The 115,343-nt window shown below is 65.0% G+C and carries 88 protein-coding genes, 3 pseudogenes and 1 riboswitch (1 of these 92 running past the window's edge); of the genes and pseudogenes, 33 read left to right on the top strand and 58 right to left on the bottom strand.

All coding sequences use genetic code 11. The features are described from left to right. From XcuCFBP2542_RS19330 to XcuCFBP2542_RS07690, 5 genes are all read right to left on the bottom strand, one after another. The coding region (locus XcuCFBP2542_RS19330) for a restriction endonuclease subunit S domain-containing protein (RefSeq protein WP_484606939.1) at positions 1 to 389 on the bottom strand (389 nt) is incomplete at its 3' end. Beyond that, positions 389 to 1,504, bottom strand: coding sequence for a virulence RhuM family protein (locus XcuCFBP2542_RS07675; protein ID WP_104603016.1), 1,116 nt, complete (start codon positions 1,502 to 1,504; stop codon positions 389 to 391). The genes XcuCFBP2542_RS19330 and XcuCFBP2542_RS07675, both read right to left, overlap by 1 nt. A 162-nt stretch (positions 1,505 to 1,666) precedes the next feature. After that, on the bottom strand, positions 1,667 to 2,533 hold the full coding sequence (locus tag XcuCFBP2542_RS07680; RefSeq protein WP_104603017.1) for a BRO family protein: 867 nt from the start codon (positions 2,531 to 2,533) through the stop codon (positions 1,667 to 1,669). Next, the gene (locus XcuCFBP2542_RS07685; RefSeq protein ID WP_104603018.1) at positions 2,526 to 4,034 is read right to left on the bottom strand and encodes a type I restriction-modification system subunit M; all 1,509 of its coding nucleotides are present in this window, start codon (positions 4,032 to 4,034) and stop codon (positions 2,526 to 2,528) included. The genes XcuCFBP2542_RS07680 and XcuCFBP2542_RS07685 overlap by 8 nt, the downstream gene beginning before the upstream one ends. 15 nt (positions 4,035 to 4,049) lie before the next feature. Further along, the gene (locus XcuCFBP2542_RS07690) at positions 4,050 to 4,637 is read right to left on the bottom strand and encodes a restriction endonuclease subunit S (RefSeq protein WP_104603101.1); all 588 of its coding nucleotides are present in this window, start codon (positions 4,635 to 4,637) and stop codon (positions 4,050 to 4,052) included. A gap of 159 nt (positions 4,638 to 4,796) precedes the next feature. Here XcuCFBP2542_RS07690 and XcuCFBP2542_RS07695 point away from each other — a divergent pair, with 159 nt between their 5' ends. Then, positions 4,797 to 5,057 carry an XAC0095 family protein gene (locus XcuCFBP2542_RS07695; protein ID WP_104603019.1) on the top strand — a complete coding sequence of 87 codons (261 nt, stop codon included), beginning with the start codon at positions 4,797 to 4,799 and terminating at the stop codon, positions 5,055 to 5,057. A gap of 73 nt (positions 5,058 to 5,130) precedes the next feature. Here XcuCFBP2542_RS07695 and XcuCFBP2542_RS07700 read toward each other — a convergent pair whose 3' ends face one another. The 15 genes from XcuCFBP2542_RS07700 to XcuCFBP2542_RS07775 all read right to left on the bottom strand — a co-directional run bounded on the left by XcuCFBP2542_RS07700 (position 5,131) and on the right by XcuCFBP2542_RS07775 (position 35,620). Further along, positions 5,131 to 6,966: a glycoside hydrolase family 35 protein gene (locus tag XcuCFBP2542_RS07700; RefSeq protein WP_104603020.1), complete on the bottom strand. Its 1,836-nt coding sequence runs from the start codon at positions 6,964 to 6,966 to the stop codon at positions 5,131 to 5,133. Positions 6,967 to 7,320: 354 nt separating this feature from the next. Beyond that, positions 7,321 to 9,663, bottom strand: coding sequence for a GH92 family glycosyl hydrolase (locus XcuCFBP2542_RS07705; protein ID WP_104603021.1), 2,343 nt, complete (start codon positions 9,661 to 9,663; stop codon positions 7,321 to 7,323). 107 nt (positions 9,664 to 9,770) lie between these two features. Beyond that, positions 9,771 to 10,031 carry an entry exclusion lipoprotein TrbK gene (gene trbK, locus XcuCFBP2542_RS07710; RefSeq protein ID WP_146090312.1) on the bottom strand — a complete coding sequence of 87 codons (261 nt, stop codon included), beginning with the start codon at positions 10,029 to 10,031 and terminating at the stop codon, positions 9,771 to 9,773. Between the two features lie 309 nt (positions 10,032 to 10,340). Then, positions 10,341 to 11,801, bottom strand: coding sequence for a glycoside hydrolase family 125 protein (locus XcuCFBP2542_RS07715; protein ID WP_104603022.1), 1,461 nt, complete (start codon positions 11,799 to 11,801; stop codon positions 10,341 to 10,343). Between the two features lie 271 nt (positions 11,802 to 12,072). Further along, a complete protein-coding gene (locus tag XcuCFBP2542_RS07720; protein ID WP_104603023.1) occupies positions 12,073 to 13,500 on the bottom strand; it encodes a family 4 glycosyl hydrolase in 1,428 nt (475 codons plus the stop codon). Next, positions 13,497 to 14,429, bottom strand: coding sequence for a carbohydrate kinase family protein (locus tag XcuCFBP2542_RS07725; protein WP_104603024.1), 933 nt, complete (start codon positions 14,427 to 14,429; stop codon positions 13,497 to 13,499). Before XcuCFBP2542_RS07725 ends, XcuCFBP2542_RS07720 begins: the two co-directional genes overlap by 4 nt. After that, positions 14,408 to 15,775 (bottom strand): APC family permease, encoded by a 1,368-nt coding sequence (locus tag XcuCFBP2542_RS07730; RefSeq protein ID WP_104603103.1) that lies wholly within the window; start codon positions 15,773 to 15,775, stop codon positions 14,408 to 14,410. Before XcuCFBP2542_RS07730 ends, XcuCFBP2542_RS07725 begins: the two co-directional genes overlap by 22 nt. Continuing rightward, positions 15,769 to 17,682, bottom strand: a complete 1,914-nt coding sequence (locus tag XcuCFBP2542_RS07735; RefSeq protein WP_104603025.1) for a beta-galactosidase — start codon at positions 17,680 to 17,682, stop codon at positions 15,769 to 15,771. Before XcuCFBP2542_RS07735 ends, XcuCFBP2542_RS07730 begins: the two co-directional genes overlap by 7 nt. 71 nt (positions 17,683 to 17,753) lie before the next feature. Further along, complete coding sequence (locus tag XcuCFBP2542_RS07740; RefSeq protein ID WP_249027629.1) at positions 17,754 to 20,642, bottom strand: TonB-dependent receptor; 2,889 nt, start codon at positions 20,640 to 20,642, stop codon at positions 17,754 to 17,756. Between the two features lie 792 nt (positions 20,643 to 21,434). Then, entirely contained in the window at positions 21,435 to 24,095 is a 2,661-nt protein-coding gene (locus XcuCFBP2542_RS07745) for a glycoside hydrolase family 3 C-terminal domain-containing protein (protein ID WP_104603027.1), read from the bottom strand. A 299-nt stretch (positions 24,096 to 24,394) separates the two neighbouring features. Beyond that, the gene (locus XcuCFBP2542_RS07750; RefSeq protein WP_170066964.1) at positions 24,395 to 27,097 is read right to left on the bottom strand and encodes a beta-mannosidase; all 2,703 of its coding nucleotides are present in this window, start codon (positions 27,095 to 27,097) and stop codon (positions 24,395 to 24,397) included. Positions 27,098 to 27,118: 21 nt separating this feature from the next. Then, positions 27,119 to 29,548, bottom strand: coding sequence for a family 20 glycosylhydrolase (locus XcuCFBP2542_RS07755; RefSeq protein WP_170066965.1), 2,430 nt, complete (start codon positions 29,546 to 29,548; stop codon positions 27,119 to 27,121). Positions 29,549 to 29,994: 446 nt separating this feature from the next. Beyond that, positions 29,995 to 31,062 carry a glycosyl hydrolase family 18 protein gene (locus tag XcuCFBP2542_RS07765; protein ID WP_167526922.1) on the bottom strand — a complete coding sequence of 356 codons (1,068 nt, stop codon included), beginning with the start codon at positions 31,060 to 31,062 and terminating at the stop codon, positions 29,995 to 29,997. Positions 31,063 to 31,065: 3 nt separating this feature from the next. After that, positions 31,066 to 32,751 (bottom strand): alpha-L-fucosidase, encoded by a 1,686-nt coding sequence (locus XcuCFBP2542_RS07770; protein WP_104603031.1) that lies wholly within the window; start codon positions 32,749 to 32,751, stop codon positions 31,066 to 31,068. Positions 32,752 to 32,959: 208 nt separating this feature from the next. Further along, the gene (locus XcuCFBP2542_RS07775; RefSeq protein WP_104603032.1) at positions 32,960 to 35,620 is read right to left on the bottom strand and encodes a TonB-dependent receptor; all 2,661 of its coding nucleotides are present in this window, start codon (positions 35,618 to 35,620) and stop codon (positions 32,960 to 32,962) included. A gap of 390 nt (positions 35,621 to 36,010) precedes the next feature. Between XcuCFBP2542_RS07775 and XcuCFBP2542_RS19335 the strand changes: the two genes are divergently transcribed. Then, positions 36,011 to 36,307 (top strand): hypothetical protein, encoded by a 297-nt coding sequence (locus tag XcuCFBP2542_RS19335; RefSeq protein WP_146090313.1) that lies wholly within the window; start codon positions 36,011 to 36,013, stop codon positions 36,305 to 36,307. Positions 36,308 to 36,319: 12 nt separating this feature from the next. Then, a complete protein-coding gene (locus XcuCFBP2542_RS07780) occupies positions 36,320 to 37,336 on the top strand; it encodes a glucokinase family protein (protein ID WP_104603033.1) in 1,017 nt (338 codons plus the stop codon). 792 nt (positions 37,337 to 38,128) lie between these two features. On the opposite strand, the gene XcuCFBP2542_RS07785 is transcribed toward XcuCFBP2542_RS07780, so the two are convergent. Both XcuCFBP2542_RS07785 and bioA read right to left on the bottom strand, forming a co-directional pair. After that, positions 38,129 to 38,863 (bottom strand): 16S rRNA (uracil(1498)-N(3))-methyltransferase, encoded by a 735-nt coding sequence (locus XcuCFBP2542_RS07785; protein WP_104603034.1) that lies wholly within the window; start codon positions 38,861 to 38,863, stop codon positions 38,129 to 38,131. Further along, positions 38,854 to 40,272: an adenosylmethionine--8-amino-7-oxononanoate transaminase gene (bioA, locus tag XcuCFBP2542_RS07790; protein ID WP_104603035.1), complete on the bottom strand. Its 1,419-nt coding sequence runs from the start codon at positions 40,270 to 40,272 to the stop codon at positions 38,854 to 38,856. Before bioA ends, XcuCFBP2542_RS07785 begins: the two co-directional genes overlap by 10 nt. Before the next feature lie 41 nt (positions 40,273 to 40,313). Between bioA and nudE the strand changes: the two genes are divergently transcribed. From nudE to XcuCFBP2542_RS07840, 10 genes and pseudogenes are all read left to right on the top strand, one after another. Continuing rightward, on the top strand, positions 40,314 to 40,862 hold the full coding sequence (gene nudE / locus XcuCFBP2542_RS07795; RefSeq protein WP_167526921.1) for an ADP compounds hydrolase NudE: 549 nt from the start codon (positions 40,314 to 40,316) through the stop codon (positions 40,860 to 40,862). Continuing rightward, positions 40,859 to 41,659, top strand: a complete 801-nt coding sequence (cysQ, locus tag XcuCFBP2542_RS07800) for a 3'(2'),5'-bisphosphate nucleotidase CysQ (RefSeq protein ID WP_104603037.1) — start codon at positions 40,859 to 40,861, stop codon at positions 41,657 to 41,659. The genes nudE and cysQ overlap by 4 nt, the downstream gene beginning before the upstream one ends. A 177-nt stretch (positions 41,660 to 41,836) precedes the next feature. Then, positions 41,837 to 42,646 (top strand): annotated as a pseudogene (gene mazG, locus XcuCFBP2542_RS07805) (nucleoside triphosphate pyrophosphohydrolase); the annotation flags it as partial. Positions 42,647 to 42,690: 44 nt separating this feature from the next. Beyond that, a complete protein-coding gene (locus XcuCFBP2542_RS07810) occupies positions 42,691 to 43,026 on the top strand; it encodes a YnfA family protein (RefSeq protein ID WP_104603038.1) in 336 nt (111 codons plus the stop codon). A 142-nt stretch (positions 43,027 to 43,168) separates the two neighbouring features. Continuing rightward, positions 43,169 to 44,134 carry an SPFH domain-containing protein gene (locus XcuCFBP2542_RS07815; protein WP_104603039.1) on the top strand — a complete coding sequence of 322 codons (966 nt, stop codon included), beginning with the start codon at positions 43,169 to 43,171 and terminating at the stop codon, positions 44,132 to 44,134. A gap of 3 nt (positions 44,135 to 44,137) precedes the next feature. After that, positions 44,138 to 44,572 carry an NfeD family protein gene (locus tag XcuCFBP2542_RS07820; RefSeq protein WP_104603040.1) on the top strand — a complete coding sequence of 145 codons (435 nt, stop codon included), beginning with the start codon at positions 44,138 to 44,140 and terminating at the stop codon, positions 44,570 to 44,572. Between the two features lie 147 nt (positions 44,573 to 44,719). Next, positions 44,720 to 45,829: a glycine cleavage system aminomethyltransferase GcvT gene (gene gcvT, locus XcuCFBP2542_RS07825; protein ID WP_104603041.1), complete on the top strand. Its 1,110-nt coding sequence runs from the start codon at positions 44,720 to 44,722 to the stop codon at positions 45,827 to 45,829. 138 nt (positions 45,830 to 45,967) lie between these two features. After that, the gene (gene gcvH, locus XcuCFBP2542_RS07830; RefSeq protein WP_104603042.1) at positions 45,968 to 46,363 is read left to right on the top strand and encodes a glycine cleavage system protein GcvH; all 396 of its coding nucleotides are present in this window, start codon (positions 45,968 to 45,970) and stop codon (positions 46,361 to 46,363) included. 456 nt (positions 46,364 to 46,819) lie between these two features. After that, entirely contained in the window at positions 46,820 to 47,041 is a 222-nt protein-coding gene (locus XcuCFBP2542_RS19810) for a hypothetical protein (RefSeq protein ID WP_159407354.1), read from the top strand. A 315-nt stretch (positions 47,042 to 47,356) separates the two neighbouring features. Continuing rightward, complete coding sequence (locus tag XcuCFBP2542_RS07840; RefSeq protein ID WP_104603044.1) at positions 47,357 to 47,809, top strand: histidine biosynthesis protein HisIE; 453 nt, start codon at positions 47,357 to 47,359, stop codon at positions 47,807 to 47,809. Positions 47,810 to 48,193: 384 nt separating this feature from the next. Here XcuCFBP2542_RS07840 and XcuCFBP2542_RS07845 read toward each other — a convergent pair whose 3' ends face one another. After that, positions 48,194 to 49,561, bottom strand: a complete 1,368-nt coding sequence (locus XcuCFBP2542_RS07845) for a serine hydrolase domain-containing protein (protein WP_104603045.1) — start codon at positions 49,559 to 49,561, stop codon at positions 48,194 to 48,196. Between the two features lie 330 nt (positions 49,562 to 49,891). On the opposite strand from XcuCFBP2542_RS07845, the gene XcuCFBP2542_RS07850 reads away from it, so the two are divergent. Together XcuCFBP2542_RS07850 and XcuCFBP2542_RS07855 are read left to right on the top strand one after the other, a co-directional pair. Continuing rightward, positions 49,892 to 51,262: an NTP/NDP exchange transporter gene (locus tag XcuCFBP2542_RS07850; protein ID WP_104603046.1), complete on the top strand. Its 1,371-nt coding sequence runs from the start codon at positions 49,892 to 49,894 to the stop codon at positions 51,260 to 51,262. A 54-nt stretch (positions 51,263 to 51,316) separates the two neighbouring features. After that, a complete protein-coding gene (locus tag XcuCFBP2542_RS07855; RefSeq protein ID WP_104603104.1) occupies positions 51,317 to 51,670 on the top strand; it encodes a DUF1304 domain-containing protein in 354 nt (117 codons plus the stop codon). A 104-nt stretch (positions 51,671 to 51,774) separates the two neighbouring features. On the opposite strand, the gene XcuCFBP2542_RS07860 is transcribed toward XcuCFBP2542_RS07855, so the two are convergent. Next, positions 51,775 to 54,249: an acyl-CoA dehydrogenase gene (locus XcuCFBP2542_RS07860; protein WP_104603047.1), complete on the bottom strand. Its 2,475-nt coding sequence runs from the start codon at positions 54,247 to 54,249 to the stop codon at positions 51,775 to 51,777. Then, a complete protein-coding gene (locus XcuCFBP2542_RS07865) occupies positions 54,246 to 55,160 on the bottom strand; it encodes an alpha/beta fold hydrolase (protein WP_104603048.1) in 915 nt (304 codons plus the stop codon). Before XcuCFBP2542_RS07865 ends, XcuCFBP2542_RS07860 begins: the two co-directional genes overlap by 4 nt. A gap of 136 nt (positions 55,161 to 55,296) precedes the next feature. On the opposite strand from XcuCFBP2542_RS07865, the gene XcuCFBP2542_RS07870 reads away from it, so the two are divergent. The 4 genes from XcuCFBP2542_RS07870 (at position 55,297) to XcuCFBP2542_RS07885 (ending at position 66,536) form a co-directional block, all read left to right on the top strand. After that, a complete protein-coding gene (locus tag XcuCFBP2542_RS07870) occupies positions 55,297 to 55,902 on the top strand; it encodes a TetR/AcrR family transcriptional regulator (protein ID WP_104603049.1) in 606 nt (201 codons plus the stop codon). A 338-nt stretch (positions 55,903 to 56,240) separates the two neighbouring features. Then, positions 56,241 to 59,201 (top strand): TonB-dependent receptor domain-containing protein, encoded by a 2,961-nt coding sequence (locus tag XcuCFBP2542_RS07875; protein WP_104603050.1) that lies wholly within the window; start codon positions 56,241 to 56,243, stop codon positions 59,199 to 59,201. Between the two features lie 384 nt (positions 59,202 to 59,585). Further along, a complete protein-coding gene (locus XcuCFBP2542_RS07880) occupies positions 59,586 to 64,157 on the top strand; it encodes a DUF6531 domain-containing protein (RefSeq protein WP_249027626.1) in 4,572 nt (1,523 codons plus the stop codon). A 588-nt stretch (positions 64,158 to 64,745) separates the two neighbouring features. Next, entirely contained in the window at positions 64,746 to 66,536 is a 1,791-nt protein-coding gene (locus XcuCFBP2542_RS07885; RefSeq protein ID WP_104603051.1) for a tetratricopeptide repeat-containing sulfotransferase family protein, read from the top strand. Here the strand turns inward: XcuCFBP2542_RS07885 and XcuCFBP2542_RS07890 are convergent, their stop codons facing one another. The 4 genes from XcuCFBP2542_RS07890 to hslO form a co-directional block, all read right to left on the bottom strand. Further along, the gene (locus XcuCFBP2542_RS07890) at positions 66,537 to 67,064 is read right to left on the bottom strand and encodes a 2OG-Fe(II) oxygenase (protein ID WP_223214331.1); all 528 of its coding nucleotides are present in this window, start codon (positions 67,062 to 67,064) and stop codon (positions 66,537 to 66,539) included. 88 nt (positions 67,065 to 67,152) lie between these two features. Further along, on the bottom strand, positions 67,153 to 70,080 hold the full coding sequence (locus XcuCFBP2542_RS07895; protein ID WP_104603053.1) for a TonB-dependent receptor plug domain-containing protein: 2,928 nt from the start codon (positions 70,078 to 70,080) through the stop codon (positions 67,153 to 67,155). Between the two features lie 195 nt (positions 70,081 to 70,275). After that, positions 70,276 to 71,100, bottom strand: coding sequence for an XOO1806 family protein (locus XcuCFBP2542_RS07900; RefSeq protein ID WP_211292986.1), 825 nt, complete (start codon positions 71,098 to 71,100; stop codon positions 70,276 to 70,278). A gap of 152 nt (positions 71,101 to 71,252) precedes the next feature. Next, entirely contained in the window at positions 71,253 to 72,143 is an 891-nt protein-coding gene (gene hslO / locus XcuCFBP2542_RS07905; RefSeq protein WP_104603055.1) for an Hsp33 family molecular chaperone HslO, read from the bottom strand. A gap of 75 nt (positions 72,144 to 72,218) precedes the next feature. On the opposite strand from hslO, the gene mtgA reads away from it, so the two are divergent. Together mtgA and XcuCFBP2542_RS07915 are read left to right on the top strand one after the other, a co-directional pair. After that, the gene (gene mtgA, locus XcuCFBP2542_RS07910) at positions 72,219 to 72,956 is read left to right on the top strand and encodes a monofunctional biosynthetic peptidoglycan transglycosylase (RefSeq protein WP_104603056.1); all 738 of its coding nucleotides are present in this window, start codon (positions 72,219 to 72,221) and stop codon (positions 72,954 to 72,956) included. A gap of 2 nt (positions 72,957 to 72,958) precedes the next feature. Beyond that, positions 72,959 to 73,966 carry a glycosyltransferase family 2 protein gene (locus XcuCFBP2542_RS07915; RefSeq protein WP_104603057.1) on the top strand — a complete coding sequence of 336 codons (1,008 nt, stop codon included), beginning with the start codon at positions 72,959 to 72,961 and terminating at the stop codon, positions 73,964 to 73,966. A 49-nt stretch (positions 73,967 to 74,015) separates the two neighbouring features. Here the strand turns inward: XcuCFBP2542_RS07915 and XcuCFBP2542_RS07920 are convergent, their stop codons facing one another. The 4 genes and pseudogenes from XcuCFBP2542_RS07920 to XcuCFBP2542_RS07935 all read right to left on the bottom strand — a co-directional run bounded on the left by XcuCFBP2542_RS07920 (position 74,016) and on the right by XcuCFBP2542_RS07935 (position 79,354). After that, positions 74,016 to 75,908, bottom strand: coding sequence for an AsmA family protein (locus tag XcuCFBP2542_RS07920; protein WP_249027630.1), 1,893 nt, complete (start codon positions 75,906 to 75,908; stop codon positions 74,016 to 74,018). Positions 75,909 to 76,028: 120 nt separating this feature from the next. Next, positions 76,029 to 76,673 (bottom strand): PAQR family membrane homeostasis protein TrhA, encoded by a 645-nt coding sequence (trhA, locus tag XcuCFBP2542_RS07925; protein WP_104603059.1) that lies wholly within the window; start codon positions 76,671 to 76,673, stop codon positions 76,029 to 76,031. Positions 76,674 to 76,748: 75 nt separating this feature from the next. Then, the gene (locus XcuCFBP2542_RS07930; RefSeq protein ID WP_104603060.1) at positions 76,749 to 78,353 is read right to left on the bottom strand and encodes a peptide chain release factor 3; all 1,605 of its coding nucleotides are present in this window, start codon (positions 78,351 to 78,353) and stop codon (positions 76,749 to 76,751) included. Positions 78,354 to 78,474: 121 nt separating this feature from the next. Further along, positions 78,475 to 79,354: pseudogene (locus tag XcuCFBP2542_RS07935) on the bottom strand (M23 family metallopeptidase). A gap of 156 nt (positions 79,355 to 79,510) precedes the next feature. Then, a riboswitch (SAM riboswitch) is annotated at positions 79,511 to 79,630 on the top strand. A gap of 71 nt (positions 79,631 to 79,701) precedes the next feature. Here XcuCFBP2542_RS07935 and metX point away from each other — a divergent pair. From metX to XcuCFBP2542_RS07950, 3 genes are read left to right on the top strand one after another with little or no spacing between them, the layout of a single operon-like run. After that, positions 79,702 to 80,733, top strand: a complete 1,032-nt coding sequence (metX, locus tag XcuCFBP2542_RS07940; RefSeq protein ID WP_104603062.1) for a homoserine O-succinyltransferase MetX — start codon at positions 79,702 to 79,704, stop codon at positions 80,731 to 80,733. Further along, on the top strand, positions 80,730 to 81,947 hold the full coding sequence (locus XcuCFBP2542_RS07945) for an O-succinylhomoserine (thiol)-lyase (RefSeq protein WP_104603063.1): 1,218 nt from the start codon (positions 80,730 to 80,732) through the stop codon (positions 81,945 to 81,947). The genes metX and XcuCFBP2542_RS07945 overlap by 4 nt, the downstream gene beginning before the upstream one ends. After that, positions 81,944 to 83,032: a homoserine dehydrogenase family protein gene (locus XcuCFBP2542_RS07950; protein WP_167526920.1), complete on the top strand. Its 1,089-nt coding sequence runs from the start codon at positions 81,944 to 81,946 to the stop codon at positions 83,030 to 83,032. Before XcuCFBP2542_RS07945 ends, XcuCFBP2542_RS07950 begins: the two co-directional genes overlap by 4 nt. A 90-nt stretch (positions 83,033 to 83,122) precedes the next feature. Here the strand turns inward: XcuCFBP2542_RS07950 and XcuCFBP2542_RS07955 are convergent, their stop codons facing one another. Beyond that, positions 83,123 to 84,130 (bottom strand): alpha/beta fold hydrolase, encoded by a 1,008-nt coding sequence (locus tag XcuCFBP2542_RS07955; protein WP_104603065.1) that lies wholly within the window; start codon positions 84,128 to 84,130, stop codon positions 83,123 to 83,125. Between the two features lie 281 nt (positions 84,131 to 84,411). Further along, a complete protein-coding gene (locus XcuCFBP2542_RS07960) occupies positions 84,412 to 85,794 on the bottom strand; it encodes an L-serine ammonia-lyase (protein WP_104603066.1) in 1,383 nt (460 codons plus the stop codon). 84 nt (positions 85,795 to 85,878) lie between these two features. Between XcuCFBP2542_RS07960 and XcuCFBP2542_RS07965 the strand changes: the two genes are divergently transcribed. Further along, a complete protein-coding gene (locus XcuCFBP2542_RS07965; protein ID WP_104603067.1) occupies positions 85,879 to 86,112 on the top strand; it encodes a glutaredoxin family protein in 234 nt (77 codons plus the stop codon). A 49-nt stretch (positions 86,113 to 86,161) separates the two neighbouring features. Here XcuCFBP2542_RS07965 and XcuCFBP2542_RS07970 read toward each other — a convergent pair whose 3' ends face one another. The 4 genes from XcuCFBP2542_RS07970 to XcuCFBP2542_RS07985 all read right to left on the bottom strand — a co-directional run bounded on the left by XcuCFBP2542_RS07970 (position 86,162) and on the right by XcuCFBP2542_RS07985 (position 88,749). Then, a complete protein-coding gene (locus XcuCFBP2542_RS07970; RefSeq protein ID WP_104603068.1) occupies positions 86,162 to 86,812 on the bottom strand; it encodes a cold shock domain-containing protein in 651 nt (216 codons plus the stop codon). Between the two features lie 135 nt (positions 86,813 to 86,947). Then, positions 86,948 to 87,517: a YceI family protein gene (locus XcuCFBP2542_RS07975; RefSeq protein WP_104603069.1), complete on the bottom strand. Its 570-nt coding sequence runs from the start codon at positions 87,515 to 87,517 to the stop codon at positions 86,948 to 86,950. A 9-nt stretch (positions 87,518 to 87,526) separates the two neighbouring features. Then, positions 87,527 to 88,090, bottom strand: a complete 564-nt coding sequence (locus XcuCFBP2542_RS07980; RefSeq protein WP_104603070.1) for a cytochrome b — start codon at positions 88,088 to 88,090, stop codon at positions 87,527 to 87,529. Beyond that, positions 88,087 to 88,749, bottom strand: a complete 663-nt coding sequence (locus XcuCFBP2542_RS07985) for a YceI family protein (RefSeq protein ID WP_104603071.1) — start codon at positions 88,747 to 88,749, stop codon at positions 88,087 to 88,089. Before XcuCFBP2542_RS07985 ends, XcuCFBP2542_RS07980 begins: the two co-directional genes overlap by 4 nt. Positions 88,750 to 88,845: 96 nt before the next feature. Between XcuCFBP2542_RS07985 and XcuCFBP2542_RS07990 the strand changes: the two genes are divergently transcribed. Together XcuCFBP2542_RS07990 and XcuCFBP2542_RS07995 are read left to right on the top strand one after the other, a co-directional pair. Beyond that, positions 88,846 to 92,415, top strand: a complete 3,570-nt coding sequence (locus XcuCFBP2542_RS07990; protein WP_104603072.1) for a hybrid sensor histidine kinase/response regulator — start codon at positions 88,846 to 88,848, stop codon at positions 92,413 to 92,415. A gap of 310 nt (positions 92,416 to 92,725) precedes the next feature. After that, positions 92,726 to 96,292: a hybrid sensor histidine kinase/response regulator gene (locus tag XcuCFBP2542_RS07995; RefSeq protein WP_249027627.1), complete on the top strand. Its 3,567-nt coding sequence runs from the start codon at positions 92,726 to 92,728 to the stop codon at positions 96,290 to 96,292. Between the two features lie 46 nt (positions 96,293 to 96,338). Here the strand turns inward: XcuCFBP2542_RS07995 and mdtD are convergent, their stop codons facing one another. After that, positions 96,339 to 97,766 (bottom strand): multidrug transporter subunit MdtD, encoded by a 1,428-nt coding sequence (gene mdtD, locus XcuCFBP2542_RS08000; protein WP_104603074.1) that lies wholly within the window; start codon positions 97,764 to 97,766, stop codon positions 96,339 to 96,341. 840 nt (positions 97,767 to 98,606) lie between these two features. On the opposite strand from mdtD, the gene XcuCFBP2542_RS08005 reads away from it, so the two are divergent. After that, positions 98,607 to 99,725, top strand: coding sequence for an AraC family transcriptional regulator (locus XcuCFBP2542_RS08005; RefSeq protein WP_249027628.1), 1,119 nt, complete (start codon positions 98,607 to 98,609; stop codon positions 99,723 to 99,725). A gap of 126 nt (positions 99,726 to 99,851) precedes the next feature. On the opposite strand, the gene XcuCFBP2542_RS08010 is transcribed toward XcuCFBP2542_RS08005, so the two are convergent. The 18 genes and pseudogenes from XcuCFBP2542_RS08010 to XcuCFBP2542_RS08100 form a co-directional block, all read right to left on the bottom strand. After that, on the bottom strand, positions 99,852 to 100,097 hold the full coding sequence (locus tag XcuCFBP2542_RS08010; protein ID WP_104603076.1) for an SRPBCC family protein: 246 nt from the start codon (positions 100,095 to 100,097) through the stop codon (positions 99,852 to 99,854). 326 nt (positions 100,098 to 100,423) lie between these two features. Then, entirely contained in the window at positions 100,424 to 100,939 is a 516-nt protein-coding gene (locus XcuCFBP2542_RS08015) for a hypothetical protein (protein ID WP_146090314.1), read from the bottom strand. 317 nt (positions 100,940 to 101,256) lie between these two features. After that, complete coding sequence (locus tag XcuCFBP2542_RS08020) at positions 101,257 to 101,943, bottom strand: glycoside hydrolase domain-containing protein (protein ID WP_104603078.1); 687 nt, start codon at positions 101,941 to 101,943, stop codon at positions 101,257 to 101,259. Between the two features lie 179 nt (positions 101,944 to 102,122). Continuing rightward, the gene (locus tag XcuCFBP2542_RS08025; RefSeq protein WP_104603079.1) at positions 102,123 to 102,749 is read right to left on the bottom strand and encodes a hypothetical protein; all 627 of its coding nucleotides are present in this window, start codon (positions 102,747 to 102,749) and stop codon (positions 102,123 to 102,125) included. Then, on the bottom strand, positions 102,746 to 103,810 hold the full coding sequence (locus tag XcuCFBP2542_RS08030; protein ID WP_104603080.1) for a hypothetical protein: 1,065 nt from the start codon (positions 103,808 to 103,810) through the stop codon (positions 102,746 to 102,748). Before XcuCFBP2542_RS08030 ends, XcuCFBP2542_RS08025 begins: the two co-directional genes overlap by 4 nt. 19 nt (positions 103,811 to 103,829) lie before the next feature. Beyond that, positions 103,830 to 104,177: a hypothetical protein gene (locus tag XcuCFBP2542_RS08035; RefSeq protein ID WP_104603081.1), complete on the bottom strand. Its 348-nt coding sequence runs from the start codon at positions 104,175 to 104,177 to the stop codon at positions 103,830 to 103,832. 60 nt (positions 104,178 to 104,237) lie between these two features. Beyond that, positions 104,238 to 104,420, bottom strand: coding sequence for a hypothetical protein (locus tag XcuCFBP2542_RS19990; RefSeq protein ID WP_223214481.1), 183 nt, complete (start codon positions 104,418 to 104,420; stop codon positions 104,238 to 104,240). Positions 104,421 to 104,760: 340 nt separating this feature from the next. Further along, positions 104,761 to 104,922 (bottom strand): annotated as a pseudogene (locus XcuCFBP2542_RS19995) (RebB family R body protein); the annotation flags it as partial. Then, entirely contained in the window at positions 104,919 to 105,164 is a 246-nt protein-coding gene (locus XcuCFBP2542_RS08045; protein ID WP_104603083.1) for a RebB family R body protein, read from the bottom strand. The gene XcuCFBP2542_RS08045 and the pseudogene XcuCFBP2542_RS19995, both read right to left, overlap by 4 nt. 17 nt (positions 105,165 to 105,181) lie before the next feature. Further along, positions 105,182 to 105,517 (bottom strand): hypothetical protein, encoded by a 336-nt coding sequence (locus tag XcuCFBP2542_RS08050; RefSeq protein ID WP_104603084.1) that lies wholly within the window; start codon positions 105,515 to 105,517, stop codon positions 105,182 to 105,184. A gap of 103 nt (positions 105,518 to 105,620) precedes the next feature. Beyond that, positions 105,621 to 105,899, bottom strand: coding sequence for a RebB family R body protein (locus tag XcuCFBP2542_RS08055; protein ID WP_104603085.1), 279 nt, complete (start codon positions 105,897 to 105,899; stop codon positions 105,621 to 105,623). A gap of 54 nt (positions 105,900 to 105,953) precedes the next feature. Next, on the bottom strand, positions 105,954 to 106,220 hold the full coding sequence (locus tag XcuCFBP2542_RS08060) for a RebB family R body protein (RefSeq protein WP_104603086.1): 267 nt from the start codon (positions 106,218 to 106,220) through the stop codon (positions 105,954 to 105,956). A 30-nt stretch (positions 106,221 to 106,250) separates the two neighbouring features. Continuing rightward, positions 106,251 to 106,520, bottom strand: coding sequence for a RebB family R body protein (locus XcuCFBP2542_RS08065; RefSeq protein WP_022973269.1), 270 nt, complete (start codon positions 106,518 to 106,520; stop codon positions 106,251 to 106,253). A gap of 23 nt (positions 106,521 to 106,543) precedes the next feature. Beyond that, the gene (locus XcuCFBP2542_RS08070) at positions 106,544 to 106,837 is read right to left on the bottom strand and encodes a RebB family R body protein (RefSeq protein WP_104603087.1); all 294 of its coding nucleotides are present in this window, start codon (positions 106,835 to 106,837) and stop codon (positions 106,544 to 106,546) included. A 745-nt stretch (positions 106,838 to 107,582) separates the two neighbouring features. After that, positions 107,583 to 108,647, bottom strand: coding sequence for a uroporphyrinogen decarboxylase (hemE, locus tag XcuCFBP2542_RS08075; protein ID WP_104603088.1), 1,065 nt, complete (start codon positions 108,645 to 108,647; stop codon positions 107,583 to 107,585). A 14-nt stretch (positions 108,648 to 108,661) separates the two neighbouring features. Beyond that, positions 108,662 to 108,913, bottom strand: coding sequence for a WGR domain-containing protein (locus XcuCFBP2542_RS08080; RefSeq protein WP_104603089.1), 252 nt, complete (start codon positions 108,911 to 108,913; stop codon positions 108,662 to 108,664). Positions 108,914 to 109,851: 938 nt separating this feature from the next. Further along, positions 109,852 to 110,964 (bottom strand): 3-dehydroquinate synthase, encoded by a 1,113-nt coding sequence (aroB, locus tag XcuCFBP2542_RS08095; RefSeq protein ID WP_104603092.1) that lies wholly within the window; start codon positions 110,962 to 110,964, stop codon positions 109,852 to 109,854. After that, positions 110,961 to 111,503 (bottom strand): shikimate kinase, encoded by a 543-nt coding sequence (locus XcuCFBP2542_RS08100; RefSeq protein WP_104603093.1) that lies wholly within the window; start codon positions 111,501 to 111,503, stop codon positions 110,961 to 110,963. The genes aroB and XcuCFBP2542_RS08100 overlap by 4 nt, the downstream gene beginning before the upstream one ends. Positions 111,504 to 111,702: 199 nt before the next feature. Between XcuCFBP2542_RS08100 and pdxH the strand changes: the two genes are divergently transcribed. The 5 genes from pdxH to XcuCFBP2542_RS08125 form a co-directional block, all read left to right on the top strand. Further along, complete coding sequence (pdxH, locus tag XcuCFBP2542_RS08105; protein ID WP_104603105.1) at positions 111,703 to 112,302, top strand: pyridoxamine 5'-phosphate oxidase; 600 nt, start codon at positions 111,703 to 111,705, stop codon at positions 112,300 to 112,302. A gap of 166 nt (positions 112,303 to 112,468) precedes the next feature. Further along, on the top strand, positions 112,469 to 112,885 hold the full coding sequence (locus tag XcuCFBP2542_RS08110) for a YjfI family protein (protein WP_104603094.1): 417 nt from the start codon (positions 112,469 to 112,471) through the stop codon (positions 112,883 to 112,885). A 10-nt stretch (positions 112,886 to 112,895) separates the two neighbouring features. Further along, a complete protein-coding gene (locus XcuCFBP2542_RS08115; protein ID WP_104603095.1) occupies positions 112,896 to 113,669 on the top strand; it encodes a PspA/IM30 family protein in 774 nt (257 codons plus the stop codon). 27 nt (positions 113,670 to 113,696) lie between these two features. Next, positions 113,697 to 114,776, top strand: a complete 1,080-nt coding sequence (locus XcuCFBP2542_RS08120; RefSeq protein WP_104603096.1) for a potassium channel family protein — start codon at positions 113,697 to 113,699, stop codon at positions 114,774 to 114,776. Continuing rightward, a protein-coding gene (locus XcuCFBP2542_RS08125; protein ID WP_211292987.1) for a YjfK family protein crosses the window boundary here: on the top strand, positions 114,773 to 115,343 show its 5' portion. 107 nt of this gene lie beyond the right edge of the window; only the first 571 of its 678 coding nucleotides appear in the window; it begins with the start codon at positions 114,773 to 114,775; the stop codon falls past the right edge of the window. Before XcuCFBP2542_RS08120 ends, XcuCFBP2542_RS08125 begins: the two co-directional genes overlap by 4 nt.

The raw sequence follows: 115,343 nt of genomic DNA on the forward strand, positions 1-115,343 counted from the left end.
GAGGAGTTCCTGAGGCTCAAGATCATCGCCAGCTTCCTGCCCGCGCTACCCGAAAATGCTCGATTGCACCCACAGTGATCCGCGAAGACCCTGATATCTTGGTTGAAAGCCATATCCCGCATGGTGAGACTGATCGGCAGATCCTTCAGTAGAGCCATACCTCGCGTCACAACTAACACCGAGTTAGCAGGCGCAATGGATGCTGCGGATTTTCCTGATTCAGTCAATGTCAGCCCCGTTTCTTGCAACCAAGGCGTTTTCATGTCCCTTACAGTTACCCAAGGAAAATCGCCGGACCAGAAGGCCGGATTCTCCTTGCTTGGCGTATTGCCGGAAATAAGCTTGGTGGACTCACCAATCGTGCTACGTCGCCAGTCTTTAGGAAGCATCACAATTTCTTACCGTCATTAGCGGGTTGGCGATTTGATCCGCGCTCGTCTCGTTCACGTGCAAGCTTCTCCATGGATTCCAGGGCCTTAATGTCTTGGCTATCCGCCGCCATAGCTTCCGCCTTGCGCCGTTTTGCATCGAACACGGCATAACGCTCGTGGGCGATCTGCTGCATGCGTTCATGGCTGACGGTGCCGGCATCCTTCAACAACGGCCGTTCGTTGAATTCGACGAAGCGGTCCACGTACTGGCGCCAGTCGTCCATGCGCAGGTCCTGGCGCTGGCTGGCGCGGTCCTCGGCGTAATCCAGGAACATGGCGGCGATGCGATTGAGCTGGGTGTTTTCCTCCGCGTGCAGGTAGTTCTTGGCCACGATGACATCGGTCTTGCGCACGCACGCGGCCTTCCAGCCAGTCAGCGCCATATTGGGCTGGTCCGGATCGGCACGTTCCACGATCAGTTGCGCGGCGGTCTTCTGGGTGACGGCGTAAAGCATCTTGTTCTGCACCACGGCAAAGAATTGGCCGGTGGCGGTGTCGTCGTCGCGGTAATCCACCGACAGGGCGAACAGGTCGCGGATCTTCTGGTAGAAGCGCTTCTCCGAGGTGCGGATCTCGCGGATGCGCTCCAGTAGCTCGTCGAAGTGGTCCCAGCCGGCTGGATCCTTCAAGCGCTCATCGTCCATCACGAAGCCCTTGACCAGGTACTCGCGCAGATGGGTGGTAGCCCACTGGCGGAACTGGGTGCCGCGCGGGGATTTTACCCGGTAGCCGATGGCCAGGATCATGTCCAGGGTGTAGAGCTGTGTGCGGTAGCGCTTGCCGTCGGCCGCAGTTGTCAAGTCTTCCTTGACAACTGCGGCCTCCTGCAACTCATTGTCCGACAGGATGTTTTTGACGTGTAGGCTGATGTTTTGCTTGGTGGTCTGGAATAATGCAGCCAGTTCCAGCTGGCTGAGCCAGACGCTGCCGTTCTCGGCGCGCAAATAGAACCGGGCAGTACCATCGTCGGTGGCGTAGAGCACCAGTTCGCCATGGGCACTCGTGCTCGGTGCACGTTCGTCGCCTGTGGCGGCCGATGTGGTTGGCGAGTCTGGGAGTTGGTGCTTACGCATCGCCAAATTCCCTCAGGCAAGCCCCTGCTCGGGCGTGTTCTCGGAACGCCCAATGTTGACCATGTGCTGCGCCGGCCGCCCAAATGGTCAGGGCAAGGGGGGGGTCAAGATGACCCCCCCCTTGCGGCAAGTAATTGATTTGCCGGGTACCAAGGTTCCGATTCATGGTTCGTTCTTGTCTTGGTCCGTACTCTGCCCCAACGGCGGCCTGGCGTCCTTCTGCAGCCGCTTGATGCTGGTCCGTGGTGCTGGCAGGTGCTCCGGCAGGGTTCCGCCCAGTTCCTGGATGGTCTTGCGCACGGTCTGGCCGACGGCGTAGTGGGTGTGGTTGGCGGCCGTCTTGCCCTGCACGTTGTCGCGGCGGAGCTTTTCCTCTGCCTGCGTCGCCCGGAAGAGGTTGGCCGCCAGCTCGGTGCTGCCCATATGGTCCAGGATTTTCTGGCTCTTCTTCAGGGCCTTGCGCGCATGGATATCCTTTGCGCCCAGGCCGCCATACAGGCCCTTGTAGCCATGATCCTGAAAGACGGCGTACTCCAGCGGGGTTTCCACGCCAGCCTGTTTGGCTGCTGCGGCCAGATCCTTGTTGTGCTGGCTGATCTGGTCGCGCAAGAACAAGCGGCGCTGGTTTTCGCTCAAAGCGTCGAAGTCGGCTGCCTCCTCGCCCTGGATGCGTTCGTTGCCGATGCGCGCCAGCCAGCGCTTGAAGGGTTCGGCCTTGGACGAGGGGATGGATTGAATGATGCGCAACGCGCCTTCCAGCGTGGTGCAATTGAGCATCTGGGGCCCCCCCGCCGTGGCGACACGCAGTGGCGTGACCAGGGTCTCCCAGCTGCGGGAGAGCTCCTCGTCGCGTCGGCGCAGGTTGCGTAGATAGCTTTCGGGGCTGTCAGAGTCGGTCAGCGCACTGACCAGGTCGATGACCGCAAACCACCACTGATCGGCATGCCAGGTGCGGCGTACCGCTACGCCTTCGTGAGTGGCCATGCCTTCAATCGCATCGGCGGCGATGTCGGTTTTTTTCTCACTCATAACCCAGCTCCTTCAGGTAAGCGGCCATCTGTTCCTCCAGTCTGGTCAACTCTGTCTTGAGCTGCTCGCGCTCGCGGCGCACGGCCATCAGGTCGATCTCGGCCTCTTCCTCGAACGTATCCACGTAGCGGGGAATGTTGAGGTTGTAGTCGTGGCCGGCGATTTCGGCCGGGCTGGCCAGGTGGGCGTACTTGTCCGCGTTCTGGCGCGCCTGCACGGTGTCCAGGATGCGCTGCAGGTCGCTCTCGCGCAGCAGGTTCTGGTTCTTGCCGTCCTGGTACTGGCGGCTGGCATCGATGAACAGCACGTTCTTGTCTTTCTTCTTCTTACGGAACACCAAGATGGCCGCAGGGATGCCGGTGCCGTAGAACAGCTTTTCCGGCAGGCCGATCACCACATCCAGCAGGTTCTCATCGATCAGTTTCTGACGGATGCGGCCTTCTGCGGCACCACGGAACAGCACGCCATGCGGCACCACCACCGCCATGCGGCCGCTGCGCGCCTTCATGGTGGCAATCATGTGCAGGATGAAGGCGTAATCGCCCTTGGTGCGTGGGGGCAGGCCGCAGTGGAAGCGGTCGTGCGGGTCGTTGTCGGCGCTGTCGTGGCCCCACTTTTCCAGCGAGAACGGCGGGTTGGCGACGACGATGTCAAAGTTCTTGAGGTGGTTGCCGGCCAGCAGCTTGGGGTTGCGGATGGTGTCGCCCCATTCGATGCGGTGATTGTCCTCGCCATGCAGGAACATGTTCATCTTGGCCAGCGCCCAGGTACTGCCGATGGCTTCCTGGCCGTAGAGCGCGTACTTGCCGGTGCCGGTGCGCTCGCGGATCAGCCGGCCGCACTTGAGCAGCAGCGAGCCGGAGCCGCAGGTGGGGTCGCAGATCTCCTCGCCTGGTTGCGGGTTCATCAGGCGCGCCATCAACGCGGAGACTTCCGGCGGGGTATAGAACTCGCCGGCCTTCTTGCCGCTGCTGGAGGCGAAGTTCTTGATGAGGTACTCGTAGGCGTTACCGATGATGTCCAGCTGGCCGATACGCGAGGGGCGCAGGTTGAGCGCAGGCTTGGCGAAGTCTTCCAGCAGATGGCGTAGCAGGTCGTTCTTCTGCTGTTCTTCGCCGAGTTTATTGGCGTTGAAGCTGATGTCCTGGAATACGTCGCGCAGCTTGCCCAGGTTGGCGTCTTCGATGGCGTGCAGGGCGGTGTCGATGCGCTCGCCATTGCCGGGGCGGTGGCGCTGGTCGTACAGGGTGTAGAAGTTGGCGCTGTGCGGCAGCACGAAGCGCTCGCTCTTGAGCAGTTCTTCGATCAGGCCTGGCTTGTCGCCGTGTTTGGTCTTGTAGTCGTCGTAGTGGTCCTGCCAGACGTCGGAGACGTACTTCAGGAACAGCATGGTCAGCACGTAGTCCTTGTAGACGCTGGGGTCCACGGTGCCGCGGAAGGTGTCGCAGGCGCCCCAGACGGCGGCGTTGATGGTGTCCTGGGCGATATCGGTCTTGCGCATGGGAGTTCCAAAGGCTTAGGCGAGTAGGCGCTCGGCGAAGATCGCCAGCTCGGTGGTACGGTTGTCGATCAGTGCATTGAGGGTTATGCGCTCTGCCTGTGCGGCCTGGTCGATGGCGATGGCGGCGTGTTGGATCTGTAGCGGCGGTAATCGAATCAGCGCGCTGTCCAGGACGGCGCGGCGAATACTCAGCTGATTGCTGCCTTCGGCGGATTGGCGCAGGTAGCGTTGTGCCGGGGCCTGGTTGAGCTGCCAGGCGAGAAAGGCAGGCAACAACCGCTGCGGCGCCTTGACCCGGATGACATAGATATGCGGCGAGCAAAGCGTGCGCGGCGGCGGTGCCTGTGCCAGCGCTGCGAAGGTATGTGCGCCCCTGGCAATGAAGACGATGTCCTGGTCCTGGAGCCAATCAGGCTCCTTGCGGCCCTCGACCTCCGTCGCAACAAGCATCTCGTAGTGGCAGAGGCCGGTGCGAGTGATGTCTCTGGTCTGGATGACGCGGACGCTGCCGCCAGTGACCTCAGGAATCGCGCCACGGAACGGATAACCCATGCGGGCGTCTGCCAGTTCGGCCAGGGTGGCGCTGAGTGCATGATTGAGCATGATGCATACGATGAAATCCTTGTTGTCGTAAGTCAATAAAATTTGCTTCAAACTTAATGATGCAATAAAAAATGTGTGAAGTCGGTGCGTCCAGCTGATAGGATTTCAAGCGGAGTACCGTCAGCTTGCGGCACTAAATACTTGTCAACGGAGGACTGAATGAGGCGAGGGTCCAACGCAGCCGGCTTACTGCCCGGCTACTACCTGCCAGACCATGCGCAGTATCGCTTGCAGAAGCTGGGCGACCACATGCGGTTTTTGGCGCGCATGGCTGAGCCACGCACACGCAGCGAAGAGCAAGCGCCGCATGCGGCGATCCGGATGGACGAACTGGCGTTCTGCCTGGAGCTGCTTGCCGAGCAGGTACAACAGGTGCTTGAACAAGTGCGTTGGCCGGCAACGTTGGGCGTTGCCGAGTGACTGACGCAGGACGGCACTTGCGCTTGCTCCGCTGCGCGATCGTATTGCCGGCGTCCGGAACAGCCGCGCGTGTTCAGTCCATCGGCTTGAGCCACACCTGCTGCTTCAGCCCGCGCACGCTGGGAGCCTCGACGGTATCCAGGTCGAACACCACCATGGTGTTGTCGCCCTGGCGCTGGAAGGGCGCTGGGAAATACAGCGCCGTTTGCGGGCCGATATTCCAGTGGCGGCCCAGGTTGACGCCGTTGGCCCAGGCGATGCCCTTGCCGAAGGCGAGCATGTCCAGATAGGTGTCGGTGGGGGTGCCAATGCGCAGCTTGCCGCGATGGAAGGCCGGGCCTTGCACGGTCTTGCGGGTCCAGCCGCGCAGGCTGTCGGGCGAGCGCATCGGCAGCGGGAACGCCTGCCAGCCGGTGAGTGGCTGGTTGTCCAGCAGCACCGGGTCGACCAGGCCGGCGCGGCCGTCGGCCAGGCGCAGGCCATAGTTGATGCGGCCGCTGTTTTCGACCAGGACATCCAGGGTGTGCTGGCCGGCCGGGATGTCCACCTGGGTGGAGACCTGTTGCAAACGCCGTTCGACGCTGCCCATTGGCTTCTGGTCCACGTACACCCGCGCCACATCGCGCACGTCTCCCAGATACAACGCGCCCTTGCGCGGGCCGGTGATGGTGGTGCGGTAGAGGATGTAGCCGTAATCCTGGCCGAACTGTTCCATCGGCTGCGGGGTGTCGATGGCGATCGGCGCGGGCAGGTTGTCCCACAGCGAGGCGGACTCGTGCAGGGGGATTGCCGGCAGCGTGGTGGTCGCGATCGGGGCGGGAAGCGCCGGCGGTTGTACGCCGGTGACGCGGGCGATCGCATCGCGCATCAGCGCGAACTTGGGCGTGGGCCGGCCGGCTTCGTCGAGGATGGCGTCGTAGTCGTAACTGGTGGTCTGGGCTGCGTAATGATCGCTGGGATTGCTCTGGAAATTAGCGCCATTCATGAAGCCGAAACTGGTGCCGCCCACGAACATGTACAGGTTGGCCGAGTGGCCCTGGCGCAGGATCCACTCCAGTTCTTCGGTCTGTTGTTTGGCATTGGTGCTGGCGTGTGGCTTGCCCCAATGGTCGAACCAGCCGGCCCAGTATTCGCCCACCATGCGCGGTTGCTCGGGACGGAACTTGGTCAGTTTTTCGAACGCGCTCTTGGCTTCGCCTGGCGCAAAATTCACCACCGCCAGGGTGCCGGGCAAGGTGCCGTTGGCGAGTACGTCGGCGCCATCGGAGGTGAACAGCAACGCCTTGTCGAAGCCAGCCTGGACGAACATGGCGCGGTTGTCGGCCATGTAGGCGTGGTCGTCGCCGTAGGAGCCGTATTCGTTCTCTACCTGCACGGCAATGATGGGGCCACCGTTGTGGTTGAGCAGCGGGCGGGCCTGCTGGGCCACGGCATCCAGATAGGCCTGGCTTGCGGCAAGAAAGCGCGGGTCGCGGCTGCGCACGCGGATGGCGTCCTTGCCGAACAACCACGCCGGATAGCCACCGGCTTCCCATTCGGCGCAGACATAGGGGCCGGGGCGCAGGATCACGTTGAGACCTTGCGCGGCGGCCTCCTTGACGAAGGCGGCCACGTCGTTGTTCGCGGAAAAGTCGAACCGGCCTTGCTGCGGTTCGACCAGGTTCCAGAACACGTAGGTCTCCACCGTGTTCAAGCCCAGTGCGCGCGCTTTTTGCAGGCGATCCTTCCAGTAGGCGCGCGGGATGCGCTGGAAATGGATGGCGCCGGAGAGGATCTGGTAGGGCTTGCCGTCGCGGACGAACTGCGTGCCCTGGGTGCCGAAGGATGGCCAGGAATCGGTGGCGGCGGCAGCGGCGGGGAACGCGAGTGCCAGGGCCAGAACCAGGGGAGCAACAGTGGTACGCAGCATGGAGGTCTCGATGTGGGGAGGGCTGGTGGTGCGGGTGAATGGATGTGCTGGTGGTTTGCGTGCTGCCCTCATCCGCCCTTCGGGCACCTTCTCCCGCTTGCGGGAGAAGGGAAAGGCAATGCCCGCTTGCGGGAGAAGGGAGAGGCAATGCCCGCTTGCGGGAGAAGGGAGAGGCAATGCCCGCTTGCGGGAGAAGGGAGAGGCAATGCCCGCTTGCGGGAGAAGGGAGAGGCAATGCCCGCTTGCGGGAGAAGGGAAAGGCAATGCCCGCTTGCGGGAGAAGGGAGGGGCAATGCCCGCTTGATCCGCGCAGCAAGAACCTAACGCGCCGCCTGTGGAAGCGGCGCATTGGCATCACGCAAACGACGGTGGCAGATCCTGCTTGTCTGCGCCGAAGGCCAGGTTCGGCTTGGACCCCATCGTGAATTCCAGTGTGCCGCCGGCGGCCAGGTCGGCGTGGCGCAGCCAGGCGCGGTTGAGCGGTTTGCCGTTGAACCGCAGCGACTGTACGTAGACGTTCTGTGCGCTGTTGTCCTTGGCCACGATGCGCAGCGTGCGGCCGGTGCCCACGTCCAGGGTGGCGCGCTCGAACAATGGGCTGCCAAGGATGTAGTTGCCGCTGACCGGGTCCACGGCATACAGGCCCAGCGCACTGAGCACGAACCAGGCACTCATCTGCCCGCAATCTTCATTGCCGGACAGCCCGTTGCGCGCGTCGTGGTATTGCTCGCGCAGCAGGCGGCGGACCATCGCCTGGGTCTTGTACGGCTGGCCGGCGTAGGCGAACAGGTAGGCGACGTGGTGGCTGGGTTCGTTGCCGTGCGCGTACTGGCCCACCATGCCATCGATGTCCGGCGGCGCATCAGCGGGGAGTTCGGAGCTGGTGGAAAACAGCTCGTCGAGCTTGGCGACAAAGCCATCGCGGCCGCCGTACAAATCCATGTAGCCGTACAGATCGTGCTGGTTGAGAAAGGTGGCCTGCCAGGCATTGGATTCGGTGAAATCGCGCCATTGTTTGAGATGACCCATGCCGCGCGGGTCGAATGGTTTGGCCCAGCTGCCGTCCTGCAAACGTGCCTGCACAAAGCCGCTGTCGCGGTTGAATACGTTGCGGTAGTTGCGCGAGCGTGCGCGCAATGCGCGTGCGTCGTCGGTAGCGCCTGCGGCCTGCGCCAGATGTGCACAGGCCCAGTCGTCATACGCATATTCCAGGGTGCGGCTGACCGCTTCGTCCACCTTGTCGGCGGGGATATAGCCGAGGCTGCGGTAATACGCCAGGCCATGGGTGGTGTCGTGCATGGCACGCTTGCGATAGGCGGGCCAGGCAGCCTTGTAGTCGATGCCGGTGAAGCCCTTGGCATGCGCTTCGGCCAATACCACCGCCGAGTGGTAGCCGATCATGCAGCCGGTTTCCACGCCCTGCAGCGGCCAGATGCCCACGCCATCCGGACATTCGTTGGCGCCGCGTACCAGGCATTGCACCAGGTCGGGCACGCGTTCGGGTTGCACCAGGGTGAGCAGCGGATGCGCGGCGCGGTAGGTGTCCCACAGAGAATAGGTGCTGTAGTTGTTGTAGCCCTTGGGCGCGGTGTGGATCTGCAGGTCCATGCCGCGGTAGCGGTTGTCCACGTCGCTGAAGAGTGTGGGCGCCAGCAGGCTGTGATACAGGCCGGTGTAGAAGATGCGCCGTTGCGCCTCGTCGTCGCTGTCGATGCGGACGCGGCCCAGTTCCTTTTCCCAGGCGGCGACGGCGTGGGCGTGCACGCGTGCAAAGTCGAAGTCCGGTAGCTCGGCGTCGAGATTGGCCAGGGCATTGTCGGCGCTGACGGCCGAAATGCCGACCTTGATGAGGAGCGGTGCGTCGGAGGCATCGGCGAAGTGCAGCGCGGCCTTGAGATGGGTGCCGTCGCGATGGCGCGTGCCGGCGGGCAGCGCCTGATCTTCGTCGTACAGCTGCACGCTGGCGAACGGCCGCGACAGCCGCATGGCAAAGTAGATGTAGCGCCCCTTGGCCCATTGATGGACGCGGCGGCCGCCGGTCAGGGTCTGCGCATCCACCACGCGCAGCTGCGCGTCGCTCACGCGGGTGGGAATCTCCGGCTTGTCCTGCATGCCGTGGCACAGGTCCAGCAACACATGCGCCGGCTTGCCCTTGGGAAAGTGGTAACGGTGCAGGCCGGCGCGCGCGGTGGCGGTGAGTTCGGCGTGCACGCCGCTGTCCTTCAGGCGCACGCGGTAGTAACCGGGCGAGGCGGCTTCGTCGCTGTGATCGAAGCGCGAGCGGTAGCCGGCGTCGGGGTTGTCCAGTGGGCCGGGCACCAGCTTGACCTCGCCGGTGGCCGGCACCAGCAGGAAATCCAGCATGTCGCCGATGCCGGTGCCGGACAGGTGCGTGTGCGAAAAGCCCATGATCGAGCCATCGGATTCGTGATACCCCGAACACGAATCCCACACCGCGTTATAGGTGTCCGGGCTCAGCTGCACCATGCCGAACGGCAGCGTGGCGCCGGGAAAGGTGTGACCATGACCACCAGTGCCGATGAATACATCCACATGCCGGGTGAGATCGGCACGCGTGCGCGCGTCGGCAGGCAGCGCGTAGTTGCCGGCGCGCGCGCGCGCCAGGCCTGGCAGGCCCATGCTGCCAAATAGTGCTGCGGCGATGGCGCCTTGGAGAAAACCGCGTCGTGTTGCCATGTGTGTGGTCTCGAAATTCACGGGCCGATGCCGGGGCACCCTCATCCGCCCTTCGGGCCCCTTCTCCCGGCGGGAGAAGGGGAGCGGACACTCTCATGGTGAAACGCTCACCATTCCTTCTTTGTACTGGGTTTGAATTCGCCACGACGGAAGCAACGGTCCGCAAACGCTTGCTGCTTCTGCTTGTCATCGATCCTTGCAACGCTCTCGGACTTGCAGTTCTCATCGTTGACTTCGAGCTCGGCCTGGGCGGCCGGTTGTTGTACGCGTCTCTCGTCACAGCCGACCAGCGAGGTTGCCAGCAGAGTTAGCAAGACTGGGACGAATGCGTCATTTCTGTTTGCTGGGAGAGTTTTCTTGATATGCACCTGTAGTTTCCTTCACCCTTCCGAGCTGAATCGCAGAAGAACAGCGCGAATGAATCGAGATGATTGCTGGTCACTGGGGCCAGACATAACCGGAGTTGTCCTTGCCGAGCCCTGAACCGGTATCCACCGTCTTGCTGTCATGAAAGACACAGGATCGACCAACACGGGTGACTGGCTGTAGACCATCTCCGTGCAATGCCGGTTCACAAAGCCTGAGCTTCCGGAAGCCGTTTTTACATGACCCTGGCCATGTCGAACACGATCAATTGCGGTGTCGCTCCGTCTAGGATGTAAATCGAACTCCCCCGATCAGCGATTGCGCAGCAGCTGGGGTTTGCGTTGATGCAGGTCGATGATGAGTTCGCCGAACAAGGTATTGGCCCAGGCGAACCAGTCGCGGGTGAAGGTGCTCGGGGTGTCCTTGTCGAACGCTTCGTGCATGAAGCCGGTGCCGGCATGCGTGGTTTTCAGCCACTGCAGGCATTGGCGCAGCTGTGTGTCGTCGTCGCTGACCAATGCGTACTGGATGATGGACATCGGCCAGATGGTGCCCATGCCGCTGTGCGGGCTGCCGACGCCTTCTGCGGCGGTGCCGCGCGAGAAATACGGGTTGCGCTCACTCCAGGCCAGCTGGCGGGTGCGCAGGAACACCGGGTCGGCACGGTCGCAGCAGCCCAGGTAGGCCAGGCTGAGCAGGCCGGGTGCGTTGGCATCGTCGATAAACAACTGATTGCCGAAGCCGTCCACTTCGAAGGCCCAATACGCCTGGCCGTCGCTGTCGCGCAGTTGCCCGAACTGGCGGGTGGCAGTTTCCACTTCATCGGCAAGGGCGGTGCAGTCGGCGGCGAAGGCGGCGTCGCGATGCAATGCCGTGCTCATCGCGGCCAATTGCCGTAGCGAGGTCACCGCGAACAGGTTGGCCGGCACGAACAGCGGGAACACGCAGGCATCGTCGGAGGGGCGGAACATCGAATGGATCATGCCATTGGGCTTGGTCGGCTGGCCGTAGCCTTCCAGCACCAGGGTTTCGGTGGCCAGCGGTGAGGGGCGCTGGAACACGTACGGGCCGCGGTTGTCCTTGCGCTGTTGCTCGCGGAAGGTGCGCACCACCACGTGCATCGCTTCGCGCCAGTCATCGTCGAACGGTGCGGTATCGCCAGTGGCGCGCCAGTATTCGTGCGCGATGCGGATCGGGTAGCACAGCGAGTCGATCTCCCACTTGCGCTCGCCCACGCCGGGTTTCATCTCGGTGATGTCGTTGAGCGACCATTTCAGGCGCTGGGTCTGGCCATCGGGCAGGAACGCGTTGGCGTACGGATCGAGTTTGATGCACGCGGCCTGGCGCTGGATCAGGCCATGGAACATGCGGCGCAGGGCCGGGTCGCGCTTGGCCAGCGGCACGTAGGGGTGCACCTGCGCGGAGGAATCGCGCAGCCACATCGCGTGGATGTCGCCGGTGATGACGAAGGTGTCCGGCTTGCCGTTGCGGGTGCCGGTTTCCACCGTGGTGTCCAGCGTGTTGGGGTAGCAGTTCTCGAACAGCCAGGCCAGTTCCGGGTCGGCGATGCGCGCCTTGATCTGCGCAATCTGCTGTTCCACCGCAGTGCTGACGAAGCGGCGCTGCGCCTTGGGCGGGCGCTTGCTGGCGAAGCCGCCGACGGCACGGGTGCCGGGGGCGGACGCTGCCGCGAAGGCGGGCAGGGCGCTGGCGAGCAGGCTGGCGCCCGCGCCGGCACCGAGCAGCTGAAGGATGTCGCGACGGGTGTGCATGACCTCAAGACTCCGTGGGTTCACTTGGCAATCGCACGCGTGGAGGTCGGCGCCAGACGCCACGGGAGCGCGCATGCGGCGATGAGACCTATGCATGACCAATTCCCGATGACCATACAACGTGTGCGCCGCAGATGCATAGTGCGCCTGCACAATCCGCCGCCGTATGCACCCCTCGCCGTTGCCATGGCGGGCGGGCGGATCCACGGCCCGTGCAGGTCGGCGTGGTTGCCGATGCTGCCGCCAGGCCTGACGGTGCCCGACCAACCCTTCAACCCACCGCCTGTGCGCGCCACCGTGCCGGCCAGGCGCACTGGCCGTCTTCGTCGTGCGCCTGCCCGAACAAGGCCTCCAGCAGGCGCCGCGACGCGCTCCACTCGCCAATCGCCGGGTGGATCAGCATGGCCTTGCAGGCGTCCAGATGGCGGCCGCTCAGGGCCGCTTCGATGGCGGCGTGCTCGTAGGCCTTGAAGGTGCGCACCAGACCCTGCACGGCGGCGGGCAGCGGGGCGGCGGGAATCGGTACGATGCGGTCGCGGTCGATGTCGGCGGCAATTTCCACGATGTCGTCGTCGGCCAGCTCGGCCATCGCGCCGTGGTTGCGCACGTTGACCACGTGCCGGCCGGGGCGGGCGCCGGTCAGCGCGCTCATCACATCGACCGCGATGCGGTGGTAGCCGGTGCTGGCGCGGAACGGGTCCGGTTGCGGCGCCAGATCCGGTGCGAACGCCGAGCCTGCTTCTGCCTCCAGCTTCATGTAGGAGCCAGAGCGCTGCGCGAGGTAGGCGGCGTAGGTCTGCACGGCGCCGTGGGTATCGCCGGCATGCAAGTGGCCGTGCAAGGCGTCCATCAGGTTGCGGTTGAGTCGCTCGATCTCGGCGCCACGGCTGGCGCCACTGGCACGCTGGTTGTCCAGCGCACGGCGGCGTTCGTAGATGAAGTACAGGTATTCGGTGGGGATCAGCCGCAGCGCCCGCAGCATGTCGAAGTCGAACAGCTGCGCCAGGTAGAGCTGGCGCAGGATGGCATCGTCGGCGAGCACGCGGTCCAGGATGTCCTCGCCGCGCAGGCGCACCGCGCGGATCCAGCCCAGGTGGTTGAGGCCGATGTACTCGCATTCCACATCGGCGGCCGGCTCGCCCAGCGCACGTGCGATGTTGTGGAACAACTCCACCGGCGTGTCGCAGATGCCCACCACGCGGGCACGGGTATGCGCGCTGATCGCCTGGGTAATCAGGCCGGCCGGGTTGGTGAAGCTGACCAGCCAGGCCTCCGGGCTCAGGCGCTCGACCAGGCGCGCCTGGTCGATGGCCACCGGCACTGTCCGCAAGGCCTTGGCCACGCCGCCGGGCCCGGTGGTTTCCTGGCCGGAATAGCCGTGCGCGATGATGGTCTGTTCGTCGGCCGCGCGCTGCGCAATGCCGCCGACACGGATGCTGTTGAGCACGAAGTGCGCGCCTTCGATCGCCGCTTCCAGCGAGGGGGCCGCATGCACCTGCAGCGCGCCACCGGCTTCGGCCACGATGGCGCGGCCCATCGCCACCATCAGCGCCAGGCGTTCCTGGTCCGGGTCGTACAGCACGATCTCGCGCGCGCCCAGCGCCTCGGCGGCCTCGTTGACGCCGTAGACCACCAACGGGGTGCGGACGCCGCCGCCGCCGATCAGGGTGATCTTGCGATTATCGATAGAACTGCTCATGACACGTCCTCGGTTGGGGGAGATAGCAGGAAAAGACCGTCCAGCGCGCCGAGCGCGCTGCAACATGCCGCACCGGCGCGGCAGGCCTGCTGCACGCAAGCATCCAGCGGCTGGCCGTGCCGCCATGCGGCGATGAAACCGGCATCGAAGGCATCGCCGGCGCCGGTGGTGTCGCGCACCTGCACCGGCGTTGCGGCGATGCGGCGTGCGCCGGTGTCGTCGATGCACATCGCGCCTGCGGCACCGAGCTTGATGACGCAGCGGCGCAGGCCCAGCGCATGTGCCCATTCCAGGCAGGCCTGCGGACCATCGCCGCAGCCCATCCGTGCGGCTTCGGTCTGGTTGGGCAGAAACCAGCTCACCGCGCGGCAGGTGGCGTGGTTGGCAGGGTCGGCCAGCCAGGCGGGGTTGAACCCCACGTCCAGCGAGGTGGTGCAGCCGGCGCGTTCCAGTCGGGGTAACAGCACCTCGGCCAGCGCGGCCGGCAGCGGCATCGCAAAGTGCACATGCGCGGCCGTCGATAGCGCGGCGATCAGCTCTTCGCGCAGCAGCATGCTGCCCAATTCCGCATTCGCACCGGCATAGGTGAAGAACGAGCGGTCCTCGTGCAGCGACACGCTGGTGGTCACGCCGGTGTCGGCGGGCGAGTCGATCAAGCCATCGGCCGCGATGCCGAACTCACCCAGCCGCTGCGCGAACACCGCGCGATCGGGCGCGCCGATTGCGCCGATCGCGCGCACCTTGCAGCCCAGCCGTGCCAGTGCGCAGGCCGTGATGAGGGTGCCGCCGCCCAGCTCTCGCCGGTAGTGCTGGGCGAAGGCTTCTTCGCCCGGCGCCGGCCAGCGCTGGAAACCGCTGAAGATATGGTCCAGATAGACCTCGCCCACCACCACGATCTGCGCTGCGCTCAGCGTGCCTGAAACGGCCATGCGCGCTCCCTCCGTGCCTGGATCAGGTACACCCCGCTCCCCAGCGCCAGCGCCAGCACCGCCGCCAGCAGGCGTCGTCCCGGGCTGGTGGCGAGCAGGGACAGCCAACCGGCCACGCTGACCAGCAGCGGCCATGGATACAGCGGCATCGAGAACGCCCGCCGCCGGCGCCTGCGCCGCAGCAGCACCACCGCCAGGCATTGCGCCAGGAACTGGAACAGGATCTGGACGATCATCAAACTGGCGATCAGGTCGTCCAGCGACAGCAGGCAGGCCAGCATCGAACTGGCACCGACGAATAGCAACGACACGGTGGGAAAGCCCCCACGCGGATGCAGCCGCGCGAATATGCCGAAGAACTGTCCGGCTGCGGCGGCTGCATACGGCACCCGCGAATACCCCAGCAACACCACCAGCGCCGAGCCCCACGCCGCCAGCGCGATCAATGCCACCGCCAGGGTGCCGCCGGCCGGGCCGTAGATGGTCTGCATGAAGTCGGCCATGACCGCTTTCGAGTGCGCCGCCTGCTGCCACGGCAACACGCCGAGCAAGGTGATGTTGAGGCCCAGGTACAGCAGCGCCACGATCGGGATGGACAGCAGCACCGCGCGCGGAATGGTGCGGCGTGGCTTGCGGATTTCGCCACCGAGCATGCACACATTGTTGTAGCCGCCGTAGTCGTAGACCGCGATCAAGGCCACCGCACCGAAGCCCAGCCAGAATCCCTGCGCCGATGCCGGACGCGTCTGCAGGAAGGCCGAGGCGATGCCGGCATCGAAGTGCAGCACGCCGCTGCCGATGATCCACACGCAGGCGCCGACCACCACCGCGCTGACCAACAGCGACAGCAGCTGCACCGAGCGCACCCGGCGATACAGCAGCAGCGTATTGAACGCGCACACCGCCATCGCCATGGCGGTGAGCTGGACGTGGCTCTGTTCCGGCAACACGAACGCCAGGTACTGCACGCACCCCACCGCCGCCGACGCCACCGACAAGGGCGCGGTCAACAGCGTCTGCCACAGGTAGAGAAAGCCGAACAGGCGCCCCCAGCGCTCGCGCCCGTACGCATCGCGCAGGTAGTGATAAGGCCCGCCGGAACGCGGAATCGCCGCGCCCAGTTCCGCCCACACAAGCCCATCGCAAAAGCACAGCACCGCGCCGGCCACCCAGCCGATCAACACCGCCGGCCCGGCCAGTGCCGACAACGCCAGTGGAATGGTGATGAACGGGCCGATGCCGATCATGTTGAGCAGATTGGCCGACAGCGCGCCCCAAAAACCGAGCGTGCGGGGCGGTGCCTGGTCGCAGCCAGATGCTGGCGACGCGGCAGGCGCGGTCAGCATGCCGCAGCCCATGCCAGCGCCGTGCTGCGCGCATGATCTGCGCGGCGCGCGGACCTCAGGCCGTCTGCGCAATGGATCGCCGCAGGTGCCAGCTGATGCAGGTCCAGCACCAGCACCGCGTTTTCACCGGCATGCAGCCACGCGCCTGGGCAAAACAGGCAGTCCTGCGGGCCAATGTTCCAGTACCGCCCAAGCAGCCGGCCATTGATCCACAGGTAGCCTTTGCGCCAGTGGCTCATATCCACATGCACATCGCCCACCGTCTCCAGTGTGATGGTCGTGGCGAAGAACAGCCCGGGACGCGTGGGCGGGCCCTGCAACGGCCGCAGTGATGGCGGGCTGTCGCCGTCCAGTGCCAGGCCCTGCACCTGCCAGTCGTGCAGTGCGTTGCCATCCAGCGTGACCGGGCCGAGCAGGCCTTTCGCATCGCCCAGGGCCGGGCCGAAATTGATATGGCCGAAGCTGTCGATCACGATCTCCAGCGTGCGCTCGGTGGAGGTGGTGTGTGGCAGCGCCAGCTGCGCTGCGCTGTTGAGGCGGGCATGCGGCATACGCGAAACATGTCCGATCTCCGCACCGTCCAGCTGGACGGCTGCGTAGTCGTGCACCTGTCCCAGATCCAGTTGCGTGCCTGCCGCAATGCGGCGTCGGTAGACCGCCAGTCCCAGGTTTTGCTTGAGCAGACCTTGCAGATCGGTGGGATGCTGGGTGACGACCGGCGCGGTACTCAGGTTGTCCCACAGGCTCGCCACCGGATGTGCCGTCACCGATGCAAAGTGCGCGCGCAGCGGAGCAGGCGGAATCGGCGGCAGCGTGGTGGTGCTGTGCTGGGCGATGATCGCGCGCAGGACCCTGTAGGCCGGCGTGGCGCGGCCGCCTTCGTCGATCGGTGCGCCGTAGTCGTAGCTGGTCAACGCGGGCTGGAATTGCGAGCCATCGTCTTCGGCATTGGCGCCGGCACTGAGGCCGAAATTACTGCCGCCGTGCACCACGTAGAGGTTGAACGAAATGCCGGCCGCCATCAGCTGCCGCAGCATCGGCGCATAGTCGCGCTGCGCAAAGCCATTCTCGCCCCAATGCGTCAGCCAGCCGGGGTAGCCTTCGGCCACCCACACCGGTGCCTGGCCGGCGATGCGTTTGGCTTGCTGCACTTCGGCCATGTCCGCGCCATCCAGCCCCAGGGCCGCGCCCGGCAGATAGGCCTTGCGCCGGCGCAGATCCTTCATGCCCTCGGCCAGCGAAAATGGCCCGGGAATGCCGTGAGCGCGCCATAGCGCCGCCAGCGTCTGCAGGTAGCCCACATCGCTGCCCTGCATGTTGTATTCGTTCTCGATCTGCAGCATCAATACCGGCCCGCCGGCACTGGCCATCAAGGGCGCGATGCGTGGCGCCACGGCCGCGATATAGCGCCGCACCGCAGCCATGTAGCGCGCATTGCCGGCATCGCGCAGCCGGATGCCTGGCTCGCGCAGCAGATACGGCGGCAGGCCGCCCAGCGTCCATTCGGCGCAGACATACGGGCCGGGGCGCAGATACACCCACAGCCCTTCCTGCTGGCACAGACCGATGAAGGCGACGAAGTCGCGCTCGCCGGTCTCGAAGTCGAACTGGCCGGGCGTGTGCTCGTACGCGTTCCACATCAGATACAGCGCGATGGTGTTCAATCCCATCGCCTTGGCCATGCGGATGCGGTGCAACCAGTCGGCGCGGGCGATGCGCAGTGGATGCATCTCGCCGCTGCGCAGTTGCCAGGGTTGCCGATCCAGCACGAACTGCCCGCGCGCGAACCCGAATGCATGCGGCCGGCCATCGGGCACCGGCGCGTGCAACGCCCATGCCGGCGTCGGTACTGTTGCCAGACTCAGCGGTGCGAGCAGGCCGAACGTACACACATTCCTGCGTTTCATGCGGTCTCCAACCGGCGTGGAAGGACGTATGCGCCGCTGCGCGCGCCTGGGCACGCAGCGGCGCGCCGTGTTCAGAACGCGTACTTGATCGTCAGCAACGAGGTGCTGCCTGCATCGACGATGTCGGAGATCGCCAGGTTGCGCCGGCCCACATGTGCCCAGTAGCTGTATTCCCTGGTCAGGTTGGAGATCGACAGATCCACGCTGACGCCACTGTCGAAGTGATAGCCGGTGTGCAGGTCCACGCGCCGGGTGGGGCGCGCCCACAGGTCGTTCCAGGGCGCGCCTTCATGCAGGAGGTCGTAGCCCAGCAGGTACGAACTGCTGAAGTGGTAGCTGAGGTTCAACGAGAAGCCACCGTGCTCATAGAACAGTTCCAGGTTGGCCATTGCCGAGGGGGCGGACTGCATGTGCTCGTTGTCGAAGCCCTTCATGCCCAGGTCGGCACGCGCGTGTTGCCGCGTGGCGTTGGCGCTGATGCCCAGCCCATCGAAGGGCGCCGGCAGGTCCTGGAACTTCTGCCGCGCGCTGACTTCCACCCCGTAGACCGTGCCATCGCCGCCGTTGGCCGGCAGGTGGTACAGCACCGTGCCGTTGCCGGTGGTGGTGCCGTTGGCCTGCGACGGGCCGGCGTCGTAGATGTAGTTGCGCAGCTGCTTGTAGAAGCCAGCCAGCGAAAAGAAGCCACCGTGCTGCGTGGACCATTCGCCGGACAGATCCAGGTGGGTGGCCTGGATCGGTTTCAGATCCGGGTTGCCCTGGGTGATGGTGGTGACGCCGTTGGAGACACTGATCTGGCTGCCACCGCCCAGTTGCACCAGCGCCGGGCGCGTGTAGCTGGTCCAGATCGACGCGCGGTATGCGGTCCGCAGATCCGGCCGCCAGGTCAGCAATACGCTGGGCAACGGCATGTTGTAGGACGTGTGGTTGTGATCGAAGTACCCCACGGTCTGGTTGCCATCTGCATCTACCGGGCTCACCCAGAAGGTGTTGTCGATACCGGTGTGCTCCAAGCGCATGCCCGGCACGATATCCAGATTTCCGACGGTGAAGGTGGCGGCGGCATAGGCTGCACTCACCGCCTCGGTGCCGCGCATGGTGTTGCAGTTGTAGTTGTTGATGTAGAACGCACTGCCGCAGGTATCCAGATCGTCGTCGGTGAGGTGCTGGGCAATGACGCCGGCCACTGCGGCATTGCTCACCCGCGGGGTGGCCCAGTGGTACTTGCCAGGAAAGATCGCCGCGTAGGTGCCACTGAAGATTCCCAGCTCTCCCAGCGTGGTGGTGCCGTCCACGCCACCGGTAAACCAGTCGCGATTGGTGAACTGGCGCTGGCTCCTGGTGTACTTCACGCCGAACTGGAGCGAGCGTAATGCGCCATCTTCGAAGTCGTAGCGGGTATCGAAGCGCCCGCCGCCACGGGTTTGCCCGGAGAAGATCCTGGTCTGCTGGCCATAGCTGGTGGCGTACAACGACGGAATGTTGTTGACCTGCGCCAGCAGCGCAGGCGTGAGTTGCGGGTAGGGGAATGCGCCACGGCCGTAACGCACCAGCGTATTGCCCGAGTAGGCGAAGTTGTTCTGCGAAAACTTGTCTTCGCGCCCGTCGATCTCGATATGGTCCGGCCTGTCGTTATCGCCGAAGCTGTAGAACACGTTGGGCATGAAGGTCCAGCCGCCCAGGGTCTTGCGCGCGCCAATCTGGAAGGTAGCCAGGTCGGCGATTTCCGGATTGGTCTCGTACCAGAAGCGTGCGGCGATGCGTCCGATGTCTGGGGTGAATATGCCGGGCGTAGCGGTTGGCACGTACCGCACATCCTGCGGCAGCAACTGCACGAAGGTGGTGCCCTGTTCGGTCCTGGCATAGGCGTAGGTCATGCGCGCATACAACGATAGGCTGTCGTCCACGTGCCAGTCGAAGGAGGCATTGCCACCGTAGCGACGTTCCCAGCCGGCGGCGATACCCACGTTCATGCCGGTGCTGGTGAGATTGTGCTGCGGGTCGAAACCCGCCGCGTTGCGGCCGTCGGCGTCGGTGTTCAGAAACTCCCACGAGCCGTCGTTGAGGGCGCTGACGGCCGCGGCAGCTTCGCTGTTGGTCGTGGTGCGGTAGTCGTAGTAGGCACTGGCATAGATGCCGAACTGCTGCGCATCGCCGAACTTGTGCTGGAACTCGCCGCCGAAACCGCCACCCAGACCATCGCCGCCATAGTCGCGCGCACGGCTTTCCACCCGTACGCTGCCGGTGATGCTGCCGCTGGTGGTGGCCTTGAAGTCGTAGGCGGTAGGAGTGCGGAAATCCAGCGTGCCACCGATTGCATCACCTTCCATATCGGCGGTGGAGGTCTTGTTGGCGACGATGGTCTGCAGCCCGGTGGGCGGCAGCAGGCTCAATTGCACGCTGCGGCTGTACGGCATGCCTTGCGCCACGGTGACGCCGTCGATCATGTTGACGTTGTATTCGGACGGCAGCCCGCGCACCGACGCGAACATGCCTTCGCCGCGCGCTGCGCCGTCGATGCCGCCCAGGTAGCCCGAGCCGGTCGTGGTGATATTGATGCCGGCGATCAGGCCCAGCGCTTCGGCCACGTTGTGCACGGCGGTGCGTTGCAGATCGTTGGTCGACAGCACATCCACGGTATTGACGGCGTTGAGCTTCAGGTCGCTGGCGTCGTAGCGATTGCGGACCACGCTGACGGCCTTCAGTTGCTTGACCTCGTCCAGCGCGATCGCCACCGAGGCGGTGCCGTGCTCGTCGACCTGCACGCTGGTGTCGGTGGCGCTGAAGCCGGGGTAGTCGAGATCGAGCGCGTACTGTCCTGCGGGCACGTTGCCGATGACGAAATGACCTTGCGCGTCGGTCACTGCGCGATACGACGTGCCGCTGATGCGGACCGTGGCATTGGCAGCGGGTCTGCCGCTGCTGCGCTCGGTCAGGTGCCCCTCCACAGTGCCGGCCACCGCGCCGGCCGTGGCGGCCAGGCCGGTGATGCTCAGGATCGCCACGATCAATTGTTTACGGGCCAAACGCTTACGCTGGTGCACATGCCACCTCGCCAGATGCTGGGCAACGTTGCCGATGGCAACGCCCTCCGATGCCTTGCTCTTGAGGCAGACGGTCTACACGGGGAGATGCGCACACGGCGTTGCACGGCGCCGCAGGTCTGCGTGCGCAGCGTGCATCAACCAGAGCATGTCACCGGAGCGTCTGCCAGCTGGTACAGCGATGCAGACCTCAGCGGCGGGGCGGGGAATATCCGGCGATGCACTTGGAACGCGAGCGCATGGCGCTCAACTTGTAGTGCTTGGTCATGACAACGGCACCGCAGCGGCAGCCGCGCGGACGGCGAACAGGCAGCGCAACGCACAGGCGGCAGCAGGCGAGCGATGGTTGCTGTAACGATGCGGCATCCACCCATCTCCCGGTACGTGTGCGATGTGGAGCGTCCTGGCGATCAGCACGAAAAACGCGCGGCGATCGCCCTGTGCAACGTGTGAGTGACGGTCATACCGTCGCCTCTGGCAGCAGTAGCACCCATTGGCGCGAACCACCGACCGCCGCCAGAGATAGACCCGCTTCAAGGCACTGTCAAGCAGGTGTGAAGTGTGTGCGGAAATCTTCGCTTTGCCTGCGGATCGAGGTCGATTATCTGTGTCCTCCTGCGATTTGCGGTGCATCGCAACATGCCGGCATCGCAGGACAGGCGTCGGCCATCAGCACCGACGCCTGTTGTCGTTTTGCTGCGGCGTGGCTTACTTCGGCAGCGGCGAACGTCCCTGGATCGTCAGCGCTGCTGCTGCACCGGGTGCGCCGGTACCGGGCTGCCCGCCACCGACGAACACCTGGTAGGCGCCGGCTTCCACCGCGCGCTGGCCGCTGCGATCCACATCGCTCAAGGCGCGTGCATCCAGTTGGAAGGTGAGCTCACGCTGCTCGCCGGGCTTGAGATGCACGCGCTGGAATCCGACCAGGCTGCGCAACGGCGACTGCGGGCGGTCCGGGTATTGCAGATACACCTGCGCCACTTCATCGCCGGCACGGGTGCCGGTATTGCGCACGGTGGTGGTCACCTGCAGCGTGCTGCCGGCCTGCAACGTGCTGGTGGACAGGCGTGGCGCCGCATACGCGAAGCTGGTGTAGCTCAAGCCATAGCCGAACGGGAACAGCGGCTCGCCCTTGAAGTAACGGTACGTGCGGCCCTTCATGTCGTAGCTGACGTAGGGCGGCAGGTCCTTGGTGGAGCGGTAGAACGTGACCGGCAGGCGACCGCCGGGATTGTCGTCGCCAGCCAGGGCGCGTGCGATGGCGGTGCCACCGGATTGGCCCGGGTACCACGCCGCCATGATCGCATCGGCGTGCTGCTTGGCCCAGTTCAACGCCACCGCGCTGCCACTCATCAACACCACCACCAGTGGTTTGCCGGAAGCCTTGGCACGTTCCAACAAGGCCTGCTGCGCAGCGGGCAAGGAGATGTCGTTGCGGTCGCCGCCGTCGAAGCCGGGCACGTCGATGCGCAGCTCCTCGCCTTCCACATCCGGCGACAGTCCGACAAAGGCCACGATGGCATCGGCCTGCGCCACCACCTGCTCGGCCTCGGCCAGTTGCGCGGCGGCCGGTGCCAGCCATTCCAGGCGCACGCCCTGGTCCTGTCCACGGTGTTCCATTTCCAGGCGTATCTTGCGCGGGCGCGTATCGTCGAAGTGCAGCACGGTTTCCACGCTGCGGCCGTCGGCGTTGTGCATGCCGGCCGGCACATGCTTGTCTTCGGCGTTGCCGGCAACGACGAGTTTGTCGTCGATGTACAGCCGCACCGGATCGTGCCCGGCGCAATCGAAGCAGCGCGCCACGCGCACCGCCAGGGTGTAGTCGCCGGCGCCCGGCGGCAGCAGTTCACCGCTCCAGCGCACCGCGTAGCGATCGGCCGGCACGCCCTTGGCCGGGCTGACCTGATCCCAGTTGAAACTCACCACGCGGTCCTGGCGCACCACGGCCGGCGCTCCATCCAGATCGACATTGGCGAAATATTCGCCACGCAGGCCCGGCTTGCCGTCGCTGCGCAACGCGGTCTCCGGAATCATGCCCGGCACGCCGGCGGCCAGCGGTGCACCCTGTGCGTAATGGATCTGCTGCGCACCGAAGCGCTCGCGCAGGCCCTGCAGCGGGGTCACCGGCTGCGCGGAGGTGCCCTGGTAGTTGGCTTCCAGCGCGGCCAGTGCATCGGCATTGGGTCCGAGAACCGCCAGCCGCGTGCCCGCCTGCAACGGCAGCGTGGCGTTGGCGTTCTTCAGCAGCACGATCGATTCGGCAGCGGCCTGCAGGGCCAAGGCACGGTTGGTGCGGTTGTCGATGTCCTTGGCGCCCAGCCGAGCGTACGGGTCCTTGCGTGGGGCTTCCAGCTCGCCCAGGCGGTAGCGGGCGGAAAACAGGCGCACCAGCGCTTGATCGAGCAGGGCTTCGTCCACTTCGCCGCGTTCGATGGCGGTACCCAGCCCGCGATAGGCGTGGCCGCAATTGAGGTCGTGGCCGGCCTTGAGCGCGGCGGCCGAGGAGCCGGCATTGTCGGGGCGGAAGTAATGGAACTGGGTCATGTCGTCCACCGCGTCGCAGTCGGACACCACGAAGCCCTTGAAGCCCCAGTCGCCGCGCACGCGGCCATTGAGCAACCAGTCGGCGGCGCACGCCGGGGTGCCGTGCAGCGAGTTGTAGGCACACATCACCGAGCCAGCCTGGCCCTGCACCAGCGCAGCACGGAAGGCGGGCGTATAGGTCGCTTCCACGTCACGCGGCGACACATCTACGTCGAAGCCATGCCGGCCCGGTTCGGGGCCGCTGTGCACGGCGATGTGCTTGGGCGTGGCGATGGTGCGCGGGTGGCTCAGGTCCTCGCCCTGCAGGCCGCGAATGAAGCCCACCGCGAGCTGCCCGGTGAGGAAGGGGTCTTCGCCATAGGTTTCCATGCCGCGGCCCCAGCGCGGGTCGCGAAAGATGTTGATGTTGGGCGACCAGATGGTCAGCCCGGCGTAGCGCTTGTGATCCTTGCCGGGGCCGCCAGCCTGGTTGAACTTGGCGCGCGCCTCGGTGGAAACCACCGTGCCCACCTGCTGCATCAGCTGCGTATTCCAGCTGGCGGCCAGGCCAATGGCCTGCGGAAATACCGTGGCGTAGCCATTGCGGGCGATCCCGTGCAGGCCTTCGCTCCACCATTCGTAGGCGGGAATGCCCAAATGCGTGATCGCCGGCGCATCGTTCATCGCCTGGGCGACTTTTTCCTCGCGGCTCATCTGCGCCACCAGCGCGGCGGCGCGCTGTTCGGGCGTGCCGCTGCGGTCGGCGGGCGCGGCGAGGGCGACACAGGGCAGGCCGAGGCTCAGGCCCAGTGCCATGGCAAGACGCGAGACAAACATGGAAGACATCGATTCACTCCTGCGCAGCGGTGGAGTCCGCCGCGCGTTGTTCTGGTGTTGCCGCAGGGGGTGCGGCGAAGTGGGGGGCGGCGCGGTGGTGACAGGCGTGCCATTGGGTGTGATGGTTGCTGGGAGTGCGGTGTGCCCTCATCCGCCCCTGCGGGGCACCTTCTCCCGCCAGCGGGAGAAGGATGCGAAGCCACACCGGACATCACTTCCTTCTCCCGCCCGGCGGGACCGGACGTTACTTCCTTCTCCCGCCTTGCGGGAGAAGGTGCCCGAAGGGCGGATGAGGGCCGCCCTGCCGCTCATTTCGCGGCCGCTGCCTCCGGCGGCTCTGGCGGAGCGCCGGCCAGCGTCGCTGCCAAATCGCGCACCTGCAACGCGGCCTGCACCTGCGCCATCGGCAGCTTGCTGGTGACGTGCAGCGTGAGCGGCTCACCCGGCAGCAGGTCGAAGGCGTTGTCGGCCACGCTCACCTCCAGGTCGCCGAACGACAACCACACCTCGCGCGCCAGCGTGTTGCTGGTCAGGGTCAGCGCGTAGCCATCGCCATCGGCGCGCCACTGGCTGTCGATCTTCGCGGCCGGCAGCGCCAGTTGCTTGGCCGGCGCAAAGAACATCACTTCACGCGATAGCAGCGTGTCGCCCTCCAGCAACTCGAAGACGGCGTAGCTGCGCTTGGGGTCGGCCTTGCCCAGCAATTGCGCATCGCTGAAATCGCCTACCCGCAGGCTGCTCAGCGGCTTGATCGTGGCTTTTTGCTCGCGCTTGCTCAGCAGCTTGCCGTCCATGCCCATCACCCGCATGCGCCAGCGCGCATTCAAGGCAGTGGTGCGATCGGAGACCAGCGAGACCTGGGTCTGGCCCTTGTCGTTACGCAGCGCGGCGATCATCTCCGGCGCGTAGAAGCGGCGCGCGTGATACTGCAGCGCCTTCCAGCGTCCGTAGTAATCCACGCTGGACCACGACGCGCCTGGCCACACGTCGTTGAGCTGCCAATACAGCGAGCCCATCGACTGTGGACGCGACGCACGCAGGTGCGAGGCGGCCAGGTTGATGCCTTCGGCCTGCATCAGCTGGCTCAGGTAGACGAAGCTTTCGAAATCCTTGGGCTCGCCGAACTCGCGGCGGATGTACAGCATCAGCCGCTTGTTGCCATTGCCCTTGTCGAACTTCTGGTGCGCACGCATCACCGGCGATTCCGGGTCCATGTCGGCCGCATCGGCGAACACGCGGACGGTGCGCATGTCCGGGAACGACTGCAGGCCGTATTCGGACATGAAGCGCGGGGTGACGTTGAGGTATTCGGTGACCGGCAGGGCAGGGCCGCCCCATACCTTCCAGTAATGCATGTCGCCGTCGTTGGCCTGGTCGGCGGCACCATCGAAATTGGTGCCCGGCGAGGTGGCCCAGTACGGCACGTCCCTGTCGTAGGTGGCCACCACTTCGCGGAACACGGTGCCGAACAAGGTGGTCATGCCGCGCTCGACGCGGCTGCGTTCTTCCGGGTCCAGCGACTGCTTGAACTTGACCCGGTCGCCCCAGTTTTCCCAGCCGGTCTGCACTTCGTTGTTGCCACACCACAGCACCACGCTGGGGTGGTCGCGCAGGCGCTTGACCTGTTCGATCGCTTCCTGCCGGGTGTTCTCGCGGAATTCCACGTCATACGGCGGCACCGCGCCGCCGAACATGAAGTCCTGCCAGATCATGATGCCCAGTTCGTCGGCCACCTCGTAGAAATGGTCGTCCTGGTAATGCCCGCCACCCCACGTGCGCAGCATGTTCATGTTGGCATCGCGCGCGTCCTGCAAGGTGCTGCGCATGCGCGCGGCACTGACGCGCGAGGGGAAGGCGTCCAGCGGAATCAGGTTGGCGCCCTTGGCGAAGATGGGGATGCCGTTGATGACGATCTCCATGCTCTTGCCCCATTGATCTTTCTCGCGGCGCAGTTCGACTGAACGCAAGCCGGTGACGCGCTTGATCTGCTGGCTGTCGCCAGCGGCATCGCGCACGCTGGCGACGAAGGTGTAGCGGTCCTGCGCGCCGTAGCCGGCCGGAAACCAGCGTTTGGGCTTGGCAATGCGTACCGGCAGATCGATGCGGTTCTGGCCGGGGTCGACCACCGCCTCCTGGGTGAACTGGCCCACCTGCTGGCCATCCGGGCCCAGCACCTCCAGCGTCACCTGCACCGGGCCGCTGCGGCCGGCCTGCAGTTCCAGCTGCGCCTGCAACTGGGCGCTATCGGCATCCACGCGCTGCTGGGCGATGTGCAGGCCGTCCACGCGCACCGCATCCCAGGCCTCCACGCGCACGTCCTTCCAGATGCCGGCATTGACCATGCGCGGGCCCCAGTCCCAACCATAGCTGTACGGCGCCTTGCGCACGTAGGTGGAACTGTGGCGGCCATCGGGCTCGTCGCCGAATGCCGAATCATAGGCGCCGGGCAATGCATACGGCTGCTTGGCCAGCCACGGCTGGATCTTCTTGATCGGCGAGAAGAACGTGATTTCCAGCCGGTTTTCGCCGCGCTTGAGCAGCGATTTGGCATCCACCCGCCACTGCCGGAACATGTTGTCGGCACTGAACAGCTTTTTGCCGTTGAGGGTGACCTCGGCCAGCGTGTCCAGGCCGTCGAACACCAGCTCCACATGGTCGCGCTTGAGCGTGGCGGCATCCACATTGAAGCGGGTCTGGTACTGCCAGTCGCTCAGGCCGGCCCACTGGATCTTGCCTTCGTTGTCGCGCAGGAATGGGTCGGGCACCACCTTGGCAGCGATCAGGTCGGTCTGCACCACGCCCGGCACCTGCGCCGGCATCCAGTCGGCGGCCTTGGGATAGGTCTTGGCCTGCGGCTGCCCCGGAACCAGGCGCACCTGCCAGCCGCTGTCCAGGCGCACGGCGCTGGGCGGCGCCGCCCAGGCCTGCGAGATCGCAAAGGCCAGGGCAAGCCCGAGCCGGGCCGGCGTGCGCATGGGGCGTGTGGAGGCAAAGCGGTGCGACAGGGGCATGGGTGACTCTCCTTGGATGGGTCAGCGCGTGGCGGCGGGGGGCGCCTGCGCGGTGGTTTCGATCAGTTGCACGGCGCCGATGGCATACAGCGGGCCGCGGATCGGTGCGGTGAAGCGCAGGCACAGATCATGGATGCCGGTACGTGCCGGCAGTGGAGTTTCCAGGGTGAACTGTTCGCCCAGCGTGTCGCTGTTGGGCAGCTGCACGCTGGCCAGCACGTCGCCGTCGCAGCCCTGGCGCACTTCCAGTTCGCCGCCACGCGTCCTGGCCGGGTATTGCACCACCTTGGATTGCTCGTGTGCCAGGCCGAAGTTGTTGGGCAGGCGTGCGGCCTCGATGCGGATGGCGCCAATGCCATCCAGGCGTGCCTGCGGATACAGCCGGCAGGCATGGAACAGATCGACGTTGTAGACCGGCGTCTCGGCGCCGGTCATCTCCGGCAGCAGCGGCAGGCGCAGGCCCAGCGCGCCCTGTTCGACGCAATGGCCCAGGCCTTGGGTGTCCACGCGCAGCAGCGAGGCACGGTCGAAGGTGCGGCTGCGCGTGGCGGCCAACGGCGTGCCATCGGCAGCGAAGGCGGTGGCCTTGACCGTGGTCGGCAGCGTGATCGGGAACGGCGCCTCATAGCGTGGCGAGGCCGGTGTGGGGGCGCTGCCGTCGGTGGTGTAGTGCAGTGTGCCCGCGCCGGTCTGGGTGCTGAGCGCTACCGTGGCCGGGGCGCCGGCCAGCACCGGGTTGGGACCGCTTTCCAGTGCGATATCGGCCGCAAACGCGCCATCGCTGTAGCCGATGCCCAATGCCTTGTAACGCTGCAGCTGTGCTGGCAGCCGCGCCAGGAAGTTCTTCCACTCGCGCGCGGCCGGTGGCGACCAGGTCATCTCCGCCACGGCGGACAGGCGTGGGAACAACGCGTGATCCACATGCCAGCGCGAGGGAATGTATTCGGACCACAGCGCGCCCTGCGCGCCGAGCACATGCCTGGCCTGGTCGGTGGTGAGATCGCTGGGGACAGGATCGAACGCATAGACCTTCGACAACGGCAACACCGTCAGGCGCCCGTTGGGCTCGTCGCTGCGCGTGGTCTGCAGATTATCCAGATACAGCCAGTCGCCCGGCGCAAGCACGACATCGTGGCCCTGCCTTGCCGCCGTTACCGCGCCTTCGACGCCGCGCCACGACATCACCGACGCGCTGGCCGGCACGCCGCCTTCGAGGATTTCATCCCAGCCGATCATGCGCCGGCCATGCTGGGTGAGGTAGGTCGCCAGCTGTTCGTTGAACCAGCCCTGCATCGCGTGTGCATCCTTGACCCCGAGCTTGCGCATCTGCGCGCGCACCGCCGGCGAGGCTTCCCATTGATCCTTCACCGCTTCATCGCCACCGATGTGGATGTAGGTTGAAGGAAACAGTGTCAGCACCTCATCCAGCACATGGGTGATGAAGCTCAGGCTGCGTTCGCTGGTGTTGAACAGATACGGGTTGACGCCCCAGTCCACGCCCACTGGCGTGCGCACGCCCGGTACGCCCACCTCTTCCGGATAGGCGGCAACGGCCGCCTGCGCATGGCCGGGCATGTCCAGCTCGGGCAACACGGTGATGTGCAGGCGCGCGGCATAGGCGACGATTTCGCTGATCTGCTGCTGGGTATAGAAACCGCCATAGCGTTCCGGCGTGCCATGCCGGCCTGCGCCCGGCGGGGTACGCCAGGCACCGACCTCGGTGAGCTTGGGATAGCGCTTGATTTCGATGCGCCAGCCCTGGTCGTCGGTGAGATGCCAGTGCAGCACGTTGAGCTTGTGCACGGCCATTGCGTCCAGCACATGCTTGACGGTGTCCACGTCGTGGAAATGGCGGGCCACATCCAGATGCTGGCCGCGCCAGCCAAAGCGTGGCCAGTCGCGGATGCTGACCCCTTGCACCGTCACCGCGCCCTGGCGCGCATCGGCTGTCATCAACTGCCAGGCGCTGACCGCGCCATACAACAGCCCGGCTCCGTCGCGCGCGGCGATGTGGATGCCCTGGGCGGTCACGTCCAGGCTGTAGCCCTCCTTCTGCGCCACCGGTGCCTGCGCGCTGCGCTGCAGGCGGATGCTGGCCGGCGAGGGCGTGGCCTCGGCGCGCACTTCCAGCGTCAGCCCGCGGGTGCGTTTGAGCAGGCTTGCCAGATAGTCGGCACTGCGCCGCGCATCGGCGTCGCCGGCCGGGATCGAAATCAGCGTGCCGGTGTCGATGGTGAAACGACCGGCCGCAGGCTTGGCCTCGACCGGTGCGGGGATCAGCGATAACGGCGCATTGGCCGCCGCTGCGGCTGCCGTAGCGCCTGCACTTGCCACCGCCGGTGCGGTGCCGGTTTCGCGTTTACCGCAGCCGGCCAGCATCAGCGCGGCCAGCGACAATCCGAGCAAGCGCGACGGCAGCTTGCCTTGCGACGGCATGCCCAATGACGGCATGCGCAACAAGCGCGTGTTTGATCGAGACGTGTTCGATAAGGGTGTGGCCGATGGCGACGTGTCCAGCCGCAGCACTCTCGACAATGGTGTGTGTGGAGCCCGGCTGGTGTTGACCATCATGCAATCACATCCCGATATGGCGGAGAGTGGAGCGCTGCGACAAGCCAGCGGCGCAGCGGGGTAGGGGAGGCGCATCGTGCAGTGCCATACGGCATCTGTGCCTGGCCGCTGCGACAACACGCCTGACGCACGTGGAGACGGTGACTGCAGCCACGAGGCAGTGTACGAGTGGCGCCCGATGATTTCGAGCGCATGCCGCCTGCCTTGCCGCATCGATGCACATGGTGACCTGCGCATGCACGCCACGCTGCACGGTAACAAAGTCACCCTGTTTCACGCAGGGACTGGCGCAGGCTTCAACGCGCTGCGCCAGTCGGGTGTGTGGGTCAGCGCTGCGCGACCGGCAATTCGTCCCACACCTTCGGGTCTTCTGCGCCCAGCACCCAGCAGCTGAAGCCTTCCAGGCCGTACTGCTTGGCCATGTCGTAGCGTGCCTTGAAGCTGCGCGCGTCCGGACGGAACACCCACTCGCGCATATCGTCGCGGTAGAAGTAGAACCACGACTCCTGCTCCACCGGATCCCACTGCACGGTGGCGTTCTGTTCGATCGCCAGCGGGAAGGATTCATCGGCATCGATATACGTCGCAGAAATATTCGACGCCTCGGTGCCGTCTTCCTTCACCGGGTTGCCGGTGTACCAGCGGTAGCCGTAGGTGGCGATGCCCAGCGACAGCTTTTCCTTCGGCACCTGGGTGATGGCGTAATCCAGGTGCTTCTTCATCCACACCATGCCGTCCACCGGGCCCGGCGTGGTCCAGCGGGTGTGCTGGTCGTAGGTCATGATGCTGACCAGATCCGCGGCCTGGCCCAGCGCCTTCAGGTCGTACGCGCCGCGCCAGTATTCCCACATCCACTTGGAGAACTGGCCGCCTTCGGCATGGCCCGGTGCATTGGGCACCACTGCCACCGACATCTTGAAGCCGGCCTTGTGCAGCGCATCGGCGGTCTGCTTGACCATCAATGTGTAGGCATCGCGATCGGTCCAGGCGATGTTCTCGAAATCGAACTGGAAGCCGTAGTACTTGTGCTGCTTGCCGTGGATCAGCAGCGATTCGATCATGCGCTTCTTGGCCGCTTCATCGTGCATCAGCTTATGGAAGCCGTCGCGGCCGGTGGTCATCGACAGGATCGGCATCACCCGCAGCTTCTTCTGCTTGGCGAGGTCGTACAGGTACATGTTGGGGGTGCCGTTGACCAGGCCGTTCTGATCCACGCCGTACCAGGTGGGCACCACCACGTCGATCTTGTCGACGTTGGCAATGAACGAGTTGGTCGATTTCTGCGTGTTCATCAGATAGAACAACGCGGTGGGGTTCTTGGCCAGGGCCGGGGCGCAGGTCAGTGCCAGCGCAAGCAACATCCAGGTCAATCGCTTACTCATTGAAGACAACATCCGTCAGGGAGTGGGGGAAGAAAGGTCGATGCGGAATACGTAGGCGCTCTCGCCAACCGGCTTGACCGGCAGGCGCAGGTGCAGGCCGTCGGTGCGTTGTTCGAACGGGATCCGCTTGCCGTTGGCCAGCAGGGTCACCGCGCGCACGCCATCAGCCGGTGTCAGCGAGCGGATCACCGCCTCGCCGCTGCTTGGCCAGCCGAGCTCGATCGCATACAGCGCGCCATCGCGCGTGGTGAAGCGGAAATCTTCCGCCGTGTACGGCTTGGTCTTGACGTCCTGGAAGGTGCCGCCCACCACTTCGGTGGGGCCTTCGCCATACACGCGCCACGGCGTGCTGTCGTAGATGGCGCCGCCGTTGGTCTTGAGCCACTTGCCGATCGCCAGCAGGATGCCGCGCTCGGTGTCGGGGATCGAGCCATCCGCACGCGGGCCGATGTTGAGCATCAGGTTGCCGTTCTTGGCCACCACGTCGGCCAGCATGTGGATGATGAAGGTGGGCGACTTGTAGGTGTCGTTTTCGATGTAGCCCCACGATGCGTTGCTCACCGACGTATCGGTTTGCCAGTGCGTGGGATGGATGCCGGTGAGCTGGCCGCGCTCGATATCCAGCGTGCCGGCGCCTTCCGGGAATGCGCCGAGCTTGTAGTTCACCACCACACCGCGGTCGGCGTCGGTACGCGCCGCGCCCTGGTTGTAGTAATACGCCAGCATCGTCGGCAGGCTGCGCCGGAAGGTGGGGTGGGCAATCCACCAATCGAAATAGATCAGGTCCGGCTGATAGGTATCGATCAACTCGGTGGTGCGTGCCAGCCAGTCGTCCAGCCAGGCCTGCGACACCGGGGTCCAGTCGTTGGCCACATCCGCATCGTCCTTGCCCGGCAGGCGCACCTGCGCCGGGCCGTACAGCGCCGCATAACGCGGGTCGTTGACGTCGGAGTCGAAGGCGCGCCCGCCATCGAAGAACCAGTTGTGCTCGGCGCGGTGCGAGGACAGGCCGAAGTGCAGGCCTTGTGCGCGGATGGCGGTGGACAGCTCGCCCAGCAGGTCGCGCTTGGGCCCCATCTTCATCGCGGTCCAGTCCGACAACTTGGAGTCGTATAGCGCAAATCCGTCGTGGTGTTCGGCCACCGGCACCACGTAACGCGCGCCAGACTCACGGAACAGCTTGGCCCAGCCCTTGGGGTCGAACTTGGGCGCGGTGAATTTGGGGATCAGATCCTTGTAACCGCTGGTCGCCTGCGGGCCGTAGGTCGCCACGTGATGGGCGAACTCCTTGGAGCCTTGCAGATACATGTTGCGCGAATACCACTCGCTGCCGAACGCCGGCACCGAGAACACGCCCCAATGGATGAAGATGCCGAACTTGGCGTTGTCGTACCAGGCTGGCGAGCGATACGCCTTCAAGGCGGCCCAGTCGGGACGGAACGGGCCCTTGCGTGCGCCGGCCTCTGCTTCGCGCACCAGGCGTTCGCGTTCGGGCGCGTAGGCGGCGGTGGCGTCGAGCCACTGCTGGTCGATTGCCTCCGGGCTGAGCGTGGTGGCGGTGGGCGCGGTGGGCGACTGCGCGGCACTGGCATGCAACGCCGGCAGCACAAGCAACAGACCGAGCGCGAGCGCTCGTGTCCTGGGTGCAGCTCCGGCGTGGCGGCGGGATGGAGCCGCAAACGCGCGGCTATCGGTCGTCATGGGAACTGCACTCCTGTTGAGCAAGACGCGCCGGCAATGCTGCAACCGCGCGTGGATGGCAAAAGCGGGCCTGGCCATGCTCCCTCGGGTGCGAAGGGGCGTGGCCAGTTCCACTCCTTGGTACGACATCGACCTGCCGCTGCGTACAGCGGGCAGGTCCAAAAAAAAGCGCGCCACCGTGGAGGGTCGGTGGCGCGCCGGTACTACATCAGAACTTGAAGTTCAGCTGGGCCTGGTAGCCGCGGCCGTTCTTGTAGAACGCCGTGGGGGTACTGCGGGTGTTGCTGAACAGGCGGTAGGTGGAATCCAGCAGGTTGGTCGCGCCGAAGGTCAGACCCATGTAGTCGGTGATCTGATACGAAGCGGTCAGGTCCAGCTGCTTGTAGCTGTCTGCGAAATCCTGCGAGGCCAGGCGACCGATCTGGGTGAAGTACTTCGAGCGGTAGCTGTAGTTCACACGCACCATCCAGTCGCCGTGTTCCCAGTAGGGGATCACGTTGTAGGTGTCGCGCGACAGGTACGGCAGGTTCAAGCCGGAGCTGGAATCGGATTCGGCAAACGTGTAGTTGGCCTGGATACCAAAGCCCAGACCCAGCGACTGCTGGTAGTTGACCGACACGCCCTTGACCTTGGCATCGGACACGTTGACCGGCGTGGTCACCTGGTAGATGCCCGACACTGCCGGCGGCGCCGGATTGAGCTGCTGGCTGACCGTGGTGTTGACGATGTAGGAGCCGATATCGCGATAGAACACTTCACCGGACAACATGCTTGACGGTGCGAAATACCACTCGGCCGCCAGATCGTAGTTGGTCGATTCGTACGGCTTCAGGTCCGGGTTGCCGCCGCCGGCCGTCAGGTCACCGGTACCACTGTTGATGGTGAACGAACCAGCTAGATCGCCGTAGCGCGGACGCGCAATGACCTTGGCTGCCGAAAAGCGCAGCACGGTGTCGTCGGTCATGTCGTAGGCGAGGTTGAAGCTGGGCAGCGCCTTGCGATAGTCGTTGGTCTCTGCAACGCGATTGAAGTTCGCGCCACCATCCTGGCTTTGCCAGAATTCGGACTTGTTGGTGGTATCGACCAGACGCACGCCGAGGTTGCCGCGCCACTTGCCGGTTTCGTAGTTCAACTGCGTGTAGAAATTCTGGGTGATTTCCTTCACATCGAACGAGGAGCCGAAGTCGGTGCGGTACGGGCCCTGCGGTTGAGCGAGCAGGTAGCGGCGCACGGTTTCCAGGTTAGCCGTCGGCCAGGTGGTGAGGTCGCCGCTGGCACCCAGGCCGTCGTACAAGCCACTCGGCGTGGTGCCCGGGCTGAACTGCGTCAGCGAGATCGGGTCGGTGGTGTTGATGCGATTACCACGCGCTTCCACCCCGTTGTTGTGGTTGATGTACTTGTAGCCGAACTGCAGCTTGGTGAACGGGCCCCATTCCAGGTCGCGTGCGGCATCCCACTGGAAGTATTTTTCCTCGTCCTTGCTCTTCTGATAGAAGATGCCGCCCGCCTGCATGGCGCTGGGATCCTGTGAACCGGCAGCAAGCCCTGCGGGCGAGCCGGGCAGCGTCCAGTTGGCCGCACCGCCGTTGTCGTAGTTCACGGCAGTGTTGCGGCCGTCGAAGGCATAGTTGTAGCCGCCGTCGGCCATCAGGAACTTCATCAGGTATTCGGGGTTCTTGCCGCCGGTCGCTGCGGTGTAACCGCCCTGGGTGGTGAAGACCCATTTTTCACCCAGCCAGTCGTGGCGCAGGTTCAGGCTCTTGGTGGTGACGGTGCTCTCGCGGTAGTTGGCATCCAGCTGCGCATACGGCTGGCCAGCAGCGCCGTCGCTGACGGTGGCCGAGGTGACTACGCCGTCCTGCACATTGGCGCGGGTGACCTTGCGCAGATCGTCGTTGCAGGCCGGGCAGACATACCGCGACTGGCTGAAGTTGTTGTATTCGCCCTTGATGTACAGGCCGGTCAGGTTGAATTCGTTCTGCTCGTCCGGCTTCCACTGCAACGCACCCTGCAGGCCGCTGCGCTGGCGGGTCTGCTGGAAGAATGCGCTGTTGATGCCGGCAGGCACGCGGGCGGTGGCCACATTGCTGCCGTCGCCGGTGATGGTGGCCGTCGGCGGGATGTTGGCGCCGGTGGTGTAGCCGAAGTACTCGATACCGGCGCGCGCCAGGTCCTGCTTGTCGTGCGTGGCGGAGATCAACGCACCGAAGGTTTCGTCGTCGTTCTTCCAGCTCCACAGCGCCGACCCGCGCGGATTGCCTTCTTTCGAGCGGTCGTTGTAGTTGTAGCCGATCGAACCGCGGATGGTGTTCTTGGGCAGGTCCAGCGGCTTGCGGGTATGCACGATCACGGTGCCGCCGATCGAGCCTTCGTCGATGCGTGCTTCCGGGGTCTTGTAGACCTCCATCAGGCCGATGATTTCCGGCGACAGCAGGGTGTAGTTGAAGGTGCGGCCGCTGGTGTCGGTCGGGTTGCCGCCCCAGTCGCCCGAGGCGATGGTCTGGCCGTTGAGCAGCACGCGGTTCAATGCCGGGTCGGTGCCGTTGATGCTGACCTTTTCGCCTTCGCCGAACTGGCGGTCGACGCTGATGCCAGGCAGGTGCGACAGCGATTCGGCCGCGTTGATGTCCGGGAACTTTCCAATGTCCTCGGCGCTGATCGCATCGACGATGGAGTTGGCCGAGCGCTTGACCGCCTGGCTCTTCTCCAGCGACGCGCGGTAGCCGGTGACGGTGATGGTGTCGAGTTCGGTCGTGGCCGATGGCGCGTTGGCTTGTGCCGATTGCTCTTGCCCGGCAGCCATTGCAGAGCCGGAGCAGTACAGAGCGGCGGTGATACAGAGTGCTAATGTCGTGGTGCGGCTGTGCATGGCTAAACCTCGTTGGTTGGTGCTGTGAGCGCGCGGCCTGCAAGAGGCGTCACGCGCTCGGCGTGGCTGGCAAAACAACACATCCGGACCGATCGCGGTGGTCGAACACAGCATCTGCAGGTGACGGCAGATGCGTCGATTCGCGTGGTAGAGGACGTGTCCCCCGTGTGGTGAAGCGATGGAGCGAATGCGACCTCAGCGAGCCGGACGTCGTGATGACGCACGCCCCACGAATCTGGAACAGGCAGGTAAGGGAAGAGCCGTTCTTCAGCACCGAACAGTCCGTGGCCCCTCCTGCCAGAACCCCGATTTGCGGCGAGTCTCGCGTAGCGCTGACAGCGTTGTCAACACATCGTCACAGATCTCTGAAATGGCTGCGATTGCGCTGCAATGCAGCATTTTGACTGCAGGATCGCAGCAGCGTCCAACCCGCCTCGTGGCGGCAGCGACGAGGTGCTCGGCAACGCCGCAGGCGCCCTCAACGCCGGATTTTTGGCGCTCCGATCAGTGCCGCTGGTTTGTGCCCGGATCGGCGTGATCGATGCGGCTTTTTCATGGATGATGGGTGGCGCGGAGGGAAATGCCAGGCGTGGCGCGCCACAGTTGCGTTACAACGGGATTACTGACAACGTTGTCTACCCGCGACCGTTCGTTGGACCGGGAGTGACCTCGGTCTGCAGTTACTGAACAGGAGAATGCGTGAGCGCAATCAGCCCAATGGAAGCGGTGGCTTTTCCGCATCCCGACACCTTCGTTGCCGCAGACGTGGGAGGCACGCATGTGCGCCTGGCACTGGTGTGCGAAAGCGCCGATGCGCGCAAGCCGGTGACGGTGCTGGACTATCGCAAGTACCGCTGCGCCGACTACCCGGGCCTGGCCGAGATCATGTCCGCATTCTTTGCCGAACTGCGCTGTGCGCCAGTGCGGCGCGGGGTGATCGCCAGTGCCGGCTTCGCGCTGGAAGATGGCAGCGTGATTACCGCAAACCTGCCCTGGACGCTGGCGCCGGAGCAGATCCGTCGGCAGCTTGGCATGCACGCGCTGCATCTGGTCAACGATTTCGAAGCCGTCGCCTACGCAGCCAACTACATGTCCGGCAACCAGGTGCTGCAGCTGTCGGGGCCGCCGCAAGGCGCGCCGGGCCCGGCGTTGGTGCTGGGGCCCGGCACCGGGCTGGGTGCGGCGGTCTGGATTCCGAACGGCGCCCATCCGGTGGTGTTGCCGACCGAAGCCGGGCACGCGGCGCTGGCCGCCGCCAGCGACCTGGAGGTGGCCTTGCTGCAGGAGTTGCGCCGCACGCGCAGGCATGTCGGGACCGAGACATTGTTATCCGGGCCCGGCCTGTTGACGCTCTACACCGCACTGGCCGCCGTGCGCGGTCAGCCGACCGTGCATGCCGACCCGGCCGACGTCACTGCCGCGGCGTTGCGCGGCGACGACGTGCTTGCGCGCGATGCGCTACAGGCATTTTGCGGCTTCATGGGGAGCGTGGTCGGCGACATGATGCTGTTGTATGGCATTCGCAGTGGGGTGTATCTGGCGGGCGGCTTCCTGCCGCAGATTGCCAATTTCATTGCCACCAGCGATTTCGTCACCCGCCTGCTCGACAAGGGCGCGCTGCGCCCGGCGCTGGAGCAGGTGCCAGTGCGCATCGTCGAACACGGCCAGCTAGGTGTGATCGGCGCAGCCAGCTGGTTCCTGCAACACGGCCGCTGAGTCCATGCACCCGTAGGAGCGCACCCGGGCGCGACCAGGCTTTCCCAGTAACGCCCGTCGCGCTCAGGCGCGCTCCTACGGGCGTTTGCGCGTCCGGCCCGGTCTGCAGATCCATCCCTGCCCATGCCCGGAACATTGCGCCGCAATCAGCGGCCCAGCAGTCGCCAACGACCCCGGCACCCGTAGGAGCGCACCCGGGCGCGACCAGGCTTTCCCGGTAACGCCCGTCGCGCTCGGGCGCGCTCCTACGGGCGTTTGCGCGTCCGTCCCGGTCTGCAGATCCATCCTTGCCCATGCCCGGAACATTGCGCCGTAGTCAGCGGCCCAGCAGTCGCCAACGACCCCTGCACCCGTAGGAGCGCACCCGGGCGCGACCAGGCTTTCCCAGTAACGCCCGTCGCGCTCAGGCGCGCTCCTACGGGCATTTGCGCGTCCGGCCCGGTCTGCAGACCCATCCCTGCCCATGCCCGGAACATTGCGCCGTAGTCAGCGGCCCAGCAGTCGCCAACGACCCCGGCACCCGTAGGAGCGCACCCGGGCGCGACCAGCTTTCCCAGTAACGCCCGTCGCGCTCAGGCGCGCTCCTACGGGCGTTTGCGCGTCCGGCCCGGTCTGCAGATCCATCCCTGCCCATGCCCGGAACATTGCGCCGTAGTCAGCGGCCCAGCAGTCGCCAACGACCCCTGCACCCGTAGGAGCGCACCCGGGCGCGACCAGCTTTCCCAGTAACGCCCGTCGCGCTCAGGCGCGCTCCTACGGGCGCTCGTGCCAATTCCGCGATGGAGGGAGGTCCTACAGATCCCCAAATCGCGATTGCAGCGCCGCAATCGCGGCCAGTCCGGCGGTCTCGGTGCGCAGGATGCGCGGGCCCAGCTGCAGGCCGCTGAAGCCAGCCGCCGCCAGAGTGGCGCGATCGCGCGACGACCAGCCGCCCTCCGGCCCGATCGCCACTACCATGTGCTGGCCGGTGCCTGCGGACAGCGTGCCCAGGCGATGGTCGCCTTGCGGGTCCAGGGTCAGCCGCAGCGCCTGCGCATCGCAGGCCTGCGCGGCGTCTTGCAGGCCACGTGGCGCTGCCAGATCCGGAATGCGCGCGCGGCCGGATTGCTCGCACGCGGACACCACCACGCTGCGCCAATGCGCCACGCGTTTTTCCAGGCGCGCCGCCTCCAGTTTGACCTCGGTGCGCTCGGCATTGACTGGCACGATGGCCGCAACGCCCAGCTCGGTCGCCTTCTGCAGGATCAGGTCCATCTTCTCGCCGCGGGCGATGCCCTGCAGCAGGGTGATCCGCAACGGCGATTCGTTGTGCCGCGGCTCGACACGCACGATGAGCGCACGCGCCTCGCGCTTGCCGGCCACGCTGATGCGGGCGTGGTAATCGCTGCCGTCGCCATTGAACAGGATGCAGGCATCACCCTCGCGTAGCCGCAGCACGCGCAGCAGGTGATTGGCGGACTCTTCGGGCAGGGTGACGTCCTGGTCGCACTGCAGTGGCAGTGCCACGTGCGAGCGGGTCAGGCGCATGCTACGGCCTCCTCGATGGCGTGGCGGGTGGTGGCCGCCAGCAATGCAAGTTGCGCCTGGTCCACGCAGTACGGCGGCATCCAGTACAACACGTCGCCCAGCGGCCGCAGCACCACGCCACGTGCCAGCGCTGCGCGATAGGCCTTCAACCCCACCCGCGCGGCTGCAGGGAAGGGCGTGCGCTTGTCGCCGCCCTGGGTCAGCTCGAACGCCACGATCATGCCGGCCTGGCGCACGTCCGCCACCGCCGGATGTTCGCCAATCTGCGCAGCGAGCGTGGCCATGTGGGCGGCGGTGTGCTGGTTGCGCGCAATCACGTCGTCGTCGGCGAAGATCTGCAGGGTCGCCAATGCGGCCGCGCATGCGAGTGGATTACCGGTGTAGCTGTGCGAATGCAGGAACGCGCGTTCGCGCGAATCGTCCAGGAACGCGTCGTACAGCTGTTGCGTGGCCAGCACCGCCGCCAACGGCAGGAAGCCGCCGGTCAGGCCCTTGGACAGGCACAGCAGGTCGGGCATCACCCCGGCCTGCTCGCAGGCGAACAAGGTGCCGGTGCGGCCGAAGCCGGAGGCGATCTCGTCGGCGATCAGGAACACGCCATGCGCGTCGCATAGCTCGCGGGCACGGCGCAGATAGGCTGGGTGATACATGCGCATGCCGCCGGCGCACTGCACGCGCGGCTCCAGGATCAGCGCGCAGATCTCGCCGGGCGAGCGCTCCAACAGCGCTTGCAACGCATCGGCCGCCTGCAGCGCATGCTCCTCCGCGCTCTGGCCGGGCTCGGCCAGGTAGGCATCGGGCGAGGGCGCAAAGATCGATTCGAGCAGCAGCGGTGCGTAGACGCGCCGGTACAGGGGAATATCGCCCACCGACAGCGCGCCGATGGTCTCGCCGTGGTAGCCGTTTTCCAGCGCGATGAAGCGCGTGCGGCCGTGCTCGCCGCGGTTGTGGAAATAATGGAAGGCCATCTTCAAGGCCACCTCCACCCCGGCCGAGCCATTGTCGGCATAGAACACCTTGGACAGCGGCGCACGCCCGTGCTGGCGTGGCGCAAGCGCCAGCAGGCGTTCGGCCAGCTGCACTGCCGGGGCATGCGTGAAGCCGGCCAGCATTACCTGCTCCAGCGTCCCGGCCTGCTGCGCGATGGCCGCGCCAATGCGTGGTTCGGCATGACCGAACAGGTTGGTCCACCAGCTGCTGACCGCATCCAGATAGCGGCGGCCGTCATGGCCGACCAGCCAGGCACCCTCGCCGCGGGCGATCGGTATCAGCGGCAAGGTGTGCGGGTGCTCGCGCATCTGCGTGCAGGGATGCCAGACCACCGCAAGATCGCGTTGTCGCCACTGATCTGCAGCTTCGGAGGCGATCGGGTCTGCTAGGATTTCGGGTTCATGAATATGTCGATGCATTCCCCCATTCTATCGGCCCCCTTCGCGGCTGCGTGTCCCGCATGAGCCCGCGCCTGCCGATCATCCACAAGACCACCGATCTGGGCGAAGGACCGTTCCGTCGCCAGCAGCTGGATCTGGAATTTTCCAACGGCCAGCGCCGCATCTACGAACGCCAGCTCAGCCAGGGGCATGGCGCGGTGGTGGTGGTACCGATGCTGGACGAGAAGACCGTGCTGCTGGTGCGCGAGTACGCCGCTGGCGTGCACCGCTACGAGCTGGGCCTGGTCAAGGGCCGTATCGATGCCGGCGAAACGCCGGTGCAGGCCGCCGACCGCGAACTCAAGGAAGAGGCCGGCTACGGCGCACGCCAGTTGCAGGTGCTGCGCGCCATGACGCTCGCTCCTACTTATATGAGTCACCAATCCTGGCTGGTGCTGGCGCGCGAGCTGTATCCCGAACGCCTGCCCGGCGACGAACCGGAAGAGATGGAAGTGATCCCCTGGCCACTGGCCCGCCTGGACGAGCTGATGCTGCGCGAAGACTTCTCCGAAGGCCGCTCGCTGGCGGCACTGTTCATTGCGCGCGAATGGTTGGAGCGCAACCCATGATCCGCATCCCGATGGAGTTGCGCGAAACGGTGATCGCCATCGCCCGCGAGGCGGGCGAGGCCATCATGCAGGTCTACGCGCAGGACTTCGCGGTGGAGATCAAGGACGATGCCAGCCCGCTGACCCAGGCCGACCTGGCCGCCAATCGCGTCATCGTCGAAGGGTTGCGCCGGATCACCCCGGACGTACCGGTGCTGTCGGAGGAATCGGCGCATGTGGCCTGGGCCGATCGCCAGTACTGGACCAGCTACTGGCTGGTCGATCCGCTGGATGGCACCCGCGAATTCGTCAAGCGCAATGGCGAGTTCAGCGTCAATATTGCGCTGATCCACATGGGGGCGCCGGTGCTGGGCGTGGTGCAGGCACCGGTCGATGGCCGGGTCTGGTATGCCGCGCGCGGCGAAAACGCCTACCGCCGCGATGGCGATCGCGACGAGATGCTGCAGACGTGCACACCAGCGGCCACGCCATTACGGGTGGCCGCCAGCCGCTCGCACCGCGACGCGCGCACCGCCGCTGCGCTGGAGCGCATGGGCGAGATCGAGGTGGTGGCGCAGGGCTCGTCGTTGAAGTTCTGCCGTCTCGCCGAAGGCGATCTGGATGTGTATCCGCGCTTCGGTCCTACTTCCGAATGGGACACGGCCGCCGGCCAATGCGTCTTGCATGCTGCCGGCGGTGTGCTGCTGGCTGGGGACAGCGGCAAGCCGTTCCGCTACAACCGCCGCGACACCTTGCTCAACGGCGACTTCATTGCGCTGGGCGACCCCAATCTGCCATGGCGCGATTGGCTGGCATGAGCATGCCCACCGGTCGTGCGCGTGCCGCATGGCCGGTGGGCAGGGCCGTCATCGGCTGACCGCTACACTTCGGTGGCTTCCCTGCGTGGCATCGGCTGCGGCGATCGGTGATGCAGCGCACCGCGCCAGCCGATCGCGGCTGGCACCTTCTCCCGCATCGCGTTTCAGGAATCCAGCATGTCCCAGACTCCCTCCACCGGCGATCTCCAGGGCCTGTTGCAGCTGATGGCTCGCCTGCGCGACCGCACGCATGGGTGCCCCTGGGATGTGCAGCAGACCTTCGCCAGCATCGCTCCGTACACTATCGAAGAGGCCTACGAAGTGGCCGACGCGATCGATCGCAACGACCTGCCGGGGTTGCGCGACGAGCTGGGCGACCTGTTGCTGCAGGTGGTCTTCCACGCGCAGATGGCAGCCGAGCAGGGCGCGTTCGGGTTTGCCGATGTGGTGGCCACGCTCAGCGACAAGCTGGTGCGTCGCCATCCGCACGTCTTCGCGAGTCAGGCAGCCGACGACGCGCGGGCGGTCAGCGCCAATTGGGAGCAGATCAAGCGCGACGAACGCCGCGCCGCCGGACACCAGGACGACTCGGCGCTTGCCGGCATCGCTCGCGGCCTGCCGGAGTGGCAGCGCTCCACCAAGCTGCAGTCGCGTGCGGCGCGGGTCGGTTTCGATTGGCCGGGCCCGGCGCCGGTACTGGAGAAGCTGCAGGAAGAAATCGAGGAACTGCGGGTGGAATTCGCGCGCGGCCCGGTGGCCGACAACCAGGCGCGCCTGGAAGACGAACTCGGTGATGTGCTGTTCGTCTGCGCCAATCTGGCGCGGCATGCCAAGGTCGACGTGGGCGCCGCGCTGCGGCATGCCAACCTGAAATTCGAACGCCGCTTCCGCGCGATGGAAGCCCGCGCGCAGGCGCAAGGCACGGCACTGGACGCGCTGTCGTTGAGCGCGCAGGAAGCCTTGTGGCAACAGGTCAAGCGGGACGAAGCGGCCGCAGCGACGATGCCCGATACCGACCCTGCGACACGCCGATGAATTCCGCACTGGGCACCGTGCTGCTGTTCGTCGCCACCGCCGTGGCCGAGCTGGTGGGCTGCTACCTTCCTTATGTATGGCTGCGCAGGGGCGGCAGTGCGTGGTTGCTGCTGCCCACCGCGTTGAGCCTTGCGCTGTTCGTGTGGTTGTTGAGCCTGCATCCCACCGCCAGCGGGCGTACCTACGCCGCCTACGGCGGGGTCTACATCGCCAGTGCGCTGTTGTGGTTGTGGTGGGTGGACCGCATCACGCCCACCCGCTGGGACCTGCTCGGCGCCGGCTGCTGCCTGCTGGGCATGGCGGTCATCATGTTCGCGCCACGCAACGCTTGAGCCGGGTAGGTGCCGGTCGTACGCGCCGGCGTGCGGCGGCATGCTGCGTGCCACGCAGTGTTGTCCGTTGCCGCCATTGGCGATGCGGGCGGCGGGTGCATACTCCGCGCAGGACCGACTCGTCATCGCAAAGGGGCTGCACATGTTTCCAACTTCGTTTCTGGCCATCGCCGTGCTGGTTGCCGGCGTCATCGTGTTGTTCAAGACCGTGCGCATGGTGCCGCAGGGATTCCAGTGGACGGTGGAGCGCTTCGGCCGCTATACCCACACCATGAGCCCGGGGCTGCACTTCCTGATGCCGGTGGTCTACGGCGTGGGCCGCAAGATCAACATGATGGAACAGGTGCTGGACGTGCCCAGCCAGGACGTCATCACCAAGGACAACGCCGTGGTGCGCGTGGACGGGGTGGTGTTCTTCCAGGTGCTGGACGCGGCCAAGGCCGCCTATGAGGTCTCCAACCTGGAAATCGCCTCGATCGCGCTGGTGCAGACCAACATCCGCACCGTGATCGGCTCGATGGACCTGGACGAATCGCTGAGCCAGCGCGAAACCATCAACGCCCAGCTGTTGAGCGTGGTCGACCAGGCCACCAACCCGTGGGGCATCAAAGTCACCCGCATCGAGATCCGCGATATCCAGCCGCCGCGCGACCTGATCGATTCGATGGCGCGGCAGATGAAGGCCGAGCGCGAAAAGCGCGCGCAGATTCTGGAAGCCGAAGGCTCGCGGCAATCGGAGATCCTGCGTGCCGATGGCGAGAAGCAGGCCGCCGTGCTCGAAGCCGAAGGCCGCAAGGAAGCCGCCTTCCGCGACGCCGAAGCGCGCGAGCGCCTGGCCGAGGCCGAAGCCCGCGCCACCCAGGTGGTGTCCGATGCGATCGCCAACGGCAGCGTGCAGGCGATCAATTACTTCGTCGCACAGAAGTATGTGGAGGCGTTCAAGGCGCTGGCCACCGCGCCCAATCAGAAGTTCGTGCTGATGCCGATGGAATCCAGCGGCATCATCGGCTCGATCGCCGGTATCGCCGAGCTGGCGAAGGACGCGCTGACCAAGTCCGATACCGCCGGCGTACGCGTGCCGCCGATGCCGCCGCGCGCGGGAGTCTGAGCCATGCGTTGGGATGTGGTGGTGTGGGCGGTGCTGGCGCTGCTGTTGATCGCCGCCGAGACCTTGGTGCCCGGCGCATTCCTGTTGTGGATGGGGATTGCCGCGGCGGTGGTGTGCGTGCTGGTGCTCGCGCTGCCGGGCATGTCGCTGCTGGTGCAGATCGTGGCATTCGTGCTGCTCAGCTTCGCGTCGGTGCAGGTCTATCGCACCTGGTTTCGTGGCAAGGGGCGGCAGAGCGACCGTCCCTTGCTCAACCGGCGCGCCGAACAATTGATCGGCCGTCGCGTGCTGCTCGATCAGCCCATCCACGATGGCCGTGGTCGTGCCAAGGTCGACGACGCGTTCTGGGTGGTCAGCGGTCCGGAGCTGCCGGCCGGCGCAACGGTGCGGATCGTCGGCGTGGATGGCATGACCTTGCTGGTGGAAGCGGCTGGCTGATCGTCGGGAAGGCTTGCGCAGTGCGTAGTGCCGTCTTGCATGCTGCAGTGCGGCGTAATGGCACCGGGTGCGCGCAAGCGCTGCATACGTTCCCCGCAAGCCCGGCCGGGCGGCGATAATGGGCGTCTTTCCCTTGGACCGGCGCTCATGACCCAGAAGACCATCCTCAACGACACCCATCGTGCGCTCGGCGCCAAGATGGTCGACTTCGGCGGCTGGGACATGCCGATCCACTACGGCTCGCAGATCAACGAACACCATCAGGTGCGTCGCGACGCCGGCATGTTCGACGTCAGCCACATGACCGTGGTCGACCTGCACGGCGCGCGCGTGCGCGAGTTCCTGCGTTACCTGCTCGCCAACTCGGTGGACAAGCTCAAGGTCGCCGGCAAGGCGCTGTACACCTGCATGCTCAACCCGCAGGGCGGCGTCATCGACGATCTCATCGTCTACTTCATGCGCGAGGATTTCTTCCGTCTGGTGGTCAATGCCGCCACCCGCGAAAAGGACCTGCAGTGGATCGGCGCGCAGGCCGCACGCTTCGACGTGCAAGTGGAAGAGCGCGGCGACTTCGCCATGGTGGCGGTACAGGGCCCCAACGCGCGTGCCAAGGTCATCGAGTTGCTTGACCCGGCCGACACCGCGGCTGCCAGCAAGCTCGGCCGTTTCGCCGCGCTGCAGACGCGCTCGCGCGACGGCATTGCATTGTTCGTTGCACGTACCGGTTACACCGGCGAAGACGGTTTCGAAATCGTGCTGCCGCAGGACGCGGCGGTCGCGTTCTGGAATGCGCTGCTCGCGCAGGGCGTCACGCCGGCCGGCCTGGGCGCGCGCGACACGCTGCGATTGGAGGCGGGCATGAATCTTTACGGGCAGGACATGGATGACACGGTCAGTCCGTACGAGGCCGCGCTGGCCTGGACGATCGCGCTGGATGAAGGCCGTGACTTCATCGGCCGCGAGGTGCTTGCCTCGCAAAAGGCGCAGGGCGCCCCGCGCCAGATGATCGGCGTGGTGATGGACGAGAAGGGCGTGCTGCGGCACGGCCAGAGCGTGCTCACTGCGGCCGGCCAGGGCGAGATCCTGTCCGGCACCTTCTCGCCCACGCTGGGCAAGGCGATCGCCTTCGCACGCGTGCCGGCCGGCAGCATCGACGACCTGCGCGTGGACATTCGTGGCCGCCAGGTGCCCTTGCGCGCGGTGAAGTTTCCGTTCGTGCGCGAAGGCCAGGCGCAGCCCGGCGTGCTCGGCGACTGAGCCGGGTGATGCCGGCTGCAGCCGGCCGGCATCATGCAACCGCATGCACCCCAGCCATGCAGACGCGCGTGCACCTGTCTCACCGCGCGGTCTAAACTAGCCACCTGTCCCCAACCCCAGTTTCCCCGGAGCACACCCATGAGCGAGATTCCTGGCGACCTCAAGTTCCTCAAATCCCACGAGTGGGCCCGCGTCGAAAGCAACGGCCGCGTGACCGTCGGTATCTCCGACCATGCGCAGGGCTTGCTGGGCGACCTGGTCTACGTCGAACTGCCGGGCGTCGGTGACACCGTGCAGGTCGGCAACGGCGCGGCGGTGGTCGAGTCGGTCAAGGCCGCTTCGGACGTGTATAGCCCGGTCAGCGGAACCGTGGTGGAGGTCAACAGCGCGTTGAGCGACAAGCCGGAAACCATCAACGAAGACGCCTACGGCGAGGGTTGGATCTTCGTCGTCGAGATCGACGACAAGGACCAGCTCAACGACCTGCTGGCGCCGGACGACTATGCCGAGCTGCTTGAAGACGACGACCACTGATCCGGTTTTGGTCTGTCGCAACGCCATGGCCGCTCAGTGAGCGGCCATTTTTTTGGCGGAAGGGCGGCGGGTTCCGGCGCGCGTGGACGCCGCTGCGCGTGTCGAGCGACAGGGTTGGTCGATGGTCGGCGCAGCATCTTTCGACCGCCGCTGGCGTAACGCCGAGTGGTGTGCCGGGCGTCATGCATTGCGGCGCGTGCCGGTAGCGTTCCCGATCCGCGCCTGCAGCGCGATTGCCGGGTGAGTCGTTTGTGAGGATGCAGTGCGCGCACTGCGAGCGCCTGATCGGCAGGCTTCGACGTTGCAGTCGATCGCGCCGCTTACCTTGTCGCGCACGCGCATCGACGCATGCATGGCGATCAAAGCGCGCGATAAGTTTGCGCATTTCCACTGGTGCGACGCCGGAAGTGCAGTCGCTGCCAAAAAAATTTTCAGCTGGCGGACAGGCGGCGGGCGATGCCGATGCGTTCGGCGTGCGCGGCGGGCCGGATGTCTGTGGTGGGTGTTCGAATTGACGGTGTACAAAAAAAACAGCGGAAAAGAAGTGGTTTTTTTTCAGTGCGATTGCGTGCGCACGCCGGTGGGGTGACGCTGCCGGGTGGCGCGCGCGGCGCCGATCACCCTTCGCTGCATGGCATCGCGATGGCGGTTCGAAAAAAAAATGCAAAAGAGTGTTGACAGTAAAAAAAAGCGTGATTAGGTTTCGCCCAGCAGACATTGCTGCGAAAGAGAGTGAGCAGAATCGACATCAAGCCGACCAGCTTGTTCAAGACGTCCACCCAAGCACGATCGATGGTGGAGTCGGGTCCGCTTCCCTCCAGGAAAACAGCAGTCGTCCCGATCACGCACCCGTGTCGCCGTTCGATGCGGGTGTTTCTGTATCCGTCCCGTCGTGCATCACCTGCGGACGGTTCCCGACGACGGCATGCCGGCGCGGGGTTTGGTTCAACTGGGCGTTTCACCTCCATAGTTCACTGACGAGGAGCCAATTACATGGCCATTAAAAAAGCTGCGAAGAAGAAACCCACCGCCAAGAAGGCAGTGAAGAAGACTGCCGCCAAGAAGGCGACCAAGAAGGTCGCCAAGAAGGCAACCGCCAAGAAGGTAGTGAAGAAGACCGCTGCCAAGAAGGCCGTCAAGAAGACTGCAAAGAAGGCAACCGCCAAGAAGGCAGTGAAGAAGACTGCCAAGAAAGCGACCAAGAAGACGGCCGCCAAGAAGGCAGTGAAGAAGACCGCCAAGAAGGCGACCAAGAAGACAGCCGCCAAGAAGGCCGTCAAGAAGGCCGTCAAGAAGGCCGTCAAGAAGACCGTAGCGAAGAAGGCGACCAAGAAGTCCGCTGCCAAGAAGCCTGCTGCGAAGAAGGTCGCCAAGAAGAAGCCGGCCGCTCGCAAGAAGAAGGCCGCTCCGGTCGCGCTGCCCGCAACCCCGGCGCCGCTGATCTGATCTGCACTACCCGATCGCCGTAACCATCGAGCTCTCTCCCCGACGCCCAGCGGGGAGGGAGCTTTTTTATTGCGCGTCCCTGGTCGATTTCCAGCGTATCGTTCACAGCGCGCGGCGGAGGTCCAAGCGTGTCGTCTTCCTTCACCCGCCTGCGGGGGAAGGTGCCCGAAGGGCGGATGGGGGCGTGGTGACCGCGCTCAGCCAAGCCGCTGCAACGGCTGCGCGGCTGTACTGTGCGATGCCGCGAGCGTGCGTTTCTCGCATCGTCCTGTGCTGCAACGTGGTGGACGGCCCGCGGCTGGTACGCGGGCGGTGTGCCGGCCAGAAATGACACAGGCGGCCGAAGCCGCCTGTGTGTGAGTCAGTGCCGGTGCAATGGTCGGCTCAGCGTGGCGAGGCCACCGACTTGCCGGACGAAACACCCTTGCCGGCCGGATCGGGTTTGTCGGCCAGCATGTTCTCGCTGCCGAAATCGCCATCCACGTCGATGTCCAGCCAGCGTTTTGCCGGCAGGCCGAGCGCGCGGTCCAGGATGGTCGGCATCATGCCCGACGGCAGGCCGCTTTCGCCGTTCCACATGATGGCAATGCCCAGGTCGCGCTCGGGCAGCAGCGCGACCAGGCCGCGGTAACCCTGCACTGCACCGGCGTGGAAGATCACCTGATGGCCGGCGTAGTCGAACACCCGCCAGCCCAGCGCATAGCTGGCCGCGTCCACGCGCTCGTGGCGCCAGCCGGAGCGCATTTCGCCCGGGGTGGAGATCAACGGTGCGTGCAAGGTGGCCAACAGCGGGGCCGGCAGTACGTCGGTGCGATGGCCGGTATGCGCGAGCAGCCACTGTGCCATGTCGCTGGCGCTTGCGTTGACACCAGCGGCTGGAGCAAGACGGTAGTAGGTGGGCTTGGGCGTCAGCGACACCCAGCCGTTGCGGCTGCGCACATGCGGGCGTGCCCAGTGCGGGCTGGCCTGGATGCCGGCCAGCCCCATGCTCGCATCGTTCATGCCCAACGGCTTGAAGATGCGGCGTTCCACCGACTGTTCGTAGAAGCTGCCGGAGGCGGCAAACACCACATCGCCGACCAGGCTGAAGGCCACATTCTGGTAGGCGTAGCAATCACCCGGTGCGCAGCGCAGCGGCGCGGCAGCCAGCTTGTGGCTCAAGGAGTAATAGTCGGCATTGGACTCGATGTCGCGGTCGTAGGCGTTGCGGGTCAGCCCGACGCGATGGCTGAGCACCTCGGCCACGGTGAGCCCACGGGTGGCGGTGTCGTCGCTGAGCCGGAAGCCGGGCACGTAATCGACCACCTTGCTGTCCCAGCGCAGCACACCATCGTTGACCAGCAGGCCGGCCATGGTGCCGGCGAAGGCCTTGGACAGGGACGCCAGGCGAAACACGGTGTGGCCATCCACCGGCTGTGGATGGTTGACGTCGGTGACGCCGTAGCCGCGCGCGCTGAGCACCTTGCCGCCCTGGACAATGGCCATCGCCATGCCGGGGACACGATTGCCGTAGGTCAGCTGGTCGGCCATCGATTCGAATGCCGCCACGTCGAAGCCGGCGGCCGGCGCCAGCACGCTGGCGGCGGGCAACGAAGCGCGATACGCAAGCGGAGCGGTGGGCGACTGCATGTGCAGCGCGGAGGCAGTGGGCGCAGGCGTCTGTGCCGTGGAAGAGAGGGCCAGAGGCAGCAATGCCCCGAACAGCCCGATGGCCAACGGACGGAACCGTCGGCGCCTGCGCATTTCTGTCATGGTTGTGCCGCCTGTTCCACTGCCTTGGGCGATTCTAGCGCCGCACTTCGCAATAGCACAAACTGCCGGAAGATGAATGGGCATCGTATTGATCCGATTGACGATTTGTATCCCGCAGAGCGGCCAATTCGCGCCCTGGGACGGGAGCTGCGAACCACTGCGCCGGTTGTAGCAAGCCGTGTGCCGGGAGCCGGCCCGGCAAGGCTGCCGCGCGGACTCCGGCGTGTTGTTGGCGCTTCCTGCATCGGCTAACGTGCGCGCTCCCTGGTCAGATGTCGCCGTTGCCATGCTCCTGCTGTCGGGCTCGTCCGTGCGGACATCATTGACGCCATGAGCGGTTTGCCCGCACCGCGTTCGGCGCTCGGCCGGTTGGCGCGCGCGTTGCGCGGTTCGCCGCCGCTGGCATGGTCGTTCCTGTACTTCTTCTGCCTGCTCAGCGGGTACTACGTGCTGCGCCCGGTGCGCGAGGCGATGGGCGCGTCGGCCGATGTGGAAGCGCTGTTTCCGGCCGGCATGATCGCCTTCTTCGCCACACACGGCCTGCCGCTCAAGGACTTCACCTTGCAGGTGCTGTTTACCTGCGCCTTCCTCATCATGGTGGTGACGCAACCGCTATACGGTGCGCTGGTCAGTCGCTACCCACGGCGTGTCTTCCTGCCGACGGTGTATGGCTGCTTCATCGCGACCCTGCTGTTGTTCTATGTGCTGTTCGACAGCGGCATGCCTGGGCGCGGCATGGCGTTCTTTCTGTGGGTGACGGTGTTCAACCTGTTCGCGGTGGCGGTGTTCTGGAGCTTCATGGCCGATGTCTTCAGCAATGCCGAGGCGCGCAACTACTACGGCTACATCGGTGCGGCCGGCACGCTGGGCGCGTTTCTCGGGCCGATCCTCACCCGCACGCTGGTGGAGCGGATCGGCATCGCCCACCTGATGCTGGTGTCCGCCGGGTTCCTGACGGTGTGCGTGGTGTGCGTGTTGCGGTTGCGGCTGTGGGCGGTGGCGCGCGAGCAGCAGTTCGGGTTGGATTCCGGCGAAGTGTCGATGGGCGGCGATGTCTTTGGCGGGCTCAAGCTGATCGTGCGCGAACCACTGCTGCGCTGGCTGGCGCTGATGACCCTGTTCGGCGTGGGCGTCGGCACCTTGCTCTATAACGAGCAGGCTGCGTTGGTCCGGCGGCTGTATACGGATGCGGCGGCCAGCACGGCGTATTACGCCAGCATCGATCTGGCGGTCAACGCACTGACGCTGGTGCTGCAGTTGCTGGTGACACGCGCGCTGCTGTCGCGCTTCGGCATCGCGCCGGCGTTGCTGATTCCGGGTGTGGCCATCACCCTGGGCTACGCCGTGCTGACGGCCTCACCGCTGCCGATGATGCTCGCGATCGTGCAGGTGATGACGCGCTCCAGCGAGTTCGCACTGGCCAAGCCGGCACGCGAGACGCTGTACACGCGAGTCAATCGGCAGTGGCGCTACAAGGCCGGCGCGGCGATCGATACGGTGGTCTACCGCGGCGGTGACCTGAGCTTTGTGTGGATCCACAAGCTGGTGTCGGCCCTGGGGTCCAGCGCGGTGTTCGGCGTCGGGTTGCTGGCGGCTGCGGGGATGACCGTCGGTGCGTTCGGCCTGTTGCGTGAGGCGCGCAAGCTGCCTGCCGAACGCGCGACCGACCAGAACCGGCAGGCGTCCAGGCCGCAGGGCTGATCGCTTGCGCGGTTGCGGGTATGCTGCCTGTCACCTCCCTTGCAGATTTTCGCCATGTCCCTGTTTGCGATCATCGCTGGCGTGCTGGTTGCCCTGTTGCATGTGGCCATCCTGGCGCTGGAGATGGTGCTGTGGACGCATCCATTGGGCTTGAAGACCTTCCGCAACACGCCGGAGAAGGCGCAGGCCACGCGCGTGCTGGCAGCCAACCAGGGCCTCTACAACGGCTTTCTGGCCGCTGGTCTGTTCTGGGGTGCACTGGCCGACCGTGCGGACGTGCTGAGCTTCTTCCTGGGCTGCGTGGTGGTTGCCGGCGCCTATGGCGCCTATAGCGTCAACCGCCGCATCTTCTTCGTACAGGCCCTGCCTGCATTGATCGCACTGGCACTGGTGTGGCTGTCGCGCTGAGACGTCTGGCGGTAGCGGGTGGCTTCTTGTAGGCGCGCGCTTGCCCGCAAAGAAAACGGCGGGCTAGAAGCCCGCCGTCATCGCTCACCAGATCGACCTGCGTCTTACGCCGCTTCGCGCGGCTGCCGTGCCTGCGGCTTGTCGTAGAAGCTGGCCGCACGCAACTCATGCGGATCGAAGTCGTCCACGGTAATGGTGTCCATCATGATCGCGCGCAGCTCTTCCAGCAGCTTGCGCTCTTCCAGGGTCAGCACGCCTTCGGCGACCGCTTCGTCCAACTGCGCAGCGAAGTCCAGTGCCTCGATGCCCTTGGTCTTGAGCGCCTTGAGGAACTTGCGCTCCACCGGCTCGGCCATCACGGCCTTGGTCAGGTAGCTGGCGATGCGGCCGCCCGGGTTGTTGGCGCAGGGCGTCAGGAACACGCCTTGTGCCAGGCGGTCGCGTGCCTCGTTCGGGGTCATCAGCAACGATGCCACGCGGTGGCCCAGACGATCGCCCGGCGCTTCGGCACGGCGGCCCAACGGGAAGATCAGCACCCACATCAGCCAGCCCACCGGGCGGATCGGGAAGTTGCGTAGCGCGGCCGATAACGCGGTTTCGATCTTGTGCACGCTGTCGTGGAAGGCCCAGGCCAGCAGGGGCTGGTCGGTGGCCGGTGCGCCGTCGTCGTGGTAGCGCTTGAGCATCGCGCTGGTCATGTAGATGTGGCTCAGTACATCGCCCAGACGCCCCGACAACGACTCCTTGAACTTCAACTTGCCGCCCAGCATCAGCATCGACACGTCGGCCATCAACGCCAGGTTGGCCGAGTAACGGTCCAGCTTGCGGAAGAAGCGGCGGGTGTAGGCATCGCCCGGCGCTGCGCCAATGCGTGCACCGGTCAAGCCGAACCAGAACGAACGCACGGCATTGGAGATACCGAAACGGATGTGCCCGAACAGGCTCTGGTCGAACGCTTCCAGGCCGCGACGCGTGTCCGGATCCTGCGCCGCCTGCATTTCCTTCATCACCCACGGATGGCACAGGATGGCGCCCTGGCCGAAGATCAGCAGGCTGCGGGTCATGATGTTGGCGCCTTCCACGGTCACGCCGATCGGCGCGGCCTGCCAGGCGCGGCCGGCGAAGTTGCGCGGCCCCAGGATGATGCCCTTGCCGCCGATCACATCCATCATGTCGCTGACCACTTCGCGGCCCATGGTGGTGCAGTGGTACTTGGCGATCGCCGACGGCACCGACGGCACGTCGCCGCGGTCCACCGCCGCCGCCGTGGCCTGCGCCAGCGCGCTGATCGCGTACGCCTTGCCACCGATGCGCGCCAGCGCTTCTTCCACGCCCTCGAAACGGCCGATCGACAGGCCGAACTGCTTGCGGATGCGTGCATATGCGCCGGTGACCACGGCCGCCGCCTTGCCACCGCCACTGGCAGTGGAGGGCAGGGTGATCGAACGGCCCACGGCCAGGCACTCGTTGAGCATGTTCCAGCCCTTGCCCACCATCTCCACGCCGCCGATCAACTGGCTGAGCGGGATGAACACTTCTTCGCCATGGATCGGGCCGTTCTGGAACGGCGAGTTCAACGGGAAGTGGCGACGACCGATTTCCACGCCGGGCGTTTCGCGCGGCAGCAGGGCCAGGGTAATGCCGATGTCCTTCTTGTCGCCGATCAGGCCTTCCGGATCGTAGGCGCGGAACGCCAGACCGATCAGCGAGGCCACCGGGGCCAGGGTGATGTAGCGCTTGTCGAAGGTGAGCTTGACGCCGAGCACGTTGGCGCCGTTCCACTCGCCCTTGCAGACGATGCCGTAGTCCGGGATCGAGGTGGCATCGGAACCGGCAAACGGGCCGGTCAGGCCAAAGCACGGTACTTCCGCACCCACGGCCAGACGCGGCAGGTAATAGTCCTTCTGCTCGGGAGTGCCGTAGTGCAGCAGCAGCTCACCTGGGCCAAGCGAGTTCGGTACGCCTACGGTGGAGCTGACCACGCTGGAGATCGAAGACAGCTTCTGGATCACCTTGTGGTGCGCCAGCGCGCTGAAGCCCAGGCCGCCATACTGCTTGGGAATAATCATGCCGAAGAACTTGTTCTTCTTGATGAAGTCCCACAGCTCCGGCGGCAGGTCGGCGTAGACGTGGGTGATTTCCCAGTCGTTGACCATCTTGCACAGCTCTTCCACCGGACCGTCCAGGAAGGCCTGCTCTTCGGCGGTCAACTGCGGCTTGGGATAGTTGAGCAGCTTCTGCCAATCCGGGTCACCGGTGAACAGCTCGCCTTCGAATCCCACCGAACCGGTTTCCAGCGCAATGCGCTCGGTCTGCGACAGCGGCGGCAGCACCTTGCGGAAGAACGCCATTAGCGGTGTGGTCAACAACGGCTTGCGCAGGAACGGCAACAGCACCGGCGCAGCCACCAGCACGACCAGGACCGCAGCGATGATGGTGGCGGTCAGGTTGGCTTCCAGCAGCCAGCACGCCACCAGCACGCAGGCGCTGATCGCAACCCAGGTGGCCAGGCGCATGCGGTGATAGGCCGCGATGCCCGCCGCCAGGATGACGAGGAGGAATGGTGCAACGATGCTCATGGTCTTGCTCCAGTGACATGCTCGGTGATGTTGGACGCTGCGATGGTGCCAACCGGGGGCAGTGCGTCCAGATAATGCAACACGGTGGCGGTAAACGTGGTGTTGTCGTCGCCGGCCAGCATGTGCGTGGCCTCGGGAAGCTGCACATGCTGAGCGTGCGGGGCGATCGACAGGAACTCGCTGATCGTGGCCGGCGTGACCAGATCGCTGCGGCCGCCACTGATCAACAGCATCGGGCAACGCACCTGCGCGGCGGCGTCCAGCACAGTGTCCTGCTGCTGCGACTGCGTGCCGGCCAGCTCACCTATCAAGCGTGCATCCCAATGCCAACGCCAGCGGCCATCTGCGCGTTGCCGCAGCAGCGCCTGCAATTGATCTTCGGTCTTGCGCGGACGCTGCGGCAGGTAGAGCGCGATTGCATCGGCGGCGGCATCCAGTGAAGCGAAGCCATCGGGATGGGCGGTCATGAAACGCAGGATGCGCTCGGCCCCGGTGCTGTCCCAACGCGGCGTGATGTCGACCAGCACGATGGCGCGGAACAGTCCCGGCCAACGCGCTTCGGCCATCAGCCCGAACAATCCGCCCATCGATGCGGCCACCAGCACCGGTGGCTCGGCCTGGTTGCCGGCCAGCACGATCAGGTCGTCGGTGAACTGGGTGCGGGAATAAGGCGTGTCTGCCGGATTGGCGCTCGACTCACCATGCCCGCGTGCGTCGTAGCAAAGCGCCCGGTAACCGGCCGCCGCCAGGGCGGTGGCCGTCGCTTCCCAGGCATGTCGCGTCTGTCCGAAGCCATGCGCGAGCACCACCGTCGGCGCCTGCGCCGCACCGCGCACCGATACCGCAAGCAGCGCATCGCCAGCGGGGACGCTGGAGACGGCTGCGGCTTGAGCATGAAATGAGCTAACCATACTTAATGGTATGGACGCGGCTTGGTGGCTGTCAATACTGCCTGGTATGGATGGTTAAACCGTTGAATGGTGTCGGGTGGGTGCCAGATATGTGACGCATACTGCAACTGACTCAAGCGTATGGTTAAATCGTCGGATGAACGACACCATCGACTCCAGCTCCACCACGCCCCGCAGTTCCGGCCGCGGCAATCGCCTCAGTGCTGACGATTGGGCACAGGCGGCCCTGGATCTGATCGCAGAGCAGGGCGTGGGTGCGGTGGCCGTGGAGCCACTTGCGCGTCGCCTGGGAGTCACCAAGGGCAGCTTCTATTGGCACTTCCCCTCGCGCGACGCGTTGCTGCAGGCGGCGCTAGAGCGCTGGGAAATCTTCGAGCAGAAAGAAGTGTTCGGCAGCCTGGAAGACGTGCCCGATCCCAGTGCCCGCCTGCGCGCGCTGTTCCAGCTGGTGGCGCACGAGGTGACCCCGCACGTCATCTACAGCGAACTGCTCAAGGCGCTCGACCACCCGGCCGTGCGCCCGGTCATCGACCGTGTTTCGCAGCGTCGTCTGGACTATCTGATCGCCTCGTTTCGACAGGCCGGCTTGTCGCGCACCGACGCCCAGCACCGCGCGCGTCTAGCGTATGCGGCCTATGTCGGTTTCCTGCAGCTATCGCTGCAACTGCAGCAACCCCGGCAGGCGCGCGAGGAGTTTGAGGCCTACGTGGAACACGTGATCCAGACGCTGATTCCAGCGTGATCCAGGCCGCCGGGCGATGTGCGCAGATCGCCATCGGCCACTGTTGCCGGCCTGACGGGCGATATCAGGCCCCGCCTCCTGAGGAAGGAGTGCCGGCGCTTGTCGGGCAGACCAACACAGCATTAACGGCCAACAGTGCCGCGACTTTAGTGACCGAAAAACGAAGGTCGATGCTGAATCCCGGCTGAAATTCACGAGATAACAATTTTTTGTTAACGCATCTTTAATTTCTCCATCATGATGGCTACTATCGGCTGAACCTTCGTATTGGGCTCGCCCTTCGATCCCGCGAACGGTTGTTCTTCACGCCATTACCAAGATCTTGGAGAGAGAGCTCAATGATGTACAAAACCAGCAAGCTGCGCGACGCGATTTCGTTCGCCATCGCGGTCGGCGCCGCCGCCTCGGCACTGCCTTCGACGGCGGTTGCCCAGGACGCGGGCGCGACCAACCTCGATCGCATCGAAGTCACCGGTTCGCGCATCCGCCAGGTGGACACCGAAACGGCCCAGCCGATCCTGACGGTCAGCCGCGCCGACATCGAGAAGCAGGGTTTCTCGTCGGTCGCCGACATCCTGCAGAACATCAGCGCCGTCGGCACGCCGCCGATCAGCCGCGCCTCGCCGCTGTCCTCCGGCGAAGCGGTTGGCGGGACCTATATCAGCCTGCGTGACCTTGGGGCCGCGCGTACCCTGGTCCTGGTTAACGGCAAGCGCCTGGGCATCACCACCGATGGCCTGCAGGACATCTCCACCGTCCCGGTGTCGTCGATCGATCGTATCGAAGTGCTGAAGGACGGTGCTTCCTCGATCTACGGTTCCGACGCGATCGCCGGCGTCATCAACATCATCACCCGTACCAACTTCGACGGCGCGACCGGCAATGTGTATTACGGTCAGTACTCGCAGGGCGACGGCGAGACCACCAACGCCGACTTCGTGATGGGTGTGACCGGTGAGCGTGGAACGCTGACTGTTGGCGTCGAGTACGCCAAGGAAAACAAGGTTGCGGCATCGGATCGTCCGTATTCGGAATTCCCGCGTTCGGCCAATCACCCGGATTTCGCCTGGACCGCCGTGGGTGAGTTCGGTGGATTCGTGAGCCGCCCGGGCGACGCGCTTCCCAATGTGCGTTACCCGGCCGCCTCGGCAACCAATCCGAATCGTGAAGTCCGCGTGCTGGTGCGCGATGGTGGAAACCCGAACAACCCGGCCGACTACCGCGCCCAGAACACCGACCAGACCGTTACCCAGGACAAGACCAACACCAACCGCTGGACCGACCTGCGTACGCCGCAGGAGCGTCGCTCGCTGTTCGTGGATGGCTCGTACGATGTGACCGAAAACGTGCGTTTCCGCACCAACGTGCTGTACAGCAACCGCGATTCGGAACGCCAGATCGCAGGTTATCCGTACCAGGCGCTGGCGTTTGGTTCGCCGATTTCGGTCGATAGCGCGTTCAACCCGCTCGAACGTGAAATCCCCAACTGGTGGCGTCGCACGACCGAAGTGCCGCGCACCACGCGTGCGGACCTGACCACCTATCGCTTCTCGGGTACCTTCGACGGTTCGTTCAACGTTGGCGAGCGTATCTTCGACTGGGATGTGGGCTATCTCTACAACAACAACAAGCTGGTGCAGAGCGGCTACGGCGATCTCAACCTCACCTCCTTGCGTGCAGCCGTGGGTCCGTCGTTCATCAACGGATCGGGCGTTGCCCAGTGTGGTTCCGCCGCCGCCCCGGTGCCGCTGGCGCAGTGCGTGCCATTCAACCCGTTCATCGCCGCTGGTCTCACCGGTCCGGGCGCCTTCACCGGCAACCAGGCGCTGCAGGATTTCCTGATCCCGACCACGCACGCAACCGCCAACACCAAGACCAAGGTGGTCACCGCCAACCTGGCGGGCAGCCTGTTCTCCCTGCCTGCCGGCGATCTCGGATTCGCCGTGGGTGCCGAGCAGCGTAAGGAAGAGGGCGAATTCAGCCCCGATGCGCTGGCACAGTCGGGCAATACCTCTGGCCTGGCCAACTTCCCCACCGGCGGCAGCTACAAGGTGGAAGAAGTCTATGCCGAGTTCAACGTACCGCTGCTGGCCGACCTGCCGTTCGCTCGCGAATTGAGCCTGAGCCTGGCGTCGCGCTACTCCGACTACAACACCTTCGGCGACACTGTGAACAGCAAATTCGGCTTCAAGTGGAAGCCGATCGATTCGCTGCTGGTCCGTGGTACCTGGGCCGAGGGCTTCCGCGCACCGACCATCTCCGATCTCTTCAGCGGTGGTTCGCAGACGTTCGATTCGTACACCGATCCCTGCGACGTCCAGTTCGGTGCTTCTCGTACCAGCGCGGCAGTTCGCGCGCGTTGCGCGGCCGCACTGCCGGTCAGCGCGGCCACGTTCCGGCAGCAGGCGCAGGGCTTCGTGCCGACCACGGCCGCCTCGTCGCAGACGCCGGTGCCGTTCGTGTCGGGCTCCAACTCCCAGCTGGTTCCGGAAACCTCCACCTCCAAGACCTTGGGCTTCGTGTGGAGCCCGGGCTTCGTGAGCGGTCTGAACGTCTCGCTCGACTGGTGGCAGATCCGCGTCGAAAACACCATCATCGGCGACACTGCGAACCTGATCCTCAACGACTGCTACCTCAACGGCATCGCCGAGCGCTGCAATGCGTTCACGCGTGACCCCGTCAGCGGCATCGTCAATACCTTGAACCGGACCTCGATCAACGCCGGTTATCGTGAGGTGGAGGGCTACGATCTGGACCTGGGCTACCGCTTGGCGACCGACACGATCGGCACCTTCGGCGTCAAGTGGACCACCACCTACACCAGCCGCGACGAGTTGGTGACCACTCGCAACCGCGTCACCGACCCGAACCCGTTCACAGGCGTGGGCTGGGCAGGGACCACCACCGGTACGCACTTCCGCATTCGTTCCAATGTTGCCTTGAATTGGGATAAGGGCGATTTCGGTGCCAGCTGGACGGTGCGTTATTTCTCCGGTCTGAAGGAAAGCTGCCTCAGCGCGTCGCTGTTCCCGGACGAGTGCAGCGATCCGAACTACCGCGCCCCGAACAACCAGGGCGTTTCGGTCGGCAACCCGACCAACGAGCGTGGCGCGACCATCTTCAACGACGTCCAGGTGCGTTGGAATGCGCCGTGGAATGCGACCATCGCCGCTGGTGCCAACAACGTGTTCGACCGCGTCGGTCCGACCCTGTACAGCCAGCCGAGCGCCAACGTCTCCTACTTCGGTGGGTTCGACATTGGTCGTTTCCTGTACATGCGCTACACCCAGCGTTTCTGATAGCGCGCAGTTTAGCGTTTGAGTGCAGCTACGCCCCCGCATGGGGGCGTAGTTGTTTGTGCGGTGGGTAATGCCGCGAGCCCCGCGCGCCGTCCCCCGGGTGTACGGCATCGACAGGCCCTGCGATGCCGATAGAGCAGGGCCCCAACGGTCAATCGCGGACGGGTCAGCCAGGCGCAAATCCACCGTGACATGGCATGACAAAAATCAGCAACATTTGTGGGTTAAAAGGGGTTCTCTATATGGCGAGCAGCCAAGTAATCTTGGTTGGCGCCAAAGGAGTTGCCAAGCTTAAATCCGCAGCAGTATCGGAATCTTGATCTTTATCTGCAGTGATTTAAGTGGTTTCAAAATTTTGACTTTTTATATCATAGGGATGGTGATATGGATGCTGTATCTCGCACATTAGCTCGTTACTTTACTCTTTGCGCGTCAGTCGGCTTGCTGTTCATGGCGGCATTGGAGGCTAATGCGGCATCTTATTACGGGCCTCCGTACACTCTTAATACCATTTACGGAAATCCCACCTTCGAATCCGCAGGCGCTGGTGTAGATTGGATTATTGGTCAGATGACCAAGGGCTGCATATCAAAGCCGCAGGGCTGTTCGTCTTGGCCAGTCGTTAAATATAATTCCGCAACGACTGGCGCATTTGTCATGTGGCCGAATGACCCAACTGGATTGGGTTACTTTGTCGAGGCAACAAAATACACGGTAGGCTCGCCAAGGAAGAATCTTGGCGGCTGCAGTATGTCTTGTAGTGGCGGTATTGGCGGCAGCAAGGATGGCACCGGTCCCCGTGGCAGCCGAGATAGTGCGGCTGCAGCGAATAAATCCGGCTCGGTGTTTGAGGGTGATCCCATCAATGTAGCGACAGGAAACTTTTATCGTCAAGATACGGACTACGATAATTCTGCTGGTCTTGTGTTTCGGCGATTTTACAATAGCGCGTCGTCGGTGACTTCCACCTCAATGGGTAAGCAATGGCGCCATTTTTTTGATCGAAGTCTGGAAATTCAACGCTCTACAAGTGCGATGACTGACACCCAAGCGATCAACGCGTACCGTCCAGATGGAAGTTCGGTGACGTTCCTGCTGACTAATAGTGTATGGAAAGCTAGCTCTGATTACGCAGAGACGCTTGTCGAGCGTCCGGACGGGGCGGGCTTCGCACTCGCGATCTCAGCAACTCAGCAGACAGAAATTTATAATGCAAAGGGTGTTTTGCAGGAGGTCTACGATAGATCGGGCCAGAGAATCTATCTGCTGACCTATAGCGTTCCCGATGCCGCAGGTGTGGGAGGGGGACTCCTCTTGAGCGCTGCCGATAGAAATGGCCGGAAAATCGACTTTGATTACGATGGTGCATCAAGGTTGGTTGGAGTGACACTCCCTGATAAGGGGAGGGTTGTCTATTCATACGGCACGAATGGCTACCTGGCATCGGTAAAATATCCCGATGGAAACTCCATTGGCTATCTCTATAATGAGAGTGATTTTACTTGGGGTAATAACCTTCCTGGTGTGATGACTGGGGTGATTGATGAAAAAGGGGGGCGTTATGAGACGATCACATATCAGTCTGGGGGGCGGAGAGCGACGTCTGCATCCTTTGCAGGGGGAGTTGACACAACAAGGATCGATTACGACGCGTATTCCACTAATGGAATAGTGAATGCGTCCGTGGCTGGCCCGTTAGGGGTACGCAGTTATTTCAGTTTTGTGGATGCTGCGACCGGTGCTATCCGCTTTGCAAGCTCTGGTTTGCCTTGCGGCACACAGTGCAACCAGCCTTACAGGGCTATCACATACGATGCAAACGGTTACGTCGCATCCATGACTGACTTCCTGGGCAACAAGACGCAGACCAGCTTCGATGTCAACGGCTTGCTTCAACAACAGGTCGATGCAGTAGGCTCTACACAGCAGAGAACTACCAATACTGTCTGGAATACTGCTATCCGCCAGCCTATTGAACGAACCGTTCTCGATGCAAATAATGTTGCCAAGGCGAAATCGAAATGGGCTTACAATAGTAGTGGACTGCAGATAGCTAGATGCGAGATTAATACTGCCGTGGCGGCGGCTGATGCGTATGCATGCGGAAGTTCCACAGATGCGCCGGAAGGCGTCCGCCAGTGGCGCATAAGTTATTGCGAAAAAGTCGACGCAGTCAATTGTCCACAGGTTGGCTTGATTGTCTCGGTAGATGGCCCCCGGACAGACGTTAGCGATGTTAGGTCCTACCGTTATTTCACCTCCAGCGACGAATCCGGGTGTGGTACGGCAGGGGGGCAATGTCATCGCGCTGGCGATATTTTCCAGACCACAGGTGCGGTAGGGCAAGTCACTACATATGCCTCCTACGACGTCAATGGCAGGCCTGCACGAGTCGTTGATTCGAATGGGGTCGCGACTGACTTCAGCTACGCGCCGCGCGGATGGCTGACTTCGAAAATTACCAGGTTCGCTGCAAACGGCGCTGCGTCTGCCCAGGATCGCGCAACGACCATCAATTATGATGAGACCGGAAACGTAAAGCAGGTGATAGAGCCTGATGGCCTCACGGTGACGTATGGATATGATTCGGCACACCGTTTGACAGATATCACTGACGGTGCAGGCAATAACGTCCATTATGTCCTTGATGTGGCTGGGAATCGGTTGAAGGAAGATGTCAAGGATCCATCTGGAACTGTCAAGAAAACTCTAACGCGTGTTTACAACAAGCTTGGTCAATTGCAGACCCAAGCAGATGCGTCTGCCAACCCAACCGATTTTTCGTACGACCTAAACGGTGATCTCAACTTGGTGGCTGATGCATTGGGCCGCAAGACGCAATTGAATTCTGATCCACTACGTCGTGTGGTACGGACTCTTCAAGACGTCGGCGGCCTGGCTGTGGAAACAACGCAGCAACTGGATGCGCTGGATCGCGTCACCGCCGTGATCGATCCTAAGAGTCTGGTCACGCGTTACGACTACAACAGCCTTGGCGACCTCGGCAAGTTGACTAGCCCTGATACAGGCGTTACCACATATAGCTACGATGCGGCAGGCAACCGCACACTTGAAGCGACTGCCCGTGGAGTCAAGATCAGTTCGAGTTATGACGCGGTGGGGCGGTTGACCAAGCTGAGTTATCCCACAAGCACTTTCAATGTTCTTTATAGCTACGACGCCGCGGCTGTCAGCTGCCAAGCGGGGGAGACGTTTGCGAATGGCCGTTTGGCATCCATCAAAGACAGCAGCGGGACGACTGAGTATTGCTACAACAGTTTCGGCGACGTAGTGCGTAAGCAGCAAACCACCAACGGAAAAGTCTTCACGTTGCGCTATGGCTACACCATAGGCGGCCGTCTGGCGAGTGTGATCTACCCGGATGGAGCAACGGTGGACTACGTTCGCAATGGGCTGGGCCAGGCCATCGAGGTGGGTTATACCCCTATCACGGGCGCACGCCAGATCCTCTTGAAGAACGCCAGCTATCTTCCGTTGGGTCCGGTTTCTGGCTGGAATTATGGCAATGGGCGTGTACTGACGCGTACTTACGATCAAGATTACCGTCCAAAGGCGGTTCAAGACACGAGCGCCGGGGGGCTGGATGTCGGCTTTGGCTTCGATCCGGTGGGCAATCTTTCCAAGCTGACCCCGGCAGGCGGCACCGTCACGGATGTCGTGCTGGGCTATGACTCGCTTGGCCGATTGACCGAATTCAAGGATGGCTTGACCGGTACTGTACTCGATGGCTACACCTACGACAAAACGGGCAATCGACAGAGCAGCAAGTCAGCAGCCGGCACAGTTGCGTATGCATACGAGACCGGCAGCCACCGCCTGACCAGTGTAGGCGCGGTGCAGCGTGTCTACAACGCGGTCGGCGATACTACCTCGATTAATGGAGTTGAACGCGAATTTGTCTACGACGTCACTGGGCGGATGAGTCAGGTCAAGCGAAATGGTGTGGTGGCTCTAGAGTACCGTTACAACGGCCGTGGCGAGCAGGTTCGGCGCTTTCTCGGTAATGCGAATACCTACACGCTCTATGACGATTTCGGCCGCTGGATGGGGGACTACGACAATGCGGGTAAGCCACTGCAACAAGTGATATGGCTAGATAATATGCCGGTAGGTGTTACCAGTGCAGGCGCCAAGTTGATGTATATCGAGCCTGACCATTTGGGTAGCCCGCGCGTAGTGATCGACCCAACCCGCGATGTGGCGGTGTGGACGTGGAGCTTGAAGGGCGAGGCGTTCGGCAATACCGCGCCGAATCAGGATCCTGATGGCGATGGTGCGGCGCTGGTATTGGATATGCGCTTCCCAGGGCAGCGATACGATGCGGTGAGTGGATTGAGTCAGAACCACTTCCGGGATTACGATCAGACTACTGGTCGGTATGGACAGAGCGATCCAACTGGTATAGCGTCTGATATGAGTACTTATTCGTATGTCTCTGCAAGTCCTTACGAAATGTTTGATCTACTGGGGCTTGAGTCAATTGGCTCATTTAATAATGGAGGTTACAGGATATTTTGGGAGAACGGCGTTAACCTCAGAGGGCCAGATTTTGTAAAGGTTTCTTTTAGTTACGGTATTGGTACCCTTTCCTTTTCGCGAGGACGGAATGGGCGGGTCTATATGAGTAAAGGATTGGCGAAAATATATCCACATCCAATATCTGCGGGCGTTTCAGCTAGCATGGGCTGGGTTAATGAATGTGGAGAACGTCCGGGTGACGCCAAGTTGAACAATCTTTTCACCGGTCCCGGGTTAGCTACCTTTGGGGCATATGGACCATTTGGTGGAGCATATGGCTATTCTCCTGGAGCGGGGTCTACTACGGAAATTGGTGCGGGGTTGGGCGTTTCGATAACGAAGGGGGCTGCTACGGCAGGAGGCGGAGGTGAGATGGGGGAGGTTATCAGTAATGATGGCTGGGGCTGGGCATGGTGAGCGTCGAGAAATCGATATTTGTTCTTATCTTAATTTTCTGCATCCTATATGGAGTCCACCTTTCTCAGGGACGGTCTGGTAGCCACGATCCCTATGGAAAGCCAGGAGTGCATGAATTAAGGTCTGAAATCGAGCCGTTTGTGCGGAACTTTGGCGGGGCTCCCATAGATTTCTTCAACCGGCTCAGTATCGCTGGCGGCCTTTCAAAAAATATCTACTTGAGTGCTGGAAAGCTTCCTCCGTTGGCTGAGTTCAGAAGGGTCGCATTGAAGTCGGGCTGGGTAGAAATTGCGCCTGCGAAATCACCTTATTCACTAAGCTATCGGTTCTGTAAAAGGAGAATGATGCTTTTGCTTGAGCATTCCTATAAATCCCATTGGATTTACGGAATTGAATGGGTTTCGGATGTGAAGGGGGTTTACTACTGCAATTTGAAGTGAAGGGGGTTGAAGTGTGTCACTCAATTGAGAGCTGTTAACCGAAACAAGCGATGTGGTGACCAGCAATCTTGACAGGCACCGTCAGTTGCAGTGGCGGGACATCGCGCCGGCTGGGATCGCGGCACGGTGTGTGTGAGATCATCCGTCGATGGTCACATCGCCGTCCGAGCATCAAGCGAAAATTCAAGCATGGATCCGTGCTGGCGTCGCGCCGCATCCGTCCGATAGCCTCGGGTGGGTCCGATTCGCGGAGACACTGCATGGAGGTAACGCGCTGCGCGATGCTTGTCATGCCTACTGGCACCTGGCCTTGCTTCAACCCGACGAGCCGGCGTATCCGATAAACGCCGGCAACCTGTTGCTCGAGTTGGAGGACTTCCAGAATTCCCTGTTTGCCTTTGACGAGGCGATGCGACGTGGCGGCGGCGATGCGGTCGCCTGTCACTTGGGGCGGGGGTTGGCGTTGCTGTATCTGCAGCAGTATCAACAGGCCGAAAAGAGCTTGCGCGAGGCCTGGAGACGGGAGCCGGATGCCTGCGATGTTGCGTTGGCGTATTCCCAATGCCTGATGGAGCTTGAACGCTTCGATGAGATCAGCGCATGCCTTGCGTATCTCGCCGAGCGCGACATGTCGCGGGCTCAGCGCGAGTCCTTTGCCTGGCTGCTGGCCCATTGTGGCGAAGAGGCGCGTGCCATCGCGCTGTATCAGGACCTGCTGGATGAGACCGACGCGACCCTCGAGCTGCGGATGCAGCTGGTGCTGTTGCTGGAGCGGCTCAATCGTCTGGATGAAGCCGCAGGCTATCTGCAGCATCGGGCGGTTGCCGCGGGCGACACAACGCCCATGACGGCGCTTGCCATGGGGCGAATGCGACGACGGCAGAAGCAGCATGCAGCCGCGGACGCCTGCCTGGAGGCCGGGCTTGCGGTGGTTGGGGAGGGGGCACTCGGGGCGCTGCTGGAATTCGAGCGCGCCAAGAATGCCGATGCAGACAACCAATTCGACGCTGCAATGGCTGCGCTGGAGCGGGCGCACACCCGTGCCGTTGTGGCGTACCAGCGCCGTTTTCCCGATCAAACGCGCCAGGCCACGTTGGCTTGGCTGGGGGACGCGCTGGTTGCTCCGGCACCGCAGGGCTGGCGGACCCTGGCCACGCACGATGGTCTGGATGATCCGACGTTCCTGGTGGGATTTCCGCGCTCCGGGACCACCTTGCTGGAGCGTATCCTGGATGCGCATCCGGCCCTGGACGTGCTGGATGAGCGGCCGGCGCTCGAAGAGGCGATTGCGTCCCTGCCATCGTGGGACGCCGTCCCGGAAGTCGGGCTGGACGAACGGCTGGCAGCTCTTTCCAGCGACCAGATCGCATCGGCGCGAGGTGTCTATTTCAACGTTGCCGCCCGCTATGTCTCGGTGCAGCAAGGCATCGTCGACAAGTACCCGCTCAATCTGACGCGGGTGCCCTACATCGCCCGGCTGTTCCCGCGCGCCAGGTATGTGCTGCTGCTACGCGATCCCTGCGACTGCGTGCTGAGCTGCTACATGCAGGCATTCGGTCTGCGCGGGGGCGCGCTTTCCTTCGCAACGCTGGAGTCCTCCGCCGAGACCTACGTTGAGGTGATGTCGTACTGGGAGCGGCACAGAGCCCTGGTGGATGCGCAGGTTCACGTCCTGCGGTACGAGGATCTGGTGCGTGACATGCCGGCGCAGGTCGCTTCCCTGCTGCATTTCATGGAGTCGGCCTGGGACGATGCGATGGCCGACTTCCAGATGCTTGCCCGATCACGGTCGGTGCGCATCAATACGCCCAGTTATGCGCAGGTGATCGAGCCGATCAACGACCGCGCGGTAGGGCGGTGGAAAAACTACCGTCAGCACTTTTCGCCGCGCACGCTGGAACTGCTTGCACCGTGGCGTCGTCGTTACGGTTATGCCTGATCAGCGTTGCGGAAAACGCAGATAGGTGGAAAGGATGTATTTGTCCCCGCTGTGGGGTGGCCTGCCCTGGTGGGCGTACATCCAGTATGGCGGAAACATCAATAGCCGCCCCGCGCGCGGTTCGACACCGACGTTCAGGCCGGGAAACCACGTTTCTCCCCCTTGGGAGACATCGTTGAGATACCACAGGAAGACCAGATAGCGGTCGCACACGCTGTTGATCGAGTCGAAATGCGTCTGGAAGCGCTCGTTGTCTTCGGCGCGGTAACGCTTGAGGATCAACGGACTGAGAAGCGGGCTATCGGGGACCGCGATGTCCAGGCCGATGTCGGCGTTGTAGCGTGCGAGTTGCTGGCTGATCCGCGAACGGAAAAAATCCAGGAAAGCCGCGTCGGACAGCTTGGAGATATCCAGCTCTGTCCAGGCACTGTCGTCCAGCCCGGGGCGCACACCACGGCCATTGCGTTGGTGAAATTGGCCCAGTGCCAGGAAGGAATCGATCAGCTTGGCGCACAGGTGCGGCGGCAAGCTGTCGTCGTAGGTTCGAATGAAGTGCCGAAGCTGATCTTGAGAGGAGGGCGCCGCGAATGCGGCGCCCTCTTCCCGGTGCTGCAGATCAGAACCGTGCAGTCCAGCGCATCCAGTAGTACCTGCCGATGGCATCGTAGGTCCGCAAGTCGGTGGAGGCATTGAAGCCGGAATAGACCAGCGGCGGCTGCCGGTCGGCCAGGTTGCGAACGCCGATCTGGATGGTGCTGTTGTTCAAGCTCTCCAGGCGATACCCCAGCTGGAAGTCGGTCTGGGTGTAGGACGGAACCTGGCGCTTGGCCACGTAGCCGTCGGTGCCCACTTCGGCGACGTCCGGTGCTTCATTGACATGATGGACGTAGCGGGTGGTCAGGCTCGCGTTGAGATTGCCGAAGGTCCAGGTCAGGTCGTTGAGCGCACGCCAGCGCGCAATGTTGCCAAAGCCCGACGATGCGGAATCCACGAAGGTGCCTGCCAGGCCCTTGCTCTGCGGAATGCCCGGGAACGCGCCAACATCGCTGCTCGGATCGCCGGACAGCAGGCGAACGTCATATTGGCGGATATAGGTGGTGTCCAGGTTCCACGACAGCTTGCCCCAGGCCGCTTCCTGCGTGTTGTAGCGGAAACCCAGGTCCACGCCGCTGGTGCGCAGCTCGCCGAAGTTGCCGATGGCATTGGTCATCTGGGCCACGTCACCTGCTTCGTCGCGGATGAAGGTGTCGCAGTAGCGCCCGAACTGGAAGCACTGATTCAACATCACCGTTTCCGGCAGCCGGGTGATGAACTGATCCAGGCTCACGCGCCAGTAGTCGGCGGTCACGCTGAAGCCTTCCAGCCAGCTCGGGCTGTAGACGAAGCCGTAGGTGAAGACGTCGCCTTCTTCTGGCTGAAGGTTGGGATTGGCGACCTGGAACGAGGTCACCTGGTTGCCGCTCTGGCGGAACGAGCCGTCAGGAGCAACGCCGGCGCAGGCGCGCGGGTCGGCGGTTGCCTGGCCCGAGTAGCCGTTGCAAGGATCGACGTAGCTGTTGGCGCTAGGCACGGTCGGCGAGAAGAGATTGCCGATCGTGGGCGCGCGGAACACGTCGGCATAGGTGCCACGGATCAGAAGATCCGAGAACGGCTTCCATTCCACGCCGATCTTGGAGTTGGTGGTGCCGCCGAAGTTCGAATAGTCGGAGTAGCGCGTACCCAGCGTCAGATTCAGCTTTTCGGCGAAGGGCACATCGGCCAACAGTGGCACCAATGCTTCGGCGTACACTTCGTTGACGTTGAATTCGCCGGAGATATTGCCGAACGTACACGCTTCCTGCGTGGTCAGGCAGACGGTTTCGCCTGGCGGGATGATGGTGAGGAAGTCGCTGGTGGAGCTGGCGGATTCTTCGCGGCGCTCGATGCCGACTGCCAGCGAGACCGTTCCTGCCGGAACATCGAACAGGTCGCCGGTTGCATTGGCGTTGTAGACCTTGAGCGTGTTTTCGTTGGTGTTGGTGATCGTGGGATTGATCAGGCTGAGCGCGTTCAACTGCGCCTGTCCGGCTGGAGTATTCGGGTTCGGGGCAGGGCCGAGGAAATTGACTGGCAAGCAACCATTGATCGCCGTGGCCGGATTCCCTGGTGTACGCACGCAGATCGGGTTGCCGGTGGCGGGGTCGATCATCGACGGGCCAAGCGCGGCGGCCAGGCCCGGGCTGAACAGGTAGCCCTTCACCGAAGACGACTGCGGCGAGCGCCCGTAGCCGTAAGACGCATCCCAGCTCCAGCTGCTGTCGCCGAACGCGCCGCGCAGGCCGCCGGTGATCTGGTAGGTCTCGGTGATGAAGCGGGTGGTACGCGTGGGAATGAAATCACGCAGACGCAGGCGTGCGTCGGTGATGGTCACCCCGAACGGATTGTAGAGGCTGTCTGCGCTGATCGGGACATTGTCCACCTGCGGCCTGCCGTCGAACGGCAGCGGTGCCAGGGCGAAGGAGGAGTCGGTCCGCATCCAGGAGCCGAGCACGAAGGCCTCGACGTTGTCGCTGAGCTTGTAGTTCCCGTTCAGGAACATGCTGGTGCGCTCTTGCGGGGTCAGCGTCAGGTTGCCGTCGGCCTGGAAGTTGTAGACATCGGTTTGCTGATTGAAGCAGCGGAAGTCCGACGGCGTGGAGCCGGAACGACCGTCGATGCGCGTCAGGGTGACGTTGGCGCCACCGCCGCAGTTGGGATCGCTCAGGTTGACGCCGGTGGCGTTGCCGCGCGGCACCACGTAACGGCCGGTCAAAATCCGGGCGGTACCGCCGATGCCCTTTTGGCCCGCATACAACTGGTAGGGCTGGCTGGAATAGGCACGATCGGCGGCGCGCACCTCGTCGGCCTTGTCGTAGCTTGCGCCCAGGATCAGGCTGCCACGGTCATTGGTCATGCCGAAGACGGCATCGTAGCGCTCGGTCGCCGCGTCGCCGCGCGACGAAGTACCGTAGTACGCGCTGGCTTCGACGCCGTCGAAGTTCTTGCGGATGATGAAGTTGACCACGCCGCCGATGGCGTCGGATCCGTAGATCGCCGAGGCACCGTCCTTGAGCACTTCCACGCGTTCGATCAGGCCCAGCGGAATCGAGTTGATGTCCACTGCGCCGTTGGCATTGCTGACCGTGCCGATCCAGCGGCGCCCGTCCACCAGCACCAGCGACCGGTTGACGCCCAATCCGCGCAGATCCACGGTAGCCGCACCGGCGCCGCCGCCATTGTTCACCTGGGGGTTGGTCGCGGCGCCGGCGATCGCGGGCGTGCGCTGGAGGAATTCGCCAACGGTGGCGGCGCCGGAACTCTGGATGGTCTGGCGGTCGATCACGAACACCGGGCTGGCGGTCTCCAGGTCGGCGCGCTTGATGCGCGAACCGGTGACTTCGATCTTGTCCAGATTGGTGGTGGCGCTGGCCGATGCGTCCTGTGCGAAGGCTGCCGGCGAATAGGCTCCTCCAACAACAAGCGCAAGGACAACGGCATCACGCAGTTTGCTTGACGTGCACTTCATGGGCTCTCTCTCCGAAAACGGAACGGGGGTTTTGCCTGGCAGGCGGATCTGAAAGTGCAGGTCCAAGGCGTCAGGGTGAACCGATGGTATATGGCCCGGAGAAAGAATTAAAGTGACGTTAAGCGGGGGTATTTCCTAAATGAAAACGCCACCGCTGGCGGCGGTGGCGTTGTCTTCACAGTACCGGTGGGGAGGTTACAGGTCTTGTTCGTACCGAACGTAAGGAACTGTACCGTCGCTATTGCTGTCGTTGTTGGGCGCGAAGGGATTCTTGCCGCGCGAGATCACGTTCTCGGCACCTACGGTGAGTTGGCCGCTCCAGGGGGTGCGCCAGGTCAGGCCCAGGCCCAGGCCTTCCCATTTCTCGGGCTGGCCAGGGACGTCCACGACACGGCCAATGACATTGGCGCTGAAGGCGCCGTAGCCGCCGCCGACGCTCAAGGTCTTGCTGTCCCACTGGTCGGCGATTGCCGGGGAGACGTCCGCCAGCGGAACCAGCCTTGCGCGGGCGTAGGTGCCGCCGATCGAGACGAAGCCCTCGCGGCCGATGTTCTTCTGGCCGAAGACGGTCAGGTCGTTCTGTTCGACGCGGGTCAGCGGCGCCTTGCCGGTGCCGTTCAGCCAGGCGGGGAGGGTGTCGCGCCCGCTGCCGGCGGTGACTCCAACACGGCCGCTGCCACGATTGAAGCCCAGCGTGCCGGTGACTCGGCGCGACGCCGCAGCGCTGTCTTCTTCCTCATCGCCGATGCCGGCGAGCAGGCAATGGCTGGCCAGTCCACTGATGTTGGTGCCACGGCTGCTGTTGCATAGCAGGCCCAGCGAGTCGCCCGAGGTCAGGCCGAACGCTGCATCCAGCGAGTTGCGACCGAAGTGCCAGCGCGCCCCCGCCTTCTGCTCGCCGGTGGGCTCCAGATACAGGAACGCTTCCACCTTGCCGCTGCCCTTGTTCCACACCGGCAGGATCGTGCTTTCGCGGACCTGCTGCGCATCCACGCCCGTGGATGCCGCAAGGGCAACCAGCAAAGCGAACGATAGGCGCAAGAGGTGTCGCATACGGGAGGTCAGACCCAGGGGCAGTTGTTAAGTTCCCGAAAGCGGGCACTGGAGGATGCTAGGGGGTTTATGATTATTTAACAAGTGCTCGCAGCCCCCGAAACACCCCGCAATGCTATCTATTGCAACCGTTCCGGTGCCTGCTGGGAGGGCCGCGCTGCGCTGAAAAGTACGGCCAGATCGGTCAACGGAAAGTGATACTCACGGCCGCAGAATTCGCAGCGCACCTCCACGCTGCCCGTCTCTTCTGCGGCGGCGCGCGCCTCTTCTTCGCCCAGCGACTGCAGCATCGAGGCGACCCGTTCGCGCGAGCAGGAGCAGCCAAAACTCAGCGGCTTGCTGCCCATCAGCTGGGCATCTTCTTCGTGGAACAGGCGGTGCAGCAGGTCGGCGCTGGCGACCGACAGCAGCTCCGGCGCGCCGAGCGTGTCGAACAGGGCGCCGATGCGGGTCCAGCCGTCGCTGTCGCCTTCGTCGCCGGGCAGCTTCTGCAGCAGCAGGCCGGCGGCCTGGTCCGGGCCGGCCGCCAGCAACAGGCGGGTGGGCAGCTGTTCGGACTGCTGGAAATAGGTCTCGAAGGCGTCCGCCAGGTCCGGGGACTGCATGCCGACCAGGCTCTGGTAGCGCTGCGGTTCGCGCGGGTCCAGGCCGGGGTTTTCGATGGTGATCGCCAACAGGGCGGCCTCGCCCAGCTCGCGCAGGTCGGTCGGCGCGTCCGCGCCGTCGGCCAGCTGCACGATGCCGCGCAAGGTGCCGGCGGCAGTGCATTCGGCAAACAGGGTGCGCAGCGTGTCGTTGCCGCGCAGCTGCACGGACAGGCGCCCGTCCACCTTGGTGTGGCCGGTGAACAGCGCGGCCGCCACCGCAGCTTCGCCGAGCAGCTGGCGGGCGGCTGGCGGATACTCGGCGGCGCCCTGAATGTCCTGCCAGGCCTGGGTCAGACGCACGTGGACTCCGCGCACGCCGGCGGCAGGCAGCAGGAAACGGGAAAGCTGATCGAGATCGGTCATGGAGACACCGGACGTAAGGGACGCCGGTTGCCGGATAATGCGGCAGGCATCGGGATTGAAGGTCGAAGCGAACTAATGGGGACGGATGCATTGGATGGCAAGCAGGGGACGCCACCGCGGCGCAGACGCTGGCTGCGCTGGCTATTGGCCGCACCGCTGCTGTTTGCCGCCGCGAGCGTGTTGCAGGTGCTGGTGCTGCGGGTGGTCGATCCGCCGATCAGCAGCATGATGGTGGGGCGCTATCTGGAAGCGTGGGGCGAGGGCGACGTCGGGTTTTCCCTGCAGCAGCAATGGCGCGACTACGAAAAGATCGCCGCCAGCCTGCCGATCTCGGTGGTGGCGGCAGAGGATCAGCAGTTCCCGATGCATCATGGGTTCGATCTGCAGGCCATCGAAAAGGCGCGCGACCACAATGCGCGCGGCGGGCGGGTGCGTGGTGCGAGCACGATCAGCCAGCAGGTCGCCAAGAACGTGTTCCTGTGGCAGGGCCGCAGCTGGCTGCGCAAGGGCCTGGAGGCCTGGTACACGGTGCTGATCGAGCTGTTCTGGCCCAAGCAGCGCATTCTGGAGATGTATCTCAACGTGGCCGAGTTCGGCGACGGCGTGTATGGCGCGCAGGCGGCTGCCCGGCAGTTCTGGGGCAAGGACGCGGCCGGGCTGTCGCCGACCGAGTCGGCGCGTCTGGCCGCGGTGCTGCCATCGCCACGCCGTTATGACGCGCGCCGCCCCGGCGCCTATGTGCAGCGGCGCACGGCGTGGATCCAGCGGCAGGCACGCCAGTTGGGCGGCGCTGCCTACCTGCAGGCGAAGTGAGCATGCAAGCGTGCGACGAGGTGGTGCCGGTGACGACCGAACGCCTGACGGTGGTGATCGCGGCCTACAACGAAGAGACCAGCATTCCGTTACTGCATCCACGTCTGTGCGCAGTGCTGGCAGGCCTGGCCGGCGTGCACACGCAGGTGCTGTATGTCGACGACGGCAGCACCGATGCCACCTGGGAGGTGGTGCAGGCGCTGGCGCAGGCCGATCCGCAGGTGAGTGCGCTGCGCTTGTCGCGCAATTTCGGCAAGGAAGTGGCGGTGTCTGCGGGCCTGGACCATGTATTGCCTGGCGCGGTGGTCTTGCTTGACGCCGACGGCCAGGACCCGCCGGAACTGATTCCCGAATTCGTCGCGCTATGGCGTGCCGGCTACGACAACATCTTCGGTACGCGGGTCTTTCGCGAAGGAGAAAGTTGGCTCAAGCGCAGTGCCGCGCATGCCTTCTATCGGGTGATCCGGCGGCTGTCGCGCACGCCGATCCCGGCCGATACCGGCGATTTTCGCCTGCTGTCGCCACGGGTCGTGCAGGCCTTGCAGCAACTGCGTGAGCGCCACCGTTTCATGAAGGGGCTGTTCGGCTGGGTGGGATTCCGGCAGGTGGCACTTCCCTACCGGCGCGCGCCACGCTTATCCGGACGCAGCAAGTTCAGCGTCTGGCGCTTGTGGAATTTCGCGCTGGACGGCATTACCAGCTTTTCCACGGTGCCGCTGCGGGCGGCGACGTATCTGGGCCTGCTGACGGCGGCAGTGGCCTTCGTATTCGGTACCTGGGTGGTCGTCAAGGCCGCATTGGTGGGCGATCCGGTGGCCGGGTGGCCGACGATGATGTCGGTGATCCTGTTCCTGGGCGGCATCCAGTTGATCGCGCTGGGCCTGATCGGCGAATACCTGGGCAGGCTGTACGACGAAGCCAAGCAACGCCCGTTGTATCTGGTCGATACCCAGTGCGGTGCTGCCGTGGACCTGGCCGGGCGGCACCAGACCACGCGCGCAGCGGGCTAGGCGGTCTGCGGGCCCGTTGGCCTGTCGCACTCCGGGAGGCGGACCACGTTCACTGCGCGTACTTGCCGCCGCAATCGCTGTCCTTGCCCGTGCCGGGTTCAAAGGTGGCCAGCAGGGCTGCCGGCGGTGCGATGCTGCCCAGCGCCACCGCGATGGCGCCGCGGATGCCCAGGGTCTTGAAGTCCGGCCGGAACGAGGGGTCCTTGAATGTCCCGGCAATGCGCAGCGGCGAGCGCAGGCTCAGGATGCTGCGGTCCTTCGGGCGTGGGCGGAGCAACAGATCCAGGGTTTCATTCTTCAGGCTGATGTTGCCTTCGCCGACGATGATGGTATCGGTGCTGTCGAAGGCCAGCGCGCGCGATTGCATCATTCCGTCCTGCACGCCGAAGTCGCCGAAGATGCAGCGCACCGGAATCTGCCGGTCCTTGGTGATGAGGTATTTCAGCGACTCGGCGATGTCCAGCCCGGCCAGCTCCATGATCAGGTTGCCGACATGGCCGCGGCCCATGCCCATGCCGATCGAGCCATCCGCGCTGCCCAGCATCGCGGCGATCGAATTGCCGCGCCCGCGCAGATCCAGGTCTCCGCCGATGGCGCCGGAGGCCTGCTTGGCGAGCGTGACATCGGGAAACAGCCGGTCCAGCCGGATGCCGCGGATGCCGGCTTTCAGATGGGTGGCGATGACCGCGTTGCGCGCATCCATCCGGATGGTGGAGCGGATGTCGCCACCGGCCACGCCGAAGTTCAGTGGCTCCAGCTGCAGCAGTCCGTCTTTCAGATTCAGCGAGGCATCCATATCATCCAGCGGCCAGGATGGCGCATTGATGCGTTGCGCGCGCCAGCGCACCTGCGCATCCATGGCGCGCAGTTTGGAGAGGTCATAGGGCGTGGATGGCAGGATGCGCGCGCTGGCGGCAAGGCGCGCAGCCTGTTGCTGCTGCTCGGCATTGGCCGATTCGTTGCCCCCGGTCTTGGGCGGTGCGCCGACAAAACCGGCCAGATCGTCGAAATCCAGGCGTTTGGACGCCAGGTCTGCGCGCAGGAACGGGCGCTTGTTGCGTAGGTCGATTTCAGCGGAGCCGGACAGGTCGCTGTCGCCGGCAGTGCCGGTGAACTTTTCGTAGCGCCATACATCGCCATTGCGCCGCAAGCGGCCATCCAGCGTGTAGGGAGGCGTGGACGGGATGGCCACGCCGGTCAACGGATACAGGTCCTGCATGTCCTGGCCACTGAGCGCCATCTGCAGGTCGAACACGCGGAACTGGAACGGGTTGGTCAGGGTGCCGCGCACATGCGCGCGCGTGGCACCGGCACGGGCGCGCAGATCGATGCGGAAGGGGTGTTCGCTCTGGCTCAGCTCCAGTGGCGACGCCGTGGCGCCCTTCACGCTGAAGGGCGCGCCTGTCCAGCGGCCGCTGCCCTGGATGCTGATCGGCGCAGCGCGTTGGTCACTGCGCGGCGGCGCCAGGCTGTTGATCGTCACATCGATATCCGAGCGGCCGGTGTCGTCGATGTAGCGCAGCCGCCCATTGCGCACCAGCAACCGGCCCAGGCGCGGCATGCTGCCGTCGCCGCCGCTGGTGTCCAACACCCAGTTGCCGGGGTGACGGTCGTTGCCGGCTTCCAGCAGTACGCTCGGATGCTCCAGACGAATCTCCGGCAGGCGGACCTCGCCGCGCAGCAGCGGCCACAGCTCCACATCGATCTCGGCCGCGTTCAACGTCGCCATCGCGCCGCGCTTGGACCAGTCCGCATTGCCAAGCTGCAGGGCTTGGCCGCGGATGGTGATGGTGCGGCCCAGATCCACGTCCAGATGACCCAGATGGAATTGGCGGCCAGTCTTGGCGCTGACCGCACGCTCGACCGGGCCACGCAGCCAGTTCCAGTCGAACAGGATCAGGAAGACGATCACAAGGACGGCAACGGTGCCGAGCCCGATCAGCCAGCGTCGCCGACGCAGTGGGTGGGAGGCGCGAGGATTGGCGGTCTGAGGCACGTTGGTCACGTGCGCATGGTTGGCGATCGCTCGTGCAGGGCGCGCGAACGCCCGCACCATCCTCCCTCACATCACTTGCTCGATCACCGCAACGAAGTGGCAGGCGCTACCGGCAAGCACGAACAGGTGCCAGATCGCATGGAAGTAACGCTGCGTATCGCGCTGATAGAAGTAGGTGCCCAGCGTATAGAACAGCCCACCCGCCAGCAGCCAGCACAGCGACCAGGTGTCGACCGAGCGTAGCAGCGGCTGGATCGCCACGATGATGAGCCAGCCCATGCCCAGATACAGCCCGGTCGACAGCAGGCGAAAGCGGCCGGTGAAGAACAGCTTGAAGATCACCCCGGCCGCAGCGATGGTCCAGATGGCGGCGAACAAGCCCCAGCCCCACGGGCCGCGCAGGTTGACCAGCGTAAACGGGGTGTAGGTGCCGGCGATCAATAGATAGATCGCGCAGTGATCCAGCACCTGCAGGCGCGCCTTGGCGCCCGGATGCGGGATGGCATGGAACAGCGTGGAGGCGACGTAGAGCAACACCAGCGTGGCACTGAACACGATGGAGGTAGCCAGCTGCCAGCCATCGCCGTAGATGGCGGCCAATGTAATCAGCACCGAACCGCCGGCCAGGGCGGCGATGGCACCCAGGCCGTGGGTCACGGCACTGGCAATTTCGTCGCGCAGGTCGGTGGAGGGGGAAGCGTCTGCGTTCATTCCAAAAAGGTACCGCAACTGCGAGCAATTCGCATTGCCGGCAGTGACGTGTGCCTATTGCGGTTCAAGCGCGGGTCAATCGACGGCCCTGGCATGCGCGTGTTCGCGGGTGGCCGAGAAGCGCACATCCGGCGCGCGTTCCTGCGCCAGTTGCAGGTTCACGCGGGTCGGTGCCAGGTAGACCAGTTCGCCGGCCGCGTCGATGCCCAGGTTGCCGGCATTCTTTTCGCGAAATTCCTCCAGCTTCTTCGCGTTCTCGCAATGCACCCAGCGCGCGGTGGTCACGCTGACCGGCTCGAAGATCGCATCCACGCCGTATTCGTCCTTGAGCCGGTAGGCCACCACGTCGAACTGCAGCACGCCTACCGCACCCAGGATCAGATCGTTGCTCATCAAGGGGCGGAAGAACTGCGTGGCGCCTTCTTCGGACAGCTGCGCCAGACCCTTCTGCAGTTGCTTGAGCTTGAGCGGGTCGCGCAGGCGCGCGCGGCGGAACAGTTCCGGTGCGAAGTTGGGAATGCCGGTGAACGACAGCGATTCGCCTTCGGTGAAGGTGTCGCCGATGGAGATGGTGCCGTGGTTGTGGATGCCGATCACATCGCCCGGCCAGGCTTCGGCGGCGATCTCGCGGTCGGAGGCCATGAAGGTCAGCGCGTTGGCCAGCTTGACCTCCTTGCCACTGCGCACGTGCAGCGCCTTCATGCCGGCAGTGAACTTGCCCGAACACACACGCATGAATGCCACGCGGTCGCGGTGCTGCGGGTCCATGTTGGCCTGGATCTTGAACACGAAGCCGCTCAATTTTGGCTCGGTGGCTTCGACACGGCGGCCGGTGGTGTCGCGCGCCTGCGGCGGCGGTGCGTGTTGCACGAAGAAATCCAGCAGCGGCTGCACACCGAAGTTGTTGACGCCCGAGCCGAAGAACACCGGGGTCTGCTGGCCGGCGCGATAGGCCTGCAGGTCGAACGGATTGCTGGCGCCCTGCACCAGCTCCAGCTCGTCGCGCAATTCGGCCAACATCTGCTCGCCGATCTTGGCAGCCAGGCCAGGTGCATCCAGCGACGGGAAGATGGTCGAGTCCTGGCGGGTGAAGTTGCGGCCCTGTTCGTACAGATGCACTTCGCCGGTGATGAGGTGTACCACGCCCTTCAGGCGCTGGCCCATGCCGATCGGCCAGGTGACCGGCGCGCACTGGATGCCGAGCACGGTTTCCACTTCGTCCAGCAGATCGATCGGGTTCTTGCCTTCGCGATCGAGCTTGTTGATGAAGGTCATGATGGGGGTGTCGCGCAGGCGGCAGACTTCCATCAACTTGATGGTGCGTTCTTCCACGCCCTTGGCCACGTCGATCACCATCAGCGCCGAGTCCACCGCGGTGAGCACGCGGTAGGTGTCCTCGCCGAAGTCGGCGTGGCCGGGCGTATCGAGCAGGTTGACGATCTTGTCCTCGTACGGGAACTGCATCACCGAGGAGGTCACCGAGATGCCGCGCTCCTTTTCCAGCGCCATCCAGTCCGAGGTGGCATGGCGGGCGGCCTTGCGGCCCTTCACCGAGCCGGCCATCTGGATCGCACCGCCGAACAACAGCAGCTTTTCGGTCAACGTGGTCTTGCCTGCGTCGGGGTGGGAAATGATGGCGAAGGTGCGCCGGCGCGCGGCTTCGTTGGAGACTTCGGACATGGGCGGTGCGCGCCCGGTCGGACGCCTGCAGAAACTGAGGAAGCCGGTGATTATAGCGGCTTCGGCGGGGCAGGCCTTTGCTGGCTGCCGGCCGGGCCTGCGCGGCCTGGCCGCCGCCGCCCTAAGGAGCTGGCGAGGGAAACTGCAGTTCGCCCTGCGGCCCCAGCATGCGGAACGGCAGCGAGACCAGCTGCAGGCCGGCATTGCGCTGGACCGAGAAATGCAGGTGCGCCGCGGTGCTATAGCCGGTATTGCCGGAGGCGCCGAGCCGCTCGCCGGTGCCAACCCACTGGCCGAGCCGCACCGCCATTCCGCCCGGCGCCAGGTGGGCGTACAGCGCCATGCTGCCGTCGGCGTGCAGCAGCCGCACCAGGTTGCCGCCGCCGGCAGCCGGGTCGTCGGCGCTGCCGGCGGTCACGTCCTGGCGCAGCTCCATCACCACGCCCGCGCGCGCGGCCAGTACCGGCGTGCCCTGTGGCAGCGCGAAGTCCACCGCATACCAGTTGGCCAGGTCGGTATGGCTGAAGTGGCCGCCGTAGCCCTGATCCACCTGCACCGGCTGGTCGCGGAAGGGCAGCTGGTAGTGCACCGGCTGCGGCTGGGCCTGCGGATCGCCAGCCACCAGCTCCAGCCTGAGGTTAAGCCCGGCGAGTGTGCGCTGGCTGCTGGCCGGATAGAGCCGGGCAAGCAGGCGGCGTTCGTGTGCCGCCAGCAGCACCGTCAGCGGCAACGGCGGCACCGCGCGGTAGTCCTCGCTGGATGGCGCGCTCAGCCGAACCTGTGCCGGCCCGGCCAGCGGATTGCTGACCCAGACCAGATAGACCGGTGCCTGCCATTCCAGCTGCAGCGCCGGGCCGGCGTCGGTCGCGGTGGGGAGCGGTTGGGTGGCGGTGGATGCGGAAGGCACTGCGGCCGGGCCGGGCCAGTGCCAGTGCAGTTGCGCAGCGGCAGTGGCCGCGCAGATCGGCAGCACGACGGCAAGCGTGGCGCAGATCGCGCAAATGCGGCGGCGAAACAGAGGATGGGACACGCGATCGAGCCGGGCGAGAGGGCGCAAGTATGCGGCCGGGCACGCCGGGCGGTGGTATCGGATGAAAATATATCTTTCCATCCGCATGAAGCGATTGACATCCCGGAAGTGGGGTGGCATCTTAGCCTCACCATCGAGACCGGCGGAGGGACAGGCCCTTTGATGCCGGGGCAGCCAGCGGAGCGCGCAAGCGCCCGCGTTTGGTGCCAAATCCTGCGGGGACCACGCGTCCGCCGAAAGATGGTTCGACTCGTGCCTTGCGCACGTCGAACGCGAGCTCCCGCGAAGCTCGATGGCCGATCCACCCCGGATATCGCCATGAGCCTCGTGACCACAGCATCGCCCACCACGTCTGATGACCTTGCAACACGCGCCGCCGAAACCGCCGGCCCCGCTGCCGTGCGCGGCGAACTGGTGGTGTCGCTGCCGATGCGACACGCCGGGCTGCGCACGCTGCGGCTGCGCTACGAGCTGGTCGGAGCCGCCAACGCGCCGGTCGTGTTCGTGGCCGGCGGCATCTCTGCGCACCGGCATCTGGCCGCCAACGCCGTGTATCCCGAGAAGGGCTGGGTGGATGGCCTGGTGGGCGCCGGCCGCGCGCTGGATCCGGCATCGCGTCGCCTGCTGGCGTTCGATTTCCTGGGCGCCGACGGCACCCTGGATGCGCCGATCGATACCGCCGACCAGGCCGACGCGATCGCTGCATTGCTGGATGCGCTGGGCATCACCCGCCTGCACGGCTTTGTCGGCTATTCCTATGGCGCGTTGGTCGGGCTGCAATTGGCCACCCGCCATGCCGGCCGCGTCGGCACCTTGGTCGCCGTCAGCGGTGCGCACCGCGCGCATCCGTATGCGGCAGCGTGGCGCGCCCTGCAGCGCCGCGCGGTGGCGCTGGGCCAGCTGCAATGCGCGGAACATCACGGCCTGGCGCTGGCGCGTCAGTTCGCCATGCTCAGCTACCGCACGCCGGAAGAATTCAGCGAGCGCTTCGACGCGCCGCCGGAAGTCATCAATGGCCGCGTGCGGGTAGCGGCCGAAGACTATCTGGATGCCGCCGGCGCGCAGTACGTGGCGCGCACGCCGGTGGCTGCCTACCTGCGTCTGTCCGAATCCATCGACCTGCACCGCATCGACCCCGCGCAGGTGGGCGTGCCCACCGTGGTGGTGGCGGTGGAGGGCGACCGTTTGGTGCCGCTGGCCGACATGGTCGGCCTGGTCGAAGGGCTGGGCCCGCGCGGCAGCCTGCGCGTGCTGCGCTCGCCGTATGGCCATGACGCCTTCCTGAAAGAAATCGATCGCATCGACGCGATCCTGACCACTGCCCTTCGCATCACCGGAGAAACCGCATGAGCTTTCGTGACCCTGCCGACGCCCCCTGTACTGCCGCCACTGCCGCCGTGCGCGCCGGTATCGACCGCGATACCGCCTACGGCGCGGTGACTCCGCCGATCGTGCTGTCGTCGAACTTCTCGTTCGACGGGTTCGGCAACAAGCGCCAGTACGACTACACCCGCAGCGGCAACCCCACCCGCGACCTGCTCGGCGAAGCGCTGGCCGAACTGGAAGGCGGTGCCGGCGGGGTCATCACCTCCACCGGCATGGGCGCGATCAATCTGGTGCTCAATGCGGTGCTGCAGCCGGGTGACACGCTGGTGGTGCCGCACGATGCCTACGGTGGCAGCTGGCGGCTGTTCAATGCGTTGGCCAAGAAAGGCCATTTTGCACTGGTCACCGCCGATCTCACCGACCCGCGTTCGCTGGCCGATGCGTTGGCGCAGTCGCCCAAGCTGGTACTGATCGAAACCCCGTCCAACCCGCTGCTGCGCATCACCGACCTGCGCTTCGTCATCGAAGCGGCGAAGAAGGTGGGCGCGCTGACCGTGGTCGACAACACGTTCCTGTCGCCGGCGCTGCAGAAGCCGCTGGACTTCGGCGCTGATCTGGTACTGCATTCCACGACCAAGTACATCAACGGCCACAGCGACGTGGTGGGCGGTGCGGTGGTGGCGCGCGATGCGCAGTTGCATCAGCAGTTGGTGTGGTGGGCCAACGCGCTGGGCCTGACCGGTTCGCCGTTCGACGCCTTCCTCACCTTGCGCGGGCTGCGCACGCTGGATGCGCGCCTGCGCGTGCACCAGGAAAACGCCGATGCCATCGCTGCGCTGCTGGACGGGCATGCAGCGGTCAACCAGGTGTATTTCCCGGGGCTGGCCTCGCACCCGGGCCATGCCCTGGCCGCGCGCCAGCAGAAGGGTTTCGGGGCGATGATGAGTTTCGAGTTGCACGGTGGCGAAGCGGCGGTGCGGGCCTTCGTCGATGGCCTGCGCTACTTCACCCTGGCCGAATCGTTGGGCGGCGTGGAGAGCCTGATCGCGCATCCGGCCTCGATGACGCATGCGGCGATGACCGCCGAAGCACGCGCGGCGGCCGGGATTTCCGATGGTTTGCTGCGGCTGTCGATCGGCATCGAATCGACCGAGGATCTGCTGATCGATCTGCGTGCCGGTCTGGCCCGCGCAGCAGCCACCCTGACCACAGCCAACCGCAAACAGGTCGACGCGTGAGCACTGTGCTGCCTGTTTCGCGCCGCGCTCCGGTCGCTGCGGTGAGGCCCACGCCGCGGCTGGCCTTGCTGGGCACTGGCACCGTGGGGCGCGCTTTTGTAACGCGCTATACCGCGCTACAGGAGCGTCAACTGCGGTTGCCGCGCTTTGATTGGCTGGCGAATTCGCGCATTGCGCACGACTGTGGCGTCAGTGCGGAACAGGCGCTGCAACAGGCCAATGCCGCCCCGCGCGGCCAGGCGGTATTGCAGCCCTGGGCAGAAACCACCGCGCTGCGTGCCGGTGATGTGTTGGTGGATGCAACTGCCAGCGATGTCGTAGCCGATTGGCATGTGGAATGGCTGTTGCGTGGGGTGCACGTGGTCACGGCCAACAAACTGGGGCAGGGCACTGCGTTGTCGCGGTCGCAGGCCTTGCATGCGGCGCGCCATGCCAGTGGCGCGCAGTACGGCGACAGTGCCACCGTGGGCGCCGGGTTGCCGGTGCTGAGCAGCGTGCGTGCGCTGGTCGCCGGTGGCGACCATATCCATTCGATCGAAGGCGTGTTGTCCGGATCGTTGGCATGGTTGTTCCATCGTTATGACGGGAGCGTTGCCTTTTCGGACTGTGTGCGCGAGGCAGTGGCGGCGGGCTATACCGAGCCGGATCCGCGCATCGATCTGTCCGGTGAGGACGTGCGGCGCAAGCTGCTGATCCTGGCGCGTGCGGCGGGTTGGCAACTGGAGTCCGAACAGGTGCATGTGGAATCGCTGGTGCCCGAGCGCATCGCGCGGCTACCGCTTGACGCAGTGGAGCCGCAGCTGGGCGCGCTGGATGCCGTGGTCGGTGCGCGTTGGCAACAGGCACGGGCTGCCGGACGTTGCCTGCGGTTCGTTGGGCGCGTGGATGCCCATGGTGCAAGCGTGGGATTGCGTGAGCTGGCGCTGGACCATCCCCTGGCCGGCGGTGCCGGGACCGACAACCGCGTGGCGATCGGCAGCGACCGCTATCGCACGCAGCCCTTGCTGATCCAGGGGCCGGGTGCGGGCGCCGAAGTCACCGCTGCTGCATTGCTGGACGATGTGTTGCGGATCGTGGCTGGGTGATCGGCCCGGCATGGAGTTGGGCCACCGTTCGGAAGTGGGTGCTGTGGCGATGCGCAATGACCTGAGTCGTCCCGCATCGCCATGCAGGAGTTACTGCGCAATCGCCTTCAACAGCGCCGCATTGAAGCGTGCCGGGTCTTGTACCTGCGGTGAATGTCCCAGGTCGGCGAATTCGATCAGTTTCGCATTCGGAATCGCGGCTGCCGCGCGCTTGCCTAGCTGGGTGTAATCGCCCACGCGTGCCTTGACCTCAGGCGGTGCGCTGTCCTTGCCGATGGCGGTGCGGTCCTTGAGACCGATGAACAGCGTGGTCGGTACGGTCAGTTTGGGCAGTTCGTAGACCACTGGCTGGTTGAATAGCATGTCCGAGGCCAGTGCCTGATTCCACGCCACTGCCTGCTTGCCCTTGCCCAATGACATGCCGGCCTGCATGCGCGCCCAGCGTTCGAACTGCGGTGTCCATTGGCCGCCGTAGTACACCTCCATCTGGTACTTCTTGATCCGTTCGAAGCTGGTTTTCAGCTCGTTGGCGTACCAGGCATCCACGCTGCGCCACGGGACGCCTTCGGCCTTCCAGTCTTCCAGGCCGATGGGAGCGACCAGGGCCAGCTGTTCGGTGGCGTGCGGGTACAGTAGCGCATAGCGGATCGCCAGCATGCCGCCCATGGAATGGCCGACCACCACCGCACGTTCGATGCCGAGCTTTTTCAGCAATGCATGCGTGTTGTCGGCCAGTTGTGCGACCGAGAACTGGTAGGCGGCCGGCTTGCTGGATTTGCAGAAGCCGATCTGGTCTGGCGCGATGACCCGGTAGCCGGCTTTGCTCAGCGCGGCGATGCTGTCTTGCCAGGTGGCGGCGCAGAAGTTCTTGCCGTGCAGCAACACCACGGTGCGCCCGTTGGGCGTGCCGGTCGGCGCGACATCCAGGTAGGCCATTTCCAGCGCCTGCTGTTGCGAGGTGAACGCATAGCTCTTGACTGGGTACGGGTAATCGAAACCTTCCAGGCGCGGGCCGTAATTGGTTTCCTGCGCCATCAGCGGACTGCAGGCCAGGGCGAGCGTGAGGGTGAAAGCGCGCTTTCGCATCGTGATGTCCATCCAGATCCAGACGCTGACGGTACCGCCACCGATGTGGTGGGGGCGTACAGCCGGGCGAGGTTGAACGGGCGCTGCAGGCGCGTTGCTGGCGATTGCGTGGGTGACCAAGTTGCAGTGCGCCGGCCCCTGTTGCCCTCATCCGCGCTTCGCGCACCTTCTCCCGCATGCGGGAGAAGGGCAGTGCATCATTCGCGTTGGGTGTTGCCCTCATCCGCGCTTTGCGCACCTTCTCCCACACGCGGGAGAAGGGCAGTGCATCCGTGCGTGCTCACGCGATTGGCTCAGCACTCGATGACGTTCACCGCCAGCCCGCCGCGGCTGGTTTCCTTGTACTTGTCCTGCATGTCGCGGCCGGTGTCGCGCATGGTCTTGATGACCTTGTCCAGCGAGACCTTGTGCTTGCCGTCGCCGCGCATGGCCATGCGGCTGGCATTGATGGCCTTGACCGCGCCCATCGCATTGCGTTCGATGCACGGAATCTGCACCAGCCCGCCGATCGGGTCGCAGGTCAGGCCGAGGTTGTGTTCCATGCCGATTTCCGCAGCATTTTCGATCTGGCCCGGGTTGCCGCCGAGCGCGGCGACCAGGCCGCCGGCGGCCATTGAGCAGGCCACGCCCACTTCGCCCTGGCAGCCGACTTCGGCGCCGGAGATCGAGGCGTTTTCCTTGTAGAGAATGCCGATGGCTGCGGCGGTGAGTAGGAAGTCGAAGATGCGCTCTTCCGATGCGCCTGCGCAGAAGCGGTCGAAGTAATGCAACACCGCCGGAATGATGCCGGCCGCGCCGTTGGTGGGCGCGGTAACCACGCGGCCACCGGCGGCGTTCTCTTCGTTGACCGCCAATGCGTACAGATTGACCCAGTCCAGCGTGGTCAGTGGGTCGCGCATGGCCGCTTCCGGCTTGGACGAGAGCTCGCGATACAGCGCCGGCGCACGCCGCGAGACGTTCAGGCCGCCGGGTAGGGTGCCTTCCTCGCGGATGCCGCGCGTCACGCAGGACTGCATCGCATTCCAGAGTTCGCGCAGGCCATGACGGATCTCTTCTTCGCTGCGCCAGCTCTTTTCGTTCTCGAACATCAGCGCGGCAATGCTCAAGCCGCTGCGCGCGCATTGCGCCAGCAGTTCGTCGCCGCTGAGGAACGGATACGGCAGTGGCGTTTCATCGGCCACGATGCGGTCGTCGGCCGCATCGTCCTGGTTGACCACGAAGCCGCCGCCGACCGAGTAGTAATCGCGCGTGGCGATCACCGCTTCATTGGCGTCGTAGGCGGTGAAGCGCATGCCATTGGTGTGGTACGGCAGCTTCTGCCGCTTGTTCATCGGCAGGTCGCGTTTTTCGTCGAAGCCGATGGCGTGCTGGCCCATCAGGGTGAGGCGCTTGCTGGCGCGGATGCGCTCCAGCGTGGCCGGGATGATGTCCGGGTCGATCAGGTTGGGGCGGTGGCCTTCCAGCCCGAGCAACACCGCCTTGTCGGTGCCATGGCCACGGCCGGTGAGCGCCAGCGAGCCGAACACTTCGGCGCGGATGCGCACCACCTCGTGCAGGCGGCCCGCGTCGAGCAACCAACGGTGCACGAAGCGCTCGGCGGCACGCATCGGCCCCACGGTGTGGGAAGAACTGGGGCCGATACCGATCTTGAAGAGGTCGAACGTGCTGACAGCCATGGGTGCCGTAAGGTGAGCGTAAAGGCGGCTATTCTAGTCGTTCGGCGATTGCGGCACGGCTGCAGCGCAGCATGAGACCTCCACATGGCCCTGACCCTGTACCAGCGCGACGACTGCCACCTGTGCGATCAGGCCATCGCCGTACTGGCGCAGGTGCGTGCGGGCGACTTCTGCAGCGTGTTCATCGATGACGACGACGCACTGGAGGCCGCCTATGGCCCAAGGGTGCCGGTGCTGCGCGATGCACAGGGGCGCGAGCTGGATTGGCCGTTCGATGGCATCGGTCTGCGTGCGTGGCTGGATGCGGGCATGCGTTGATGTGCTGCTTGCGGACCTGGTCTGCGTCTGGCGTTCCCGGCGTCGCTGTTCAACGGCACCACTGGTCCTCGCAGGGCACGCCGTCGTTGTCGCCGTCCATCTTTGTTTCGGGGCAGTTGCGCAGCACCCAGGCGGCATCTTCGCAGGAGGTCATCTGCGAACAGTGTTTGCGCCCGCCGCAGCTGTAGTGCGGCATGGGGGTGGATGTGGCTGACGTTCTGCTCGCCGTTGCAGGTGCCGTCACCGATGGCGAGCTCTGGAGCGCTGCGCGGTCTGGCAGCGTCCTGTTTGCCGGTGCCCGTGCCGGAACCGCTGAAGAAGTTTCAGCGGGCGCAGGCTTTGGTAGCAGCATGTCCCGATTGAGATACGCATAGCCGCCAGTACCTGCGGCAAGCAGCAGCAACATGACCTTGCCCAGCCCGAGAGAACGATGCGTCGATGGCGATCGTGCTGCCATATGCTGACGGCGTGAGCCACGTCCGGCTGCATGCTCGCCGGCACGTATGACGCGCACCGCGCGCAGGCGACCATCCGGGCCAGGCTCGGTTTCGAAGGAGATCACCTCGCCGATGCGCGGGGACTCGAAGCCGCGCGGAAACGCGGAGATGTGCACGAACAGGTCATCTCCAGGCTGGGCCGGGGTAATGAAGCCGAAACCGCGGTCAGTATTCCAGTGGGTCAACGTTCCGTGTGTGCGCATCGTTCGCGTCCTCGAAGTCAGTCCCCAGTCTAGCTGTCGTGCGGTGTCATTCCATGCAGCAGGGACAAAAAAAAGCGGCGGACCCGACGAGGGTGTCCGCCGCTCAGTGGCCGCGTCCGGTTGCGGCCTGTGGCGTTACTTCGCCTTCAACACGACCTTGGTGCTGATCGCGGTTTCGTTGGGAATGGTCTTGGTGTCGGCCCAGTCACCACCGCCCACGCCGAAGTCCAGCCGCTTCACCACGGCCTTGCCGGCCAGCACTGGCTGCGCGCCGGGGGTCCAGGTGAAGGTCAGCGTGACCGGCTTGCTGACCCCGCGCAGCTCCAGGGTGCCGTCGGCGGCGTACTGGTTGCCGCCCAGGGCACGGAATTTATCGGCGCGATACCGCGCCGTGGCGAACTTGGCGACGTTGAAGAAGTCCGGACCCTGCAGGGTCGAGTCGCGGTCGTTGTTGCCGCTGACCGCGCTGGCCAGTGGAATGCGCACGTCGAGTCTGGCGCCGGCCAGGTTGGCCGGATCGAAACTCAGCGTGGTATCGAAGCCGGGGAACTTGCCGGTGAACACTTCGCCGTCGTATTTGCTGGCGAACGCCAGCGTGGAGCCGGGGGCCTGGACATAGTCGGCGGCCAGCACCGGGGCAGCCGCAAGAGTGGCCACCAACGACGCGGCGACCAGCAGGGGAGAGGCGGACAGCTTGGACGACATGGGGAATCCTTAGGGTCTGGAAGAAAGCCAGCCGCGCGGCAACATCCGCGCCAGGGTAGCGTCACGCTGGAACAGGTGGTGGTAGAACGCGGCGCCGGCATGTGCCAGCACCACCGCAATCAGCAGCCAGAAGCCCCATTCGTGGATGAAGTGCGCGATGGCGCGCAGGTGTTCGTCCGGCGGGCTGAGCTTGGGCATGTCGAACAGGCCGAACCAGCGGAACGGCCGCAGGCCGCTGGTGGAGTCGTACAGCCAGCCCGACAGCGGCATGGCGAAGATCATCGCGTACAGCAGCCAATGAGTGAGCCCGGCAATGCGTTCCTGCCAGCGCGGCGTGCCGGCCACCGGTGGCGGGGCGCCCGCATGGATCCGCCAGCCCAGCCGCACGATCACCAGCGCCAGCACGCTCAGCCCCACCGACTTGTGCGCGGTGTAGACCCAGAAATACTTTGGTGTCTTGGGCAGCTCGCCCATGGTCAGGCCGACGATGCCCAGTGCCAGGATCAGCAGCGCGATCAACCAGTGCAGGGTCTGGCTGACGCCGCCCCAGCGGTCGGTGTTCTTCAGGCTCATGTTCCCGATTCCTGGCTGGCGGCGGTGTCCGGCGGGGTGGGTGCGGCTTGCGGCGGGGCGGCCTCGTCGTCGGCGCGGCCTTCGCGCACCGCTTCGGCTTCGATGCGCAATTCCACGCTGTCGCCGATCATCGATTTCCAGGCATCGATGCCGAACTCGGCCCGGCTCAGCGTGGCGGTGGCGGAGAACCCGGCGGTACGGCGAAACGGCGGCAGCGGATGACGCTTGAGTGCATTCAGTGTCACCTCCAGGGTGACCGGACGGGTGACGCCGCGCAGGGTGAGGTTGCCGGTGACCCTGGCGCGGTTCTCGCCCGTGGCCTCCACGCGCGTGGAGACGAAATGTGCGTCGGGAAAGTGCTCGGCGTCGAGTAGGTTGTGTGCCAGGGTGGCCTGGTTCCACTTGGCATCGCCCAGGTCGGCGCGCTGCAGCGGCACGCTGACATCGAGCCGCGCCGAGGCCCAGTCGTCCGGGTCGAAGACCAGGCTACCGGTACTGCCGGACACCGTGCCCAATGCCTTGGAAAAGCCGGCATGCTCGACCGCGAACAGCACCCGGGTATGCACCGGATCCAGCGCGTAGCGCACCGGTGCGGCGGTGGCGGCCAGGCTGGTCAAGGCCAGGGCGGGAAGCAGCAACAGGCGGGCGAGCGGGGTCATGGACGGATTCTAGACATATCCCGCCACGCCGCGGGTGGCTTGCACTTGCAACGATCCATTGCGAGCATGCGGGCTGGACGAGGAAGGGATTCCCCCATGCGTGTGCTGATCGTGGTGCTGGCCGTGCTGCTGGGTGTGCTGCCGTGTGCGGCCAGGATCCCGGAAGTGCCCCGCTTCCGGGTGGTGGGCCCCGGCGATGGGCTTCCATCGACCATGGTGGTGGCCATCGCGCAGGATCGTGCGGGGTACCTGTGGCTTGCCACGCTGGATGGCCTGGTGCGCTACGACGGCGCCGGCTTCAGGACCTGGCGTCACGATCCGGCCGATCCCAGGTCGTTGCCCTGCAATGCGATCCAGGCGCTGTACATCGATACGCTGGACAGGCTGTGGATCGGATGCGGCAAGACATTGAGCGTCATGAACGCCAGCCGCAGCCGTTTTCGGCATTATCGCGCGGCCGACTATCCGTTGCTGAAGGATGGCCAGATCTTCAGCATCGCCGCCTTCGATGGCGCCATCTGGGTCGGGACCACCAGCGGCGCGCTGGTGCGCATCGATGCCGCAGGTGGGATGTCGGCGATCGACCTGGGCACGGTCGAGGGCAAGCTCGACCAGTCCATGGTGATGAACCTGGCTGTCGATACCCGGCACCGGCTGTGGATCGGCACCAGCAATGGGTTGGCCTACTACGACGGAAAACGGCTGCATCGCGAATACGTGCCGGGTGAGGAGAATCCGCAGGCGGCCATCTTCGGTCTGCAATGGACGGGGGATCGGCTATGGCTGGGGAGCGATGCGGGCCTGCATGTGCGCGGGCCGGGAGATCAATGGCAAGCGCTGTCCTGGGCGGGCATGTTCGGTGTCGGCAATGAGCTGTGGGGCGCGGTCGCCGCCCCGGATGGGGAGTTTTGGCTGGGCAGCGGGCGTGGCTTGTGGCGCACACGTGGCAAGCTGCCACCGGTGCCCGTCTTCAACGGGGAAGGGCCGTTATCGCGGCGCAATGTCGTCGGTCTGATGGGGGCGGCCGATGGCGGGCTGTGGGTTCCGATGCACGGTACCGGGCTCGGTTATCTGCCTGCCGACTGGAAGCGCACGGCGGTCATCAAGCCCGCCGTGCCGACTGGCGATGCGATCTACTGCAACCTGGCCCCGGCGACCCGATCCGGCGGCCTGTGGCAGGTGGATGCCGAAGGCCGCCTGCTGCGCGTGGACCTGAGTAGCGGCGACAAGTTCCAAACCGGCCTGCAGTCGCCGCATCTCAAGGAGATGGAGCTGGTGTCGGCCTTGGAGGACCGCTTTCAGCGCGTGTGGCTGGGCAACCTCGGTTTCGGCCTGTCGCGCATGGACCTGCGCACTGGCGAGCTGGTCCACTGGCCATCGGACGGTCCCGAGCCGGCATCGGCGCTCTCGCCGCCGGAATGGATCGTCGAGGATGGCGATACCGTCTGGATGGTGTTCATGGACATGCTGCAACAACGCGATCTGCGCAGCGGCCGGGTACTGCAGCGCATCACCGCGCAGGACCTGCGCGGGCTGCGCGACATCGACGTGCAGCAGTTGGCGCTGGGGCCCGATGGCCGCATCTGGGTGGCGGGCGAGGGTGGCATGTTCGCGTGGGAGTCGGCCTTGCGGCGCTTCGTGCCGGTGGCGGGTCTGCAAGGCGCACAGATCCAGGCATTCGCCAGCCAATCTGCGCAGCAGTTCTGGGCCTACCGTGCCACCGGTGCAGAGCAATGGGCACTGACCAAAGGTCGCTGGACGCGCGTGCAACAGGTGGGAGAGAAAGAGGGGTTGTCAGGGTTCGACGCTGCTGCAATGCAGATCGACCCGCGCGGGCGGGTGTGGATTTCCAGCCTGCGCGGATTGTGGCGAATCGATCCGTCGGTCACTCCGGCGCGCGTGCGCAATATCGGTACGCGTGATGGCCTGACCAGCCAGGAGTTCGTCCAACACTGCCTGCTGATGGCCGGCGATACCTTGATCGGCGCGACCAGTGACGGTTCGACGGTGCTGCTGGACACGGCCATGCCCGACAGCGCGCCGGTGGTTCCGGCCCTGCAGCTCGAACACGTCAGCGTGCTGCGCAATGGCGCCCGTATCGCGTTGCCGATGCATCGTCCGTTCGAACTCGGGCCCGGGGACCGGCAATTGCAGATCGTCGGCCGGTTGCTGTCGTATACCGATCCGGTGTCCAACCGCTACCGCAGCTTTCTGAAGGGCTTCGATACGGAGTGGCAGGCCTTCAGCACCACTGGGATACGCGAATTTACCAGCCTGCCCGCCGGCAACTACGAGCTCGCATTGCAGGGCGTGGACCCGTCGGGCAATCGTTCGCCAGTGCGCTTGCTGCAGTTTTCGGTGCGGCCGCCGTGGTGGCGGAGCGGGCCGGGCATCGCGCTGATCTGTCTGCTCGGGATGGTGCTGGCTGCGCTGTTGGCCGCGCTCTACCGCCGCCGTGTCCGCATGCGGGCGCAATGGCAGCTGGCCCAGCACAAGCGCGAGCTGGCCGAGCAGGCGTCCCTGGCCAAGACGCGATTCCTGGCAACCCTGGGGCACGAGGTGCGTACGCCGATGACCGGTGTCCTGGGCATGAGCGAATTGCTGTTGCAGACGCCGCTGGATACGCGCCAGCGCGGCTATGCCGGTGCGATCCAGTCCGCCGGCAAGCATTTGTTGCGGCTGGTCAACGATGCGCTGGACCTGGCCCGGATCGAGGCCGGCAAGTTTCCGCTGGACGACCGCGATTTCGATCTGCGCCAGGCGATCCGCCAGGTGGTCGAGCTGGTGCGTCCCAGCGCCGAGCAGAAGCAGCTGCGCTTCGACTGCGAACTGGACGACGTGCTGCCGCCGGCATTGCATGGCGACGCCAGCCGGGTCCAGCAGATCCTGCTGAACCTGCTGTTCAACGCGGTCAAGTTCACCGAGCGTGGCAGCGTGCAGTTGCGGGTCTTGGCGTTGCCGCACTCCGATACGCAAGGCATCCGGGTGGAGGTGCGCGATACCGGTCCGGGGATGAGCGCCGAGCAGCGCGGGCGCCTGTTCCAGCGCTTCGAACAGGCCGAGGGCGCACTCACGCTGGCCCGGCATGGTGGCAGCGGGCTGGGCCTGGCGATCTGCCGCGAGCTGGCGGCGGCGATGGGCGGCGTGGTGGAGGTCCGCAGCGAACTGGGCCAGGGCGCGTGCTTCGTCGTCGAGTTGCCGTTGCGGTGGGTGATGACCCTGCCCGTGGTCGCACCTGGTGCGGTCGCGGCGAGCGCGGCGCGGGAACAGGCGCCGTTGCGGTTGCTGCTGGTCGAAGACGACCCCACCGTGGCGCAGGTGATGATCGGCTTGCTGCAGGCGCATGGACACGCAGTGACCCACGTGCTGCATGGGCTGGCGGCGCTGGCCGAGGTGAGCACCCAGCGCTTCGATGCCGGCCTGTGCGACCTGGACCTGCCCGGCATCGACGGCGCCGCCCTGGTCGCGCAGCTGCGCTCGCGCGGCGTGCACTTCCCCATCGTGGCGGTGACTGCGCGTGCCGACGCCGACGCCCAGCCACAGGCAATGGCTGCCGGTTGCAATGGGTTCCTGCGCAAGCCGGTGACCGGCGACTTGCTGGCGCAGGCGTTGGCGCAGGCACTTGCCACTGCCACCGATGCGGCGGGCGAGGGCGCGGCTGGATAGGCGGCCGGGAACGTGCCGCCAGCACGCTGCGCCGCGTGCCCGGCGCACGCACAACGCGCCGGCGCTGCGTGTTAGGGGCCACGCGGCCGGGGCGATCGGTCGCCTGGCGCTGGCGACGCGCCTGCCGCGTGATCGCGACAGCATCGCGTGCCGGGACGCCGCCCTGCGAGGTGGCCCAGTCTGCGCTGCTGCAGCCTGCGGCCCCGTGTGTTGCCAGCCTGCGATGCGGTGCGCACTATGCGTGCAAAGCAAACAAGGACCCGCGTTGCAAGCCAGATCTCTTTCCCCGCGCAGGCCGATGACCGTGGCGATGGCGCGGTCCCGGTTGCTGTGGTGCCTGCTGGCCCTGTGCGGATGGCCGGCATCGGGGTTCGGCGCGTTGCCGGAACTGCCGCAACCGCGTCAGTTGACGGTGGCCGACGGGCTGCCGTCCAACATCGTGTACGGGCTCGAAGAGGATGCCAATGGCTATCTTTGGTTGGCCAGCAGCGATGGGCTGGCACGCTACGACGGCCGCAACTTCCGTATCTGGCGAGTCGAGGACGGACTGCGCGACAACCAGGTGTGGGCGGTGCACGTCGACAAGCGTAACCAGGTCTGGATCGGGACCGGCATGGCTGGCCTGGCCATGCTGGATGCAGCGCGTCATGGATTTACCTTCTACGACGGCAGCCGCTATCCGGCGCTGCGTGGCGCGGTGATCTGGAACATCGTCTCCACCGGTGACGGCAGCATCTGGTTCGGCACCGAGAGCAGCGGGCTGTTCAGGTTGCGGGCCAACGGCACGCTGGAGCACTTCGCGCATCGCGCCGATGATCCGCGCAGCCTGCCCGACGAGGCCATCTACCAGCTGGTCGTCGATACTCGCGGAACGCTGTGGGTGGGAACGGCCAACGGCCTGGCGCGCTGGACCGGCAAGGACTTCGAGCGTCAGCCGTTGCCCCGGGGAACCGCGCAGATCATCACCCAAGTGACCGCCGACCCCGACGGCAGTCTCTGGATCGGCACCAGCGACGACACCTTGTTACGGCGCGACCAACAGGGTGGCCTGCGTCCGCACGGCTGGCAGGCACCGGCCCGGTATCCGGTGCTGGGGGTGCTGCTGCGCGACCAAGACGGCAGCTACTGGCTCGATACCGCAGCCGGCCTGGGGCATGCCACCGACAGCCAGGTGCACGACGTCCCGCTCTACAACGCGTCCACGCATGGCCGCGTGCGCCCCAACTGGGAGGCGGCCTACCAGGATCGCGAGGGTGGGGTGTGGTTCGCCAGCCCCCTCGGCGGTCTCTGGCATCTGCCATCGAACTGGCGGCGGTTCGCGGTGGTGGTGAACCACAAGGACGCAGGCGAGCAGGGCGGCAACCTGGCGTTTCAGGCCACCGCCAGATCCCGCGATGGGCGCTTCTGGCTGGTGGGCAGTTCCGGCGCGCTGGAGCGCGTCGATCCTGTGCAAGGCCGGATCGAGCTGGTGGTGCCGTCACTGGGGACGCAAAGCTGGTCGTTCAGCGTGCTCGAAGATCGCAAGGGCCGGGTGTGGGTGGGGAGTTTCGGCCAGCTGACGCGCTACGACCCCGCCAACGGAGCGTTGCGGCAGTGGACGTCGGCCGATGACCGCTCGCCTGCAGCTGCACGGGATGCCGCGTCGGATGCCACCATCGACAGCCTGACGCAGACCGCCGATGGACATCTCTGGATCCAGACACCGGCGGCGTTGCAGGAGCGCGATGAGGACGGCCACGTCCTGCGCAACCTGCAACGAGGTACTCACGGTCTGGCGCACGATCTGGTGATGCACCGTCTCCAGCGGGGGCCGGATGGTGCGTTGTGGCTGGCCGGCAACCACGGCCTGCTGCGCTGGAATGCGGCCAGCGAGCGCTTTGCCCCCATCGCCGGTGCGCCGACGGAGCAGATCTTCGACTTTCGCTTCAGCGACAACGAAGTGGCCTGGTTTGCCGGCATGGGGGAGCTGCACCGCTACCTCTGGAAGGATGGCCTCTTGCGGCACCTGGATACGGTGGGCGCCGAACAGGAGTTTCCCATGCTCGCCGCGCAGGGCCTGGTGATCGATCGTGACGGCGTGGCCTGGCTGTCGAGCATGCGCGGCCTGATCCGGGTCGATCCGGCCACGCGTGGCGTGCGCGTGTTCGGTGTGCATGATGGCCTGCCCAACCCGCAGTTCGTGCCGCATTCGTTGTCGCAGTCGTCCAAGGGCATGATCGTGGGCGCCACCCCGGACGGGTTGGTGATCTTCGACCCGGCCCAGCTCAAGCCCAAGGACCATCGGGTACCGCTGGTCATCGAACGGGTGGGCCTGCGGCGTGGCGAGCGCGGGCTGGATGTAAGCCATCTCCAGCCGCTGGTGGTGCAGGACGGCGATCGCGACCTGCACTTCGTGGCGCGGCTGCTCAGCTTTGCCGACTCCGAATCCAACAGTTACCGCTTCCGTCTGAGTGGCTACGATCCGGACTGGATCGACGTGGGCCCCAGCGGCGAACGCCTGTTCTCGCGCCTGCCCTCCGGGCATTACACCCTGGAAGTGCAGGGGCGGACCGCCGACGGTCTGTGGTCGGAGAGCCAGAAATTGCACTTCCAGGTGCGGCCGCCCTGGTGGCTGGCGCCTTGGGGTCTGATCGCGCTGTGCCTGCTGGCGTTGTGCATCGTGGCCGCCGCGTTGTTGCTGTACCGTCGGCGCCTGCGCCGCCTGAATGCGTGGCAGTTGGCGGTGCACAAGCAGGAACTGGCCGAACAGGCCTCGCGTGCCAAGACCCGTTTCCTGGCCACGCTCGGCCACGAGGTACGCACGCCGATGACCGGTGTACTGGGCATGAGCGAGCTGTTGCTCAAGACCGCGCTGGATTCCCAGCAGCGCGGCTATACCGAATCCATCCGTCGCGCGGGCGCGCATCTGCTGCGCCTTGTCAACGATGCGCTGGATCTGGCGCGGATCGAATCCGGACGCCTGGAACTGGACCTGCAGCCGTTCTCGGTGCGCCAGCTGGTGGCCGAGGTGGAAGCGCTGATGGCGCCACTGGCCCGCGAACGCGGCCTGCACTTCAGCCTGGAGGTCGGGCTGCTGGGCGATATCACCGCCAGCGGCGATCCCACCCGCATCCGCCAGATCCTGCTCAACCTGCTCAGCAACGCGATCAAGTTCACCGAGCATGGCGTGGTGGGCCTCAAGCTGACCACCCTGGGCTCGTATCAGGGGCTGCGCTTCGAAGTGGCCGATACCGGGCCGGGCATCAACGCCGATCAGAAGGAACGGTTGTTCCAGCGCTTCGAGCAGGGCGACGGTGCCCGGACCACCTCGCGCTATGGGGGCAGCGGGCTGGGATTGGCGATCTGCCAGGAACTGGCGCTGGCCATGGGCGGGCATATCGAAGTCATCAGCCGGCTCGGCGCAGGCACGCGCTTCGTCGTGGACCTGCCGCTACGCTGGGTGAGTGCCAATGTCGCGCCGGGGGACGAAGCGCCGCGTGCCAGCGCCAACCTCCCACCGCAGCGCATCCTGCTGGTCGAAGACGACTCCACCATCGCCGAGGTCATCGTGGGCCTGCTGCGGGCACAGCGGCATTCGGTGGTGCATGCACCGCACGGCCTGGCCGCGTTGACCGAAGCGGCCGACGGCACGTTCGACCTGGCGTTGCTGGACCTGGACCTGCCCGGGCTGGACGGCTTTGCGCTGGCCCGGCAACTGCGCGTGTTTGGCTACGACATGCCGCTGATCGCGGTGACGGCGCGCTCGGACGAAGCGGCCGAGCCGGCCGCGCGGGAGGCCGGCTTCGACAGTTTCCTGCGCAAGCCGCTCACCGGCGACATGCTGGCCGAGACCATGGCCGACGCCTTGCGCAGCGCTCGCCCGCGCGAGGACCGCTAGCCCTGGTCAACCACGGGATCCGTGCGGCGGTGGCTTGCAACGCAGGCTACTCGGCCACTGACTCCACGTCCCTGGGATGCGGCCGGGTATCGGCCAGTTGCCAGAAGATCAGCGTGGAGGTCAGCGTGATGGCACCCACGCACAGGAAGGTGGCATGCAGCGCGGCGGTGACACCGTGGCTATTGCCCAGGTGGGTATCGAATGCCGCCAGCAGGCTGCCGGCCGCCGCCGCGCCGAAACCGGTGGACAGCATCATCACCATCGACAGCAGGCTGTTGCCGGGGCTGGCCTGGGCGGGATCCAGGTCGCGCAGGGTCACGGTATTCATGACGGTGAATTGCAGCGAATTCACCCCGCCGAAGCAGGTCAGTTGCAGCAGCCGCAGCCACCACGGCTGGCCCGGCTCGACCAGCGCGAAGCTGCCCATCGCCAGGCCCACCAGCACGGTATTGACCATCAGCGTATTGCGATAGCCGAAGCGGCCGACCAGTACCACCGCAGCGCGCTTGGCGGCCATGCCGGCCAGCGCCACTGGAATCATCAGCAATCCGGCATGCATCGGACTCATGCCCAGGCCCACCTGCAGCAGCAACGGAATCAGCAGCGGCATCGAACCGCTGCCCACCCGCGCGAACAGGTTGCCGAGGATGCCGATGCGGTAACTGGCCACCTTGAACAGCGCCAGGGGAAACAATGCATTGGCGGTCGTACCGGCATGCAGCCAGTAGCCGGCCAGCGCGGCCAGCCCGCCGATCGTCAGCAGCATCACCAGGGCATGCCGCATTCCGGGTTCGGCGATGCCATCGAGCGCCAGCGACAATCCCACCATGCCGAACGCCAGCATCAGATAACCGACCAGGTCGAAGCGTTTGCGTGCATCGCCGTAGTGGTCCGGCATGATCCTGAGCGCGGCGACAAAGCCGACGATCCCGATCGGCAGGTTGATGAGGAACACCCAGTGCCATGACGCCACTTCGACCAACCAGCCGCCCAGTGTGGGGCCGACCAGCGGGCCGATCAGCGCGGGGATCGCGATGAAGCTCATCGCCCGCAGGAAGTCCTCGCGCGCAACCGTCTTAAGCACCGCCAATCTGCCTACCGGCAACAGCATCGCCCCGCCGAACCCTTGCACCACTCGCGCGGCCACCAGCTGCGGCAACTGTTGCGCAGCCGCGCACAGCAGCGAACCCAGGGTGAACACGATGATCGCCGCCAGAAAGGTGCGGCGCGTCCCGAAGCGGTCCGCGATCCAGCCCGAGGCCGGGATGAACATCGCCACCGCCAGCGCGTAGCTGAACACCACCGACTGCATCTGCAGCGGGCTCTCGTGCAGGCTGCGCGCCATCGATGGCAGCGCCGTGTTGACGATGGTGGCATCCAGCATCTGCATGAAGATCGCCAGCGACACCAGCCACAGCAGCGGCTTGATCGTGGCGTAGGCGCGCGCGGCGGGCACGGGGGCGGTGTGAGGCATGGGCATCGCCATCGGGAAGACAGCACATTATCCCCGCGCCGGATGCACAGGGGCGTCATCGCTGGCCTCGATAGGCACGGCGATCGGCGAGGCGTCATACCATCGCGCCGACCTCGGGCAGAAGTTCCTCCCTCAATTGCGCTGCAGAACGATCACAGGGAACGAACCGTCGGGAAACGCCACTGGCCGCGTGTTACTGCCCGAGCTGGCGTGCAACAAGCATTGATTCGCTCGCGGATCCCATGCGCCTGCCTCACGTTGACCAATGCAAACGAGGGCACCTCAGGTTGCGGTGGATCGACCAGGCGACAGGCAATGAGGGCATGGACTCCAAAGCGCTGAACTCAAGCTTGCAGCCTCGCCGACGGTCTGGTCAGGGACGGCGCGACTTGGGTATGGCCGCCTTTCGAGCGCGCCGGTGAACAGGTTGGAGATTCCATGGAACAGCAGGTCATTGATGCATTACGGCGCGTCTATCGCCCGGGGGATCGGTTGGCGACGACGCTCGGCAGGATCGCTGCACAACTGTCGCAAAGCGACGTTCTGGAAGGCGCGGTCTGCGCGTTCATTGGGGTGGAGGATGGCGGTGTGCCGCCTGCGGATCGCACGGCCACCCCGCTCGGAGTCACACGCTGTTTTCCCGTCCAGTATGCCCGGCAGGTGCTAGGGGCACTGCAGGTCACGCCGGCTGCGGATGGCATGAGCGTGGCGGCGATGATGCGGTGCCGGCAAATCGCAAAGTGTTGTGCGTACCTCATCAAGCGCGATGCAGCGTGCGCCTTGGCGCAAGACCGGCTGGATCGCAGCTTGCTGATCGCAGGCCTTTGCGAAGAGACCTGGATGATCGACGAATTCATCGAGCAGGCCGCAGACAGTGACTTGCCGATCATCGTGCACGGCGAGTTCGGCACCGAGAAAGAGGAGGTGGCGATCCTGCTGCATGCGGCCGCACCCCGGTGGGAGGGGCCGTTCGTCACGGTCGATTGCACCGCGCCTGGCGACGCACCTGCCGCATGGTTCGAGCGTGCAGCCGGCGGCACGCTGTTCCTGCAGGGCGTGGATGAACTCGACGAGGCGTTGCAGCGCCAGCTGCCTGGGCATCTTCGCGGCTGTCAGGGGCCACGGTCGGCGTCGGGCGGCCGGGCCATGCCGCGGGTGATCGCCTCCACGACCGCCGATCTGTCGCGCCGCGTGCGCGCGGGACGCTTTTCGCGGGCGTTGCTTTCGCAACTGGACGTCCTGTCGATCGAGCTCGCCCCATTGCGCAAGCGGCGTGCAGACATCGGGCTGCATGTCGAGCGCGTGCTGGATCGGCATGGCCTGGATCATGCCCAGCAGGTCACCGACGTGCTGATGGATGCGTTGCTGCACTATCCGTGGCCGGAAAATCTCCAGGAACTGGAGCGGGTGGTACTGCGCCTGGCGGTCATGGCTGCCGGCAGGCCGATCGCAAGCGCGGACATCCATCGCCATGCACCGCGTCTGCTGGAAGGCCACGCGCAGGCCGTGGGCCCGGAGACAGGCCAGCCCGACACTGATGCAACTACGCCGGCGACATCGCAAGCGCCCGCCGACTGGATCGACGGCCTACCACATCGCCCCGGACAACGCCTGTCCACCCTGCACGACGCATTGCGGCGCGCCCTGGTGTATCTGGGCGAACACTACGCCCAGCCGCTGACCCTGAGCGATCTGGCCCGCCAGGCGCACGTCAGCCAGTCGCATCTGGGTTTTCTGTTTCGTGAAGAGCTCGGCAGCACCTTCAAACCGCTACTGCAGCAGTTGCGCATCGAAAAAGCCAAGGAGCTGTTGCATCAGCAACGCAAGCTGCGCATCACCGAAGTGGCATTGAAGGTCGGTTTTGGCGACCTGAGCCATTTCGAAAAGAGCTTCCGGCGGCTGGTGGGGGTGAGTCCGCGTGAGTTTCGCAACGCCGATAGAGCAGGTGGGATCGACTAATCCCGGGATGTAACGTTCTCAGAAGCTTCGTGCTGGGTCAATGCGATGGCCCAGCACGAAGTGCTGTATGTCGTACAGTCGATGGCTATCCGCCGTTTGAATTGGCGAGGCGGACTTGGGGGAATCTTACGTTTGCTGCTGGAAGGTGGCAGTCCGCATTCCACCGCCAGGCGCGACCACCAGCTCTACGACAATCCCGGCCGCATGATTTGGGTCTGAGATGTTGTAGGTGTTGCCAACGACCAGGTCGTCATTGGGGTAGGGCGCTATCTGCGCAACGAGATATTGAGTGGGATTGCCGGCCTGGACTTGTATGTTGCTGCCGGTTGCGACCGTACTGAAGCCCGGGACTTGCTTCACGGTGGTGGCCATGGTGTATTTCCTTCAATGCTGCGAGGCAAGATAGGCGGCCTCGTGACGCCTTGAGCTTGTCGATATCGTTCACGCGAGCGCTGCGTTCAATGGATCAGCCAAGCAGTGGGGGCGGACTCGCTAGCGAGCCGAGATTCGGAAGTGGCAGGGAGCTTTCAAGTGAGATAAATTTAATCTACATCTTTTTTCAATTGCGCCGCGCTTCGATTGAGGACGGACCCAGGAACAATGCTGGGCTGAAAGAAAATAGCGTGATGGTGAAAAGGATTGGTACTTCCAGGTCGTTGGCTGTGTTTGATTCGTGAGTTCGCCCTATCTCTACTTTTCTATTCCGGGAGCCAATCCGCCGCATCCTCCTTGTACGTCAAGGCCGGTGGGTAATCCTTGATATCACCCCACGTTTTTTTTCCATTCGCGATATCTTTCATCAGCGGGTATAGATTTTCAGGGTTTGATAGGTGATAGCCGCGACCGCATTCTGCCAGGTGTGTGACAATTGCCAGTTCAAGGAGTTGGTTAGGGAGGTCCGTCAGGAGAATGACGTCCCCAGTAGCCCATAGGAGAAATTGCCGGGCAAGGTCTCTTCCCTGATTTGGCTGCTTCCAAGCCCAGTCCGCGATGGCTACGTAGCTGGATGGCTTGCGCCCCTTTGCTCTGATGACCGGGTCGTAATCTTGCCAGCCTCGGCCAAGCGTGAACCCTATCGGCTCCAGCTGAGTGTTGACATGATCGATCAATTCCTGTCGACATTCATTTCTTTTTACTGCGTCGGCACCTCCCCACACGTTGACCCACCAATACCTGCCATAATCCGTCAACATTTTTGCTTCTCTCTTGCTCATTGCTGGTTTCCCTTTCTGGTGATGATCGTGACGATTTTGAGTTGATCCCGCGCCCATCACTTATAATTCTGAGAGGGCGATGTAATGGATGGCGGGATTTTCAATCGTTGCCTGACATGCTTGTGATTCAATGTCGATGCTCCCAAGGCAGCGATTCATCTGCATCGGATTTTCGATGACAGCAAAGCGGCTGGCGGATATTGCCTGGCGTTGTTGATTAGCGGGGTAAGCAGTTGGCCAGTGGCACGAAATATGCCGCGTTCATGCCAGGAGTCTTCAATTTCAACGGTTGCCTGAGAACGGACGAGCGTGTGTAGTCACTGCACGCTCGGATCAGCCAGGCTCGAATAGCTAAGGTCAACTTCCAGCCCATCGCAGGGCGTGCCGGGAAGCGACAACACGGCATCCTGTTCGTATTGCCAGAGCATCGCCTGGGAATAGCCGCAGCCGGCCGGGTCGGCGGGCTGTAGGTGCTGGATATCGCCGGCGTAGCGATGACGCCCTGCGGTCGAAACCCGCCAGGCCCAGACGCGCGGGGATGGGCCGGGGCCGATCCGCGACAGCAATTCCACCGCGCGTGCGTGAGAGCAGTACAGGCCTGGCGAGTAGCCATGCTCCACCAGCGCGGCGATCCACATGCGGATGTAGTCGATGGCGGCCTGGGGCGGGCTGCCGCCATCTTCCCAGTCGAGATAGACCACCGCGCCTTCGGGAAAGCCTTCGTTGCGCGCCAGCGCTGCAGCCTGCGCGCCGTCGATGCTGCCTTGTCGGGCGGTGACGTCGTGCGAGCCGGGGCCGGTGGTCTGCTGGCCAAGGTAGACCGGTGCCAGGCCCCAGCCTTGCGCGGTCAGCGCGGCGCGTTGGCCCATCCATCCGGCATCGGCATGACTGGGCGCTGGTGCCAGGTAATAGCCGCACCATGCCAGGCTGGTCTGGGTCTTGAGCCAGTGCAGCGAAGGAAGTCCTGGGAATTGATCGGTGTCCAAGCCTGCGTAGAACGTCATGTCGAAACTCCTTCGGGTCGAGTGTTGGCTGGACCCGGTCGAGATTGTCGGGGCGACGGCGGTGTGGCTGCGCGATGGGATTGCCTGGGTGGCACAGGCGCTGGCGCTCGTTCCCCGCAGGACGTGGGAAATTCACTGTGAATACCGGCGCCAGCGCTGCACCGAAGTGCATCGATTCGTCAATCGCCGGCACCGTTGCCGGCGTTCGGATTCGTCGAGGCTGTGGCGTTCATCGCCTGCTCGGCCTGTTGCTGCGCAGCGGCGACCGCAGCGGCGGCAGCCTGGTCGGCCTGCTGCAGTGCCTGCGTTGCGCTATCGACAGCCTGGTTATTGCCGGCAGCAGCAGTCGCGGCGGTTGCTGCCTGCATGGCCTCCTGCACAGCCACGTCGCTGGCCGCCATGGCCTGATCGATCTGGGCCTGCGCCGCCTGCAGTGCGGCGGCTGCCTGCGACAACGCGGGCGGTTGCGCAGGCGTGGCGGCGCCGGTGGTCTGGGTTTGAGGGGGCGGCTGGATATCGTCGGACATGCTGGTTTCTCCGGGAGTTGAAGCGGGGTGGCGCCAAGCAACGGCATCGCTGCGCGAGCGCTGCGTCGGCGCGGTGGGTGGTGCGGTTTCGGCTGGGCGTTGCGCTGCGAGATTGCGCAGCATTTCGCCCAACGCGTGTTCGGCCTGCGTCATGCCCTGGCGTGCGGCCGCCTGGGCGGCTGCGCGACCTGCCTGCACCGCTTCGCGCACGGCGTCGGCGGCGCTGATCGCAGGCAGGGCCTGCTCGGTGGCCTCGGGGAGCGGCGTCGGTGCGTTCACTCCGCTGCTTCCGTCTCGTTGGGCGCGCTCGCAGTTGCGGGGGCGGCACCGAAGTCGCGTAGCGAGATGATGCCGTCGTTGACCTGCAGCAGCGCTGCCAGACTGTCGTTCTGGATAGCGAACAGGCAGCTGTTGCCAGTCTGGCCCAGCACGCCACGGGTGGGCCGGTGGGCCGCCAGGAATGCCTGCGCAGACGACACGTAGAGATGGATCGCGTCGCTTGCCGCCTGGTCGCTGCCGTCGCCTCGGTAGCGGGTGTGCTGGACGATTTGCTGGGCGGCCAGCGAGAGCCGTGCAAAGCCGATCTGGCGACCGTGCATCAGCCATTCCGTAACGCTGCGTTCGACCTCGGTGGGCGAGGGCAGTCCCTGGACCTGCGGGCAATCCAGGGTGCCGAACAGCAGCGGCAGCAGCGTCTGCAGTGCCGAGGCGGCCGCCTGCGCGCGGTCGTCCGCAGCGGCGATCGCCTGGGTGCAGGTCAGATAGAACCGGTAGTAATCACAGAATTCCAGCGGTGTGCGTGCCTGCTCCACGGCGAATGCTGCCGCTTCCTGCTGCAGTGCCGGTGTGACGTTGGCCGGCGGCGCTTCGGCGGCCAGCTGGCGTAGCGCCAGGCTTTCTTCCAGGTCCAGCGACTGGAACAGGCCCGCGCCATCGATTTTCAACTGCGTCAGCAGGCTGGGGCCGGCGGCCAGGTCGCTGGCCGCGAACAGGGCGTTTTCGCGAAAAATACGCTGCACTTGCGCCTTGACCACCGAGCCGGTATCGCCTGATTCAGCCTGTATCAGCGCGCCCAGATCGGTGGAGTTCAGGGTCATCAACTTGATCGGGCTGACCTTCAGCTCTAGTTGCGGCAACCAGGACAAACGCGAGCCATGCAGCCCCTGCTGCACGTCGCCCAGCAAGCTGCTTTCGTCGGGAAAGTCGTAGCGCAAGTTGGGCGATCGGATCGCCCACGCCAGCCATTGCGTGCCTCCATCGACGAACGCCAGGCATTGCCTGGCCAGTGTCGACAACATCGTCGGCATCGAGATGGTGCGGCCTGCGATCGAAACGGACATGGTGTGACTCCTTGTGAACTCAACCTGCGGGGAAATTCTTCAATACCAGGCCCGCCGCCGAACCGATCCTGGCAAAGTCGTCGGTGGCGCCCTGCATCAGCGCCTGCGCCTGGGTGAGTGCGGTCACGTACTTTTCGTCGCCGGTGGCCAGGTATTGCGCCATCGCCACGCCGACCGCGGTGGTTGCGATGGTCGAGACATTGCGTAGCGCGTCGGTGGCGTCCTGCACGGCAATGGCCGTCGATTGCGCCACCGATTGGTAGGCCTTTCCGGCCCCGCTGGTCAGGACGACCTGTGGACTCATGGTGGCCATCTGCGTCTGGTTGATGACGTCGATGACCTGGGCATTGACCTTCGTCGGTTCCATCTCGGCTCCCATGAAATGATCTGCGGCCTGGCAATCAGGCCTGGTTGTCAAACGCGTCGGCTATGCAGGCGCCTTATGGCGGAGGCGGCGTTGCAGGCGCAGGTGGAGATGCAGGTGCAGGCACAGATGCAGATGCAGGTGCAGCAGGAGCAGCAGGTGCAGGTGCAGCATGGGGTGCGTCAGCAGCTGCGGTGGCGGCTGAAACGGAGGGTGGAGCAGCAGGAGGGTCAGGAGTGGCAGCATGATCGGGGCCAGCGCCGGGGACGGGAGGGGGAGTGGCCGGCAGCGGCGGCGGCACGCTCAGCGCATGTAGTTCCATGAGGTCTGCAGTGGCGGTGGCTGCGTCGGTGGATGCGCCTTGCGCCTGGGTCTTCAGCACATCGACTGCCGTCTTGGCCTCTGCCGTAGCCGCGGCGATCAGCGCCGCCGGAGGAGACGGTGCCGGCGGCGGACCAGGCAGTGGCGCGACCGTCGGTGCGGGGCCGGGTGGGGCGGGCGGAGGCGGTGGGGTAAACGGAAACGGCGCGGAGATCATCTTGGCGCAGGCGGCGGTGATCGCGGCAGCATTAATCATGCCGGCGCCCTGCTGCCGGTTGACCGCGTTGTGCATCGCCATGCCCAAGGTCTCCAGCATCACGGCATCGAGCATGCCCAACGCGTGCGCGGGCGCCTGGCCCGTGGTCAGCGTCACGACGCTGCTGACAGCGTCGACGATCTGGCTGTTCACGGTACTGTCGTCGATCATGGCGAAGTCGCTCCTTTCTGGATGATTGAGGCAAGGATCTGGGTGAGCGCGGCCTCGGCGAGCACCTGTCCGCGTTGCTGGCTGGCGACGGCGTTTTCCATCGCCAGCGCGATGGAGTCCGCCAGCGCCAGATAGGTCGCGCCCATCGCAAAGGCCGGCGCGTGTCCGATGGCCATTGCCGTGCCGGTGGCGGCGGTACCGATCAGGCTGGTAACGCCCGCTGTGCGTGCACTGCGCTGCATGGCGGGGTGGTGGCGCCCTAGGCCAGGGACGGCCTAGGTTGGGCAATGCCGGCCGAGGCCGAAAACAGCACGGTGTTCTGCGGCGCGTGCCTGCATGCGTATTGAAGGGCCACGCCGTTGGGCAGGCGTTCCAGGTAGGCGACATTGTCGCGCGGCACGTCGATCACGCCATTGCGTGCCTGGCGATACACCAAGGGCTGAGCTCCGGGAATCACCGGCAGGATGCCGTCGAATTCGACATTCATCACTGCTTTCTGGTGCGGTGCGAACGTCGCCACGATGGTGCGGCCCCGGATGAGCCTCACCACCACATCCAGGGTGTTGGAGGTGGAGACATGATGGAGGTGCAACATGATGCGTCCTTTCTGGAGTCAACCAGCGAAATGCGAGGAGGGAGTGGCATCGCATGTCGAACCAGGCGCCGCCCGCGCGGCGGCAGCGGCGCCTGGCCGCCGATCAGGTCAGCCCGACGCTGAGGATTTCGCGGGTGGCCACGCCGTCGGAGGCGGTGTCGATCGAGTACAGGGTGGACACGCCCTGGGTGGTGGACGCCTGCATCGTCACGTAGGACTGCTGCTGGTTGTTGGTGGCATTGTGCGCGGCGTTGGACAGCGCCTGGCTGGTGGCGACGAACAGGTTGCCCATTGCGATCGCCGGCGCATCGCCGAGGACCTTGGTGTTGACCTGGGAAACGGAATCGGTGATCTGGCTGTTGACGGCAGTCGGAAAGGCCATGGTGATAGCTCCTTGAGGTGATGGAAGAACGAAGAACCTGCGGCGTTGGCGTGGTTAGCCGAGAATCTTCTTGGTGGTGGCACCGAGGGTGCCGGTATCGAGCGAATACAGCAGCGAGACGCCCATCGTGGTTGCTGCCTGTGCGGTGACGTACATCTGTTGTTGCGCCAGCGTTGCGTTATGGGCTGCATTGGCCAGCGCTTGCGCGGTGGCCTGGTACAGATTGCCCATGGCCGCAGCTGGAGCGCTGCCCAGGACCTGCAGATTGGCTTGGGTGACCGAATCGGTGATCTGATCGTTGACGGCGGTGGGAAATGCCATTGGCGGGTGTCCTTGGCGTCAGCCGGTTGGTCAGACGCCCAGGATCTGCTTGGTGACCACGCCGGTAGTGGCGGTGTCGATGGAGTACAGCGTGGCCACGCCCATGGTGGTGGCCGATTGCGCGGTGACATAGCTCTGCTGCTGCGCATTGGTCGCGTTGTGCGCCGCATTGGCCAGCGCCTGCGCAGTGGCCTGGTACAGGTTGCCCATGGCGATGGCCGGGGCGTCGCCGAGCACCTTGGTATTGACCTGGGTGACGGAGTCGGTGATCTGGTTGTTGACGGCGGTGGGAAATGCCATTGGTTTCTCCTAAAAAGTTGGAATCAGCGCGACGTCAGCCCCGGCACGCCTGTGCTCAGAATCTGCTTGGTCGCCACCCCGGTGGTGGCGGTATCGATGGAGTAGAGCGTGGCCACGCCCATGGTGGTGGCCGATTGCGCGGTGACGTAACTCTGCTGCTGCGCATTGGTGGCGTTGTGGGCTGCATTGGCCAGCGCCTGTGCGGTGGCCTGGTACAGGTTGCCCATGGCGATGGCGGGGGCATCGCCCAGCACCTTGGTGTTGGCTTGTGTGACGGAGTCGGTGATCTGGTCGTTGACGGCGGTTGGAAATGCCATGCTGTTACTCCCTGGTTGGCGGATGGGTGTAGCGCTTGAACAAACGTGACGGTGTCGAGGTCCCGCAAGCAGCCTGCCGGTCTGGTGGAGATGTGTTGCGGTGGCGCCGCATCACCGTGGAGCAACAGTAGATCGCTTCCGCGTCGCAGGATTGGTTCAAACGACGGCAATGCCGGGCTTATCGACGCAACGCCGCCATTGCTTGAGAGCGATATGCCGATTACCACCGTGATCTGGAACGTGGTGCGGGCGATTCATTGGCCAATCGCAACCGGGTTTGCACAAACACCCTGCGCAATGCGCCGGTCGGTGTGCGTGTCGGGGCCGGGCTGGCAGCTCGCGTTTGCTTGGGCAAGCCTCTGCGGCGGCCGGTGGCGGCTGAGATGCCATCGATGCCCGGCCGGGGCGTGCCGGCGGTGTTTGCGGGAGTGGTTGCGAGCGGCAGGCATTCGCGGACCGCGTGGCTGCGTGGTGCTGGCGCATGCAGCAGTGACTGCGGCGCGCGGGCTTGTGTGCCTGGCACGTCGGGCCGGGCCGGTCAGTGGGGGTGATGTGGTATTGCGTAGGCTGCGCGCGGTCGAGGACACCTGCGACCGGTGGCCCTACTGGATGCGCTGGGTGATGTGGTGTTCATGGCAGGCGCGCAGTTGAACCCTGTTGGCACGCGCAGCGCGGTGTCTGCTGCATGCGTCTCCCGCACCGCCGCTGGCCAGCAACGCCTGGGCGCTGCTGGCCGGATCCTGCGTTACCGCTTGCTCAAGGTCTGCACTGCCTCGACCAGCACGCCGACGTGCTCCGGATTCATGTCCGGCGACATGCCGTGGCCGAGGTTGAAGACGTGGCCTTCGCGCGAGCCGCCGTTGCCTTGCGCGTAGCTGTCCAGGGTCTTGCCCACTTCGGCGCGGATCGCCTCCGGCGACCCGTACAAGGTGGCCGGGTCCAGGTTGCCTTGCAGGGCGACACGGCCGCCGGCGCGCTGGGCGGCGTCGGCCAGCGCGATGGTCCAGTCCACACCCACCGCTTCGGCGCCGCTGGCGGCCAGCTCGCTCACGTAGGCGCCATTGCCCTTGCCGAACAGCACCAGCGGGGTGCGTTCGGCACCGTTGCCACGCTCCAGCTCACGCGCGATGCGGGTCAGGTACGGCAGCGAGAACTCGCGGTACATCGCTGGCGACAGCACGCCGCCCCAGGTGTCGAACACCTGCAATGCCTGCGCGCCGGCTGCGCGCTGCGCGGACAGGTAGGCGATCACTGCATCGGTGACGGTGCCGAGCAGATGGTGCAGCACGTCTGGTGCGTTGAAGGCCATCGCCTTGATGCGCGCGTATTCCTTGCTGCCGCCGCCTTCGATCATGTAGCAGGCCAGCGTCCACGGGCTGCCGGAGAAGCCGATCAGCGGCACCGCGCCGTCCAGCTCGCGGCGGATCAGCCGCACCGCATCCATCACGTAGCGCAGCTCGGTTTCCATGTCCGGCACGCCCAGGCGGGCGATGGCGGCGGCATCGCGCACCGGGTGACGGAACTTGGGACCTTCGCCTTCGACGAAGTACAGCTCCAGGCCCATCGCATCGGGGATGGTCAGGATGTCGGAAAACAGAATCGCCGCATCCAGCGGAAAGCGCTGCAGCGGCTGCAGGGTCACCTCGCAGGCGATCTCCGGGTTCTTGGCCATCCCCAGGAAACTGCCGGCGCGTGCGCGGGTGGCGCGGTACTCCGGCAGATAGCGGCCGGCCTGGCGCATCAGCCACACGGGGGTGCGGTCCACGGGCTGGCGGTTGAGCGCGCGCAGCAGACGATCGTTCTTGAGCATGAGCACAGGTGTCCTCAAAGCGCCGCGTCGGCGCCGCCGTTAATGAGTTGGAAGCCGCGTTTGAGCTGGGTGTCGCGGGCCTTTTCGAATGCCCGGTCGGCCTCGTGCTGCAGCAGGTATTGATCGCGTCGTAGCTGCGTGCGCCCACCGATCTGGCCGCTTTCGCGCAGCAGTTCCCAGCCACCGAACAGATCCGGTTGCAGGGTCAGCTGGACGTAGCGAAGCGGCTGGTGACCGCCGGAATCGTGTTGCAGGAGGATGCGCATGTCGCCGATTGTAGCCGGGCACTGCTGAAGGCGGCATGGGCCGGAGGCGGTGCGACCGCTCCGGGCGCGAAGGTTTCGCACCGAGGTGGGTGCCGTATCGGGAACGCCTGTCGCGCTCGGGCGCGCTCCTACGGGGCGGGATGGTGATGGCGTGTGTGGTCAGGCGGCGGTTGATGCGCAGCAGGGCAAGGCGATCGATTCGGAACACATGACGCGTAGGAGCGTGCCTGCGCGCGACGAGGCTTTCCCGGGAACGCCTGTCGCGCTCGGTCGCGCTGCTACGGGTCGGGATGGTGATGGTGTGTGCGGTCAGGCGGCGGCTAGTGCGCAGCAGGGCGAGGTGATCGATTCGGAGCACATGGACGCGTAGGAGCGTGCCTGCGCGCGACGGTGCTTTACCGGGAATGCCTGTCGCGCTCGGGCGCGCTCCTACGGGTCGGGATGGTGATGGCGTGTGTGGTCAGGCGGCGGTTGATGCGCAGCAGGGCAAGGCGATCGATTCGGAACACATGACGCGTAGGAGCGTGCCTGCGCGCGATGGCGCTTTACCGGGAATGCCTGTCGCGCTCGGTCGCGCTGCTACGGGGCGGGATGGTGATGGCGTGTGTGGTCAGGCGGCGGTTGGTGCGCAGCAGGGCGAGGCGATCGATTCGGAGCACATGGACGCGTAGGAGCGTGCCTGCGCGCGACGGTGCTTTCCCGGGAATGCCCATCGCGCTCGGGCGCGCTCCTACGGGGCGGGATGGTGATGGCGTGTGTGGTCAGGCGGCGGTTGATGCGCAGCAGGACGAGGCGATCAATTCGGAACCCATGACGCGTAGGAGCGTGCCTGCGCGCGATGGCGCTTTACCGGGAACGCCTGTCGCGCTCGGTCGCGCTCCTACCAGGCGCCTGAGTGCCCATCGCACCTCCGTTGCCATCGCTGGCCGGGGCAGGCCCTAGCCAGCCAGGATCTCCAGCACCACGGCCTCGTCCACGTCAGGCACCACTTCGGCCTTGCCAATGCCGCGCCACAGCACCAGTCGCAGGCGTCCGGCCAGGTTTTTCTTGTCCAGCCGCATGCGCCCGAGCAAGGCCTCGGGCGCCAGGCCGGCCGGGATTTCGGTCGGCAGGTCGAAGTCGCGCAGCAGGGCGCGCAGCGCTTCGGTGTCCTGCGGGGTGCTCATGCCCAGCGCCGCCGACAGGTGGGCGGCCAGCACCATGCCCACCGCCACCGCTTCGCCGTGGTTGAGATTGTCGTTGCCCGGCGCGCCGTAGCCCTGTTCGGTTTCGATGGCGTGGCCGAAGGTGTGGCCCAGGTTGAGCAGGGCGCGTTCGCCTTTTTCCAGCGGGTCGCGCGCCACGATCTCGGCCTTGTGCTCGCAACTGCGGGCGATCGCCTGCGCCAGCGCGGCCGCATCGCCGTCCAGCAAGGCGCGGCGTTCGGCGTGCAGCCACTGGAAGAACAGCGGGTCGCGGATGGCGCCGTACTTGATGACTTCGGCCAGGCCGGCGCGCAGTTCGCGCGCGGGCAGGGTGCGCAAGGTATCGGTATCGGCGATCACCGCACGCGGCGGATGAAATGCACCGACCAGGTTCTTGCCCTGCGGGATGTCCACGGCGGTCTTGCCCCCCACCGACGAATCCACCATGGCCAGCAGGCTGGTGGGCAGTTGCACGCAATCCACCCCGCGCATCCAGCAGGCAGCGGCGAAACCGGCCAGGTCGCCGACCACGCCGCCGCCGAGCGCGAACACGCAGGCGTCGCGGGTGGCGCCCAGCTCGGCCAGCGCCGCAATGCTCGCGCCGAAGTTGTCCAGGGTCTTGGAGGCTTCGCCGGCGGCGATCACCAGCTCGCCCAGCAGCAATTCCGGGCGTGCCTGCAGCAGCGCACGGCGCACGCCGGCCGCGTAATGCGGGGCCACCTGGGTGTCGCTGAGCAGCAGCGCGTGGCGGCCGCGGACGTGGCTGGCCAGGCGCGCGCCGTCGGCCAGCAGGCCCGGGGCGATGGTGATGGTGTAGGGGGTTGCGCCGTCGACATCGACGCTGCGCGAGGAACGGGGAAGTGTCATGCGGGGGGACTCGACATGCGCCATTGCGCGGCCAGCCGCAGCACCAGCTGCGCAGTGGCCTCGGCGGGAGAGAAATGATCGGTTTCCAGCGTGAGGTCGGCGACCTCCTGGTACAACGGAGTGCGCTGGGCGGCCATCGCGTGCAGCACCTGCGTGCGATCGGCGCGCTGCAGCAGCGGGCGGTTGCGATCGCGTGCCAGCCGTGTGAGTTGGGCTGGCACGCTGACATGCAGGTAGACCACGAAGCCGCGCTCGCGGATGTGCTGCCGGTTGCGTGTATCCAGCACTGCGCCACCACCGGTGGAGACCAGCTTGTTGTGTTGCTGCAGCAGCGCCTGCAGGGTGTCTGCTTCCAGCTGCCGGAAGCGCGCTTCGCCGTGCTGTTCGAAGATGGCCGGGATGCTGCTGCCGGCCTGCTCGACGATGGCCTGGTCCACATCCACGAAGTCCAGCCCGAAGCGCTCGGCCAGGCGGCGGCCGATGCAGCTTTTTCCGGCGCCCATCGGGCCGACCATCACGAGATTGGGAGCGGGATTCATGCACCGCGATCCTAGCATTCACGCTCGTGTGCCGGGCCAATGGATGCGCGCTGAAATCCTCCCGGCCACGCCGCGCCGGCCGTTGCCGCGTTGCGGATCGCTCCGCTGCGCCCGCAACAGCAGGCCGCGGTCGTCAAGCCCGGGACAAGTGCCCACGATGCGCCCACAATGGGCACCCACCTGGCTGCCACGCACCGTCATGCCCGATCTGTACGCCGAAGCCCTTGCCACCTTCACCGCGCTCTACGCCGAGGCGCACGACAGCGCCGAGCTGGAAGCCAGCGCCATGACCGTGGCCACCGCCAACGTGGATGGGCGGCCGAGCGCGCGCACGGTTCTGCTCAAGGCCTTCGATGCCCGCGGCTTCGTGTTCTACACGCACCTGGACAGTGCCAAGGGGCGCGACCTGCAGACCCATCCACAGGCAGCGTTGCTGTTCCTGTGGCGCAGCCTGCGCGAGGCCGGCGTCCAGGTGCGCATCGAGGGCGGCGTGCAGCTGGTGAGCGCGGGCGAAGCCGATGCCTATTTCGCCTCGCGTCCGCGCATGAGCCAGATCGGGGCCTGGGCGTCGCTGCAATCGCAGACGCTGGGCTCGCGTGCCGAATTCGATGCGGCGATCGCCAAGGTCGAAGCCACCTTTGAAGGCCGTGACGTACCGCGCCCGGATGGCTGGGGAGGCTTTCGGGTGGTGCCGCAAGCGTTCGAGTTCTGGTACGGCGCCAGCTTCCGCCTGCACGAGCGCTGGCGCTATGAGGCCGACGCGGCCAGCCACTGGACCAAGCGGATGCTGTATCCGTGAGGCGGTCGCGCCCGGTGGCATCGACGGCGGTGCCGTGGTGCGCGCAATCCAGGTGCCGGGCACGGGATGGCCGGGCCGGGCGGGCCTTTCTGCCGGTCGCGAACAGTCTGTAGTATGTCTGCCCATCGCATGACCACGGTTGCATGACTAAAGGACAGGACACCGTATGACGCAGTACACCACCGTCGACCTGCACGGCCTGTTGGCCGAGCGCTACCGCGGACAGCCGATCGAGGTCGAACTGATCGACGGCCTGGAGCCGGCGATCAACCTCACCCTGGCCGATCACGGCGACATGCAGATCCAGGTCGCCGCCTCCGGCTCGCAGATCTTCGTCTCCACGTTGCTGGCGCATGCCGAGCAGGTGAGCGACCGGGCCGCGTTCAACGACGCCTGCCTGCGGCTCAATCCGCTCAATCCACTCTCCAACCTGGGCCTGGTCCAGGTCGAGGGCAAGGACAGCTACGTGGTGTTCGGCGAGCTGTCGGCCTCGTCCACGCTCGAGCAGATCGACGAGGAAATCCAGACCCTGGCGGCCAATACACTGGATGCCGCCGAATCTCTCAAGCCGTTTTTTTCATAAAGGCGTTGTCATGAGTATCTTTTCCAAGCTGATCACGCTGCTGCGTGGGACCGCACACGAAACCGGCCAGAAGGCCGTGGACGCCAATGCCTTGCGCATCCTGGACCAGGAAATGCGCGATGCCGGCGCCCAGCTCACGCGTTCGCGCGAGGAGCTGACCAAGCTGATGGCGCAGAGCAAGCTCGCCCAGCAGAAGATCGACGCGCGCGCCGGCAAGATGGCCGAGTACACGCGCTATATCGAAGGTGCGCTGGCCAAGAACGACGAAGCGCTGGCGCACGACGTGGCCGCCAAGCTGGCCGCGCTGGAAAGCGAGGATGCCGGCGACAAGTCTTCCAAGAGCGCGCTCGACCAATCGGTGGTCACGCTCAAGGCCACCATCCAGAAAACCGAGAACCAGCTGCGCGGCATGCGCCAGCAGATCGATACGGTCAAGGCCACCGATGCCGTGCAAAAGGCGCAGGCCGCCATCGCCGCGCGCCATTCCGGTGCCAGCAGCAAGATGGGGTCGGCGCTGGAGTCGCTGGAACGCATCAAGGCGCGGCAGGCGGAAACCTCCGCGCGGATCGAGTCGGCCGAAGAACTCGAAGCCTCCAGCGGCGACGGCGATCTGAACCGGCGCCTGGCCGCGGCTGGTCTGATGGAAGGCGAATCTAATGCCGCTGCGGTGCTGGCCCGTTTCAAGAAGCCGGCCGCGCAACTGGGCCACGACAATGCCAGCGGGACTACGCCCTTGGTCGGCCAGGTCCGCGACGTGCAGCAGGTTCCGCGCAGCGACAGCTGATTCCACCCGCCGGGCACAGGACGCGCCATGATTCTTGTCGGACGGTTGTTCCGGGTCTTGCGGCGCCACGTGCGCCGCGTCAGCTGGGGGATGGTGGCGCTGGCATTGCTCGCGCACATGGGCCTGAGCTGGGTGTTGTTGCTGCTGGCCGGCGAGCACAAGCTCGTCGGCCTGGACGCGTTTCCGTATTACTACATGACCACTGCCACCACCATCGGCTATGGCGACCTGTCGCCGGGGTCGGTGGCCGGGCGCTATGTTGCCGCGTTCGTGCTGATGCCGGGCGCGGTGGCGCTGTTCGCCACGGTGCTGGCCAAGACCAGCGCGGTGCTCATCATCTTCTGGAGGCGTCATTCCATGGGCAAGATGGCCTACGACGCGTTGCGCGGGCACACCATCCTGATCGGCTGGCAGGGCGCGGCGTCCACCCGGTTGCTGGAATTGTTGCTGTCCGATACCGCCACCGACGACGAAGGCGTGGTGCTGGTGGCCGAAGGCATCGCCGAAAACCCCATGCCCGACCATATGCGTTTCGTCGCGGCCGAGTCCTACACGCACACCGAGGTGTATCTGCGTGCCGGCATCGCCGGCGCGGCGCGGGTTATCGTCAACCCGCCGTCCGATGACCAGACCCTGGCGGCGGTGTTCGCGTTGATGGCGCACGCGCCGACTGCACATGTCGTGGCGCATTTCGATTCGGCCAGCGCCGCACGGCTGGTCAACTGCCATTATCCGTCGATCGAATGCACGCGGCCGATGACCGCCGAACTCCTGGCCCGCGCCGCGCAGGACCCCGGCAGCGCGGCGATCACCGCCGAACTGCTGTCGGTGGACGATGGCCCCACCCAGTTCAGCCTGGCCGTGCCAGCCCATGTCCAGATGCTTGATTACAGCCGGCTTGCGGCCGATTTCAGCCAACGTGGCGCCTTGCTGCTCGGCCTGCGTGCGCCAGACGGCGCGCTGTGCTTGAACCCGCCAGCACGCACCGCTGTCGCCGCCGGTGCCATGCTGTACTACCTGGCAGAGCAGCGCGTGCCTGCACAGGCAATTGCATGGGCCGCGCTGCGTGCCGAATCCTCCTTTCCTGCATCGCCACAAGGTCTCTGACGATGAGTTTTTTCAGCAAGTTGTTCGGTCAACCACAACCACCGGCGCTGCCGACCTCCGGCACCGGCGCAATCGGGCATGCGCTGCCGTTGGGGCTGCGCGTGGGTGGGCAGGTCGCCATCGACACCACGCTGTACCGCATGGCGCCGGGCGCGATGATTGCCGAACTCCCCGGCGGAAACCAGGGCATTCCGTGCTACGGCCATGTCGATCTGGGCGATGGGTATTCGCTGCACCGCTTCTATCTGGATGACGATGCGTTCCTGCAGGTCACCACCGTGGGCGGCGATCTGGAAGCGATGAAGGCGTTCGTGTATTGCGAAACGGTGAACCCGCCCAGCAAGCAGGCGTTCCAGGAGTTCGTGATGCAGCACCCGCACCTGGGCGCGGCGCAGATCGAGTACGCCGGCAAGCGCTGGCAGCGTGCCACCCAGTCTACCGACGAGGCCGCGCGCATTCCGCCGATCGCCTACGACGAAGTGCTGTACCGCTACCAGCCGCCGCGTCGCGACGGCGACCTGACCCACTACGCCATGCTCTACAGCCGCCAGGTACCGGAGCTGCAGC

Source organism: Xanthomonas cucurbitae, from assembly GCF_002939885.1.
GTDB lineage: Bacteria > Pseudomonadota > Gammaproteobacteria > Xanthomonadales > Xanthomonadaceae > Xanthomonas > Xanthomonas cucurbitae.

Bases quoted from the DNA above. Each gene is read 5' to 3' on its own strand.
- XcuCFBP2542_RS07675 (WP_104603016.1), bottom strand. From the start codon at position 1,504: ATGCGTAAGCACCAACTCCCAGACTCGCCAACCACATCGGCCGCCACA.
- XcuCFBP2542_RS07680 (WP_104603017.1), bottom strand. From the start codon at position 2,533: ATGAGTGAGAAAAAAACCGACATCGCCGCCGATGCGATTGAAGGCATG.
- XcuCFBP2542_RS07685 (WP_104603018.1), bottom strand. From the start codon at position 4,034: ATGCGCAAGACCGATATCGCCCAGGACACCATCAACGCCGCCGTCTGG.
- XcuCFBP2542_RS07690 (WP_104603101.1), bottom strand. From the start codon at position 4,637: ATGCTCAATCATGCACTCAGCGCCACCCTGGCCGAACTGGCAGACGCC.
- XcuCFBP2542_RS07695 (WP_104603019.1), top strand. From the start codon at position 4,797: ATGAGGCGAGGGTCCAACGCAGCCGGCTTACTGCCCGGCTACTACCTG.
- XcuCFBP2542_RS07700 (WP_104603020.1), bottom strand. From the start codon at position 6,966: ATGCTGCGTACCACTGTTGCTCCCCTGGTTCTGGCCCTGGCACTCGCG.
- XcuCFBP2542_RS07705 (WP_104603021.1), bottom strand. From the start codon at position 9,663: ATGGCAACACGACGCGGTTTTCTCCAAGGCGCCATCGCCGCAGCACTA.
- XcuCFBP2542_RS07715 (WP_104603022.1), bottom strand. From the start codon at position 11,801: ATGCACACCCGTCGCGACATCCTTCAGCTGCTCGGTGCCGGCGCGGGC.
- XcuCFBP2542_RS07720 (WP_104603023.1), bottom strand. From the start codon at position 13,500: ATGAGCAGTTCTATCGATAATCGCAAGATCACCCTGATCGGCGGCGGC.
- XcuCFBP2542_RS07725 (WP_104603024.1), bottom strand. From the start codon at position 14,429: ATGGCCGTTTCAGGCACGCTGAGCGCAGCGCAGATCGTGGTGGTGGGC.
- XcuCFBP2542_RS07730 (WP_104603103.1), bottom strand. From the start codon at position 15,775: ATGCTGACCGCGCCTGCCGCGTCGCCAGCATCTGGCTGCGACCAGGCA.
- XcuCFBP2542_RS07735 (WP_104603025.1), bottom strand. From the start codon at position 17,682: ATGAAACGCAGGAATGTGTGTACGTTCGGCCTGCTCGCACCGCTGAGT.
- XcuCFBP2542_RS07745 (WP_104603027.1), bottom strand. From the start codon at position 24,095: ATGTCTTCCATGTTTGTCTCGCGTCTTGCCATGGCACTGGGCCTGAGC.
- XcuCFBP2542_RS07750 (WP_170066964.1), bottom strand. From the start codon at position 27,097: ATGCCCCTGTCGCACCGCTTTGCCTCCACACGCCCCATGCGCACGCCG.
- XcuCFBP2542_RS07755 (WP_170066965.1), bottom strand. From the start codon at position 29,548: ATGCCGTCATTGGGCATGCCGTCGCAAGGCAAGCTGCCGTCGCGCTTG.
- XcuCFBP2542_RS07765 (WP_167526922.1), bottom strand. From the start codon at position 31,062: ATGTTGTCTTCAATGAGTAAGCGATTGACCTGGATGTTGCTTGCGCTG.
- XcuCFBP2542_RS07770 (WP_104603031.1), bottom strand. From the start codon at position 32,751: ATGACGACCGATAGCCGCGCGTTTGCGGCTCCATCCCGCCGCCACGCC.
- XcuCFBP2542_RS07775 (WP_104603032.1), bottom strand. From the start codon at position 35,620: ATGCACAGCCGCACCACGACATTAGCACTCTGTATCACCGCCGCTCTG.
- XcuCFBP2542_RS19335 (WP_146090313.1), top strand. From the start codon at position 36,011: ATGCAGCATTTTGACTGCAGGATCGCAGCAGCGTCCAACCCGCCTCGT.
- XcuCFBP2542_RS07785 (WP_104603034.1), bottom strand. From the start codon at position 38,863: ATGCGCCTGACCCGCTCGCACGTGGCACTGCCACTGCAGTGCGACCAG.
- bioA (WP_104603035.1), bottom strand. From the start codon at position 40,272: ATGCATCGACATATTCATGAACCCGAAATCCTAGCAGACCCGATCGCC.
- nudE (WP_167526921.1), top strand. From the start codon at position 40,314: ATGAGCCCGCGCCTGCCGATCATCCACAAGACCACCGATCTGGGCGAA.
- cysQ (WP_104603037.1), top strand. From the start codon at position 40,859: ATGATCCGCATCCCGATGGAGTTGCGCGAAACGGTGATCGCCATCGCC.
- XcuCFBP2542_RS07810 (WP_104603038.1), top strand. From the start codon at position 42,691: ATGAATTCCGCACTGGGCACCGTGCTGCTGTTCGTCGCCACCGCCGTG.
- XcuCFBP2542_RS07815 (WP_104603039.1), top strand. From the start codon at position 43,169: ATGTTTCCAACTTCGTTTCTGGCCATCGCCGTGCTGGTTGCCGGCGTC.
- XcuCFBP2542_RS07820 (WP_104603040.1), top strand. From the start codon at position 44,138: ATGCGTTGGGATGTGGTGGTGTGGGCGGTGCTGGCGCTGCTGTTGATC.
- gcvT (WP_104603041.1), top strand. From the start codon at position 44,720: ATGACCCAGAAGACCATCCTCAACGACACCCATCGTGCGCTCGGCGCC.
- gcvH (WP_104603042.1), top strand. From the start codon at position 45,968: ATGAGCGAGATTCCTGGCGACCTCAAGTTCCTCAAATCCCACGAGTGG.
- XcuCFBP2542_RS19810 (WP_159407354.1), top strand. From the start codon at position 46,820: ATGCCGATGCGTTCGGCGTGCGCGGCGGGCCGGATGTCTGTGGTGGGT.
- XcuCFBP2542_RS07840 (WP_104603044.1), top strand. From the start codon at position 47,357: ATGGCCATTAAAAAAGCTGCGAAGAAGAAACCCACCGCCAAGAAGGCA.
- XcuCFBP2542_RS07845 (WP_104603045.1), bottom strand. From the start codon at position 49,561: ATGACAGAAATGCGCAGGCGCCGACGGTTCCGTCCGTTGGCCATCGGG.
- XcuCFBP2542_RS07850 (WP_104603046.1), top strand. From the start codon at position 49,892: ATGAGCGGTTTGCCCGCACCGCGTTCGGCGCTCGGCCGGTTGGCGCGC.
- XcuCFBP2542_RS07855 (WP_104603104.1), top strand. From the start codon at position 51,317: ATGTCCCTGTTTGCGATCATCGCTGGCGTGCTGGTTGCCCTGTTGCAT.
- XcuCFBP2542_RS07860 (WP_104603047.1), bottom strand. From the start codon at position 54,249: ATGAGCATCGTTGCACCATTCCTCCTCGTCATCCTGGCGGCGGGCATC.
- XcuCFBP2542_RS07865 (WP_104603048.1), bottom strand. From the start codon at position 55,160: ATGGTTAGCTCATTTCATGCTCAAGCCGCAGCCGTCTCCAGCGTCCCC.
- XcuCFBP2542_RS07870 (WP_104603049.1), top strand. From the start codon at position 55,297: ATGAACGACACCATCGACTCCAGCTCCACCACGCCCCGCAGTTCCGGC.
- XcuCFBP2542_RS07875 (WP_104603050.1), top strand. From the start codon at position 56,241: ATGATGTACAAAACCAGCAAGCTGCGCGACGCGATTTCGTTCGCCATC.
- XcuCFBP2542_RS07880 (WP_249027626.1), top strand. From the start codon at position 59,586: ATGGATGCTGTATCTCGCACATTAGCTCGTTACTTTACTCTTTGCGCG.
- XcuCFBP2542_RS07885 (WP_104603051.1), top strand. From the start codon at position 64,746: ATGGTCACATCGCCGTCCGAGCATCAAGCGAAAATTCAAGCATGGATC.
- XcuCFBP2542_RS07895 (WP_104603053.1), bottom strand. From the start codon at position 70,080: ATGAAGTGCACGTCAAGCAAACTGCGTGATGCCGTTGTCCTTGCGCTT.
- hslO (WP_104603055.1), bottom strand. From the start codon at position 72,143: ATGACCGATCTCGATCAGCTTTCCCGTTTCCTGCTGCCTGCCGCCGGC.
- mtgA (WP_104603056.1), top strand. From the start codon at position 72,219: ATGGGGACGGATGCATTGGATGGCAAGCAGGGGACGCCACCGCGGCGC.
- XcuCFBP2542_RS07915 (WP_104603057.1), top strand. From the start codon at position 72,959: ATGCAAGCGTGCGACGAGGTGGTGCCGGTGACGACCGAACGCCTGACG.
- trhA (WP_104603059.1), bottom strand. From the start codon at position 76,673: ATGAACGCAGACGCTTCCCCCTCCACCGACCTGCGCGACGAAATTGCC.
- XcuCFBP2542_RS07930 (WP_104603060.1), bottom strand. From the start codon at position 78,353: ATGTCCGAAGTCTCCAACGAAGCCGCGCGCCGGCGCACCTTCGCCATC.
- metX (WP_104603062.1), top strand. From the start codon at position 79,702: ATGAGCCTCGTGACCACAGCATCGCCCACCACGTCTGATGACCTTGCA.
- XcuCFBP2542_RS07945 (WP_104603063.1), top strand. From the start codon at position 80,730: ATGAGCTTTCGTGACCCTGCCGACGCCCCCTGTACTGCCGCCACTGCC.
- XcuCFBP2542_RS07955 (WP_104603065.1), bottom strand. From the start codon at position 84,130: ATGGACATCACGATGCGAAAGCGCGCTTTCACCCTCACGCTCGCCCTG.
- XcuCFBP2542_RS07960 (WP_104603066.1), bottom strand. From the start codon at position 85,794: ATGGCTGTCAGCACGTTCGACCTCTTCAAGATCGGTATCGGCCCCAGT.
- XcuCFBP2542_RS07965 (WP_104603067.1), top strand. From the start codon at position 85,879: ATGGCCCTGACCCTGTACCAGCGCGACGACTGCCACCTGTGCGATCAG.
- XcuCFBP2542_RS07970 (WP_104603068.1), bottom strand. From the start codon at position 86,812: ATGCGCACACACGGAACGTTGACCCACTGGAATACTGACCGCGGTTTC.
- XcuCFBP2542_RS07975 (WP_104603069.1), bottom strand. From the start codon at position 87,517: ATGTCGTCCAAGCTGTCCGCCTCTCCCCTGCTGGTCGCCGCGTCGTTG.
- XcuCFBP2542_RS07980 (WP_104603070.1), bottom strand. From the start codon at position 88,090: ATGAGCCTGAAGAACACCGACCGCTGGGGCGGCGTCAGCCAGACCCTG.
- XcuCFBP2542_RS07985 (WP_104603071.1), bottom strand. From the start codon at position 88,749: ATGACCCCGCTCGCCCGCCTGTTGCTGCTTCCCGCCCTGGCCTTGACC.
- XcuCFBP2542_RS07990 (WP_104603072.1), top strand. From the start codon at position 88,846: ATGCGTGTGCTGATCGTGGTGCTGGCCGTGCTGCTGGGTGTGCTGCCG.
- XcuCFBP2542_RS07995 (WP_249027627.1), top strand. From the start codon at position 92,726: ATGGCGCGGTCCCGGTTGCTGTGGTGCCTGCTGGCCCTGTGCGGATGG.
- mdtD (WP_104603074.1), bottom strand. From the start codon at position 97,766: ATGCCTCACACCGCCCCCGTGCCCGCCGCGCGCGCCTACGCCACGATC.
- XcuCFBP2542_RS08005 (WP_249027628.1), top strand. From the start codon at position 98,607: ATGATCGACGAATTCATCGAGCAGGCCGCAGACAGTGACTTGCCGATC.
- XcuCFBP2542_RS08010 (WP_104603076.1), bottom strand. From the start codon at position 100,097: ATGGCCACCACCGTGAAGCAAGTCCCGGGCTTCAGTACGGTCGCAACC.
- XcuCFBP2542_RS08015 (WP_146090314.1), bottom strand. From the start codon at position 100,939: ATGAGCAAGAGAGAAGCAAAAATGTTGACGGATTATGGCAGGTATTGG.
- XcuCFBP2542_RS08020 (WP_104603078.1), bottom strand. From the start codon at position 101,943: ATGACGTTCTACGCAGGCTTGGACACCGATCAATTCCCAGGACTTCCT.
- XcuCFBP2542_RS08030 (WP_104603080.1), bottom strand. From the start codon at position 103,810: ATGTCCGTTTCGATCGCAGGCCGCACCATCTCGATGCCGACGATGTTG.
- XcuCFBP2542_RS08035 (WP_104603081.1), bottom strand. From the start codon at position 104,177: ATGGAACCGACGAAGGTCAATGCCCAGGTCATCGACGTCATCAACCAG.
- XcuCFBP2542_RS19990 (WP_223214481.1), bottom strand. From the start codon at position 104,420: ATGCTGCCACTCCTGACCCTCCTGCTGCTCCACCCTCCGTTTCAGCCG.
- XcuCFBP2542_RS08045 (WP_104603083.1), bottom strand. From the start codon at position 105,164: ATGCAGCGCAGTGCACGCACAGCGGGCGTTACCAGCCTGATCGGTACC.
- XcuCFBP2542_RS08050 (WP_104603084.1), bottom strand. From the start codon at position 105,517: ATGTTGCACCTCCATCATGTCTCCACCTCCAACACCCTGGATGTGGTG.
- XcuCFBP2542_RS08055 (WP_104603085.1), bottom strand. From the start codon at position 105,899: ATGGCCTTTCCGACTGCCGTCAACAGCCAGATCACCGATTCCGTTTCC.
- XcuCFBP2542_RS08060 (WP_104603086.1), bottom strand. From the start codon at position 106,220: ATGGCATTTCCCACCGCCGTCAACGATCAGATCACCGATTCGGTCACC.
- XcuCFBP2542_RS08065 (WP_022973269.1), bottom strand. From the start codon at position 106,520: ATGGCATTTCCCACCGCCGTCAACAACCAGATCACCGACTCCGTCACC.
- XcuCFBP2542_RS08070 (WP_104603087.1), bottom strand. From the start codon at position 106,837: ATGGCATTTCCAACCGCCGTCAACGACCAGATCACCGACTCCGTCACA.
- hemE (WP_104603088.1), bottom strand. From the start codon at position 108,647: ATGCTCAAGAACGATCGTCTGCTGCGCGCGCTCAACCGCCAGCCCGTG.
- XcuCFBP2542_RS08080 (WP_104603089.1), bottom strand. From the start codon at position 108,913: ATGCGCATCCTCCTGCAACACGATTCCGGCGGTCACCAGCCGCTTCGC.
- aroB (WP_104603092.1), bottom strand. From the start codon at position 110,964: ATGACACTTCCCCGTTCCTCGCGCAGCGTCGATGTCGACGGCGCAACC.
- XcuCFBP2542_RS08100 (WP_104603093.1), bottom strand. From the start codon at position 111,503: ATGAATCCCGCTCCCAATCTCGTGATGGTCGGCCCGATGGGCGCCGGA.
- pdxH (WP_104603105.1), top strand. From the start codon at position 111,703: ATGCCCGATCTGTACGCCGAAGCCCTTGCCACCTTCACCGCGCTCTAC.
- XcuCFBP2542_RS08110 (WP_104603094.1), top strand. From the start codon at position 112,469: ATGACGCAGTACACCACCGTCGACCTGCACGGCCTGTTGGCCGAGCGC.
- XcuCFBP2542_RS08115 (WP_104603095.1), top strand. From the start codon at position 112,896: ATGAGTATCTTTTCCAAGCTGATCACGCTGCTGCGTGGGACCGCACAC.
- XcuCFBP2542_RS08120 (WP_104603096.1), top strand. From the start codon at position 113,697: ATGATTCTTGTCGGACGGTTGTTCCGGGTCTTGCGGCGCCACGTGCGC.